The organism is Luteimonas vadosa (assembly GCF_039543545.1).
In the GTDB taxonomy this organism is placed as follows: Bacteria; Pseudomonadota; Gammaproteobacteria; order Xanthomonadales; family Xanthomonadaceae; genus Luteimonas; species Luteimonas vadosa.
In genome coordinates, this window is sequence record NZ_BAABJY010000001.1 from 229,771 (window position 1) to 340,838 (window position 111,068).

Annotated in this window: 113 protein-coding genes, 1 tRNA gene and 1 pseudogene (2 of these 115 only partly in view); 45 read left to right on the forward strand and 70 right to left on the reverse strand. The window is 68.2% G+C overall.

Annotated features, from left to right (window positions below):
* The 8 genes from ABD970_RS01010 to ABD970_RS01045 form a co-directional block, all read right to left on the reverse strand.
* Window positions 1-754, reverse strand: partial view of a haloacid dehalogenase-like hydrolase gene (locus ABD970_RS01010; RefSeq protein ID WP_345293638.1) — the 5' portion only. It extends 44 nt beyond the left edge of the window; only the first 754 of its 798 coding nucleotides appear in the window; it begins with the start codon at window positions 752-754; its stop codon lies off the left edge, out of view.
* Complete coding sequence (gene trpC / locus ABD970_RS01015) at window positions 751-1,575, reverse strand: indole-3-glycerol phosphate synthase TrpC (protein ID WP_345293639.1); 825 nt, start codon at window positions 1,573-1,575, stop codon at window positions 751-753. Before trpC ends, ABD970_RS01010 begins: the two co-directional genes overlap by 4 nt.
* A gap of 52 nt (window positions 1,576-1,627) precedes the next feature.
* Window positions 1,628-2,653 carry an anthranilate phosphoribosyltransferase gene (gene trpD, locus ABD970_RS01020; RefSeq protein ID WP_345293640.1) on the reverse strand — a complete coding sequence of 342 codons (1,026 nt, stop codon included), beginning with the start codon at window positions 2,651-2,653 and terminating at the stop codon, window positions 1,628-1,630.
* An 86-nt stretch (window positions 2,654-2,739) separates the two neighbouring features.
* On the reverse strand, window positions 2,740-3,330 hold the full coding sequence (locus ABD970_RS01025) for an anthranilate synthase component II (protein ID WP_345293641.1): 591 nt from the start codon (window positions 3,328-3,330) through the stop codon (window positions 2,740-2,742).
* Window positions 3,330-4,817, reverse strand: coding sequence for an anthranilate synthase component I (trpE, locus tag ABD970_RS01030; RefSeq protein ID WP_345293642.1), 1,488 nt, complete (start codon window positions 4,815-4,817; stop codon window positions 3,330-3,332). Before trpE ends, ABD970_RS01025 begins: the two co-directional genes overlap by 1 nt.
* 171 nt (window positions 4,818-4,988) lie before the next feature.
* Window positions 4,989-5,999 (reverse strand): lipid kinase YegS, encoded by a 1,011-nt coding sequence (gene yegS / locus ABD970_RS01035; RefSeq protein WP_345293643.1) that lies wholly within the window; start codon window positions 5,997-5,999, stop codon window positions 4,989-4,991.
* Window positions 6,000-6,089: 90 nt separating this feature from the next.
* The gene (rpe, locus tag ABD970_RS01040; RefSeq protein WP_345293644.1) at window positions 6,090-6,767 is read right to left on the reverse strand and encodes a ribulose-phosphate 3-epimerase; all 678 of its coding nucleotides are present in this window, start codon (window positions 6,765-6,767) and stop codon (window positions 6,090-6,092) included.
* A gap of 27 nt (window positions 6,768-6,794) precedes the next feature.
* A complete protein-coding gene (locus tag ABD970_RS01045; RefSeq protein ID WP_345293645.1) occupies window positions 6,795-7,130 on the reverse strand; it encodes a J domain-containing protein in 336 nt (111 codons plus the stop codon).
* 93 nt (window positions 7,131-7,223) lie between these two features.
* On the opposite strand from ABD970_RS01045, the gene ABD970_RS01050 reads away from it, so the two are divergent.
* The 3 genes from ABD970_RS01050 to ABD970_RS01060 all read left to right on the forward strand — a co-directional run bounded on the left by ABD970_RS01050 (window position 7,224) and on the right by ABD970_RS01060 (window position 9,735).
* On the forward strand, window positions 7,224-8,153 hold the full coding sequence (locus ABD970_RS01050) for a phosphoribosylaminoimidazolesuccinocarboxamide synthase (protein WP_345294529.1): 930 nt from the start codon (window positions 7,224-7,226) through the stop codon (window positions 8,151-8,153).
* A gap of 61 nt (window positions 8,154-8,214) precedes the next feature.
* Complete coding sequence (locus tag ABD970_RS01055) at window positions 8,215-8,715, forward strand: Mpo1 family 2-hydroxy fatty acid dioxygenase (protein ID WP_345293646.1); 501 nt, start codon at window positions 8,215-8,217, stop codon at window positions 8,713-8,715.
* Window positions 8,716-8,772: 57 nt separating this feature from the next.
* Window positions 8,773-9,735 (forward strand): DMT family transporter, encoded by a 963-nt coding sequence (locus ABD970_RS01060; protein WP_345293647.1) that lies wholly within the window; start codon window positions 8,773-8,775, stop codon window positions 9,733-9,735.
* A gap of 10 nt (window positions 9,736-9,745) precedes the next feature.
* Here ABD970_RS01060 and ABD970_RS01065 read toward each other — a convergent pair whose 3' ends face one another.
* The 15 genes from ABD970_RS01065 to hppD all read right to left on the reverse strand — a co-directional run bounded on the left by ABD970_RS01065 (window position 9,746) and on the right by hppD (window position 22,496).
* Window positions 9,746-11,419 carry a Na(+)/H(+) antiporter subunit D gene (locus tag ABD970_RS01065; RefSeq protein WP_345293648.1) on the reverse strand — a complete coding sequence of 558 codons (1,674 nt, stop codon included), beginning with the start codon at window positions 11,417-11,419 and terminating at the stop codon, window positions 9,746-9,748.
* Complete coding sequence (locus tag ABD970_RS01070) at window positions 11,412-11,660, reverse strand: hypothetical protein (protein ID WP_345293649.1); 249 nt, start codon at window positions 11,658-11,660, stop codon at window positions 11,412-11,414. Before ABD970_RS01070 ends, ABD970_RS01065 begins: the two co-directional genes overlap by 8 nt.
* A gap of 3 nt (window positions 11,661-11,663) precedes the next feature.
* Window positions 11,664-13,118 (reverse strand): proton-conducting transporter transmembrane domain-containing protein, encoded by a 1,455-nt coding sequence (locus tag ABD970_RS01075; RefSeq protein WP_345293650.1) that lies wholly within the window; start codon window positions 13,116-13,118, stop codon window positions 11,664-11,666.
* Window positions 13,115-14,590 (reverse strand): monovalent cation/H+ antiporter subunit D family protein, encoded by a 1,476-nt coding sequence (locus ABD970_RS01080; RefSeq protein ID WP_345293651.1) that lies wholly within the window; start codon window positions 14,588-14,590, stop codon window positions 13,115-13,117. The genes ABD970_RS01075 and ABD970_RS01080 overlap by 4 nt, the downstream gene beginning before the upstream one ends.
* Complete coding sequence (locus tag ABD970_RS01085; RefSeq protein WP_345293652.1) at window positions 14,587-14,946, reverse strand: cation:proton antiporter subunit C; 360 nt, start codon at window positions 14,944-14,946, stop codon at window positions 14,587-14,589. The genes ABD970_RS01080 and ABD970_RS01085 overlap by 4 nt, the downstream gene beginning before the upstream one ends.
* The gene (locus tag ABD970_RS01090; RefSeq protein WP_345293653.1) at window positions 14,943-15,395 is read right to left on the reverse strand and encodes a Na(+)/H(+) antiporter subunit B; all 453 of its coding nucleotides are present in this window, start codon (window positions 15,393-15,395) and stop codon (window positions 14,943-14,945) included. Before ABD970_RS01090 ends, ABD970_RS01085 begins: the two co-directional genes overlap by 4 nt.
* The gene (locus ABD970_RS01095; protein WP_345293654.1) at window positions 15,385-15,942 is read right to left on the reverse strand and encodes a DUF4040 domain-containing protein; all 558 of its coding nucleotides are present in this window, start codon (window positions 15,940-15,942) and stop codon (window positions 15,385-15,387) included. Before ABD970_RS01095 ends, ABD970_RS01090 begins: the two co-directional genes overlap by 11 nt.
* A complete protein-coding gene (gene mnhG, locus ABD970_RS01100) occupies window positions 15,939-16,259 on the reverse strand; it encodes a monovalent cation/H(+) antiporter subunit G (protein WP_345293655.1) in 321 nt (106 codons plus the stop codon). The genes ABD970_RS01095 and mnhG overlap by 4 nt, the downstream gene beginning before the upstream one ends.
* Complete coding sequence (locus tag ABD970_RS01105) at window positions 16,246-16,539, reverse strand: MrpF/PhaF family protein (RefSeq protein ID WP_345293656.1); 294 nt, start codon at window positions 16,537-16,539, stop codon at window positions 16,246-16,248. The genes mnhG and ABD970_RS01105 overlap by 14 nt, the downstream gene beginning before the upstream one ends.
* The gene (locus tag ABD970_RS01110) at window positions 16,536-17,012 is read right to left on the reverse strand and encodes a Na+/H+ antiporter subunit E (protein WP_345293657.1); all 477 of its coding nucleotides are present in this window, start codon (window positions 17,010-17,012) and stop codon (window positions 16,536-16,538) included. The genes ABD970_RS01105 and ABD970_RS01110 overlap by 4 nt, the downstream gene beginning before the upstream one ends.
* A gap of 30 nt (window positions 17,013-17,042) precedes the next feature.
* On the reverse strand, window positions 17,043-17,906 hold the full coding sequence (locus tag ABD970_RS01115; protein ID WP_345293658.1) for an NAD-dependent epimerase/dehydratase family protein: 864 nt from the start codon (window positions 17,904-17,906) through the stop codon (window positions 17,043-17,045).
* A gap of 239 nt (window positions 17,907-18,145) precedes the next feature.
* Window positions 18,146-19,111 (reverse strand): sodium:calcium antiporter, encoded by a 966-nt coding sequence (locus ABD970_RS01120; RefSeq protein ID WP_345293659.1) that lies wholly within the window; start codon window positions 19,109-19,111, stop codon window positions 18,146-18,148.
* Window positions 19,112-19,209: 98 nt separating this feature from the next.
* A complete protein-coding gene (locus tag ABD970_RS01125; protein WP_345293660.1) occupies window positions 19,210-19,845 on the reverse strand; it encodes a lectin in 636 nt (211 codons plus the stop codon).
* Window positions 19,846-19,922: 77 nt separating this feature from the next.
* On the reverse strand, window positions 19,923-21,215 hold the full coding sequence (gene hmgA / locus ABD970_RS01130; RefSeq protein WP_345294530.1) for a homogentisate 1,2-dioxygenase: 1,293 nt from the start codon (window positions 21,213-21,215) through the stop codon (window positions 19,923-19,925).
* 186 nt (window positions 21,216-21,401) lie between these two features.
* Window positions 21,402-22,496: a 4-hydroxyphenylpyruvate dioxygenase gene (gene hppD / locus ABD970_RS01135; RefSeq protein ID WP_345293661.1), complete on the reverse strand. Its 1,095-nt coding sequence runs from the start codon at window positions 22,494-22,496 to the stop codon at window positions 21,402-21,404.
* Between the two features lie 174 nt (window positions 22,497-22,670).
* Here hppD and ABD970_RS01140 point away from each other — a divergent pair, with 174 nt between their 5' ends.
* Window positions 22,671-23,183 (forward strand): MarR family winged helix-turn-helix transcriptional regulator, encoded by a 513-nt coding sequence (locus ABD970_RS01140; RefSeq protein ID WP_345293662.1) that lies wholly within the window; start codon window positions 22,671-22,673, stop codon window positions 23,181-23,183.
* A gap of 122 nt (window positions 23,184-23,305) precedes the next feature.
* Here ABD970_RS01140 and ABD970_RS01145 read toward each other — a convergent pair whose 3' ends face one another.
* The 3 genes from ABD970_RS01145 to ABD970_RS01155 all read right to left on the reverse strand — a co-directional run bounded on the left by ABD970_RS01145 (window position 23,306) and on the right by ABD970_RS01155 (window position 27,533).
* Window positions 23,306-24,889, reverse strand: a complete 1,584-nt coding sequence (locus tag ABD970_RS01145) for a peptide MFS transporter (RefSeq protein WP_345293663.1) — start codon at window positions 24,887-24,889, stop codon at window positions 23,306-23,308.
* A gap of 132 nt (window positions 24,890-25,021) precedes the next feature.
* Complete coding sequence (locus ABD970_RS01150) at window positions 25,022-26,602, reverse strand: AbgT family transporter (RefSeq protein WP_345293664.1); 1,581 nt, start codon at window positions 26,600-26,602, stop codon at window positions 25,022-25,024.
* A gap of 46 nt (window positions 26,603-26,648) precedes the next feature.
* Window positions 26,649-27,533 carry a tryptophan 2,3-dioxygenase gene (locus tag ABD970_RS01155; RefSeq protein ID WP_345293665.1) on the reverse strand — a complete coding sequence of 295 codons (885 nt, stop codon included), beginning with the start codon at window positions 27,531-27,533 and terminating at the stop codon, window positions 26,649-26,651.
* 158 nt (window positions 27,534-27,691) lie between these two features.
* On the opposite strand from ABD970_RS01155, the gene pdhA reads away from it, so the two are divergent.
* The 4 genes from pdhA to ABD970_RS01175 are packed head-to-tail and all read left to right on the forward strand — an operon-like array spanning window position 27,692 to window position 31,702.
* A complete protein-coding gene (gene pdhA / locus ABD970_RS01160) occupies window positions 27,692-28,762 on the forward strand; it encodes a pyruvate dehydrogenase (acetyl-transferring) E1 component subunit alpha (RefSeq protein ID WP_345293666.1) in 1,071 nt (356 codons plus the stop codon).
* Complete coding sequence (locus ABD970_RS01165; RefSeq protein WP_345293667.1) at window positions 28,762-29,844, forward strand: alpha-ketoacid dehydrogenase subunit beta; 1,083 nt, start codon at window positions 28,762-28,764, stop codon at window positions 29,842-29,844. The genes pdhA and ABD970_RS01165 overlap by 1 nt, the downstream gene beginning before the upstream one ends.
* Before the next feature lie 9 nt (window positions 29,845-29,853).
* Window positions 29,854-31,311, forward strand: coding sequence for a dihydrolipoamide acetyltransferase family protein (locus ABD970_RS01170; protein ID WP_345293668.1), 1,458 nt, complete (start codon window positions 29,854-29,856; stop codon window positions 31,309-31,311).
* 4 nt (window positions 31,312-31,315) lie between these two features.
* Window positions 31,316-31,702, forward strand: coding sequence for a VOC family protein (locus tag ABD970_RS01175; RefSeq protein ID WP_345293669.1), 387 nt, complete (start codon window positions 31,316-31,318; stop codon window positions 31,700-31,702).
* A gap of 117 nt (window positions 31,703-31,819) precedes the next feature.
* Here the strand turns inward: ABD970_RS01175 and ABD970_RS01180 are convergent, their stop codons facing one another.
* Window positions 31,820-33,145 carry a tryptophan--tRNA ligase gene (locus ABD970_RS01180; protein ID WP_425563021.1) on the reverse strand — a complete coding sequence of 442 codons (1,326 nt, stop codon included), beginning with the start codon at window positions 33,143-33,145 and terminating at the stop codon, window positions 31,820-31,822.
* A 123-nt stretch (window positions 33,146-33,268) separates the two neighbouring features.
* Between ABD970_RS01180 and ABD970_RS01185 the strand changes: the two genes are divergently transcribed.
* Window positions 33,269-34,087 (forward strand): hypothetical protein, encoded by an 819-nt coding sequence (locus ABD970_RS01185; protein ID WP_345293671.1) that lies wholly within the window; start codon window positions 33,269-33,271, stop codon window positions 34,085-34,087.
* Between the two features lie 82 nt (window positions 34,088-34,169).
* Here ABD970_RS01185 and ABD970_RS01190 read toward each other — a convergent pair whose 3' ends face one another.
* The 9 genes from ABD970_RS01190 to ABD970_RS01230 all read right to left on the reverse strand — a co-directional run bounded on the left by ABD970_RS01190 (window position 34,170) and on the right by ABD970_RS01230 (window position 41,094).
* Window positions 34,170-34,370 carry a CsbD family protein gene (locus ABD970_RS01190; protein WP_345293672.1) on the reverse strand — a complete coding sequence of 67 codons (201 nt, stop codon included), beginning with the start codon at window positions 34,368-34,370 and terminating at the stop codon, window positions 34,170-34,172.
* Between the two features lie 219 nt (window positions 34,371-34,589).
* A complete protein-coding gene (locus tag ABD970_RS01195) occupies window positions 34,590-34,742 on the reverse strand; it encodes an entericidin A/B family lipoprotein (RefSeq protein ID WP_345293673.1) in 153 nt (50 codons plus the stop codon).
* Between the two features lie 122 nt (window positions 34,743-34,864).
* Window positions 34,865-35,803: an arginase gene (gene rocF, locus ABD970_RS01200; RefSeq protein ID WP_345293674.1), complete on the reverse strand. Its 939-nt coding sequence runs from the start codon at window positions 35,801-35,803 to the stop codon at window positions 34,865-34,867.
* 96 nt (window positions 35,804-35,899) lie between these two features.
* Window positions 35,900-35,975 (reverse strand) — tRNA-Thr (locus tag ABD970_RS01205).
* A 90-nt stretch (window positions 35,976-36,065) separates the two neighbouring features.
* Window positions 36,066-36,767 carry an SPOR domain-containing protein gene (locus ABD970_RS01210; RefSeq protein WP_345293675.1) on the reverse strand — a complete coding sequence of 234 codons (702 nt, stop codon included), beginning with the start codon at window positions 36,765-36,767 and terminating at the stop codon, window positions 36,066-36,068.
* A gap of 9 nt (window positions 36,768-36,776) precedes the next feature.
* Window positions 36,777-37,544 carry a type III pantothenate kinase gene (locus ABD970_RS01215; protein ID WP_345293676.1) on the reverse strand — a complete coding sequence of 256 codons (768 nt, stop codon included), beginning with the start codon at window positions 37,542-37,544 and terminating at the stop codon, window positions 36,777-36,779.
* The gene (gene birA, locus ABD970_RS01220) at window positions 37,541-38,551 is read right to left on the reverse strand and encodes a bifunctional biotin--[acetyl-CoA-carboxylase] ligase/biotin operon repressor BirA (RefSeq protein ID WP_345293677.1); all 1,011 of its coding nucleotides are present in this window, start codon (window positions 38,549-38,551) and stop codon (window positions 37,541-37,543) included. The genes ABD970_RS01215 and birA overlap by 4 nt, the downstream gene beginning before the upstream one ends.
* 4 nt (window positions 38,552-38,555) lie before the next feature.
* Entirely contained in the window at window positions 38,556-39,209 is a 654-nt protein-coding gene (plsY, locus tag ABD970_RS01225) for a glycerol-3-phosphate 1-O-acyltransferase PlsY (protein WP_345293678.1), read from the reverse strand.
* Window positions 39,210-39,261: 52 nt separating this feature from the next.
* Complete coding sequence (locus ABD970_RS01230) at window positions 39,262-41,094, reverse strand: DegV family protein (protein ID WP_345293679.1); 1,833 nt, start codon at window positions 41,092-41,094, stop codon at window positions 39,262-39,264.
* A gap of 128 nt (window positions 41,095-41,222) precedes the next feature.
* Here ABD970_RS01230 and ABD970_RS01235 point away from each other — a divergent pair, with 128 nt between their 5' ends.
* Together ABD970_RS01235 and ABD970_RS01240 are read left to right on the forward strand one after the other, a co-directional pair.
* The gene (locus tag ABD970_RS01235; protein ID WP_345293680.1) at window positions 41,223-41,498 is read left to right on the forward strand and encodes a hypothetical protein; all 276 of its coding nucleotides are present in this window, start codon (window positions 41,223-41,225) and stop codon (window positions 41,496-41,498) included.
* Between the two features lie 37 nt (window positions 41,499-41,535).
* Complete coding sequence (locus tag ABD970_RS01240; protein WP_425563022.1) at window positions 41,536-42,321, forward strand: M90 family metallopeptidase; 786 nt, start codon at window positions 41,536-41,538, stop codon at window positions 42,319-42,321.
* Between the two features lie 52 nt (window positions 42,322-42,373).
* Here the strand turns inward: ABD970_RS01240 and ABD970_RS01245 are convergent, their stop codons facing one another.
* The 5 genes from ABD970_RS01245 to dusA all read right to left on the reverse strand — a co-directional run bounded on the left by ABD970_RS01245 (window position 42,374) and on the right by dusA (window position 47,243).
* Window positions 42,374-43,789 carry an ATP-binding protein gene (locus ABD970_RS01245; protein WP_345293681.1) on the reverse strand — a complete coding sequence of 472 codons (1,416 nt, stop codon included), beginning with the start codon at window positions 43,787-43,789 and terminating at the stop codon, window positions 42,374-42,376.
* Between the two features lie 115 nt (window positions 43,790-43,904).
* Window positions 43,905-44,597: a response regulator transcription factor gene (locus ABD970_RS01250; RefSeq protein WP_345293682.1), complete on the reverse strand. Its 693-nt coding sequence runs from the start codon at window positions 44,595-44,597 to the stop codon at window positions 43,905-43,907.
* Window positions 44,598-44,661: 64 nt separating this feature from the next.
* A complete protein-coding gene (locus tag ABD970_RS01255) occupies window positions 44,662-45,009 on the reverse strand; it encodes a hypothetical protein (RefSeq protein WP_345293683.1) in 348 nt (115 codons plus the stop codon).
* A gap of 265 nt (window positions 45,010-45,274) precedes the next feature.
* On the reverse strand, window positions 45,275-46,189 hold the full coding sequence (locus tag ABD970_RS01260; protein WP_345293684.1) for an arginine deiminase-related protein: 915 nt from the start codon (window positions 46,187-46,189) through the stop codon (window positions 45,275-45,277).
* A gap of 37 nt (window positions 46,190-46,226) precedes the next feature.
* Window positions 46,227-47,243, reverse strand: coding sequence for a tRNA dihydrouridine(20/20a) synthase DusA (gene dusA / locus ABD970_RS01265; RefSeq protein WP_345293685.1), 1,017 nt, complete (start codon window positions 47,241-47,243; stop codon window positions 46,227-46,229).
* A gap of 305 nt (window positions 47,244-47,548) precedes the next feature.
* Here dusA and ABD970_RS01270 point away from each other — a divergent pair, with 305 nt between their 5' ends.
* Genes ABD970_RS01270 through ABD970_RS01285 form a run of 4 tightly spaced genes read left to right on the forward strand, consistent with a single transcriptional unit; the run spans window position 47,549 to window position 50,840 of the window.
* Complete coding sequence (locus ABD970_RS01270; protein ID WP_345293686.1) at window positions 47,549-48,403, forward strand: site-specific integrase; 855 nt, start codon at window positions 47,549-47,551, stop codon at window positions 48,401-48,403.
* Entirely contained in the window at window positions 48,400-49,152 is a 753-nt protein-coding gene (locus ABD970_RS01275) for a hypothetical protein (RefSeq protein ID WP_345293687.1), read from the forward strand. The genes ABD970_RS01270 and ABD970_RS01275 overlap by 4 nt, the downstream gene beginning before the upstream one ends.
* A gap of 9 nt (window positions 49,153-49,161) precedes the next feature.
* Entirely contained in the window at window positions 49,162-49,452 is a 291-nt protein-coding gene (locus tag ABD970_RS01280; RefSeq protein ID WP_345293688.1) for a helix-turn-helix transcriptional regulator, read from the forward strand.
* A gap of 17 nt (window positions 49,453-49,469) precedes the next feature.
* Window positions 49,470-50,840, forward strand: coding sequence for a VapE domain-containing protein (locus tag ABD970_RS01285; protein ID WP_345293689.1), 1,371 nt, complete (start codon window positions 49,470-49,472; stop codon window positions 50,838-50,840).
* A 314-nt stretch (window positions 50,841-51,154) separates the two neighbouring features.
* Here ABD970_RS01285 and ABD970_RS01290 read toward each other — a convergent pair whose 3' ends face one another.
* A complete protein-coding gene (locus tag ABD970_RS01290; protein WP_345293690.1) occupies window positions 51,155-51,964 on the reverse strand; it encodes a hypothetical protein in 810 nt (269 codons plus the stop codon).
* A gap of 191 nt (window positions 51,965-52,155) precedes the next feature.
* Between ABD970_RS01290 and ABD970_RS01295 the strand changes: the two genes are divergently transcribed.
* Together ABD970_RS01295 and ABD970_RS01300 are read left to right on the forward strand one after the other, a co-directional pair.
* Window positions 52,156-52,737 carry a hypothetical protein gene (locus ABD970_RS01295; protein ID WP_345293691.1) on the forward strand — a complete coding sequence of 194 codons (582 nt, stop codon included), beginning with the start codon at window positions 52,156-52,158 and terminating at the stop codon, window positions 52,735-52,737.
* Between the two features lie 16 nt (window positions 52,738-52,753).
* Window positions 52,754-55,297, forward strand: a complete 2,544-nt coding sequence (locus tag ABD970_RS01300; RefSeq protein ID WP_345293692.1) for a hypothetical protein — start codon at window positions 52,754-52,756, stop codon at window positions 55,295-55,297.
* On the opposite strand, the gene ABD970_RS01305 is transcribed toward ABD970_RS01300, so the two are convergent.
* The 3 genes from ABD970_RS01305 to ABD970_RS01315 form a co-directional block, all read right to left on the reverse strand.
* Window positions 55,298-56,482, reverse strand: a complete 1,185-nt coding sequence (locus ABD970_RS01305) for a DNA methyltransferase (RefSeq protein ID WP_345293693.1) — start codon at window positions 56,480-56,482, stop codon at window positions 55,298-55,300.
* Window positions 56,483-56,834: 352 nt separating this feature from the next.
* Window positions 56,835-57,314, reverse strand: coding sequence for a hypothetical protein (locus ABD970_RS01310; RefSeq protein ID WP_345293694.1), 480 nt, complete (start codon window positions 57,312-57,314; stop codon window positions 56,835-56,837).
* Between the two features lie 58 nt (window positions 57,315-57,372).
* Entirely contained in the window at window positions 57,373-57,807 is a 435-nt protein-coding gene (locus tag ABD970_RS01315; protein WP_345293695.1) for a copper resistance protein NlpE N-terminal domain-containing protein, read from the reverse strand.
* 134 nt (window positions 57,808-57,941) lie between these two features.
* On the opposite strand from ABD970_RS01315, the gene ABD970_RS01320 reads away from it, so the two are divergent.
* Window positions 57,942-58,154: a hypothetical protein gene (locus ABD970_RS01320; protein WP_345293696.1), complete on the forward strand. Its 213-nt coding sequence runs from the start codon at window positions 57,942-57,944 to the stop codon at window positions 58,152-58,154.
* A 146-nt stretch (window positions 58,155-58,300) separates the two neighbouring features.
* Here the strand turns inward: ABD970_RS01320 and ABD970_RS01325 are convergent, their stop codons facing one another.
* The 3 genes from ABD970_RS01325 to ABD970_RS01335 form a co-directional block, all read right to left on the reverse strand.
* The gene (locus tag ABD970_RS01325) at window positions 58,301-58,777 is read right to left on the reverse strand and encodes a hypothetical protein (RefSeq protein WP_345293697.1); all 477 of its coding nucleotides are present in this window, start codon (window positions 58,775-58,777) and stop codon (window positions 58,301-58,303) included.
* Window positions 58,778-58,940: 163 nt separating this feature from the next.
* The gene (locus tag ABD970_RS01330; RefSeq protein ID WP_345293698.1) at window positions 58,941-59,669 is read right to left on the reverse strand and encodes an HAD family hydrolase; all 729 of its coding nucleotides are present in this window, start codon (window positions 59,667-59,669) and stop codon (window positions 58,941-58,943) included.
* 96 nt (window positions 59,670-59,765) lie between these two features.
* Window positions 59,766-59,954, reverse strand: coding sequence for a CPXCG motif-containing cysteine-rich protein (locus tag ABD970_RS01335; protein WP_425563023.1), 189 nt, complete (start codon window positions 59,952-59,954; stop codon window positions 59,766-59,768).
* A gap of 89 nt (window positions 59,955-60,043) precedes the next feature.
* Here ABD970_RS01335 and ABD970_RS01340 point away from each other — a divergent pair, with 89 nt between their 5' ends.
* Window positions 60,044-61,222 (forward strand): PQQ-dependent sugar dehydrogenase, encoded by a 1,179-nt coding sequence (locus ABD970_RS01340; RefSeq protein WP_345293700.1) that lies wholly within the window; start codon window positions 60,044-60,046, stop codon window positions 61,220-61,222.
* A 75-nt stretch (window positions 61,223-61,297) separates the two neighbouring features.
* Here ABD970_RS01340 and ABD970_RS01345 read toward each other — a convergent pair whose 3' ends face one another.
* Together ABD970_RS01345 and ABD970_RS01350 are read right to left on the reverse strand one after the other, a co-directional pair.
* Window positions 61,298-62,092, reverse strand: a complete 795-nt coding sequence (locus ABD970_RS01345) for a lytic transglycosylase domain-containing protein (RefSeq protein WP_345293701.1) — start codon at window positions 62,090-62,092, stop codon at window positions 61,298-61,300.
* A 110-nt stretch (window positions 62,093-62,202) separates the two neighbouring features.
* A complete protein-coding gene (locus ABD970_RS01350; RefSeq protein ID WP_345293702.1) occupies window positions 62,203-62,913 on the reverse strand; it encodes a hypothetical protein in 711 nt (236 codons plus the stop codon).
* A gap of 461 nt (window positions 62,914-63,374) precedes the next feature.
* Here ABD970_RS01350 and ABD970_RS01355 point away from each other — a divergent pair, with 461 nt between their 5' ends.
* Both ABD970_RS01355 and ABD970_RS01360 read left to right on the forward strand, forming a co-directional pair.
* Window positions 63,375-64,772: a PQQ-dependent sugar dehydrogenase gene (locus tag ABD970_RS01355; RefSeq protein WP_345293703.1), complete on the forward strand. Its 1,398-nt coding sequence runs from the start codon at window positions 63,375-63,377 to the stop codon at window positions 64,770-64,772.
* Window positions 64,773-64,845: 73 nt separating this feature from the next.
* A complete protein-coding gene (locus ABD970_RS01360) occupies window positions 64,846-65,859 on the forward strand; it encodes an SDR family oxidoreductase (RefSeq protein ID WP_345293704.1) in 1,014 nt (337 codons plus the stop codon).
* A 30-nt stretch (window positions 65,860-65,889) separates the two neighbouring features.
* Here the strand turns inward: ABD970_RS01360 and ABD970_RS01365 are convergent, their stop codons facing one another.
* From ABD970_RS01365 to ABD970_RS01390, 6 genes are all read right to left on the reverse strand, one after another.
* On the reverse strand, window positions 65,890-66,798 hold the full coding sequence (locus ABD970_RS01365) for an MBL fold metallo-hydrolase (RefSeq protein ID WP_345293705.1): 909 nt from the start codon (window positions 66,796-66,798) through the stop codon (window positions 65,890-65,892).
* A gap of 112 nt (window positions 66,799-66,910) precedes the next feature.
* Window positions 66,911-67,585, reverse strand: a complete 675-nt coding sequence (locus ABD970_RS01370; RefSeq protein ID WP_345293706.1) for a hypothetical protein — start codon at window positions 67,583-67,585, stop codon at window positions 66,911-66,913.
* On the reverse strand, window positions 67,582-68,166 hold the full coding sequence (locus ABD970_RS01375; protein ID WP_345293707.1) for a hypothetical protein: 585 nt from the start codon (window positions 68,164-68,166) through the stop codon (window positions 67,582-67,584). The genes ABD970_RS01370 and ABD970_RS01375 overlap by 4 nt, the downstream gene beginning before the upstream one ends.
* Window positions 68,167-68,318: 152 nt before the next feature.
* Entirely contained in the window at window positions 68,319-68,828 is a 510-nt protein-coding gene (locus tag ABD970_RS01380; protein WP_345293708.1) for a DUF1993 domain-containing protein, read from the reverse strand.
* A 40-nt stretch (window positions 68,829-68,868) separates the two neighbouring features.
* The gene (locus ABD970_RS01385; protein ID WP_345293709.1) at window positions 68,869-69,264 is read right to left on the reverse strand and encodes a host attachment family protein; all 396 of its coding nucleotides are present in this window, start codon (window positions 69,262-69,264) and stop codon (window positions 68,869-68,871) included.
* Window positions 69,265-69,375: 111 nt separating this feature from the next.
* A complete protein-coding gene (locus tag ABD970_RS01390) occupies window positions 69,376-69,780 on the reverse strand; it encodes a CREC-EF hand family protein (protein WP_345293710.1) in 405 nt (134 codons plus the stop codon).
* A gap of 162 nt (window positions 69,781-69,942) precedes the next feature.
* On the opposite strand from ABD970_RS01390, the pseudogene ABD970_RS12430 reads away from it, so the two are divergent.
* Window positions 69,943-70,161: pseudogene (locus ABD970_RS12430) on the forward strand (EAL domain-containing protein); the annotation flags it as partial.
* 102 nt (window positions 70,162-70,263) lie between these two features.
* On the opposite strand, the gene ABD970_RS01395 reads toward ABD970_RS12430, so the two are convergent.
* A complete protein-coding gene (locus ABD970_RS01395) occupies window positions 70,264-71,583 on the reverse strand; it encodes a L,D-transpeptidase family protein (protein WP_345293711.1) in 1,320 nt (439 codons plus the stop codon).
* Between the two features lie 270 nt (window positions 71,584-71,853).
* On the reverse strand, window positions 71,854-72,339 hold the full coding sequence (locus tag ABD970_RS01400; protein ID WP_345293712.1) for a YciI family protein: 486 nt from the start codon (window positions 72,337-72,339) through the stop codon (window positions 71,854-71,856).
* 137 nt (window positions 72,340-72,476) lie between these two features.
* Between ABD970_RS01400 and ABD970_RS01405 the strand changes: the two genes are divergently transcribed.
* The 3 genes from ABD970_RS01405 to ABD970_RS01415 all read left to right on the forward strand — a co-directional run bounded on the left by ABD970_RS01405 (window position 72,477) and on the right by ABD970_RS01415 (window position 75,764).
* On the forward strand, window positions 72,477-72,803 hold the full coding sequence (locus ABD970_RS01405; RefSeq protein WP_345293713.1) for a thioredoxin family protein: 327 nt from the start codon (window positions 72,477-72,479) through the stop codon (window positions 72,801-72,803).
* Between the two features lie 139 nt (window positions 72,804-72,942).
* Window positions 72,943-74,997 (forward strand): winged helix-turn-helix domain-containing protein, encoded by a 2,055-nt coding sequence (locus ABD970_RS01410; protein WP_345293714.1) that lies wholly within the window; start codon window positions 72,943-72,945, stop codon window positions 74,995-74,997.
* A 173-nt stretch (window positions 74,998-75,170) separates the two neighbouring features.
* On the forward strand, window positions 75,171-75,764 hold the full coding sequence (locus ABD970_RS01415) for a hypothetical protein (protein WP_345293715.1): 594 nt from the start codon (window positions 75,171-75,173) through the stop codon (window positions 75,762-75,764).
* A 398-nt stretch (window positions 75,765-76,162) separates the two neighbouring features.
* Here the strand turns inward: ABD970_RS01415 and ABD970_RS01420 are convergent, their stop codons facing one another.
* From ABD970_RS01420 to ABD970_RS01430, 3 genes are all read right to left on the reverse strand, one after another.
* The gene (locus ABD970_RS01420) at window positions 76,163-76,555 is read right to left on the reverse strand and encodes a VOC family protein (RefSeq protein WP_345293716.1); all 393 of its coding nucleotides are present in this window, start codon (window positions 76,553-76,555) and stop codon (window positions 76,163-76,165) included.
* 138 nt (window positions 76,556-76,693) lie between these two features.
* Window positions 76,694-78,106, reverse strand: coding sequence for a M20/M25/M40 family metallo-hydrolase (locus tag ABD970_RS01425; RefSeq protein WP_345293717.1), 1,413 nt, complete (start codon window positions 78,104-78,106; stop codon window positions 76,694-76,696).
* Between the two features lie 290 nt (window positions 78,107-78,396).
* Window positions 78,397-78,822 (reverse strand): nuclear transport factor 2 family protein, encoded by a 426-nt coding sequence (locus ABD970_RS01430; protein ID WP_345293718.1) that lies wholly within the window; start codon window positions 78,820-78,822, stop codon window positions 78,397-78,399.
* Between the two features lie 715 nt (window positions 78,823-79,537).
* Between ABD970_RS01430 and ABD970_RS01435 the strand changes: the two genes are divergently transcribed.
* The 4 genes from ABD970_RS01435 to ABD970_RS01450 all read left to right on the forward strand — a co-directional run bounded on the left by ABD970_RS01435 (window position 79,538) and on the right by ABD970_RS01450 (window position 83,980).
* Window positions 79,538-79,747, forward strand: a complete 210-nt coding sequence (locus ABD970_RS01435; protein ID WP_345293719.1) for a cold-shock protein — start codon at window positions 79,538-79,540, stop codon at window positions 79,745-79,747.
* Window positions 79,748-80,040: 293 nt separating this feature from the next.
* Window positions 80,041-81,450: a serine hydrolase domain-containing protein gene (locus ABD970_RS01440; protein ID WP_345293720.1), complete on the forward strand. Its 1,410-nt coding sequence runs from the start codon at window positions 80,041-80,043 to the stop codon at window positions 81,448-81,450.
* Window positions 81,451-81,605: 155 nt separating this feature from the next.
* Complete coding sequence (locus tag ABD970_RS01445; protein ID WP_345293721.1) at window positions 81,606-82,763, forward strand: extracellular catalytic domain type 1 short-chain-length polyhydroxyalkanoate depolymerase; 1,158 nt, start codon at window positions 81,606-81,608, stop codon at window positions 82,761-82,763.
* 158 nt (window positions 82,764-82,921) lie between these two features.
* The gene (locus tag ABD970_RS01450; RefSeq protein ID WP_345294532.1) at window positions 82,922-83,980 is read left to right on the forward strand and encodes a DUF5694 domain-containing protein; all 1,059 of its coding nucleotides are present in this window, start codon (window positions 82,922-82,924) and stop codon (window positions 83,978-83,980) included.
* A 340-nt stretch (window positions 83,981-84,320) separates the two neighbouring features.
* Here ABD970_RS01450 and ABD970_RS01455 read toward each other — a convergent pair whose 3' ends face one another.
* The 4 genes from ABD970_RS01455 to ABD970_RS01470 form a co-directional block, all read right to left on the reverse strand.
* Window positions 84,321-85,109: a TSCPD domain-containing protein gene (locus ABD970_RS01455; RefSeq protein ID WP_345293722.1), complete on the reverse strand. Its 789-nt coding sequence runs from the start codon at window positions 85,107-85,109 to the stop codon at window positions 84,321-84,323.
* 127 nt (window positions 85,110-85,236) lie between these two features.
* A complete protein-coding gene (locus tag ABD970_RS01460; RefSeq protein ID WP_345293723.1) occupies window positions 85,237-85,968 on the reverse strand; it encodes a hypothetical protein in 732 nt (243 codons plus the stop codon).
* Between the two features lie 171 nt (window positions 85,969-86,139).
* Window positions 86,140-88,326, reverse strand: coding sequence for an adenosylcobalamin-dependent ribonucleoside-diphosphate reductase (locus ABD970_RS01465; RefSeq protein WP_425563024.1), 2,187 nt, complete (start codon window positions 88,324-88,326; stop codon window positions 86,140-86,142).
* 448 nt (window positions 88,327-88,774) lie between these two features.
* The gene (locus ABD970_RS01470) at window positions 88,775-90,703 is read right to left on the reverse strand and encodes a winged helix-turn-helix domain-containing tetratricopeptide repeat protein (protein WP_345293724.1); all 1,929 of its coding nucleotides are present in this window, start codon (window positions 90,701-90,703) and stop codon (window positions 88,775-88,777) included.
* Between the two features lie 115 nt (window positions 90,704-90,818).
* On the opposite strand from ABD970_RS01470, the gene ABD970_RS01475 reads away from it, so the two are divergent.
* The 9 genes from ABD970_RS01475 (at window position 90,819) to ABD970_RS01515 (ending at window position 99,902) form a co-directional block, all read left to right on the forward strand.
* Window positions 90,819-91,325: a hypothetical protein gene (locus ABD970_RS01475; protein WP_345293725.1), complete on the forward strand. Its 507-nt coding sequence runs from the start codon at window positions 90,819-90,821 to the stop codon at window positions 91,323-91,325.
* A 13-nt stretch (window positions 91,326-91,338) separates the two neighbouring features.
* A complete protein-coding gene (locus tag ABD970_RS01480; RefSeq protein ID WP_345293726.1) occupies window positions 91,339-93,405 on the forward strand; it encodes an autotransporter outer membrane beta-barrel domain-containing protein in 2,067 nt (688 codons plus the stop codon).
* A 295-nt stretch (window positions 93,406-93,700) separates the two neighbouring features.
* Complete coding sequence (locus tag ABD970_RS01485; protein ID WP_345294534.1) at window positions 93,701-95,131, forward strand: Do family serine endopeptidase; 1,431 nt, start codon at window positions 93,701-93,703, stop codon at window positions 95,129-95,131.
* 36 nt (window positions 95,132-95,167) lie between these two features.
* Window positions 95,168-95,530, forward strand: a complete 363-nt coding sequence (locus tag ABD970_RS01490; protein WP_345293727.1) for a hypothetical protein — start codon at window positions 95,168-95,170, stop codon at window positions 95,528-95,530.
* Between the two features lie 5 nt (window positions 95,531-95,535).
* The gene (locus tag ABD970_RS01495) at window positions 95,536-96,099 is read left to right on the forward strand and encodes a phage holin family protein (protein ID WP_345293728.1); all 564 of its coding nucleotides are present in this window, start codon (window positions 95,536-95,538) and stop codon (window positions 96,097-96,099) included.
* Window positions 96,100-96,139: 40 nt separating this feature from the next.
* Window positions 96,140-96,559 carry a hypothetical protein gene (locus tag ABD970_RS01500; protein ID WP_345293729.1) on the forward strand — a complete coding sequence of 140 codons (420 nt, stop codon included), beginning with the start codon at window positions 96,140-96,142 and terminating at the stop codon, window positions 96,557-96,559.
* Between the two features lie 10 nt (window positions 96,560-96,569).
* A complete protein-coding gene (locus ABD970_RS01505) occupies window positions 96,570-97,682 on the forward strand; it encodes an AI-2E family transporter (RefSeq protein WP_345293730.1) in 1,113 nt (370 codons plus the stop codon).
* A 79-nt stretch (window positions 97,683-97,761) separates the two neighbouring features.
* Window positions 97,762-98,499: an HAD family hydrolase gene (locus ABD970_RS01510; protein WP_345293731.1), complete on the forward strand. Its 738-nt coding sequence runs from the start codon at window positions 97,762-97,764 to the stop codon at window positions 98,497-98,499.
* The gene (locus tag ABD970_RS01515; protein ID WP_345293732.1) at window positions 98,496-99,902 is read left to right on the forward strand and encodes a leucyl aminopeptidase family protein; all 1,407 of its coding nucleotides are present in this window, start codon (window positions 98,496-98,498) and stop codon (window positions 99,900-99,902) included. The genes ABD970_RS01510 and ABD970_RS01515 overlap by 4 nt, the downstream gene beginning before the upstream one ends.
* A 143-nt stretch (window positions 99,903-100,045) precedes the next feature.
* On the opposite strand, the gene ABD970_RS01520 is transcribed toward ABD970_RS01515, so the two are convergent.
* Window positions 100,046-100,666, reverse strand: coding sequence for a DUF7010 family protein (locus tag ABD970_RS01520; RefSeq protein WP_345293733.1), 621 nt, complete (start codon window positions 100,664-100,666; stop codon window positions 100,046-100,048).
* Window positions 100,667-100,746: 80 nt separating this feature from the next.
* Here ABD970_RS01520 and ABD970_RS01525 point away from each other — a divergent pair, with 80 nt between their 5' ends.
* From ABD970_RS01525 to ABD970_RS01555, 7 genes are all read left to right on the forward strand, one after another.
* Window positions 100,747-101,322 (forward strand): hypothetical protein, encoded by a 576-nt coding sequence (locus tag ABD970_RS01525; RefSeq protein WP_345293734.1) that lies wholly within the window; start codon window positions 100,747-100,749, stop codon window positions 101,320-101,322.
* Complete coding sequence (locus ABD970_RS01530) at window positions 101,319-101,618, forward strand: transcriptional regulator (protein WP_345293735.1); 300 nt, start codon at window positions 101,319-101,321, stop codon at window positions 101,616-101,618. Before ABD970_RS01525 ends, ABD970_RS01530 begins: the two co-directional genes overlap by 4 nt.
* Window positions 101,619-101,653: 35 nt before the next feature.
* The gene (locus ABD970_RS01535; RefSeq protein ID WP_345293736.1) at window positions 101,654-102,250 is read left to right on the forward strand and encodes a hypothetical protein; all 597 of its coding nucleotides are present in this window, start codon (window positions 101,654-101,656) and stop codon (window positions 102,248-102,250) included.
* Between the two features lie 113 nt (window positions 102,251-102,363).
* The gene (locus tag ABD970_RS01540) at window positions 102,364-103,608 is read left to right on the forward strand and encodes an efflux RND transporter periplasmic adaptor subunit (RefSeq protein WP_345293737.1); all 1,245 of its coding nucleotides are present in this window, start codon (window positions 102,364-102,366) and stop codon (window positions 103,606-103,608) included.
* A 214-nt stretch (window positions 103,609-103,822) separates the two neighbouring features.
* The gene (locus ABD970_RS01545; protein WP_345293738.1) at window positions 103,823-104,515 is read left to right on the forward strand and encodes an ABC transporter ATP-binding protein; all 693 of its coding nucleotides are present in this window, start codon (window positions 103,823-103,825) and stop codon (window positions 104,513-104,515) included.
* 139 nt (window positions 104,516-104,654) lie between these two features.
* On the forward strand, window positions 104,655-105,815 hold the full coding sequence (locus ABD970_RS01550) for an ABC transporter permease (protein WP_345293739.1): 1,161 nt from the start codon (window positions 104,655-104,657) through the stop codon (window positions 105,813-105,815).
* Between the two features lie 64 nt (window positions 105,816-105,879).
* Window positions 105,880-107,190, forward strand: coding sequence for an ABC transporter permease (locus ABD970_RS01555; protein WP_345293740.1), 1,311 nt, complete (start codon window positions 105,880-105,882; stop codon window positions 107,188-107,190).
* A 36-nt stretch (window positions 107,191-107,226) separates the two neighbouring features.
* On the opposite strand, the gene rarD is transcribed toward ABD970_RS01555, so the two are convergent.
* The 4 genes from rarD to ABD970_RS01575 all read right to left on the reverse strand — a co-directional run.
* Window positions 107,227-108,120 (reverse strand): EamA family transporter RarD, encoded by an 894-nt coding sequence (gene rarD / locus ABD970_RS01560; protein ID WP_345294535.1) that lies wholly within the window; start codon window positions 108,118-108,120, stop codon window positions 107,227-107,229.
* A gap of 14 nt (window positions 108,121-108,134) precedes the next feature.
* Complete coding sequence (gene yedA / locus ABD970_RS01565; RefSeq protein ID WP_345293741.1) at window positions 108,135-109,070, reverse strand: drug/metabolite exporter YedA; 936 nt, start codon at window positions 109,068-109,070, stop codon at window positions 108,135-108,137.
* Window positions 109,071-109,179: 109 nt separating this feature from the next.
* Window positions 109,180-110,034 (reverse strand): bifunctional transcriptional activator/DNA repair enzyme AdaA, encoded by an 855-nt coding sequence (locus tag ABD970_RS01570; RefSeq protein ID WP_345293742.1) that lies wholly within the window; start codon window positions 110,032-110,034, stop codon window positions 109,180-109,182.
* 125 nt (window positions 110,035-110,159) lie between these two features.
* Window positions 110,160-111,068, reverse strand: partial view of a carboxy terminal-processing peptidase gene (locus ABD970_RS01575; RefSeq protein ID WP_345293743.1) — the 3' end only. 1,287 nt of this gene lie beyond the right edge of the window; 909 of the gene's 2,196 nt are visible here — the last part of the coding sequence; the start codon falls outside the window, past its right edge; it ends in the stop codon at window positions 110,160-110,162.

Below are 111,068 nucleotides of genomic sequence, written 5' to 3' on the forward strand. Positions count from 1 at the left end.
AGCCCCAGTTCAGGATCGGCGTGCCTTCCGGAAGCTCGCGCCGGAACATGCCGACGCAACCGGCCTTGGGGTTCACCACCACGGGCGACCGGGCGACGCGCAGCAACGGCAGGTCGGCGCTGCTGTCGGAATAGGCGCGATCGATGTCCTCGTAGCCCAGCTCCCGCAGCATCCGAACCTTCTCCTCGTGGTGGCAGTGCCGCAGCGCGCCCACGGCGCCGAAGCGCGGACCGACCACGGTGCCGACCACCGGCACGTCCTCGTGGGCGACGAAGGCGAGGATCGCGCGCGCCAGCTCCGGCGGCGCACCCGTGGCGATCACCACGCGGTCCCCGCGTGCGCGGTGGTCGTGCAGCACCTGCAGCGCCACCGGCAGCAAGCGCGTCCGGATCTCCTCGACATGCGCGGCCACGTAGCGGTCGATCAGGTCGTCGAGGTCGCGCCGCCGGTGCAAACCCACCGTGCCGGCCCAGACGAACGCGGAAATGCCGGCGCGGCGGGTGGGCAGGCAGGCGATCATCGGCGCGAACACGGGCGCGATCAGCAGCGCCAGCAGTCGTCGCCACCACGCCCGGCGGATCAGCCAGGCGAAAAGGTGGCCGCCGGAGTCGCCGTCGTAGAGGGTATGGTCGAAGTCGAACACGACCAGCGGCGCATCGTCCCGCAGCGGGGGAAAACGCGCCCCGGGGTCGACGGCGACCCCTTGGATGGCCGGCGCCTGCCGGTCGGCGAGGTGGCCCCGTCCGGTGCTCATGGGTCGAAAAACAGTTCCCGCAGCGCGAGGCCCGGGTCCGGGGCGCGCATGAAGGTTTCGCCCACGAGGAAGGCCTCGATCCCGGCATCGCGCATGCGCCGCACGTCCCCCGCGGTCGCGATGCCGCTCTCGGTGACCACCCGCCGGCCCGCCGGAATGTCGTCCAGCAATGACAACGTGGTGTCCAGCGACACGTCGAAGCTCCGCAAGTCGCGGTTGTTGATGCCCAGCAGGGGCAGCGCGCCGTCGCACGGCGCCAGCCGCAACGCACGTGCGAGCTCGCCACGGTCGTGGACCTCGACCAGCACGTCCATCCCCAACTCGAAGGCCTGCGCGTTCAACGCGGCCAGTCGGTCGTCGTCGAGCGCGGCGACGATCAGCAGGATGCAATCCGCACCCAGCACGCGCGCCTCCACGACCTGGTACGGGTCGACGGTGAAGTCCTTGCGCAGCACCGGCAGGTTGCAGGCCCCGCGGGCCTGGTGCAGGAAGTCGTCCTCGCCCTGGAAGAAGTCGGTATCTGTCAGCACCGACAGGCAGGCCGCGCCGCCCGCTTCGTAGCTGCGGGCGATCGCCGCCGGGTCGAACTCCTCGCGGATCACGCCCTTCGACGGGCTGGCTTTCTTGACCTCCGCGATGACGGCGGGCTCGCCGCTGGCGATCCTGGCCTCGATCGCCGCCGCAAAGCCGCGCGCCGGGGAAGCCTCGGCAACGAGCGCCTGCAGTTCACGCATCGGCGTGCGCGCCAGTCGTTCGGCGATCTCTTCCTGCTTCCGTCGCAGGATCCTCGCCAGCACGTCGGGTGGTTGCGGGCCGCTCATCGAAAGGGACCCAGGGCCGTGCGGCTTGAAGTGGGGATCGGCATCGGCGCGCTCAGCATTGCTGGGTGGTGGCCACGAAGTGGTCCAGCTTGGCGCGGGCCTCGCCGGAGGCGATCGTCGCACGTGCCAGCGCCACGCCATCGGCGATCGAGTCCACCACCCCGGCAACGTACAGGGCTGCCCCGGAATTGAGGCACACGATGTCGAGCGGCAGCCCGGTGGTATTGTCCAGGGCCTCCAGCACCATGGCCTTGGACTCCGCGGCGTTCTCCACGCGCAGGTTGCGACTGGCGGCCATGCCCATGCCGAAATCCTCCGGGTGGATCTCGTACTCGCGCACCTTCCCGTCGCGCAATTCGCCGACCTGCGTGCCGGCGCCCAGCGATATCTCGTCCATGCCGTCGCGCCCCCAGACCACCATCGCGCGCTCGGCGCCCAATTCCTGCAGCACGCGCACCTGGATGCCGACCAGGTCGGGATGGAACACGCCCATGAGGATGTTCGGCGCACCCGCGGGATTGGTCAGCGGCCCGAGGATGTTGAAGATCGTGCGCACGCCCATTTCCTTGCGCACCGGGGCGACGACCTTCATCGCCGGATGGTGGACCGGCGCGAACATGAACCCGATCCCGCAGGCTTCGATGCAGCGCGCGACCTGCCGGGGGCTCAGCTCGATGTTCGCCCCCAGCGCCTCGAGCACGTCGGCGCTCCCGGATTTCGAGGACACGCTGCGGTTGCCGTGCTTGGCGACCCCGGCGCCCGCGGCGGCGACCACGAACATGCTCGCGGTGGAGATGTTGAAGGTGTGCGCGCCGTCGCCGCCCGTGCCGACGATGTCGACCAGGCGCGAGCGGTCGGCAACCGCGACCGGCATGGCGAACTCGCGCATCACCGTGGCCGCGCCGGCGATCTCGTCAACGGTTTCCTTCTTGACGCGCAATCCGGTCAGCAGCGCCGCGATCATGGTGTCGGACACCTCGCCCCGCATGATCAAGCGCATCAGCTCGACCATCTCGTCGAAGAAGATCTCGCGATGCTCGATGGTGCGCTGCAGGGCTTCTTGCGGTGTCATGGCCATCGGATTGCTTCTCGTGCGCTTCGTGGCCGCGGCTCGCCGCGGCGGTGTCCGGGATGGAAGGAAAAGCGGCCCGCGACGGAATGCCGCTAGGGCGTCGCCGGGCGCTCCAGGAAATTCTTCAGCAGCGCGTGGCCGTGTTCGGTCAGGATCGATTCGGGGTGGAACTGCACGCCCTCAACCGGGTGCTCACTGTGGCGCAGGCCCATGATCTCCTCCGTCGATCCGTCGGCGTTCTCGGTCCACGCCGTGACTTCCAGGCATTGGGGCAGGCTGTCCTTTGCGACGACCAGGGAATGGTAACGCGTGGCTTCGTAGGGGTCCGGAAGGCCGGCGAACACGCCGGTACCGACGTGCCGGATCGGCGAGGTCTTGCCGTGCATGATCCGCCCGGCACGCACCACCGTGCCGCCGTACGCCTGGCCGATGGCCTGGTGCCCGAGGCAGACGCCCAGGATCGGGATCCGTGGCCCGAGCCGTTCGATCAGGGCGACGCTGACACCCGCCTCGTTGGGCGTGCACGGCCCCGGGGAGATCACGATGCGCTCCGGCGACAGCGCGTCGATGTCGTCCACCGACAATTCGTCGTTGCGCACCACCCTGACCTCCGCGCCCAGCACTTGCAGGTACTGCACGAGGTTGAAGGTGAAACTGTCGTAGTTGTCGATCATGAGCAACATCACAGCCCCTTCGCGGCTTCTGCAACCGCCTTGAACAACGCCCTGCCCTTGCTCATCGTCTCCTCCCACTCCTTGCCGGGGTCGGAGTCGTGGACGATGCCGGCACCGGCTTGGACGTGCAGGCGGCCGTCCTGGATGACGGCGGTGCGGATGGCGATGGCGGTATCGGCGTCGCCGTGCCAGCCGATGTAGCCGACGGCGCCGGAGTAGACGTTGCGACGCACGGGCTCCAATGCCTGGATGATCTCCAGCGCGCGGATCTTGGGCGCACCGCTGACGGTACCGGCCGGGAAGGTCGCGCGCAGCACGTCGGCATAGCTCAATCCGTCCTTCAGTTCGCCGGTGACCTCGCTGACGATGTGCATGACGTGGCTGTAGCGCTCGATGCCGAAGCTCTCGCCCAGCTTCACGGTGCCCGGCTTGGAGACGTGGCCGACGTCGTTGCGACCCAGGTCGATCAGCATCAGGTGCTCGGCGCGCTCCTTGGCGTCGGCGAGCAGTTCCCTTTCCAGCGCGGCGTCGCGCTCGGGCGTGTCGCCGCGCGGGCGCGTCCCGGCGATCGGCCGCACGGTGATCGTGCCGCCTTGCTGGCGCACCAGGATCTCCGGGGAACTGCCGACGACCTGCGTGCCGCCGACATCCAGGAAATACATGTACGGCGACGGGTTGAGCGCGCGCAGCGCGCGGTAGACATCCACCGGGCGCGCGGTGAACGGCACGCTCAGCCGCTGCGACAGCACGACCTGGAACACGTCGCCGGCGACGATGTATTCCTTGGACCGCTCGACGGCGTCGATGAAGCCCTCCCGGGTGAACCCGGAGATGAAATCGGCCTCGTCCAGCGCCTCGGGCACCAGGGTCTCCGGATACCCGGCGCCGGCGTGGCGCAGCCGGTGGGCGAGCTCGTCCAGGCGCCGGTTCGCGCGGGCCCAGGCCTGCGGTTCGCGTGGATCGGCATGCACCACCAGGTACAGCCGGCCCTTGAGGTTGTCGAACACGGCGACCTCTTCGCTGAGCATCAGCAGGATGTCGGGCGTGCCAAGCTCGTCGGGCTTCGCGGAGCCCCCCGCCGCCGCCGCCAATCGCGGCTCGATGTAGCCGACGCACTCGAACCCGAACCAGCCGACCAGGCCACCGCTGAAACCGGGCAATCCGTCGAGGCGCGGCACGGAATGTTCGCAGCGCAGGCGCTCGACTTCGGCGAAGGGATCGCCCACCTCGCGGGTTTCCACCACCTCGCCGTACTCGCTGACCGTCAGCGTGTGCCCATGGAAGGCGTACACGCGCCGGGCCGGCAGGCCGATGATCGAGTGACGGCCGAAGCGTTCGCCGCCCTCCACCGACTCGAACAGGTAGGTGTGGGCGCCGTCGGCGAGCTTGAGGTAGACCGACAACGGCGTGTCGAGGTCGGAGAGCACCTCGCGCACCACCGGGATGCGGGTATGGCCGTCAGCGGCGAAGCGTTTGAATTGTTCGGGCGTGGTCACGCGGCAAATCCTGGCAGGCGGGCGGGGTGGTGGAGACGCTGGCGCGCGGCCACCATCGCCAACCCGTGTCGGCACTGCAGGACTGCGGAGTCGCCCGGAGCTTCATGGCTGCATCGTAACGATTTCGGCGGGCGTTCGCATCGCCCGCTGGCAGCCCGCGCCCTGCGCGCATCAGGCGGGCAGGAGGCCCGTGACCTCGTCGGGGTCCCCGCACGCCTGGCCTGTTTCACCCGACGCGACCGCTGGATTCCCGGGCAGGCCGAGCAAGGGACAGCCCGCCGGCAGGTGCATGCGCAGGCGGCGGGCGACGCACTCCACGCGGAAGTGACGGGCTTCCACCGGCTCGCCATCGAGATTCAAGCAGAAGGGTTGCGGCGATTCGATCTCGACCCAGGGCAACCGGGCCGTCACCGCCACGCGCGCCAGCGCGGCCTCGCTGCCTTCCCGCAGCAGGGTGGCCACCGTGGCGGCGACTTCGCCCTCCAGCTCCGGAACGATGGTCAGGTCCAGCAGGCCGTCGTCGATGAGCGCCTCGGGACACAGGCCCATGCCGCCCCCTGCCCGGCGGCCGTTGCCGATGCCCAGGGCGATGAAAGCGCCGGTCCACTCGAACCCCGGCGCGTGCACCCGCGCCGCGATTGGTTCGATCCTGCCCAGCTTGGACATGCCGCCGATCAGGTAGGCAAGTCCGCCGAACATGTCCTTGAGCCCCTCGTTCGCGCCAGTCGTGGCCTCGGTTCCGAAACCACCGCTGGCGAGGTTGATCGACCAGTGCACGCGATCGTTCGCCTCGATCCGCAAGATGTCCACGGGATGGGCCGGCAACGTCCTCACGAGCTCGAAGGCAGCGTCGACCTCTTCCGGGATCTCCGCAGCGGCCGCGAAATCATTCGCCGTTCCGAGCGCCACCAGCCCCAGCGCGGGAAGCGCGTCTGCCGGCTCGTCGCTCGCGGCCAGGACCGCGGCGACCTGGCCCAGGGTTCCGTCACCCCCGGCGGCAACGAGGGCATCCAGCCCCCCGCCGAGCACCTCCGCGGCGAACCGGGCCGCGTCGCCCTCCTCCCAGGTCACGCGCACGTCCAGGTCGATGCCTTGGGAACGGCAGGCCTGCACGGCTTCGCGCACGGCTTCGTCGCCGTGGCTCTTGCCGTTGAGAATGAGTCGCCAGCGGGATCCTGTCATGGCTGGAGCCTAGGCAGGTGGGCGCGAATTACCGGTGAATGCGGGCGAAGGCTTGGCCGTGCCGGTGGCCTGCCGCACGTTCCCCGCGGCCTACTTGCGGCGCGCGTCCGTCACCGCCTGCCGCATGCGCCGGATGACGTCGGCGTAATCGCGCTGGCCGAAGATCGCCGACCCGGCGACGAAGGTGTCGGCGCCAGCGGCGGCGATCGCGCCGATGTTGTCTGGCTTCACGCCGCCGTCGATTTCCAGCCGGATCGGCTTGCCGCAGGCGTCGATGCGCGCGCGCACCGCCTTGAGTTTCTCCAGCGCGGACGGGATGAAGGCCTGCCCGCCGAAGCCGGGGTTGACCGACATCAGCAGCACCAGGTCGAGCTCCTCCAGGACATAGTCGAGCACCTCGACCGGCGTCGCCGGGTTCAGCACCAGGCCGGCCTGGCAGCCCTCGGCCTTGATCAGCTGCACGGTGCGATGCACGTGCCGGCTGGCCTCGGGATGGAAACTGACCAGCGTGGCGCCCGCTTTCGCGAAATCGGGCACCAGGCGATCCACCGGTTCGACCATCAGGTGCACGTCGATCGGCGCGGTCACGCCGTGCTTGCGCAACGCCTCGCAGACCAGCGGGCCGATGGTCAGGTTGGGGACGTAGTGGTTGTCCATGACGTCGAAGTGCACCCAGTCGGCACCGGCGGCGATGACCTCGTCGACTTCCTGGCCGAGGCGGGCGAAATCGGCGGAGAGGATCGACGGGGCGATGATGCAGTCGTTCACGGCAGGGTCCTGTGGCAATCGATCAGGTCACTTGCGGCCGCGCTCGGCCTTGACCTGCTGGTAGGCGCCATTGATTTCGCGCGCCCTGGCCTCCGCCTGCTCGCGCAGCTCGGGGGCGGCGCCGGACAGGCGGTCGGGATGGTATTGGGCGATCAGCCGCCGGTAGGCCTGGTCGACCTCGGCATCGCTGGCCTCGCGGGTCACGCCCAGCACGCGGTACGACTGGTCGCGGCTGCGGCCCAATCCGAACCAGTCGGCGTCGAAGGCATGCCCGATCAGCAACCCGATCAGGCCGCCGCCGGGATGGCGCAGCAACAGCCAGCCGGCGATGAAGCCGAGGAGTTTTCCGTACCAGCGCGTCATGGCCCACAGTGTAGGGCACGAGGCCGCCACGGCCGCATGCAGCCGGGGCGGCCTGCTAATACACTAGCCGGCCCCTTGCGCGAGCGGCTGCCCTTGGCGACCACCCTGCTCAATGCCGAACTCCCCGGAATGGCCCTGCGCCATCGCGGCAAGGTGCGCGATGTCTTCGACCTGGACCCGTCGCGGATCCCGGCCGGCGCGGCCGGTCCCGGCGAGTACCTGCTGATCGTCGCCACCGACCGGCTCTCCGCCTTCGACGTCGTGCTGCCCGACCCCATCCCCGGCAAGGGCGAGATGCTCTGCCAGATCAGCAACTTCTGGTTCGCACGCACGGAACACCTGATGCGCAACCACCTCACCGGCATCGATGTCGCGTCCGTGTTGCCGCCCGGCGTCGAGGCTGCGCCTTACGTGCAGCGCGCCGTCGTGACGAAGAAGCTCAAGCCGTTGCCGGTCGAGGCCATCGCCCGCGGCTACCTGATCGGCAGCGGATGGAAGGACTACCAGCGCACCGGCCGGGTCAGCGGCATCGCGCTGCCCGACGGCCTGCGCCAGGCGGAGCGGCTGCCGCAGCCAATCTTCACCCCGTCGACCAAGGCCGCGGCCGGGGACCACGACGAGAACATCGACTTCGACGCGATGGTCAAGGCCGTCGGTGGCGAACTCGCCGAGCAGGTCCGGGATGCCACCTTGCGCCTGTACGCATTCGCCGCCGACTACGCCGCGCAACGCGGCATCCTGCTGGCCGACACCAAGTTCGAGTTCGGGCTGGATCGCGACGGCCGCCTGCACGTCATGGACGAGATGCTGACCCCCGATTCCTCGCGCTATTGGCCCGCCGATCAATACGAGGTCGGCACGAGCCCGCCGAGTTACGACAAGCAGTTCGTGCGCGACTACCTGGAGACGCTCGACTGGGACAAGACCGCGCCCGGGCCTGCGCTGCCCGCGGAAATCATCGCGCGGACGCGTGCCAAGTACGCCGAGGCGCTGCAGAAGCTGGCCGGGCTCTCGGTCGATTGAGCAGGCGCGGCGTGCTGCTCGCTGGCGGTATGCTGGCGCCAGCCCATCCCGGAGCCGCGCCGTGAATGCCCACGCCGAATCCACTGACCGCACGCCCGAACGCCCGATCGACCGCTGGTTCGCCAGCTACTCCGGCGACCACGTCAACGACACCAACCAGGCCATCCACGTGTTCGCGGTGCCGGCGATCCTGTGGAGCGTGATCGCGCTGCTGTGGTGCATCCCCGCGCCCGGGACGCTGTTCAAGCCGGGGATCTGGGCGGTGGTGGCCATGTTCGCGGCCTGGCTGTTCTATTACCGCGCCTCGCGCAAGCTGGGGCTGGGCATGCTGGCGCTGTTCGTGGTGCTCGCGGTGCCGACGTGGTGGCTGCACGGCGTGCTCGGCACGGGTGGCCTGGTGGCGCTGGCGCTCGCGGTATTCGTGGCGGCATGGATCGCGCAGTTCATTGGCCACAAGATCGAAGGCAAGAAGCCGAGCTTCCTCACGGACCTGGTCTACCTGTTGATCGGCCCGGCCTGGGTGCTGTCCAAGCTCTACCGCAGGCTGGGCTGGACGTACTGACTTCCCGGGACGACGGGTCGCGTCGCGTGCGCCGGCTTCGATCCGGCGCGACGGTAGATGCCGGCTGCGCCCATCGCCGGCACCCCCCATCGCCGTGACGCCACGGCCAGGACCACACCCATCGACGGATCCCTGCCCAGACGCGACCTGCTCCTGCTGCTGCTGATCTGCGTGGCCTGGGCGTTCAATTTCCTGACCTCGGCGCTGGCGTTGCGGGAAATCCCCCCGTTCCTTTTCACCGCCGTGCGTTTCGCGCTGCTGGCCGTGCCGCTGGTGTTCTTGCTCAAGCGGCCCGCCCCGGGACAGTGGCCGCGCCTGGTCGCGGTCTGCCTCTGCGTGGGCGTGCTCCACTTCGGCCTGAGCTTCCTGGCGCTCGCGCTGGCCGGCAACCTGTCGTCGCCTGCCATCGTGCTGCAGAGCTACGTGCCGATGGCCAGCCTGCTGGCCTGGTGGTTCCTCGGCGAGCGCTTCGGCTGGCGCACGGGGCTGGCGATCGCGGTCAGTTTCACCGGCGTGCTGGTGCTGGGTTTCGATCCGATCGTGCTGGCCAAGCCCTGGGCGCTGGCGGCGATGCTGGCGGCGGCGCTCATGCTGGCAGTCGGCACGATCGGGATGAAAGGCCTGCGCGGACTGGACGTCTTCAGCATGCAGGGCTGGACAGCGGTGTTCAGCCTCCTGCCCTTGCTGGCGATCAGCGCGGCCTTCGAGCCCGGGAGTTTCGACGCGCTCCGCCGTGCGAGCTGGATCGGCTGGGCCGGCGCGGCCTACGCCGCCTTCGTCTCGTCCCTGCTCGGCCACGGGCTGTACTACGTGCTGATCCAGCGCCATCCGGTCGCCCAGGTGACGCCCTGGCTGCTGCTCGTCCCGGTACTGGCGGTGGGGCTGGGGATCGCGTTCTGGGGAGACGAGCCCGGGCCACGATTGCTGCTGGGCGGCGCCATGGTCCTGGGCGGGGTGCTGGGCGTCGCGATGCGTGCCAAGGCCAAGGCGCGAACGCCGATTCGCCCGGCCGGCCCCTAGCGCCGCCGGCTCATCGCAGTCCGAACAGCAGCAGCGTCGCCAGCAGGATGGCGACCCATAGCGCCATCGAACCGATCGGCCAGGTCTGCCCCAGGCTGTTGGACACGCGCCCGCCGCCCAGGCCGGCGAGGAACGCGGACCAGATGTCGGCCAGTCGGTCGCGCACTGCGGACAGCACGTTGCGACTCCACTTCGCCGCCCTCGGCAAGGGGCGCCGGAACACCCAGTCGACATCCAGGTTGGTCGACGGGATCTCGGCGGGGTAATAGCCGCTGCGATGCATCCACACGATCGCGAGGCTCGCGAACAGCAGCAGCTGGAGCTGGGTGAGCACGTGCGTGGCGTCGTAGGCGGAATAGACCATCTCGTAGGGCAGCAGCCCGTACAGCGCCACCGGCCAGACGCCGATCGCGATGCACAGCGCCGCGGCCAGGCCCATGGCGAACAGCATGTTCGGCGGCGCCTCGCGGGCCTCGGGATTGCCGTACCGGGAGAAGAACCCGAAATACGGGATCTTGATGCCGGAATGCTCCAGCACGCCCGCCGACGCGAACAGGAGCATCAGCCACACCACCAGGTGCCCGTCCTTGATCAACGCACTCATCACCATCGCCTTCGCGACGAATCCGCTGAACAGCGGGAACGCCGAGATGGAGGCCGCGCCGACGATGCAGAAACCGGTGGTCCAGGGCATCTTCCGGTAGAGGCCGCCCAGCTCCGAGGCCTTCGCCGTACCGGCCTGCTGCAGCAGCGCCCCCATCGACATGAACAGCAGGGCCTTGTAGATGATGTGCGCGAAGGCGTGCGCGCTGGTGCCATTGAGCGACAGCTCGGTGCCGATGCCGATGCCGACGACCATGAAGCCGAGCTGGTTGATGATCGAGTACGACAGCACGCGGCGCAGGTCGTTCTCGATGATGGCGTATAGCACCGGGAAGACCGTCATCACCGCGCCGACGTAGATCAGCAGCTCGGTGCCGGGGAAGCCCCTGGCCAGCGCATAGATCGCCGCCTTGGTGGTGAAGATGCACAGGAAGACCGATCCGGTCGGGGTGCCGTTCGGGTAGCTGTCCGGGATCCAGGCATGCAGCAGGGGGAACCCGGCCTTCAGGCCGAACGCAAGCAGGATCAGCCAACTCGCCGCCGAGCCCAGCTCCATGGCCTCGAAGGCGAGGCTCCCGGTCTGGATCCACAGCAAGCCGCCGCCTGCCATCAGCAACACGCCCGACAACACCTGGTAGACGAGGTAGCGGAACCCGGCGCGGTACGACTCGGGCGTGCGCGAGGCAAAGACCAGGAACGCCGAACTCACGCCCATGACCTCCCACCACAGGAACAGCGTCAGCAGGTCGCCGGCGAACAGCACCCCGATTCCCGAGGCCACGTAGAGCAAGGCGGTGACGTGCTGCAGGGTGTCGCGCACGCGCAAGGCGAACACGATCGACAGCAATGCCCCGACGTGGAAGGCCAGGCCGAACACGTAGCTCAGCCCGTCGGCTCGGTACGGCACCAGGGTCAGCCCCAGGACCTGGAGTTCGCGCGTCTGCCCCAGCTCCATGTCGAGGAACTGCAAGCCGCCCACGAGCGGGGCCGCGACCATGAACAACGTCCGCAGCCAGCCGCGCGTGACCAGCGCGGCGAGCGCGGCTACGAGGAAGGGCCAGGCGGGGTGGAACTCAATCATAGAAATCTTCGTCGCGCTTGAGCAGCATCCGCAGTCCCTTGGCGGCCGTGACCGCGAGGATCAGCGCCGCGAAGCCGTAGATGGCATAGACCAGGGGCAGCGCCTCGATCCGGTTGCCCGCATGGCGGTGGATCACGAACTCGGCCATCAGCAAGCCCAGGCAGGCCACGTAGAGGACGATGCGGACCAGCCGCTGGTTCCGTGGGCGGTCCGCCCAGCCGATGTCGCTGCTGTCATGCATCGATCACGCCTCCACCAGCATCGCCGCCAGGCGATGCAACGGCCCGGGAAAGAAGAACAGCACCACGCAGGCGCTCGCCGTGAGCAGCATCGCCGCCAGCAGCGGCCAGGGCGCCTCGTCGACGCCCTCGATCCCCGCCACGCCCGGGGCGGGCTTCAGGAAGAACGCCCGGAACGGAATGGCCAGCAGGTAGACGATGTTGAGCAGCGAGCTCAGCAGCAGCGCGGCGACGAGGACCCACTGGTGCGCCTGCAGGCTGCCCGCGATCAGGTACCACTTCGCCCACATGCCGCCGAACAGCGGCAGCCCGACGATGCTCAGCGTGCCGACGGTGAACGCACCGAAGGTGTACGGCATGTGCCGGCCCAGGCCGTCGAGCTGGCTGACGCGGCTGAAGCCGTGGGCGACCTGGATCGCACCTGCGCCGAAGAACAGCGTGATCTTGGCGAATGCGTGCACCGCGACCTGCATCGCCGCGCCGATGATCGCCAGCGGCGTGGCCACCATCGCCCCCAGCACGACGTACGACAGCTGCGAGATGGTCGAGTAGGCGAGCCGGGCTTTGAGGTCGTCGCGGGTCATCGCCACCAGCGAGGCGGCGACGATGGTGTAGGCGGCGAACCACGACAACCAGATCCCGGCACCGGTCTGTGTCAGCAGGTCGGCGCCGAAGATGTACACCGCGACCTTGAGCACCGCGAACACGCCCGCCTTCACCACCGCCACGGCATGCAGCAAGGCACTGACCGGCGCCGGCGCGACCATCGCCGCGGGCAGCCAGCGATGCATGGGCATGACCGCCGCCTTGCCGATGCCGAACACGAATAGCCCGGCCAGCAAGGGCAGCCACTGCGCGTCGACCTTGCCCGCCAGCACCCCGCCGGCGCGGAAATCCAGCGTGCCGGCGGCGTCCCAGGTCCACAGCATCGCCACCAGCAGGAAGCAGATGCTGGAGCCCAGCAGGTAGAGCAGGTAGGTCTTGCCGCCGCGGCGCGCGTTCTCGGTGCCGGTGTGGGTCACCAGCGGGTAGGTCGACAGCGAAAGGACTTCGTAGAAGACGAACAGCGTCAGCAGGTTGTCGGCGAACGCCACGCCGGCGGCTGAGCCGATGGCAAGGGCATAGCAGGCGAAGAAGCGCCCCAGGTGCTTGTAGCCCATCGCGTCCATGTAGCGGTTCGCGTACAGCATCGCCACCGGCCACAGGGTGGCGGCGATCAGCGCGAACAGCAGCCCCAGCGGTTCGACCCGGAAGGCGATGCGCAGCCCGGGCACGATTTCCCACAGCAACTGCCCGCGGCCCTGGCCTTCCAGTACCGGGCCGACCTGACCCAGCACCCCGGCCAGGAACGCGGCCGCCGCCAACCATCCCGCCAGCTGGCGCAGTCGCGGCGCGCCGTGCGCCAGGGCGATCACGAGGGCCCCGATGAAGGGGATGGCGATGACCATGGACGGCGTCATCCGCCGTTCCCCAGCAGCACCTGCGCCGCGTGCGTGGCGGTGCCGACCGTCAACCGCGTATCGATCCCGAAGTAGAAGTTGGCCGCCACCAGGACCCAGAGCGGCACGAGCAGGCGCAGCGGCGCCTCGGCCACCGCCTCCCGGTCCGCCGGTGGCGCCTTGAACCAGGCCGCCTCGACCACGCGCCAGACATAGACCACCGCCATCAGCGACGGCACGACGATCGCCGCGACGAGCCACCACGCACGGGTTTCCAGGACCGCCAGGATCAGGTACCACTTGCTGATGAAGCCTGCGGTCAGCGGCACGCCGACCAGGCTCAGGCCGGCCAGTGCGAACGCGGCGAACGTCCACGGCATCGACCGGCCCAGGCCGTGGATGTCGCCGATCCGGATCGAGCCGATGCGGTAATACACCGTGCCCAGGGCCATGAACATCGCCGCCTTGATCAGGGCATGGTTGAACAGGTGCAGGAGCCCCGACATCACGCCGAGGGTGGTGGCGAGGGAAACGCCCAGCAACATGTAGCCGACCTGCGCGACGGACGAGTACGCCAGCATGCGCTTGAGGTTAAGTTCGAACAGGGCCGCCCAGGACCCGGCCAGGATCCCCGCCGCCGCCAGCACCATCAGGATCGCCGACAGCGGGACAACGACGAAGCTGTACTCCGGCGAGAACACCGTGAACACGAACCGCAGCATCACGTACAGCGCGACCTTGGTCGCGGTGGCGGCCAGGAACGTGGTCACGAACGAGGGCGCGTACGTGTAGGCGTTTGGCAGCCACAGGTGCAGCGGGAACATCGCCATCTTCAGGCCCAGCCCGACGACGATGAATGCCAGCGCGGCGCGCACCGTGTTGGTCTGCTCGATGGCCGGCAGGCGCTCGGCGAGATCGCCCATGTTGAGCGTCCCGGCCATCATGTACAGGAACCCGATGCCGATCAGGAAGAAGGTCGCGCCGACCGTGCCCATCACCAGGTAGCGGAACGACGCCACCAGCGCGCGCCTGTCGCGACCCAGCGCGATCAGCGCGTAGGTGGACAGCGACGACACTTCCAGGAACACGAACACGTTGAACGCATCGCCGGTCAGCGTGATGCCCATCAGCCCGGAGAAGCACAGCAGGAACAGGGCGTAGAACACGCCCTGGCGCTCGGGCACCTCGCGATCCACGCTCGTCTTGCCCCAGGCCAGGATGGGCACCGTGACACCGGCCAGCAGCAGCGACACGAACGCGTTCACGGCGTCCACCCGGTACTCGATGCCGATCGGCGGCTGCCAGTTGCCGAATGCGTACGACAACGGGGCTTCCACCGCCGCCGGCAGGACCAGGGCCGTGATGGCCAGCGACGCCAACACGCAGGCCATGGCCAGCAGCCAGGGCAGCGCCCGCCCCGGAAGAAGCGCGCAAACGGGTGCGGCGATCAGCGGCACCAGCACGCTGAAGGGCATCAGTTCCAGGACGGTCATTCCCCGTCGTTCCTTTCACGGTCGCCGATGACGTCGTCCTCGATCGTCCCGTAGGCCTCCTGGATGCGCACGGCCAGGGCCGCGCCGACCGCCGTCGTGGCCACGCCCACCACGATCGCGGTCAGGATCAGCACGTGCGGCAGCGGATTGGAATACACGCTCACGCCTTCGCGCAGGATCGGCGACGCGCCGCCGACGACCTTGCCGACCGAGATGAACAGCACGAAGACCGATGTCTGGAACAACGTCAGGCCCATGATCTTCTTGATCATGTTGCCGCGCGCGATCACGCAGTAGAACCCGGCCATCATCAGCACGATGACGACCCAGTAGTTGATATGCCCGAGCAGCATCATGGTTCGCCCTGCCCCGCGTTCGCGTCGTCCCAGTCGCCCTTGCGCCGGGCGAACAGCGCGAACACCAGCATCATCACGCTTGCCACGGTCACCCCGACGCCGAACTCGACCAGCATGATGCCGGCCTGCTGCGCGGACTGCGGGTCCGCGAGCAAGGGGTAGAAGTCGAGGAAGCGCCCGCCCAGCGCCACCCCCGCCAGGCCGACGGCGGCGTACAACAGCGCGCCCATCGCCATGAGCCGGTACATCCACGCGAGGGGAATGACCTCGAGGGCGCGGTCCAGGCCATAGACGAGCGCGAACAGGATCCAGCCGGCCGCGAAGATCACGCCCGCCTGGAACCCGCCCCCAGGCGAATAGTCGCCGTGGAACTGGACATAGAGCGCGAACAGGATGATCAGCGGGATCAGGATGCGCGCCGCGAGCAGGATGATCAGGTTATTGCGCATCGGGCTCCCCCGCCTTGCCGCGCTTGCGCGGCGCCGGGGACAGCAGCGCCACCACGGCCAGTGCCGCCGTCAGGATCACCATGACCTCGCCGAGCGTGTCGATCGAGCGATAGCTGGCGAGGATGGCGGCGACCATGTTCGGCACGCCGGTATCCGGGTAGGCCTGCTCGATGTAGTAGCGGGCGACCTCACCGTGCGCCGGGTTGTCGGCTGCGCCGATCGGCGGCATGTCGAGGCTGGCGTAGACCAGCCCCGCACCCGTGGCCAGCACGACCACCAGCGCAACCATGTTGTGGGGCGTATTGCCCTTGACATGGTGCTCGTGGCGCCGCGCCAGCGCCAGCACCGCCAGCATCAACACCGTCGAGATGCCCGTGCCGACCGCGGCCTCGGTCAAGGCGACGTCGCCGGCATCGAGCACGACGAACAGCACCGCCGACAGCAGCGAGTAGATCGAGAACAGCATCACCGCGACGAACAGGTCGGTGGTGCGGATGATCGCGACCGCCACCACCACCAGGAACGCCAGCAACGACGCGTTGATCAACCCTTCGATGGTGGTTCTCCCGAGGTTTCGGGCCGCAGGCCGTCGGCGACCGCCGCCCGCGCCAGCGCATGCGTCGCGGTCGGCGCGGTGAACAGGAGGAAGAGCAGGATCATCAGGAGCTTGAGCATCAACAGGCTCCAGCCGATGCTCACGGCCAGGCCGAGGATGACCAGCAGGGCGCAAATCGTGTCGGTGATCCCGGCCGCATGCAGCCGGCTGTAGAAGTCCGGGAAGCGCAGCAGGCCCGCGCCGCCGACCAGCCCGAAGAAGCCGCCCCCGGCCAGGAGCGCGCCCGCGACGATCTCAAGCATCGACATCGACATCGCCCTCGTCGACCTTGGCCAGGTCGCGCGTCTTGACCAGTTTCAGGACCGCCACGATGGCAATGAAGTTGACCAGCGCGTAGACCAGGGCGACGTCGATCAGGTCGAAGTTCCCCGAGATGTACGCCACCAGCGCGACCAGCAGCACCGTCTTGGTCCCGAACACGTTGACCGCCACGATCCGGTCGTAGATCGTGGGGCCCTTGAGCGCGCGGACCAGCGCCAGCGCCATCGTCCCGAGCATGGCCAGCGCCACCAGCACGTAGATGCTCACCTGCGCCCCCGCTCGAGCCAGTGCACCTTGGCGCCCATGCCCTCGCGCCGCAATTCGTCTTCGGCCTGCTGGTCCAGGGCGTGGATGCACAGCTCGCTGCGGTTGAGCACCAGCGACACGGTCCCCGGGGTCAGCGTGATCGAATTGGCGTAGGTGACGCGACCCACGTCCGACGCCTGCTGCACGGGGACGCGCAGCACGCGCGGCGAGATGCGCGACGGCACGAACACCAGCCTGGCCACGTGCACGCAGGAAAGCGCGACCTGCCAGGCCAGCCACGCCCAGAACAGCGGCAGGCGCCACGCCGACAATTCCGCCCCGTGGGCGACCCCCAGCACGTCCATGCGCTTGGACATCCAGAGGGTGAAGAGCACCGAGCCCAGGCCCAGCCCGAGCATCAGCGGCTTGTAGACACCCGAAAGCGCCAGCCACAGGACCGAAAGCAGGAAGAACAGGGCGGCGAGGTTGCGCATGAACCGCCGCAGTTTAGCAAGGCGTCCGGCCTAACCGGAAACCTCGAACATCGCGGCCGTGGGTTGGAATGGCCTCGGTGCATAGGCCAGTTCGCGCCGCGCGGGCGCGTCGTCGAAGACGAGGTCCTCCCGCATCCGCGCCACCGCGCCACCAGGCAGGTCGCGAAGCACGCCACCGGCGCGCGCGCCCGCGAGGAGCAGGCGGAACAGCGGCGAAGGCAGTTCGACAAGACGCGGCTTGGACGGCAGCGCCGCGAGCACCCGCGCCACCATCTCGCGGTACGGCAAGGTTTCTCCCCCGGGCAGCGCATAGTCGCGCTGCATCCCCGCGGGACCCTCGGCAGCGGCGCAGGCCGCCTGCGCGAGGTCCTCGACATGCACGGGCTGGCGGAGTCCGGTCGCGCCCGCGGGGAGCACGAAGAAACCGGTGCGCCGCGCCAACGCGGCGATGCTGCTCAGGTTGCGATCCCGGCCCAGGCCGTAGACCAGTGTCGGCCTCAGCAGCGTGGCCGCGCATCCCTTCGCCGCGGCGGCCTCCCGGAGTTGCGCCTCGGCCTCGAAGAGCCGTTGCGCCAGTGCGCGCTCGCCGGGATCGGTCGCGGCACGCTTTGAAAGCACGCTGGTCGAACCGAAGGCGACCACCTGCGGACAATCCATCGGCGCCGTCGGATACCACGACGAGAACAGGTCCAGCGGGCCGGCGCTGTAGATCGCATCGATGGCGCGCGGCAGGACGGGCATGGACGCGAAATCCCCCTGCACCCACTGCACGCGCGGCAGGCCTGTTCGCGGTCGCCGCGACACGGCGTGCACCTCCCAACCGGCGGCGAGCAGGCGCGCGATCAGCGCCGTGCCGATTTGCCCGCTGCCGCCGAAGACCAGGGCCCGCTTCATGCGCGGCGCACCCGCTGCACGGTCTCGCCGGATGGCGGTACGCGTCCGCCCTCCCCGGGCCACTGCCCTGGCATCACGTGTCCCCCACGACCGCGGGCATGCGCCACCGAGCCACGGCATTCAAGGCAGGCGCGAGCGAAATCCCATGGACGCCGGCAAGCCGGTCCGCCGCAGCCTGGCCCCGTGAAAACCGGGGAACGCCGTGCTGGTGCATCGTGGATGGACGACCGACCGGTGCCTTAGCGCATCAGGAACAGTTCGAAGGCCACCCAAGCCACGAACGCTGTCATCAGGATCCCCCCTTCCCGACGGCTGACATGGAAGTCGCCGCGCAACACGGGGACCAGCATCAGCGCGAAGGCCAGCGCGGCCGGCAATTCGAAGCGCACGAAGGACGCCGGCAGCGCGAGCTCGCCCGCGCCCGAGCGGCCGAACACCGCCATTCCGCCGACGATGACCAGCAGGTTGAACAGGCTCGAGCCGATCACGTGCCCGGCGACCATGTCGCCCTGCCCGCGCCGTGCGGCGGCCACGGCGGCCGCGACTTCCGGCAGCGCGGTGCCGATGGCCACGACCAGCAGGCCGGCCAGCAGCGGCTCCATCCCGAGCGCCGTGCCCCAGGCCGGAGCGCTGCCCACCACGAACCTCGCGCCGAAATAAAGCAGGGCGATGGCGATCGCGAAGCGGACCAGGTTCAATCCCAGGCCCGTCTGCGTCTGGGCGTACCCATCGATCGCCGCACGCACCTCGGGCTGCTCACGCCCGCTGCGCGACAGCGCGAACGCCAGCACCGCCACGAACGCTGCCAGGAGCACGAAGCCGTCCAGGCGCGACAGCGTGCCGTCCCATCCGAGCGCGATCACGCCCACGGTGGCCACGATCAGCATGACCAGCAATGGCGACAAGGCGCGCCAGCGCACCACCAGGGGCGCGGCCAGCGCGGCGGCGCCGAGGGTCAGGCCGACGTTGACGACGTTGCTGCCCACCGCGTTGCCGAGGGCGAGGTCGGGTACGCCGGCCCAGACCGCGCGTGCATTGACCGCCAGTTCGGGAAGCGAAGTCCCAAACGCGACCAGCAGCAGGCCCGCGACGAACGGGGACGCGCCCAGGCGCTGCGCCAGTCCCGAGGCGCCCTTGACGATCGAGTCGCCCCCCAGCGCCAGCAGGAGCAGGCCAAGCAGGAACAGTCCGGTTGACTCAAGCATGACGCGATCCCTCCGTTGCGTGGGGCGTTGCGGGCGCAGCCATGGACGGGTGCGCGATGTGGCAGCGATGCGGCTCGCTGTTCAGGTGCAGGCCGAGATTACGAACAGCCTTCGACGTAGTCCACCTGCGGCGGCGTGCCGACGCGCCATTCGGTGACCTTTCCGGCGGCATCGGTTTCGAAGACGAGCACCCCCGGGCCATCATCTCGGGCCCGGATGCGCAGGTACTGGCCGCCGTCGACGTATTTGTGCGGGCTGGTGGCGACACGCCCGGGATACAGGGCCTCGACGTCGCCCGCACCCATGCCGACCTTGCCGCCACCGGGGGCGGTCTCGACCGTGTTGCCGCGCCCCACCGAGTAACGCACGAAACGGTCGCCCTCGATCATCATCGCGAAATCGGCCGGGGTGGCATTGCCGGCAGGGTAGAGGAAATAGCAAGGCTCGCTTGCGTCGGGCACCGCCGCGAGCGCGCCTTCCCACGCTGCGCGCACTGCATCGGCGGTCATCCCGAAGCGGGCTTCGCCGTAGCCGTCGTACCCGGCTGCGCCTTCGTCGACCGGCGCGGGCGACGCGCTGGTCGGCGGTGGCGGCGCGGCGGGCGCATCGACGGTAGTGGGTGCGGCATCGGCGTCGGCCGGCAGGGACGTGTCCGGCGCACCCCCGTCGCACGCCGCCAAGCCCAGGACGAGGCTGGCGGCGAGCAGGGGCAACGGCAGGTGGCGTCGGGGCATGCGGTTCGCTCCTCGTGATGGCGCGCCAGCCTACCCCCGGCCGGTGAACACGTCGCGAAAAGACTTGCGGGCCGTGCTCAGTTTCCCGCGTCGAAATGCTTGCGCAGGCCCGCCCAGCACGCCTGGTAGTCGCGCTGGCGATGCCCCGCCTCGATTGCCTGCACGGTCGGACGCAACACGGCGCGGGTCTCGAACATGAAGGCCATCGTGTCGGTGATGACGTCGGGCTTGGACAGGTCCGCACCGGACGCCTTTTCGAAGGTAGCCGCATCCGGTCCGTGTCCGCTCATGCAGTTGTGCAGCGAACAGCCGCCGGGCGCGAAGCCCTCGGCCTTGGCGTCGTAGGCGCCGTGCACCAGGCCCATGAATTCGCTGGCGACGTTGCGATGGAACCACGGCGGGCGGAACGTGTGCTGCGCCACCAGCCAGCGCGGCGGGAAGATCGCGAAGTCCATGTTCGCCGTGCCGGGCGTGTCGCTGGGCGCGGTGAGCACGGTGAAGATGCTCGGGTCCGGATGGTCGAAACTGATCGAACCGATGGTGTTGAAGCGGCGCAGGTCGTACTTGTACGGCGCGTAGTTCCCGTGCCAGCCGACGACGTCCAGCGGCGAATGGCCGATGCCCGCGCGCCACAGGTGGCCCTGGAACTTGGCGACCAGCTCGAAGTCGCCCTCCCGGTCCTCGTAGGCCGCGCACGGAGTGAGGAAGTCGCGCGGGTTCGCCAGGCCGTTTGCGCCGATCGGCCCCAGGTCGGGCAGGCGCATCATCGCGCCGTAGTTCTCGCAGACGTAGCCACGCGACGGGCCATCGGGCAGCGCCACGCTGAACCGCACGCCGCGCGGGATCACGGCGATTTCCTGCGGCATCACTTCGAGCACGCCCAGCTCGGTCGCGATGACCAGCCGGCCCTGCTGCGGCACCACCAGCCATTCGCCGTCGGCGCTGTAGAACCAGCGTCCGTCCATCGAGGCATTGGCGGCATACAGGTGGATTCCGACGCCGTGCTGCGCAGCGGAGCCGCCGTTGCCGGCCATGGTGTAGAGCCCGTCAACGAAATCCACCGGCGTTTCCGGGATCGGCAGCGGGTCCCAGCGCATCTGGTCGGGCGACACCGCCGCCTCGTCGAAGCGCTCGTGGAGCGAAGCGCCCGAGGCGTTGGCCTGCCGGTAGGGGGAGAAGGTCCCGTGCACCGCCGCCGGCCGGATGCGGTACAGCCAGCTGCGCCGGTTCTCGCCGCGCGGCGCGGTGAACGCGGTCCCCGACAACTGTTCCGCGTACAGGCCGTAGGCCACGCGCTGGGGGGAGTTCTGGCCCACCGGCAGGGTGCCCTCGATCGCCTCGGTCGCGAATTCGTTGCCGAACCCGGACAGGTAGCCGGCGGACCGCAGTTCGCCCGTGGGGTGCAGGATGGCGACGACGTTGTCGTTTTCTCGCTTGTTCATGCGTAACTCCTGGCCCTGCTCCGGTTCTGCAACGCCTGCCTTGCCCATCCCTGTCGGGATGGGCTTCCTGGCCCCTCTCCCGTTCGCGGGAAAAGGGCTGGTGAAAGGGCCCTGCTACAGCACGCCGCGCTTCATCTGGTCGCGCTCGATGCTCTCGAACAGCGCCTGGAAGTTGCCCTCGCCGAAGCCCTCGTTGCCCTTGCGCTGGATGATCTCGAAGAAGATCGGGCCGATCGCGTTGGTGGTGAAGATCTGCAGCAGCTTGCGCTTGTGCGTTTCCGGATCGGCGTCGATCAGGATCTTGTTCTTGGCCAGTCGCGCGACGTCCTCGCCGTGGTCGGGCACGCGCTGGTCGATGACCTCGAAGTACGTATCCGGCGTGTCGAGGAACTCGATCCCCTGTTCGCGCATCTTCTCGACCGTGTCGTAGATGTCGTCGGTGAAGCAGGCGATGTGCTGGATCCCCTCGCCCTTGTAGGTGTCGAGGTATTCGTTGATCTGCGATTTCGGGTCGCTCGATTCGTTGAGCGGGATGCGCACCACGCCGTCGGGAGCGGTCATGGCCTTGGACACCAGGCCGGTCTTGGCGCCCTTGATGTCGAAGTAGCGGATCTCGCGGAAGTTGAACAGTTTCTCGTAGTAGTCCGACCACTTGGCCATGTTGCCGAAGTAGAGGTTGTGGGTGAGGTGGTCGATGAAGGTCAGGCCGAACCCGGTCGGGTTCTGGTCGGCGCCCTGCACCGGCAGGAAGCCCTCGTCGTACATACTGCCCTTGTCGCCGTAGCGGTCCACCAGGTAGAGCATGCAGTCGCCGATGCCCTTGACCACGGGCGCATCGACGGCCTTGGTGTCCGGCTTGTGGTCGATCGCCTCGCCGCCGTTGCCAAGCACGGTCGTGCAGACCTCGTCGGCCGGCTTCCGGAAGCGGATGGCGAAGCCGCATGCGCTGGGGCCATGGGCCTTGGCGAAGTCGGCCGCGAACGAATCGGGATCTTCGTTGACCAGGAAGTTGACGCCGCCCTGGCGGTAGACGGTGATCGGCCGGCTCTTGTGCTGCAGCACGGCGGTGAAGCCCATGCGGGTGAAGTAGTCGTGCAGCAGCTCGCCTTGGCCCTCGGGGGCGGCGAACTCCACGAACTCGAAGCCGTCGATGCCCATCGGGTTCTCGAAGGTGGTGACGGTCATGCCGAGGTTGGGCTGGGCACTCATGGGGGAACTCCTGTCTCGCTGCGGCCGCATCGCGGCCGTCGGGGGGTGGGTGTCGGGCAACTGTCGCCGAGGATGCCTGCCGCGCCGGCCACGCGTCATGTTGCAGCGCGGCTTGCAGGGGCACGGCCAAGGTTATAGTTTCATCTGAAACCATTTGCAAGGCGCAGCGCAACAATGCCAGCCCCCCGTTCGATCCGTTGTCCCGCCGAAACCGCTCCCGGCGCACGGGGCGGTGCGCCTGCGCTGGAACTCGAACGCTTCCTGCCCTACCGGCTCTCCGTCCTGTCCAACCGCGTCAGCAGCGCCATCGCGCGGGTCTACAGCGAACGTTTCGGCGTGGGCGTGACCCAATGGCGCGTGATGGCGGTCCTGGGCCAGCAGCCTCTGTTGTCGGCCGGCGAAGTCGCGGCGCGCACGGCGATGGACAAGGTCGCGGTCAGCCGCGCGGTCGCCGGCCTGGCCGAACGCGGGCTCCTGGAACGCGAGATCCACGGCGACGACCGCCGTCGCTCGGTGCTGGCGCTGAGTCCGCAGGGACGCCAGGTGCACGACGACATCGTGCCCCTCGCGCTGGCTTTCGAGCGACGCCTGCTCGATGGCATGGACGGCGAGGAACGCGCCCTGCTGTTCCGCCTGCTCGACCGCCTGGACGAGCTGGAACTGCAGGCCGAGTCCGCCCATCCCTGACCCCGCCACGGCGGCGACGGGCCGCGTGCCGCCAACAAACCGCGGAACGCGAACGGGGCGGCCAAGGCCGCCCCGTCGCTGCTGGCCCGACCGGCGGACGCACCGGTCGTGGTCGCCAGCGGTTACTTCAACTCGCGTTCGGTATGCAGTCCGGCGGCTTGCGGCTCGCCGATCTCCTCTTGGCCCGCCAGGTGGGGCTCGGCGTCCCTGAGCCGATCGAGGTGCATCAGCCGCTTGACCAGGGGCGCGATCACGATCATGCCCACGCCCACGCCCACGGCGATCCAGCCGACGCGGGAATAGACGTCGATCACCTGTTCCGGTCCGGCGCCTTCGGCACCCGCGGCGGCCGCGATCAGGCCCGCGGCGAAATTGCCGGTGGCCGACGCGAAGAACCAAGTGCCCATGATCAGGCCCGCCAGGTGCGCCGGGGCCAGCCGGTTCATGGCCGACAGCCCGACCGGCGACAGGCACAGCTCGCCCGTGGTGTGCAGCAGGTAGATCAGGAAGATGAAGATCACCGGGGTCAGGTTGCCGGTTCCGGCGGCCGTCGCACCCGCGACCAGCACCAGGAAGCCCAGGCCCAGCTGCACGATGCCCAGTCCGAACTTGGCGGGCGACGATGGTTCAAGGCCGCGACGTGCCAGCCAGGTCCACAGCATCGCGAACACCGGTCCCAGCAGCACGATGTAGATCGCATTGATCGACTGGAACATCGATGCCGGCACGTCGAAGCCGAACAGGTTGCGATCCACCGAGCGGTCGGTGAACAGGTTGAGCGAGGAGCCGGCCTGTTCGAACAGGGCCCAGAACAGGATCGAGCCGAAGATCAGGTACAGGGCCGCGAAGATGCGATCCCGATCGTCCTTGGGCAGCTTGAACACCGCGGTGTAGAGGATGTAGCCGACCAGGATCGCACCGGCGCCCATCAGCAGGCCGCCGACCAGGGACTGGTACTGGATCAGGATCCACACCAGGCCCACCGCGGCGAAGCTCAGCGCATAGAGCAGCCACTCGAACTTGATTCCCAGCGTCTTCTGCTCGAGCCGTGCGGGATTGCTCGACTCGCCGCGCCCCAGCAGGGTCGGCTTGCCGATGACGAACACGATCAGGCCCAGCAGCATGCCGATGCCGGCGGCGCCGAAGCCGTACTTCCAGCCGTAGGTCTGGCCGAGGTAGCCGGCGATCAGCGAGCCCAGCGCAGCACCCAGGTTGATGCCCATGTAGAAGATCGTGTACGCCGGGTCGCGGCGGATGTCGGTGCGTGCATAGAGCTGCCCCACGATCACCGAGATGTTGGCCTTCAGGAAGCCCGAGCCGACGATGATGAACGACAGCGCCAGCCAGAACATGTTGATCGCCGGGTCGGCCTGTCCGCCGCCCGTGCCCTCGAAGGCCATCAGGAAGTGGCCGAAGGTCAGCAATACCGCGCCGAACAGCACCGCCTTGCGCTGCCCGAGGTAACGATCGGCCAGGTAACCACCGACCACCGGCGTGATGTAGACCAGCGCCGTGTAGGCGCCGTAGATGACCGAGGCCTCGCTGTCGGAGAACATCCAGTGCTGGACGAGGTAGAAGATCAGCAGCGCCCGCATGCCGTAGTAGGAGAAGCGCTCCCACATCTCGGCGAAGAACAGGACGAACAGACCGCGCGGATGGCCGAGGAAGGTCTTGCCTTCGTCGACGTGGGCAGGATTGGTGGCCAAGGCTCGCTACTCCCAAACGGTGATCGGCCGCCCGTGCGGGCGGCCTCGTGGAGTATTTACCCTAACCCGCCAAGGCGGATTGTGAAATAGCGTTGAACCGCTGCGCCGCCCGCGGGCGGCGCCACGACGCGTTCAGCCGGCCACGGGATAGGCGTAGCTGGCGCCCAGCCCCAGCGGGATGCCCAGCGCCCAGAACCCGAGCAGGAACGCCGTCCACACCACCAGCAGCGTGATCGCGAACGGCAGCATCAACGCCAGCAGGGTGCCGATCCCGGCCGAGGTCACGTAGCGCTGGCAGAACACCACGATCAGCGGGAAGTACGGCATCAGCGGGGTGATGATGTTGGTGCTGGAGTCGCCGACGCGGTAGGCGGCCTGGGTGAAGTCCGGGGACACGCCCAGCTGCATCAGCATCGGCACCATGATCGCGCCGATCAGCGCCCACTTCGCCGAGGCCGAGCCCACCATCAGGTTCACGAAGCCCGACAGCAGCACCACCCCCGCGAGCGTGACGCCCATCGGAAGGCCCATCGCCTCGAGTCCGTTCGCACCCTTGATCGCCACCAGCGCGCCGAGGTTGCTCTGCGCGAAGGCGTAGATGAACTGCGCGGCGAAGAAAGCCATCACGATGTAGTAGCCCATCCCGCTCATCGCCTTGGTCATGCCGGCGATGACGTCGCGGTGTGTCTTGACCGTGCCGGCGACGTAGCCGTAGACCACGCCCGGGATGAGGAAGAACACGAAGATCAGCGCCACGATCGAACGCATGAGTGGCGCCTGCGCCACCAGCAGCTGCCCGACCGCCTCCGGCGGCACGTCGCCGGACGCGCGCCAGGCCGAGTCCGCGGGCAGCGCAGTGAGCACCAACGCCACTACCGACAACAGCATCGCCAGCATCGCCAGCCACAGCCCCTTGCGCTCCTTCGGCTGCAAGGCATCCATGGTCGGCAGCTGGCCGCGGTCGGCGTCGACGACGGTGTCGCGCAGCCTCGGCTCGATCACGCGGTCGGTCAGGAACCAGCCCACCGCGATGATCAGGAAGGTCGAGGCAGTGGTGAAGAAATAGTTGTTGAGCGGGTTGACCACCACCGACGGATCGAGGATGTGCGCGGCTTCCTGGGTCAGGCCGGACAGCAGCGGGTCGAGGCTGGAGGGCACGAAGAACGTCGCCGAGAACCCGCCCGAGACGCCGGCGAAAGCCGCGGCGATTCCCGCCAGCGGATGGCGCCCGGCGGCATAGAAGATCACCGCGCCCAGCGGGATCACCAGCACGTAACCGGCGTCGACCGCGACGTGGCTGAGGATGCCGACCGCGATCACCATCGGCGTGAGCAGCGCCTTCGGCGTCACCGAGAGCATCGCGCGCAGCGCGGCGTTGATGAAGCCGGTGTGTTCGGCCACCCCGAGGCCCAGCATCGCCACCAGCACCACCCCCAACGGGGCGAAGTTGACGAAGGTCGACACCATGGTCGCCATGAACGCGGTGAGGCTGGTGCCCGCGAGCAGGTTGTTGATCGCGATCGCCTCGCCGCTGCGCGGGTCGATCTCGCTGAAGCTGACGTTGGCCAGCAGCGCCGAGATCGCCCACGTGGCGAGCATCAGGATCAGGAACAGCATCGCCGGGTCCGGCAGCTTGTTGCCGACGCGCTCGATGGCATCGAGCATGCGGGTCACCAGGCCGCGCGGCGCGGCCTCCGGGCTGGGCAGGTTCATGCGGACTCCCCTCGATGGACGCTGCCGCGCATCCTAGCAGCGCGAGTCAGGCCGGTGGCGCGGTGCCGTATGCCCCGCCCGGCCCGATGACCGTGCGCACCTCGAACAGCTCCGGGAAGAAGGTCAGCTCCAGGGCCTGCTTGAGGAATCCGACCCCGCTGGAGCCCCCGGTGCCGCGCTTGAAGCCGATGATCCGCATCACCGTGCGCATGTGGCGGAAGCGCCAGAGCTGGAACTGCGTCTCCAGGTCCACCAGGTCCTCGCACAGGTGGTACTCGGCCCAATGGCGCTCGCGGTCCTCGTAGATGCGTTCGAACACCGGCACCAGCGCCTTGTCGAACACGTGCGGCTGCGACCAGTCGCGCTCGACGTGCGCTTCCGGGACCGGGTGTCCCTGCCGGGCCAGGTGGCGCAGCGCTTCGTCGTACAGGCTGGGCGACTCCAGCGCCTCCCGCAGCAGCCCCGCGCCGCGGGCGTCATGGCCGAAGACCTTGAGCATGGCCGCGTTCTTGTTGCCGAGCTGGAATTCGATGGTGCGGTACTGCAGCGACTGGAAGCCGGACGACGGCCCCAGGATCTCGCGGAACTCCATGTACTCCGACGGCGTCAGCGTCTCCAGCACCGACCACATCTCGGTCAGCTGCCGCAGCACGGCCTTGCAGCGGGCGAAGATCTTCTGGCAAGGCCCCAGCTCGTCCTGGCGGAGGTAGCCGATGGCCGCCGTCAGTTCGTGGATCATCAGCTTCATCCACAGCTCCGAGACCTGGTGCTGGAGGATGAACAGCATCTCGTCGTGGTGCGGCGGAACGGACACCGGTTGCTGCGCCGAGAGCAGGCGATCCAGGTGCAGGTAGCCCCCGTAGGTCATCCGCCCGGACAGGTCGGTGTGGATGCCCTCCTCGAGGGGGCGCTCGTTGCGGTCGATGCTCATGGCCCGATTCTACCCGGCACCCCCCACGCACGCGCCGCGACTCCCGCGTCCCGCATCGTCCCACCCGCAGGCCCCGGCCCGGTGTCTGCCACCCGGCGCCGACCCGGAAGGGACGATTCGCTATCATCGGTGCCTTCCCGACGCCAAGGTTCGACCGGATGACCGTCGCCGCCAAGTTCGAAATCGAATACCTGCAATACCTGGGCCCCGACGGCAAGCTCAAGGGCAAGCTGCCGCCGGCGGTCAAGGATGCCAAGGCACTGGTGCCGCTGTTCAAGCAGATGCTGTTCGTGCGCACCTTCGACGACAAGTCGATCCGGCTGCAGCGCACCGGCAAGCTGGGCACCTACGCCGCCAGCCTCGGCCACGAGGCCACCCACGTCGGCATCGGTGCGTCGATGGAACCCGACGACGTGTTCGCTCCCAGCTACCGCGAGTACGGCGCCCAGTTCATGCGTGGCGTGAAGCCGCGCGAGGTGCTGATGTACTGGGGCGGCGACGAGCGCGGCAATGACTTCGAAGGGCCGAAGAACGACTACCCCTGGTGCGTGCCGATCTCCACGCAGTGCCTGATGGCGGCCGGGGCGGCGCTGTCGTTCCAGCTTCGCAAGCAGAAGCGCATCGCCGTGGCCTGCTGCGGCGACGGCGGTTCCTCGAAGGCCGATTTCTACGCGGCCCTGAACTCCGCCGGCGCCTATTCGCTGCCGCTGGTGCTGTGCGTGATCAACAACGGCTGGGCGATCTCGGTGCCGCGCACGGCGCAGACCGGCGCGAAGACGCTTGCGCAGAAGGGGATCGCCGGCGGCCTGCATTGCCTGCAGGTGGACGGCAACGACCTGGTCGCGGTGCTCGAGGCGATGCGCCGTGCCACCGAACGCGCGCGCAAGGGAGAAGGTGCCAGCGTCATCGAGTTCCTCACCTACCGCCTGCACGACCACACCACCGCCGACGATGCCCGTCGCTATCGCGGCGAGCAGGAGGTCAAGGACGCCTGGGAGGTCGAGCCGATGCTGCGGTTGCGCAAGTACCTGGTCGCCGCCAAGGCCTGGGACGACAAGCAGGAGAAGGCCTGGATCGAGGAATGCGGCAAGCGGGTCGACGTCGAGATCAACGCCTACCTCGAATGCCCGGTGCAGCCGGTCGAGGCCATGTTCGACTACCTCTACGCGGACATGCCCGCCGACCTGCTGGCGCAGCGCGAAGCCGCCATCGCGTGGGAGAAGCGCTGATGGCCACGAAAAAGAATGCACCGTCGAAAAAGCCCGACGGCAAGCAGGCCGCAGCGAAGAAGGGGCCCGCGAAGCAGGCTGCGACGTCCGCGCCGGCCGAGCCCGCGCCGATCACCCTGATCGAAGGCATCACCCAGGCCCTGGCCTGGGAGATGCGCCACGACGAGGCGGTCGTGGTCCTGGGCGAGGACGTCGGCGTCAACGGCGGCGTGTTCCGCGCCACCGCCGGCCTGCAGCAGGAGTTCGGCGATTCGCGCGTGCTCGACACCCCGCTGGACGAGACCACCATCGCCGGCCTCACCGTCGGCATGGCCTCGCAGGGCATGAAGCCGGTGGCCGAGGCCCAGTTCGACGGCTTCATGTACCCGATGGTCGACTTCATCGTCTGCCATGCCGCGCGCATGCGCTACCGCACCCGCGGCCGCCTGCACTGCCCGATGGTGCTGCGCGTGCCCTGGGGGGGCGGCATCCGTGCGCCCGAGCACCACAGCGAGGCCAACGAGGCGATCTTCACCAACGTCCCGGGCCTGCGCGTGGTGATGCCGTCGTCGCCGGCGCGTGCCTACGGCCTGCTGCTGGCGGCGATCCGCGACCCGGACCCGGTGATCTTCTTCGAGCCCAAGCGCATCTACCGGCAGTACAAGGAGCTGGTGCCCGACGACGGCGAGGCTTTGCCGCTGGACGTGTGCTACGTGCTGCGCGACGGCAACGACGTCACCCTGGTGAGCTGGGGCGCGCAGGTCAAGGAGACGCTGGAGGCCGCCGAAGTGCTGGCCGGACAGGGCATCAGCGCCGAGGTCATCGACGTCGCCACCCTGACGCCGCTGGATTTCGACACCATCGCCGAGTCGGTGGCCAAGACCGGGCGCTGCGTGATCGTGCACGAGGCCGCCAAGACCGCCGGCTTCGGTGGCGAGATCGCCGCACGCCTGGCCGAGGAGTCGATGTACGACCTGGTCGCCCCGGTCGAGCGCGTCACCGGTTACGACACCCATATCCCGCTGTTCCGGCTGGAGATGAAATTCCTGCCCAGCGTCGACAAGATCGTCGCAGCGGTGCAACGCACGCTCGACGCCAGCTAAGGAACGAACATGGCCGACAAGAAAACCTTCAAGCTTCCCGACCTCGGCGAAGGCCTGCCCGACGCCACCATCGTCGAATGGTTCGTCAAGGAAGGCGACACCATCCGCCTGGACGACAACCTCGTCTCCATGGAGACGGCCAAGGCCGTGGTCGAGGTGCCGTCCCCGGTGTCCGGCACGGTGATCAAGCTCGCCGGTGCCGCCGGCGACGTGGTCGAAACCGGCACGATGCTGGCGGAATTCGAGGTCGACCCCGACGCGCCGCAGCGCGCCGAAGGCCAGGACACCGGCCACCACCACGGCCCGTCCGGCGGCGGCAAGGAGACCGGGGGCAAGGGCCGGCCGGATAAAGGCGTGGGCAGCCAGGACCCGATGCCCGACGACCGCCTGGTGGCCTCCAGCGAGGGCGGCGCGATCGAGCACGACGGCGGCCGCCAGCCCGAGCAGAAGTCCGAAGCCGGAGACGGCGACGGCGAGCGCGCCGACAGCGGCACCGTGGTCGGCGCGATGCAGTCCTCCGACGCCGTGCGCAGCGAGCAGGCCAGCGCGGTGGGTGGCGTGAAGGCCATGCCCGCGGTGCGCGCGATGGCGCGCAAGCTCAAGGTCGACTTGGGCCGCGTGCGCGCCACCGGCAAGGACGGCGTGGTCACCATGGCCGACGTCAAGCAGGCTGCCGCCGATGGCAGCGCGCCGGCGGGCGCCCGGGCGCGTGCAGCGCACCCGGGTCCGACCGGTGCGGCTCCGGTGGCGATGCGCGACGCGTCCCAGCGCACCGCGCTGTCCGCGGCCGGCAAGCCCATGCGGACCCGTCCGCCGGGTGAATCCGCCAGCGGCCAGCCCGAGCAGCTCAAGGGCGTGCGCCGCAACATGGCCCGGGTGATGGCCGACGCGCACGCCAAGGTCGTCCCGACGACGCTGTGCGACGACGCCGACCTGCATGGCTGGAACGGCAAGCAGGACATCACCGCGCGGCTGATCCGCGCCATCGTGGCCGCCTGCAAGGTGGTGCCCGCGCTCAACGCCTGGTTCGACGGCGACAAGCTGGTGCGGACCTTGCACCCGCACGTGGACATCGGCATCGCCGTGGACACCGACGACGGCCTGTTCGTGCCAGCCCTGCGCAACGCCGACATGCTCGACGCCGGCGGCGTGCGCCAGGCCATCCAGCGCCTGCGCGCGCAGGTCCAGGACCGCAGCATCCCCGCGTCCGAACTCAGCGGCTACACCATCTCGCTTTCCAACTTCGGGATGTTCGCCGGGCGCTACGCGACCCCGGTGGTGGTGCCGCCGACCGTCGCCATCGTCGGCGCCGGCAAGCTGGCGCACGACGTGGTCGCGGTCATGGGCGGCGTCGAGGTGCACCGCAGGATGCCGATCTCGCTGACCTTCGACCATCGCGCCTGCACCGGCGGCGAGGCGGCGCGCTTCCTGGCCGCGCTGCTCGAAGACCTGTCCGCGCCGGACTGACGCGGTGGCCCACCGCAGCCGGCTCGCCGGGTTCATCATCGACTGCCGCGTCGACGACCTCGACGCGGCGGCTGACTTCTGGGCGCGGGCGCTGGGCATGCGCGTGGCCGACCGGGACGCCGGCGACGCGGACAGCGAGTACCAGCAGTTCGAGGCCACGCCCGGCGACCTGCATGTCGAAGTCCAGAAGGTCGACCACGACTCGCGCGTGCACCTGGACATTGAGGCCGACGACGTCGATGCCGAGGCCGCGCGGCTCGAACGGCTCGGCGCCAGGAAGATCGCGTTCGTCAAGCGCTGGTGGGTGATGGAAGCCCCCACCGGCCAGCGCTTCTGCGTGGTGAAGATGCACCACCCCGAACGGGGCCAGGAACCGAACGCCTGGAAGTGAGCCGCACGCCGCGCGCATGGCGTGCCGGCAGCGGCTTAACCCGTCACGACCCGACAGGCACTGCGGGACGGCTGCCAGCCTTGGCCCAGGGCCGCCGACGGTCGCACGGCACCACGGTCATGCCGCGTCTTCCGCGAACCGCGCGAGCGCCTCGGCCAGTTCTTCCACCAGCACGCCTTCGCACAGGTGCCCGACCAGGTCGCCTTCCAGCCGCAGGGTCCTGTCCTCGAGCGCCTGGATCGCGCTGCCGGCATCGGCCTTGAGCCGCGCGACCAAGTGGCCGGCGTCGCGGGGGGAAGCGTGCGCGTCGCTGTGCAGCAGTTCGCGCTCGCCGTCGACAAGCTTGAAGTGGAACGTCCCGTCGCTTTCCCGGTACTGCTTGAACACCGGCGCGGACGCCGTGCCCGCCCGCTCCCCGGCGCCGGTGGCGGCACGCTTGCCCAGGTCGCGCAATCCGACCGCATCGCGCAAGGCCTGCAACAAAGGCGTCGCGTAGCGGGCGCGCACGCGCTGCGCACCATCGCGCAGCTGGGCCTCGATGCGCTCGGGATGCGCGATCAGGGCCTCGTACTTCTCGCGCATCGGCGCGATCTCGACATCGATCCGCTCGAACAGTTGCCGCTTGGCTTCGCCCCAGGCGATGCCGTCGGCGAAGGCCTGGCGGAACGCGGCGGTTTCGGCGTCGCTGGCGAAGGCCCGGTACAGCTGGAACACGTTCGAGCCCTCGGCATCCTTGGGCTCGCCCGGGGCACGCGAGTCCGTGACGATGCCGTACACCAGCTTCTCCAGCTGGCGGCGCGGCGCGAACAGCGGGATGGTGTTGTCGTAGCTCTTGGACATCTTGCGTCCATCCAGGCCCGGCAGCGTCGCCACCTGCTCGTCGACGATCGCCTCGGGCAAGGTGAAATGCGCGCCATACACATGGTTGAACCGCTGCGCGAAGTCGCGCGCCATCTCGATGTGCTGCACCTGGTCCCGACCCACCGGCACCTGGTGCGCGTTGAACAGCAGGATGTCGGCGGACATCAGCACCGGGTACATGAACAAGCCAGCGGTGACGCCCGCATCGTCGTCCTCGCCGGCCTCGCGGTTCCGGTCCACCGCCGCCTTGTATGCATGCGCGCGGTTGAGCAAGCCCTTGCCGGCGACGCAGGTCAGCAGCCAGGTCAGCTCCGTGGTCTCGGGCACGTCGGACTGGCGGTAGAACCAGACCCTGTCCGGATCCAGTCCGCAGGCCAGCCAGGTCGCCGCGATCTCCAGCGTCGAGCGCTGCACCCGCGCCGGATCGGTGACCTTGATCAGTGCGTGGTAGTCGGCGAGGAAGAAGAAGCTCTCCACGCCGTCCCTGGCGCTGGCCGCCAGGGCCGGACGGATCGCGCCGACGTAGTTGCCCAGGTGGGGCGTTCCGGAAGTGGTGATGCCGGTCAGGACGCGGGTGGTCATGGATGCTTGGGCGGTCGGCGCGGTGATGGGCCAGTTTACCCGCCGTCCGGCAACCCCGTTCCCTTGCGACGTGCGTTGGAGGTCCTGCCGGGCACTCGCTGCCCATCCACGGGAGCCACCGCGATGTTCCGAAAACCCCTGCTTCTGCTCGCCAGCCTGGTCGCCGCCACGGCCTGCTCGCCATTGTCCGCACGACCGCTGGTCCGCATGGACGTCGTGGATCGCGACACCGGGCAATGGCTGCCGGAATACCACCACCGCGGCGACCACTGGATCGCCGGGAGGCCCGGCCACCGCTACGCCGTGCGGCTGACCAACACCACCGGCGAGCGCGTGCTCGTGGTGCTGTCCGTTGACGGCGTCAACGCGGTCACCGGGGAAACCGCCCACCCCGCGCAGGCGGGGTACGTGCTGGCGCCCTGGCAAAGCACCGAGATCGACGGATGGCGCAAGTCGCTCGACGACGTCGCCCAGTTCGTGTTCACCGACCTCCCCGACAGCTACGCCGCGCGGACCGGGCGCCCGGACAACGTCGGCACCATCGGCATCGCCGTGTTCCGCGAACGCACGTTTTATCCACCGCCGTCGCCGATCGGCCCGCCGATCGCGCGCCAGGACAGCGCCGGAAACGCGTCCCGGGCGCATGCACCTGCCGCGCAAGCCACGCAGTCCGAGTCGGCTGCCGCCGATTCGGCCTATGGCGGTGGCGTCGCGCGGCAGCGCATCGGCACCGGCCACGGCGCGCGCCAGTGGGCGCCCGTGGCGCGCACGGGCTTCGAACGCGCGTCGCGCAGTCCGGCACAGGTCATCCAGCTGCGCTACGACGACGTCGACACCCTGGCGGCACGCGGGATCCTGCCGCAGCCGTACCGGTATGGCCATCGGCACGAAGGACCGCGCGCCTTCCCCGGCGGATTCGTGACCGACCCGCCGGGCTGGTGACGGCGACAAATGTTGGTTGCACAAGCAGACGGGCCGGCAAGGCCGGCCCGTCGTCGTGGAACATGGGGAAGAGAATCGCTGGTCAGTTCAGGGTGCGCTCGAACTCGTCGATCTCGCGCTCTGCGCGGTCGCGATCCCAGCCGTACTGCTCCTGGAGCTTGCCGCACAGGTAGGTGCGGTTGCCTTCCGCGACATCGAACACGTCGTCGCTGAGCTTGCCCCACTTGCTCTGGGCCTTGCCCTTGAGCTGGTTCCAGTTGCCTTCGATGATGTCCTTGTTCATGCGTGGTGTCTCCGTATTCCGGGGGAGTCTCGATCCGCTCACACGGGTGCCGCGGACCGAGCGACCATGGTGCGACTTCGCAGGTCAGTCCCGGATCAAGGAAACGTTGCGAAAACCTTTACTTGCCTCGATCGTTCAGGCGGGCATGAAAAAAGCCGGCGACATGCCGGCTTTCTCCATCCGCTGCCGCCCTGCGGGCGGCGACACGGCGATCCCGCGTTACGGGTTGGTCCCGCCGGTTTCGTCGGCGGCTTCCTGCATCTCGTCGCCGACCTTCTCGACGTCCTTGCCGACGCCCTTGACGGTGTTGCAGGCGGTCATCGTGCTGGCTGCGAACAAGACAAGCAGCATCAGGGAAATCAAACGCTTCATGGGACTCTCCTGGAATCGAGTGGTGTGGACCACGGGGAGCAAGTCTGCGTCCCGCCTTCTGAATGTAACCGCACCTTGTCGTGAACGCGGCGTGCAGGGCGCCTCATGTCGCGGCCCCGCCGTCAGTCCCGCATCAGCGTCGACTTGCCGAACAGGCTTTCGACCAGGTCGACCGCCAGCACCGCCGTGGCGTTGCGCAGGTCAAGCGCCGGGTTCACCTCGACGATGTCCAGCGACCCCAGCCGTCCGGTGTCGGCGATCATTTCCATGATCAGCTGCGCTTCGCGGTAATCGACCCCGCCGGGGACGCGGGTGCCGGTGCCTGGCGCGATGGCGGGATCCAGCATGTCGACGTCGAAGCTCACGTGCAGGTGGGTGTCCTCGTCGACGCCCTCCAGCACCTCCTCCATCACGCGCTTCATTCCGACCTCGTCGATGTAGCGCATGTCGTAGATGTCCAGGCCATGTTCCTTGACCAGGCGCTTCTCGCCCTGGTCCACCGACCGGATGCCGATCTGGCGCACGTCCGCGGGCGAGATGGCCGGTGCGTCCCCGCCAAGGTGGGTCAGTGCGCGCGGCCCGATCCCGCACAGGCAGGCCACGGGCATGCCATGGACGTTGCCCGAGGGGGTGAGGTCGTGGGTGTTGAAGTCGGCATGCGCGTCCAGCCAGAGCACGCGCAGCTTCTTGCCGGCGTCCCGGCAGTGCCGTGCGACGGCGACGATCGAGCCCACGGCCAGGCAATGGTCGCCGCCGAGCAGGATCGGCAGGCGGCCGTCGCCCAGGACTGACGCCGACGTCTCCATCACCGCGCGGTTCCAGGCGACGACTTCGTCGAGATGGCGATATCCCTCGACCGGCGCCTGCCAGGGGTTGCGCGGCCCTTCGAGGTTGCCGCAGTCCTGCACGTCCACGCCGCGCGCCTGAAGCGCCTCCACCAGCCCGGCGACGCGCAGCGTCTCCGGTCCCATCGACGCGCCGCGGGTGCCGGCACCGACGTCGGTGGGCACGCCGAAGATCGCGACAGGCGGGTATTTGCTGCTCGAACGGGAGTCGCTCATGAATCCTCCAGGGAACCTGCCGGGTGGACCAGCGATGTCGCGGTTCCGTCGCGCCAGCGCGTGCGAGGCACTGCGACGGGACCCGCGGCACCGCGGTGGTGCCGGCACCCGGATTCGAACTGGGGACCTACCGCTTACAAGGCGGTTGCTCTACCAACTGAGCTATGCCGGCATGGGGCGGGACGCGGCCTGCGTCCGGACGCGCATTCTAGCGCGAGGGCGGCGCCGGCCCGCCCCGGCGGGCGCATGCGCCGGCGCCGCGTCACTGCGCCGCGCAGTCGCGCGGCTCGAGGACGTCGGCGCCGCTGGCGCGCCGGGCGGCGGAGGCGACAGCGTCCGAGTCGGCGGCGACGTCCAGCCAGACCCGCGAACCGCCCTCGCCCACCGGACTCGCCACGGCCTCGAACCCAGCCTCGCGCAACGCTTCGACCCGCTGACGGGCGGACGTCTCGTTGCCGTAGCGGCCCAGCGCGATGCCGTTGGCCGACGCGCCACTGGAGAGCACGAACAGGTCCTCGAAGCCGGCCTCGCGCAGGCGAGCCGCCATCGCATTGGCCGCCGCGCGGTCGGCCAGCGGAGGCATCGCCACGCTCCAGCCGCGGGCGGCGATCGCCTGCTCCCGCATGCGGATGTCCCGCAACCCCGAGCCCGCTAGCGCCCGGCGCGCCGCGGCGGCGGCGGTCGCATCGGTAAAGGGTCCCAGGGAGAAACAGCGCACTTCCGCCGGGGCCACGGCATCAACCTCGTCCACGCTCGCGGCCACCGGTGCACCGTCCCCCGCCACCGACGGGGAAGGCGCCATCGACCGCTGCCGCACGGGCACTTCCTCCAGCAGGAACAGCTGCGGGCCCTCCGCGCGACGGGCGGCGGGGGGCTCGGCGTCCGCCGACGGCCGGGCCAGCCACCACGAGGCAACCCCGAGGTTTAGCACCACCAGCAGGACGATCAGGGCACGCGCGAACATGGCGCGATGTTAGCCGAGCGACGGCGCGGGGTCCCCGGTCTCGCGACGCGCCCAAAGCGCCAGGCCCTCGAGCACGAGCGCCGGCGCGTGCGTCGCCCCTTCCAGCGGCTCGGGCAAGGTGGCCACGCCGCCGCCGTGCAGCCAGACCCGTGGCTCGGAACCGAGCAAGGCCCGCGCTTCTCGACGGCTGCGCTCGACCAGCCCCATCGCCGCGCCGACGCAGCCCGACGCCAGGGCCGCGGCCGTATCGATCCCGAACTCCACGTACTCGCCACCGTCGAGCGGCAGGTGCGGCGCGCGACGCTGCAGCGCTTCGCGCATCAGCGACGGCGACGGCGCGATGCGGCCACCGCGGTGGCGACCCTCGGCATCGACCAGGTCCAGGGTCAGCGCCGTCCCCACGCCCACGACCAGCGCCGGCGATGGATCGCGTGCGCGGGCCGCCGCCATCGCCAGCAGCCGGTCCACGCCCAGCCGTTCGGGTCGGGCATACGCGATGGTGATGCCGGCGAAATGCGGCACCGTCGAGGCCATGCCAATCTGTCCCCCGCGCGACTCCAATGCGGCGGTCAGTTGCTGCAGCAGGCCAGGCGGGCCGACACTCGCGATCCAGGCGCAGCCAATCCGGGTCGGCAGCGCAGACTGCCATCCCGCCGCGAATGCTCCTTGGGCGTGGGGCACCGCCGCCATGTCGCCGAGCCAGCCCCCGGGCTCGAGCGCCGCGAACTTCAGCCGGGAATTGCCCAGGTCGAAGACCCAGGCGTCGGTGCCCGTCATGGCGCGGCCTCGCCGGAAGCGCGCACGCTGACTTCACCAGCGTGGAAGCTGCGCTCCCCGTCGCCGTCGAGGATGCGCAGCGCACCGTCGGCAGCGACGCCAAGACAGGTCCCGGCCACCACGCCGCGCCCGGTCTGGACGTCGACGGCCTTGCCGGCCAGTGCGTCGCAGGTCGCATACGCCTCGAGGAAGGGCCCGAGGCCCGCGGCGTCGAAGCGGGACAGGGCGGGCAACAGGCGCTCCAGCACGGCTGCGGCGAGGGCGTCCCTGTCGGGGCGCAACGCCGCGTCCAGCGAGGCCAGGTCGATCCAGGGCTGCCCGATGACGCCCGCGGCCGATGGCGGCATGCGGATGTTGAGCCCGATCCCGACCACCGCCCGCACCGGCCCGGCGTGCTCCCCGCCGCCTTCGACCAGCAGCCCCCCCAGTTTGCGGAGGCCGCCGGCGACACCGGGGTCCGCCACCACCAGGTCATTGGGCCACTTCAGCTGGACGGCGCGGAAACCGAGGCCATGCAGTGCCTGCGCCACCGCCACGCCGGCCACGAGGCTGAGTCCGCCCAGCCGTGCCAGCCCGCCGGCGAACAGGCGCGAGGCCGACAGGTAGAGGTTGGCCGCCAGGGGCGAGGCCCACTCGCGGCCACGACGGCCGCGGCCCGCGGTCTGGCGCTCCGCCATCAGCACGTCGGTGCCGGCGGCGGGTGCCTGGCGACGCAGCAGTTCGGCATTGGTCGAATCCACCGACCATGCGACGTCCAGTTCCGCCAGCAGTGCCATCGTTTCGGCAGACAGCAGGCCCCGGATGCGGCCGGCATCCAGCAGGTCCACGGGTTGCTCGAGCGCGTAGCCGCGCCCGGGTCGGGCCACGATGCCGACGCCGGAGGCGCGCAGCGCCTCGATCCGCTTCCAGACCGCCGCGCGGGTCTGTCCGGCCTCGCGCGCGAGCACGTCGCCGGACACGACACCGTCGCGCAGGCGGAGCAGCAGATCGCGATCGGCGTCGCTCACCTGCTCACCCGCCGCGCGTCCGCCACAGCCGGTGCAGCAGGCGGGCGCGCTGGAACCGCGATTCCTCGCCACGCAGCAGGCGGCGCAGGTTGCCACGGTGCGAGAACAGCAGCAGCCCGGCCGCGGCGACGCTGAACCACATCCGCGGCGGTGCGGCCTCCGTCCACCACGCCGCGAGCACCAGCGAGAGCCCGGCCACCACCGTGGCCAGGCCGACGTAGCCCGTCGCGAGGATCACCGCCATCCAGGCGACCAGCAACACGGGCGCGACCCAAGGCCAGAGCACCAGCACGCCACCGGCCAGGGTGGCGGCCCCCTTCCCACCGCGGAACCCGTGCCACAGCGGCCAGACGTGTCCGAGCACCGCGGCGAACGCCGCCGCATAACCATGCGCCGTCGCCCCGGGATATCCCTCGACCTGCGGCGCGAAGCGCATCCCGAGCCACGCCGCCAGCGCGCCCTTGCCGACGTCGAACACGACGACGGGGATCGCGAACCCCGGGCCCTGGGTCCGGAACGCATTCGTGCCCCCGGCATTGCCGCTGCCCTGGGTGCGGATGTCCACGCCGCGCATCCGGCCCAGCAGCAGGCTGCCCGACAGCGAACCGACCAGGTAGGCAACCGCGAGGATCGACAACGATGGCAACCAGCTGGGCATCGTGGCGATTATGGGCGACAACACCGGAACCATCGACGACGCCCCCGCGGCCTCATCCGCGATCGCCGCGGGCGAAAGGTTGCAGCGACACCACGAGCGTCCCCCGTCCCGCATGTGCCCCGAGCGCCGGTCCCGTTTCCACCAGCCAGGGATCGACGAGGTCCAGCCGCCGCTGGAGGGCATCGAGCATGCGCTCCCCGCCGGCGCGCGCATCGCAATGGCCGATGATGGCTCGCCAGGGTCCGGGCCAATCGCCCGTGGCGCCCGCCGCGCGCCTGGCGACATAGGCGGCGAACGCTTCCGGTGCCCGCGCCTTGGCGAAAAGCCCCCCGGCAATGGCGAGCCTGCCATCGGGACGAATGCGGGCCACGGGGGTCAGCCCCGTCCAGCGCACCGCGGGAGCGGCCCAGGCCGGGATGCGGCCGCCGCGCACGGCGTGCGTGATGTCGCGCGCCATCGCCCAGGTCGGGGTGATCGGTCGCAGCCGCTCGAGTTCAAGCAAGATCGCTTCGGCGCCCTGGCCCGCTTCGGCCAGCTCCGCGGCGCGCCACGCCAGCAACGCCTGTCCGCCGGCGGCATTGAGGCTGTCGAACACCCGGATCCCGCCTGTCGCGACGCGTGCCGCCGCATGCTCGGCCGACTGCAGCGTGCCCGACACGGCGCCCGACAGGCCGACGTACACGACCTCGGCATGATGCGCCGCCAGGAAATCGAACACCCGCCGGAAATCCCCCGGCGGCGGCTGGCTGGTGCGCGGCAGCTCACGCGCCTGCTCCATCCGTCGGTAGAAATCGCTGGTCGCCAGCCCGACCTTGTCCAGGTAATCGCAGCCGCCCACGTTGACCCGGACCGGGACCACGTGGAGGCCATGGCGCTCCACGATCGCGGCAGGCAGGTCGGCGGCACTGTCGGTCGCCACGGCGACCGCCGACCCGGACGCGACGCTCCGGGCCTGCAGCAGCATGTCGTCGGCCTTCATGCCCTCGACGGCGCCGAAGCCGGCACAGGCATCGAACAGCGCCTGCGGCGCGCCGACGTGCGCGTGCACGCGCAGCCGCGTCGCGCCCCCGGCCAGCACCACGGAGTCGGCGCCCAGGGCTTCCAGCGCCGCCCCTACGCGCCGGCGATCGAGCGCTTCGCCGATGAGCAGGCACTCGGTACACCAGCGGCACGAGGGGTCGATCGCCTCCTCGGCCCCGTGGCTGGCCGGTGCCGATGGCACAGGACCCACGACCTGCGCGGGCGCCACGCGCTGCCCAGCCTCGGCGTATTCGGCGATGCCTTCCAGCAGGTCGACGAACCCCCGCGCACCGGCGTCGACCACGCCGGCGCGTTGCAGCACGGACATCTGCGCGGTCGTGTCCGCCAGCGCGCGTCGAGCCTCCGCCATCGCGCCCAGGAACGCCATGCGCGGCGACCCCTCGCCCACGACCGTGCATGCACGCAAGGCCTCGGCGAAGCGGTCCATCACGCTCAGCATCGTGCCCTCGACCGGGTTCGCCAGCGCGCCACGCGCCTGCCGTGCGCCGTTGCCGACGGCAGCGGCCAGGCCCGTTGCGTCGAGCGCTTTGCAACGCCGTGCATCCTCGGCCACCCCGTGCAGGAATTGCGCCAGGATAGCGCCGGAATTGCCGCGCGCACCGTCGATGGCCTCTTCGCCAATGGCCAGCAGCATCTCCCCCAGGTGGTCGCGCCGCACCGCCAACGCGCCATTGAGCAGCGCGCCGAAGGTGAAGGCGAGGTTGTTGCCGGTGTCGCCATCGGCGACCGGGAAGACATTGATGCGGTTGAGATGCTCGCGGCCGGCCACCACTCGCTGCGCGCCGACGACCAGCGCCCGTCGCAGCATGGCGGCGGTCAGTGGCGGATCCGGATCAGCTGTCATCGTCTGGCAGTCTGCCCGAGCGACGCCACGGCGGCTGCTGCACTGCAGCATGCAACGGTCTGCCACGTCCGTGCATCCAAGGTACTATTCGAGGGGTGCCACCTCGCCATCCGGTCCGGGAGACGACCATGTCGCTGAGACTCATGAGCTTCCTGCTGCTGTTGTGCGCCAGCATGTCGGTGGCTGCCGGCGGGGTTCAGCGCTCCGGCGCCAATGGCGACGGCGGCACCTGCCCCGAGGCGATCGCGGCCGGTGGCGAAGAAGCCCCGCTCGTGCGCGCCGGCAAGCCTGCGTCGGCCACCGCGCGCAGCCGCGCCGACAAGCCGGCCGTCAGCCGCGGCGGCGAGCAGACCACGGTGAAGCCCCCGCGCTGGCACAGCTTCCTGCCGGGCATGTTCCGCTGAGCCAGCACTGAAGGACGCATCCGGTCCGCGCCCGCGCGTGCGACGCCTGTTCGACCGGCTGTTCGCCACCACCCCGGAACCCATTCCGCCTGCGCTTTGGCAGGCGGTCCGCGGCCGGGTGCCATGGATCCCTCCGCTCGATGGCGCGCGCGAAGCGCGCCTGCGGGCGCTGGCAGCGCGCTTCCTGCACGACAAGACCATCACCCCGGTCGCGGGCCTGGCGCTGGACGGGACGCAGCGCACGATCCTCGCCGCGTTGTGCTGCCTGCCGCTGATCGAGTTCGGGACGGAGGGCTTGCACGGCTGGTCCGAATTGATCGTGTATCCCGACGCCTTCCGCACGCAGCACGACCACGTCGATGCCGCGGGCGTGCTGCATCGGTCCGACCAGGAGTTGATTGGCGAATCCTGGGACCGAGGTCCGCTGATCCTGTCCTGGGGCGACATCGAGGGGGAACTCGATGCGCCTGACGGCGGATTCTGCGTCGCGGTCCACGAGATGGCGCACAAGCTCGACGCGCTGGACGGCCTGCTCGACGGCACGCCGCCGCTGCCGCGCGATTGGCAACGCGAGTGGGCCCGCGACTTCCAGTCCGCCTACGATCGCTTCGTGGCCGAGGTGGACGGCGGCAACGACACCGCGATCGATCCCTATGCCGCCGAGGCCCCGGACGAATTCTTCGCCGTGTGCAGCGAGTACCACTTCAGCGATCCGGCCACCCTGCAGCGCGACTTGCCCGACGTCGCGAGGCACCTCGCGCGCTTCTACGGACCTTCGCCGTTCGCCGCCCGGCGGCCGCGGGAACTGCCTCCCGCCACCTGATGGTCGGCCCGGGCCCTTGGCCCCCGCATCGCTGCCCGCGCGCCTGGCAGGTTCACAAGCCGGGCGGCAACTTGACCTCGAAGCGGGCGCCGCCCAGCTCCTCCGAATGCCCCACCTCCAGCTCGCCGCGATAGCTGCGGACGATGTCCTGCACGATCGCCAGGCCGATCCCGTGGCCCTGCACCCGTTCGTCGCCACGCACGCCGCGCTGCAGGACATGCGCGATGCGTTCAGGCGGGATGCCCGGACCGTCGTCGTCCACGGACAGGTACAGTCCCGGCCGGCGATTGGGAGCCGTGTCGCCGCGGCGCGTGGTCAGCAGCACCCGGGTCCGCGCCCACTTGAACGCGTTCTCCAGCAGGTTGCCGAGCAGTTCCTGCAGGTCGCCGGGCTCGCCGTGGAAGCGCGCTTCCGGATCCAGCTCGAATTCGCAGATCACCCCCTTGCCGACGTAAATCTTCTCCAGGCCGCGCACGACCTGCTCGGCATGCCCGTCGATCTCCACCGGGGCGGCGAAGAGCTTGTGGCCGGCGGACGCCGCCCGGCCCAGCTGGTAGCCCACGAGGTCGTTCATCCGCCGGAGCTGGGTCGCGACCTCTTCGCGCAATTCGGACTCGCTGGCATCGCTGTCTAGGCGGGTGCGCAGCACCGCCAGCGGCGTCTTCAGGCTGTGCGCCAGGTCGGACATGGTGTTGCGCTGGTGGTCCAGGTTCTGCCGCTCGCTGTCGATCAACGCATTGATGCTGTCGGTCAATGGCTCGAGCTCGCGGGGATGGCGTTCGCTCATCCGGTTGGCCTGCCCGCGCTGCACGCGCTTGAGTTCGCTCACGACCCGCCGCAGGGGCCACAGGCTCCAGCGCAGGATCACCGCCTGCAGCAGGAGCAGGATGAAGCCGGCGATGCCCAGGTAGCCCCACAAGGCCTGCCGGAACACGCGCACCTGCCGCGGCAGCGTGCCGGCGTCCTCCATGATCCAGATGGTGTACGGGAATTCGGCCTCGGGGCGGCGCTCGATGGCCCAGATCAGGCCGCGCCCGTAGCGGAAGACCTCGCCGCGGCTGCCGTCGCTGTTGGTGATGGGCAGCGGCCCCTCGAAACGCTCCTCGCCCCCGGCGAGCATCGCCGCGGCGGGCAGCTGCGGGCCTTGCGCCGAGCTCGACATCCAGCTGCCGTTGGGCAGTACGACCTCGGCGTACAAGCCGCTGCCGGGGCGCTCGAAGCGCTCGTCGGGCGGGCTTTCGGGCACGTAGATCTCGCCGTTTCGGAAGAAATCGATGTCGCCTGCATAGGCCGAGGCGAAGTTGCGCAGCCGGTCGCGCTGCACTTGCCCCGCCACGTCGACGAACGCACGGTCGAGCGCATAGCCGGCGAGCGCGAGGAACGCGACCAGGCCCAGGCTGGCCGCGAGCAGTTGCCGCGCCTGCAGCGAGCGCGGTCGCCAAGGCAGCGATCTTTCCCGCCTACGCATCAGTGATCCCCTGGGCACGCCTACCCGCAAAGACCATCGCCCGCGAATGGCGGGCGATGGCGTGCAACGGGACTGATTGTGCCTGCTCGGGCCGCGGCACGCATCCGGCCCGCGGTCAGGTGTCTTCTTCGGTGCTGCGCGGGATGGCGAAGCGGTAGCCGCGGCCACGCACGGTTTCGATCGGCTTCAGCGAACCTTCCGGGTCGAGCTTTTTGCGCAGCCGCCCGATGAAGACCTCGAGCACATTGGAGTCGCGGTCGAAGTCCTGCTGGTAGATGTGCTCGGTGAGGTCTGCCTTGGACACCAGTTCGCCGGCATGCATCATCAGGTATTCGAGCACCTTGTACTCGTAGCTGGTCAGGTCGACGTTCTGTCCGTGCACGGTCACCGTCTGTGCCGCCAGGTCGAGCGTCACCGCGCCGCATTCCAGCGTCGGCTTGCTCCAGCCCGCGGCACGCCGCACCAGTGCGTTGATCCGCGCCAGCAGTTCCTCGACGTGGAAGGGCTTGACCAGGTAGTCGTCGGCGCCCTGCTTGAGCCCATCGACCTTGTCCTGCCAGCTCGAACGCGCGGTCAGGATGAGCACCGGGAATTGCTTCCCCTCGTCGCGCAGCGCCTTGACCAGTTCCATGCCCGACATCTTGGGCAGGCCCAGGTCGATGATGCCGACATCGAAAGGCACCTCGCGGCCCATGTACAGGCCCTCCTCCCCGTCGGCGGCGGCGTCAACGGCAAACCCCTCGCGCTTCAGGCGCGCGGCCAACGTCTCACGCAGGGGGGCTTCGTCTTCGACGAGCAGGATGCGCATGCGTTTCTCCAATGTCAGGGCCGGCGGCTCGCCAGCCCATGGTCTTGCGGCCTAGGGTGCGTATTCAGTCGTCGTCGCCGCGTGTAGACCTCGAGGGACGCTGCCGGGGATCGTCCAGGTACACCCGGACGCGACCGCTGTCGTCGACCACCTTGATCCGATTGACGTCGCGACCATCGGACTGCATGCGCTCGGCGCGCAGCACCTGTCCGCGCGTGCTGCGCTCGACCCGGCGGATGGAGTCCGACAAGGTGTCCTGTCGGCCCCCGCGCGAACCCCGGTCCATGCCGCGCTCGGCGCTTTCCCCGCCGCGGTCGCGTTCCCGTTTCTGCTGGGCGTTCGCTGGCACGGCCACTGCCAACAGGGCAGCGGCGGCCAGGCTCAGCATCGGCAGGGAGTGGCGCAAGGTCATCGGGTCAATCCTTGGTCGGGTGGGCCCGGGTGGGTGGGGATTCGCCCGCGGCGCCGGTGGCAGGGCGTGGGTAAGGGTCGAGCCGCCGCAAAAGCACGGTAGCGGGACCAGGCTGAACCCAGGACGTGGATTCTCGCGGCGGGGCTGTGAATCCGTCCTTAACTTTTAGTTTACACATGGGCGCCATTCAGTCGAATGGGACTTACCGGGGCTTCGGCATGCGCCGCCCATCGCCTCGCCGCCGCGAAGTCGGCCCGCGATCGCCCTAGAAGACCTCGGCCACGCAACAGCGCAAGGAGCCGCCCGCGGCTTCGATCGCATCGAGCGGTACGGACCCGACCCGGAATCCGGCGGCCTCCAGGCCCGCGCGGGTGACGGCCGACAGCGTCGCTTCGGCACGGGCGCTCATCCACGCCCGGCCGGGGGCGAGAGCGATGGCATTGCCGGCGAGTCCCGCCTGCTCTTCACTGGACAGCAGCAGCGCGTGAGGGGCGTACAAGGCCGCGATCGCGGCCACGACGTCCGGATCGGCGAACCCCCGCGGGCACAGCAACGCCGCGTGGCCGGCGAGCACCGCCAGCACCACGTTGGCGTGGTATTCACCGGGCGCCAGGTCGAACAGCAAGGTTGCGCGCAAGCCGAAGGCCTCGTGCATGAGGCGCGCGCCGGCTTCGTCGCAGCGTTCGGACAGTCCGCAAAACCCGAGGCCGCGCGCGCGGTCGATCACCAGCGCGCCGGTGAGTTCGCAAGGATGGGGCTGGGCCGAGAGGTCGCACTCGTCGTAGCCCATCAGCTCCGTGAAGCAGCGACGGATGTCCTGCCTCTCCGCCTCGCGCCGGCGCACCGCATGGCGCATCCGGCCGACGACCAGCCGTCCGGGCACCGTCGCGAAGACGTTGTTCGGGAACAACCCGTCCGGCGCCCCCGGCAGGCCCGCGAAGCAGAACACGGGCACGTCCTGCGCCAGGTCCTGCTGCAAGCGCCGGTGCTCCTGCGTGGCGCGCGCGGCATCGAAGGCGGAATCGCCGGCCGCCATGTAGCGGTTGTCCGACGCGGACTCGGCCGCACGGCCAAACCCGTCCGGCGAGACCAGGAAGGCCGCCCGCGCCGTCGCCGGTCCGAAGTCCCGGGCGCAAGCGCGGGCCCGCGCGAGGAATGCGGCGACGTCGCGCGTGATCACGGCGCCCCCTGTGGCATGTCCAGGGCCGGCAAGACGTTCATGCCGCGGCTCGCGCCGCGTCACCGGTCACCGCCAGCGCCGCCTCCACCAGCGACCAGTCGGCGCCGGGGCGATGCGCGCCCTCGCTCAGGACCTGCCGGAACGCGCGTCCACCGTACTGCCCATGGAACAGCCCCAGCAGGTGCCGGGTGACATGCTTGAGGAATACTCCTTCGGCCAGCTGCCTTTCGACGTAAGGCCGCAGGTCGCGCAACAGCGACGCCCGCGAACGGCGCTCGCCGCCGAACCATTCCACGTCCAGGCAGTGCAACAGGTAGGGGTCGTGGTAGGCCGCGCGGCCGAGCATCGCGCCGTCGACGTGCGCCAGGTGCGCCGTGGCTTCGTCCAGCGTCGCGATCCCGCCGTTCACCACCACCGCCAGCCCCGGGCGCTCGCGCTTGAGCGCGTACGCCCAGTCGTATCGCAGCGGTGGGACTTCACGGTTCTGCTTGGGAGACAGCCCCTGGAGCCATGCATTGCGCGCGTGCACCACGAACATCCGGCAGCCGGCCGCGGCAACCGTGTCGATGAACGCCAGGAAGCGGTCGAATTCGTGGTCGTCGTCCACGCCAAGCCGGCACTTGACGGTCACCGGCACCGGCCGCGGCAACGCGGCGACGGCCTCGCCCATCGCCGCCACGCTGTCGGCCACCAGTCCTGGCTCGCGCATCAGGCAAGCGCCGAAGCGCCCGGCCTGCACGCGGTCGGACGGGCAGCCGACATTGAGGTTGATCTCGTCGAAACCCCGCTGGGCACCGATCACGGCCGCGCGCGCCAGCAGCGCCGGTTCGCTGCCGCCCAGCTGCAGCGCCACCGGGTGCTCGACGGGATCCATCGCCAGCAGGCGACCCCGGTCGCCATGGATCACCGCATTGGCGTGCACCATTTCGGTGTACAGCCTCGCGTGCGGCGCCAGCAGGCGGTGGAACACCCGGCAGTGGCTGTCGGTCCAGTCCATCATCGGTGCGACGGATAGCCTGACATCCATAACATCTTGTTTATTAATCGTTTTCACCAGTTATCAAATGGGCTTAAACGGGCCGTGTGCGGTATCTGGTGCACATGCAGCGCACACGAGAGGATTATCCGGGTAACATCTGGGCAACGTTTGTACGGACACATACTGCACACATGGCCTCTTTCACAAGGCTCCCCTCGGGCAATTGGCGCGTTCAGGTCAGGCGATCTGGATTCTATCGAGCAGCCACCTTCCCTCTGAAACGCGACGCTGAGTCTTGGGCACGAGTGGTCGAAGGCCAAGCGCGCCAGGTTGCCGTGAGCGGCCACGCGCAGCCACCCAAGGGCGCGACCCTGGCGGACTTGATCGACGCGTACCGCGAATCCGGGGCGAGTAAGGGCGGCAAGACGAAGACGGCCACTCTGGCGATGCTAAAGGAGCGCTTGGGCAAGGTGAAGCTCTCCGCGTTGTGTGCAATTGTCCTTCGGGACTTCGTCGATCGCCGCGTGAAGGATGGCGCCGGCGGAGTGACCATCGCCGCAGACCTGTCCTTCTTGGGCGCAGTGCTCAAATGGGGCCGTCATGCGCGGCACCTCGATTTGCCGGCCGATCTCCCCGCCCAAGCTCGTGCATCGTTGAAGCACCGGGGCCTCGAAACCAGAAGTAAGGAGCGCGAGCGCGAGCCGACGGACGAAGAGATGACTCGGCTCTATGCCCACTGGCAAGCACGTCCTCAGCAGCGGATCAACATGGAAATAATTTGCCGCTTCGCGCTGGCGACCGGCCTTCGGCTCGGCGAGATTTGCGCTCTCAGGGTCGAAGACGTCGACTTAACGCGAAAAACTGCCGTGATTCGTGACCGAAAAGACCCACGTAACAAGATCGGAAACAACCAGACTGTGCCGATACTTCCTGATGCGGCTGCAATCCTTTCGGAGCTCATTGGTGATCGAGAAACCGGAACGGTATTCGGTGTGAATGCGAACTCCGTGTCGACGGCATTCACCCGAGCCTGCAAGGCGACCGAGCCGAGTATTGAAGATCTTCACTTCCACGACCTCCGTCACAAAGCGACGGCGCAGTTCTTCCGGCTAGGCCTCGACATCCCGCGCGTGGCTCTACTCACCGGACACAAGACGTGGGTGATGTTGCGCCGGTATACATCCATTAAGGCTGAAGACGTGCATGCAGCCTTGAACAAGAGCGAAGCCGAATGAAAAAGCGTGAAAAGCCAGACTTTTCGCTCTCGGAGGCGGGCTACTGGATTGACCCTTCTGTCATCCCAGAGGCAGAACGTTCGCTCCTATTGCGCTTCCTATCCGACTCTTCCCTTGACGGGGATGCGGAAAGCGGGCGACGAGCTAGATTCCTCAAATTTGCCATGGTTCTCGTGACGGAGCCACGGCATGGTGATACACCTGCCTTGGAGGAGCGAGCCCAACTCACGGCGATAATCCATTCCATCGGCGGCGACAAGGGAATCCTGGGAGCCCTTGAGAACCTGAGTGAGTCGAATATCGAACACCTGGCAGCGTTCGCTCGAGAGGTTGGATATGACGACCCACCAGTGATCTCCGAAGAGGCAGCAATTCAATTGCGGGATCGCCATGGACTCTCAGATTTCTTGGAGGACCTATGGAATAGGCTTCAGGTACTCGCCTGCGTCACAGAGCGAGCCAATGACAATTTACAGGTAGGTCGCACGGTGAAGCGCGCTCAGGATCGCGCACGTGCCCTAGTCTCTCGTCTGGCTGACTACCACTTCGAGCTTTGCGGGAGCTGGCCCCCAAGCAACAACGCCAGTTGGTTCTCTAATTTCGCAGGGAAGCTGGGAGAACTTGTTGGCGCGGAATTGGGATTGGGAACGCTTCGTTCAGGCCTTCTCGAGGCCAAGTCGAAGCGCAACTTCGTTGATGTACAAAAAGAGAAGATCAAAAGAGGATCGAGCAAGCAGCCGGTCCGGTGAAATGAACCCATGCACGAACCGGCATCCAGCCGGCGACGACGGGGAACCATGGTTACCGACCACGAAAACAACATCGACCGCATTCGGCGCATTGCCGATTACCTGGAATGCTTCCTAGAGGAAGATTTCCGACTTTTGGCGGGAGCGACCCAATCCACGATTGAGGCATGGCGCAAGCGTGGCAAGGGCCCGGCGTACATCCGGCTTGGCAATCGCATTCTATACCCGCGGGACGCGGTCGCCGACCACCTGAAGTCACTCTCGCGCGAGCGCGCCCCGCGTTTCGAGGGCATTCTGTGAGCGGGCTCCAAGCGTTCATGGCTGGGGTCGAGTACCACCAGGCCGTCGGAAAGGTGGACCAGGTAACCCTTCAGGCGCTGAAGGCGAAACACGAGGCCCTCCTTTCCGCTGAGGGCCTGGCGACGCCACTCGAAGACCCTGGCGCCATCTACCACGCCAGTCAAACCGAGACGAGGCGGGACAAGGACACAGGCGAATCTACTTTCCTCCGGGCGCACGGCACCGTTGAAAACCTGTCGCGGCTCGTCGGCGCCTACAACGTTCGCGTTCGCTATAACGAGCTGTCTCGCGAAATCGAAGTTAGCGTGGGCGGCCAACTTTTGGATGGAGAGTTGGCCCGAAACACAAACTTAGCTTTGATCGAAGACCTTTGCCGAATTAACAGCTATCCGCACACGCAAGCTGCCGGTAATCTGTACGCCCTTGCTGAGCGCGACAAATACAACCCGGCACTTGACTGGATTCGGTCCAAGCCTTGGGACGGCACCACACGCATCGATCAGCTATTTGACTGTCTGACGCTCGCAAGCACGGACCCTGCCAAGGTCGCGTTGTCCTGGAACCTCTTCAGGAAGTGGATGCTTGGCGCAACAGCAATCTTGTCCGGTTATGCTTCGAAGTTCGAACACGTGCTGGTTCTTGTCGACCCTACAGGCGGCATCGGCAAGACACGGTTCTTCAATACGCTCTGCCCCACCCCGTACCAGGCAGATGGCGTCGCGCTAAACGTCAACGACAAGGACTCTATCCTGCACGTCATCAGCAAGTGGCTTGTAGAGCTTGGAGAGATTGGCGCGACGTTTAGCAAGTCCGACACTGAGGCGCTGAAGGCATTCCTGAGCCGAGGATTTGACGAGGTCCGACCACCCTATGCGCGCGCGGCAAATCGCTACCCGCGACGAACGGCATTTTTCGGGAGCGTCAACAACGTGCGCTTCCTAACGGACGACACGAACAACCGTCGCTTCTGGCCGATTGAAGTCAGCGCCATCAATTACAAGCACGAAATCGATATGCAGCAGGCTTGGGCCGAGGCATTGAATTGGATCGAGCGCGGAGACACATGGCATCTGAGCCCGCAAGAAAACGTAATTATCGGCAAGTACAACGAGGGCTTTCGGAGCATGGACCGCGTCGAGGAAATGATCTTGGGATCATATGACATAGATGCGCTCCCGAGTCGTTACATGTCCGCCAGTGAAGTGCTGACGGAAGTCGGGATCATGCACCCGAAGCAGTCGGACACACGGAAGGCCTCCGCGGTCCTGCGCAAACTCTTCGCGTGCAAGATCTCCAAAGGGTACACCGTCTATCACGTGCCCCACGCCAGGACCAGCGGCTGTCACATGTCGGCGGTGAGAGATCGCAACCACGCTAGTCCACTCTAAACGGACTCTCCACCCACCACCAACTCGTCACCACCCTCGCAGGTCATTGCTTCTTAGCAAGATGATTGCGGTTGGTGACGATTGGTGATGAGTTCTAAAAAGAATGTGGCAGGGCCTTACTAGCACTCAATACTGTATTGAAAGCCTCAACATTTCGTCACCACCCGTCACCCGCCATCGCTTCATTGAGAAATTCTTGGGTCCTTCCCGAGGGGGTACGCCTGCGGGGTTAACGACACCGCCGGAACAGTGATCTGCGAGGCGCTTTGAGTACCTTTTTAGGTTTTCGATGTAGAGACTAGTGTTCCGCTAGTTCAGGGTGCCCTTAGCAGGCCTTCCGCTTGCTCTTTTACGATGTCCCAACGATCGATCGCCTCTGCGTGCATAGTCAATGTGATGAATCCCTCTGCATCTGAGGCCGCCTTCATCGACAACTCGGGATCCCCTGCCCATGTGCCCCGTCTGCAGACCAGAAGTTCGATCAGCACCTTCCAAAATGGCAAGCCGTTTGGGAACGCTCCCGCCAGATGCCCTACCGGCTCCTTTCGCTTCTTCCACTTGCCCGATGGCGTGAGCAAGGCATCTACGGGAATCACCGTTGCGCCCATCGTAGAGCTAATGCCTGGCGTGGCCGCAGAGCAGCTCATTTGCTCATACGTGCTGAATTGGCCGCATGCTCCGTCTAGGTACTGGGACGGCACGTAGACCAATAGAAACGCAAGCGCACCACATTCTGCCCGTGCCGCTTTCAGTTGCTTCCTTAGCTTGGAAATTCCTTGCTTCCCTTCGCATCGGAGCTTTCCTGTCTTTGGGTCAAGGACTTTCGCCTGGAAAAGGCACCTTTTCAGCCCAAACTCAGTAGCAAGGTTGACGCGCAGATCCGCACCGTTTTTGGACTCCTCTCGTGGCGTCGTCTTTTGCATAGTTAGCAACACACTGCTTGGACCCACCCGGCCGCTTAGCTCGAGCCACACGCACAGCATGTCGCACAACTCATCGGTCAAGGTCCTTTCATCGCTTCCGAACAGCTCAAGTTTGGCTGCGAGATGAGCGCCGACAGATCCTGCCGCGTCTTTAACTCCATGTGGCGAAGTTGCCGCCGTGAATCCGAACGATGTCGACATCCGATCCCTGCTCAGCTGTGGAAGAAGCGGAAAATTTGCACTCGACAAAGTCGAGAGGGCGAACTAGTTGCTGAAGCTACCTCTGCCGAACCCTACTACTCTGCATACCGCAGCGATTGCCTGAATGCGCCGGTCCATTCATACAGGCATATACCCTTGCATTGCCTGTATATTGCCTGTACATTCCCTGTATGCCACTCTCCAAGCCCGCCGAACGCGCAATCCAAACGGCCGAACGCAGCCTGAAAGCCTTGCTTGAAGAGGCGATAAGGGCGGGGCATTACGACGAGGTTGTCCAGCTTGCCGAGGCGGCCCGCGTCTTGGCATCCCTAGTCAGTAAGGGGCAGGTGGAGCTCACATGCGCAAGCGACATAGCTGGAACGCAGAATGGTGGCGAACCTGTCATTCAACCCCCTCGTCGCGCGAGAAGAAGCGCCTACCCCCGCTTCGAGATCCTTGGCGACCGGCTTGTGAAAACCGGCTGGTCGAAGCGTGCCAAGGCTGAGTATCAACACAAGGCGACGCGAGAAGGAGCTCTTCACACATTCCGAGCTCTAGCCACTAGCGCCGATCGCCCATTCCGAATGGATGATTTCCTTCCTGTGCAATTAGAAGACGGCTCTGAGTTGCCGACGTACCAAAGCTATCTAGTGCTGGCTTGGCTGCGCGATCTGGGATACATAGTTAAGAAAGGCAAGGACACCTATCAGTGGACTGATGTCGAGCCGGACGATTCCGCGTTCAGCATGGCTTGGGAACGGACTCACACTTAAAATTGGCGAGGGAATGATGGATAGCAAGACGCTTGCGTTGTCGCTGTTACATGCCGAGTCAGAGAAAGACGTAATCTCCCTTTTGAAAAAGGCCGGATACTGGGACGACCCAAGTGCCTGGCGGCTCTTGGGAGACAAAGATGGCAACTATTCCACCATAGGCAACCAACAGGCCCGCCCTGAAGCGGCTTTAGTGGAGAAGATTGTTAACTCAGTCGATGCGCGGCTGTTAAACGAGTGCCTCGTCGACGGGCTCGATCCGGAGTCAAGTCACGCACCTCGCACGATACCGCAGGCTATCGGGATGTTCTTTGACGGGAAAGACTGCGCGTCTAGCTCAGAGTCAAGCATCGCCGACTGGGGGCCAAAGAAGCAGCTCGAGCAGGCTCGCTATATAACCATTGCTGTGACAGGTAACAAGCCTCGAGAAGGCATGCCCTGCATTACGATCGCAGACGCTGGTGAAGGACAAACACCGGCTCGCTTTCCAGACACCTTCCTATCAATCGACAAGGCCAACAAGCTCAGAATTCCTTTTGTGCAAGGGAAGTTCAACATGGGCGGAACAGGCGCGCTGAAATTCTGCGGCCAGCACAGCCTTCAGCTCATCATCTCTCGACGCAACCCGACGATTATCAGCAAGTGGGACGGCGACTCCACGAAATGGAAGTCAGATGACCCCCGCCGCGACGAGTGGGGCTTCACGATAGTCCGTCGGGAGCGACCGACAGGAGCTGCAGGTGAAGTGCGGAACTCCATTTTCAAGTACCTAGCGCCCCTATCGAGCGGCAATGGGAATGGGCAAGTCCTGAGCTTTGACGCTGACAGTCTCGCAATCTTTCCAGATGAGAATCGAGCCTTTGTCCGTGAAGCTAGCCACGGCACTGCAATCAAGCTCTTCGAGTACGACGTCAAAGGGTTTGGAAGCCATGCATTCATGCGTAATGGTCTCCTTACGCGCCTTGAGGCACTCCTACCCCAGATCGCACTTCCTGTGCGCTTCCATGAATGTCGCGCCTATCGCGGAGAGACGGGGCGGAGCTTTGCTACAAGTCTCGTTGGACTGTCCGTTCGACTAGCAGAAAACCGTGGCGAGAACTTAGAGGAAGGTTATCCGACAACTGCATCTTTCGTAGTTAAGGGCGAGAAAATGACTGCCCAGATCTACGCTTTTAAGAGCAACAAGGCCGACTCCTACCGCACGAATGAAGGCATTATTTTCGCGATCAATGGACAAACACACGGCGCGATCCCAAAGACGTTCTTCGAGCGCTCTAAGGTCAAGATGGGACGACTGTCAAAATCATTGATCGTGATAATCGACTGCTCACAAATGTCTGTCGGGTCTCGCGAAGACCTCTTCATGAACAGCCGTGATCGACTCAGTAATGGAGAGCTACGGAAAGAGATAGAAGAGGAGCTCGAAGACATCATTGGCAAGCACCCCGGACTTCGTGAGCTTCGGGAGAAACGCAAAAGAGAGGAGATCGCAGATCGCCTCCAGGACTCAAAGCCATTCGAGCAGGTCCTCGATTCAATCCTTAAAAGCTCTCCGACTCTCTCAAGACTATTCCGTTTCGGGCAGCGACTTAGCCAGCCCAATCGAGCAGATCCCTCCGACCGCAGGGGCGGAGGCGAGGGCCGGTCGTCTGGTGAAGGCGCGTTCCATGCTCGTCCGCACCCCTCCTACTTCCGCTTCCACAACCGCCCGTATGGCACAGAGCTGACTCGCAACGCGGAAATTTCACGTCGATGCCGAATCCGGTTTGAGACTGACGCTCAGAATGACTATTTCGAACGCGACCACGTACCTGGGAACTATGATGTCGACATCATCGATGGGCCGCTTGAGGGAGCGTCTCTAGACCATCACATCACTCTTCATGATGGTATTGCCCATTGGAGCATCAAGCTTCCTGAAGAACGCTTGGAAGCTGGCGACAAGATTCGCATCCAATGCACCGTCTCAGATGAGACCATCCCAGAGCCATTTGTTAACGTCGCGGTTATCAACGTTAATCCGAAAGATGACAGTGGTGGTGGTCCGAAGAAGTATCCGCGCTTGACCAATTCGAGCGGCGGAAAGACCGGGCAAGGAGGAACAGGCGAACAAGGAAGCGCAGGTGCAACCAACGCACCGGGAAGCACTCTGGAGGGCGGTCTAGAAGTACCGACACCAATTCCCGTGAAGAAAAATGACAAGAATTGGATTGAACACGGGTTTGACGATTACACGGCGTGCAAGGTCATCGAGGACGAGGCGTCATTTTCATTTTATGTGAATGTTGACAACCTGTACCTCTTAACGGAAATGAAAGAAGGGAAGGAAGATTCCGCCCTGCAGCGCGCGAAGTTTGTTTGGGGAAACGTTCTGATTGGCCTTGCCTTGATCCATGACAGAAGAAAAAACACTCGGTCCGATGGCGACGAATCAGTCTTCTCGATAATTGACACAACTACTAGAGCACTAGGCCCTTTTCTCGTCCCAATGATCGATCACTTAGGGGCCCTATCTGACGAAGATGTAAGCGTGGCCGCCGCGAGAGGAGACGATGAGTGACTACACGGCCCGATGGAGAAGGGCCACTTCTCTCGCTGAATGTGTGTGGCCTTTAAGGTTCGCGTGCCAGCTTCGGCCAGGAACACTTCGCCAAGACCTAATTGCCCTTCCCGTCGGTCGACGCAATTCTTCGAAACCAGCCTCATCCATGTTCCTCAAGTACCGTTTCAATTGCGTCTCCGGCCTGGAGAAAGCGATCATTTGCGCCATCACAGCGCCCTTCTTCATCACGGATCGTATGGCACGAAGAGTAGCTAGCGACTGTGAGAAATACTGCTCCGAGTCCGGATCCTTTCTCGAGCCAAACGTATAGAAGGCTTCTCCCTTGCCATCTAAACAATCCGCGATCCAGTAAGGCGCAGGCGTCTCCCGACGCCCGTCGACCTGCCACCGGTGGTACAGCATGTGCACTCCAGGGTATGGCGGGCTCGTAACTACCAGATCGGCTTTTCTGCCACTTTTGAAGGGCGAATGAAACTGAAGATTGGCGGCAGAATCGTGAATTAATCTTGGGAGGTAGCGGCCCCCGTGCTGCTCTTCAACGGCCGCTTGAAAGGAAATGCTGGCCTTAAGCATCTCCTGCGCACATTGGGTCACTCGCTCTCGGAACGAAGCTAGCGACACGGAAGTCTTCTTCCCATTTAGTGCCCACTGGCTCACGTTCAACAGTACGCACCTCGCGAACAGTCTTGCCTCTTCGCTACTTAATTCTTCAAGTGAGAGAAGCGCTAGCGCGAGAAACTTTTTTAGGGGGCGAGCACTCGGGAGATGCATGTTCCTCGCACGGTCAGCACAGATTGCCTCCGCAATGCGGTCGCTCTTGATACGGTAGTTCAGCCCAGGAATAACCGTCGATGCCCATGTCCGGATCTCGACGGCGTCGCGAGTTGAGATGGGTTGGGTTTTAGCCCTCGCAACAAACACCGCCAGTGAATTGAGATCGCAGCCAATCGCCTCCCGCCCCGCCGCCATGGCTTCTACGATCGTCGTACCACCGCCCATATAAGGATCCAGCACGACATCACCCGGACTAGAGAATGTCTCGAGCACAGCGGATACATAGGCCGGCGAAAATCGTGCAGGATATTTGTAGTGACAATGGGTCAATCCTACAACTGGGGACGCGTCTAAAGCTCCCGCCCGCAGCGCGCTCAAGTGTTCTCGAAATTCTGAAGTCTGAGCCATCGCAAGAACTCTAGCCGAGCAATCCTTTGGACTATACCTGGGTCGAAGCGACGCATGAATGCCCTTGGCGATCTTGGCCGAGTTCTGGCGAGAGAGCTCCCTCAACCACCGTCACCCGTCTGCCGTCGCGCCGCCTTAACGCCAGCGGGGCCATGAACCTCAAATGCCTTAGGAGGATTGCACACGGGGCGCACACGGACAACGATGAAACGCGGGATATCACGGCCTATTTACGCTATTTCGTCCCAGTCCATCATCGGTGCGACGGACAGGCGCAAGGCGTCGGCAGGCGGCACGGGCAGCGGCATGCCGACAGTCTAGCGGCGGCGGGGCGCCCGCCCGGCGCGGTCAGTCATTCGCGCCGGCCGGCGGGCCGTTTGGCGCCCTGGCCGGGCGCCGTAGGCTCGGGTCTTGCCCACCGGCCGTAACTGGCCTGGATCAGTTCGCGCACGCGCGCGGCGCCAGGGGTGCCGGGTGCCACCCCATGTCGCGACGCGACAGGCACCCAGCCTTCGGCGCGGGCGCCCTGCCAGGCTTCGAGCATTCGGCGGCACGGCTGGCCGGAAACACGGGCGATCGCGCAGGCGAAGTAGACATCGCCGGGTTCAACACCCCGGCGGGCGACGCTCGTTTCGACGAACTCGCGCGGTGCGTCGAGGTAACGCACCACTTCGTCGACGAATGCGGCCGGGTAGCGCGCCGCGTACGCGTTGATGTCCTCCAGCCGCAGGTCGATCCAGTCATCCCCGCTGCGCCGGTCGGCCGCCGTCTCGACGGGGAGCGTCGACGCACCCTGGGCTCCGGCGACGCTCCCCAGTGCGAGCAGGGACACCACTAGCGCACACCCCAATCGCGGCCGCCACGCGACATGGGGCAAGCGGCGGCGGGTATCAACGGACATCGGCATCGGCGGGCACCAGGAAATCGCCGTCTCGGCGCCGGAACGGCCGGCCCCGGCCGTCGCGTGGTTGCAGGCGGCCATCGGGCAGAAGCGCATAGAGGCGCAGCGCGCCGCGTTCGCCCTGCAGGCGGAGCATGCCGTCCTCGAGCCGCCACTGCCCCGATTCGGCGAATCGTGCCCCTTCGGGGCCGGCGAGGAAGGTTTCGACGAGGTCGTAACGATGCACGTCGCCCTGCCGCTCGAGCACCAGGAGGGCCTCGATGCCGTCGCAGTCGGCACAGGCCAGCAGTCCACGCCACTGCACGCGTCCGTCGGCCTGCCCGAGTTGCGGCAGGGCGGGGCTTGGGGGCTCGGGGGCCGGCTCGCACGCCGACAGCAGGCAAGCGGCGACCAGCGGCAGCAATCGTCGTGACGCGGATTTCATGTCTCTGATTGTGCCGCAGGCCACGCGCGATGTCCTTCTGCACATGACCGCGACCTCCCGGGCGCTACGTTGACACCAGTGAAGCAGGATTGATCCGCGTCCACCCACGTCACGAACAGCTGAACGGAACCGCCATGGCCGCAATTCCCGCCAACCACACCTCCGCCCACCGCCCGCAGGGTAGATCCCGCCTCCGACGCTGGTTGCTCGGCGTCCTCCTCGCGGGTTCCGTCCTCGCCGCCTACGGTTATGCCTTGCGCTGGCTCGGCGAGGAAGTGGGCCAGAACATGCACGACTCGATGCGCGACGTGCCCGTTCTCGACGACCACACGCCGCGCGCGAACTGATACCGCGCCAGCGCGGGACCCGGGTCGCATTCAAGACAGGCCCGCGGCCCCCGCACCGGCACCACGCTCCTGGCCAAAACGAACGGCGCCCCTTGCGGGGCGCCGTCGTTGCTTGGGTTGCATCCGTTTACCGGATGCGCGGGGAATCAATCCCGGTCGTCGTCCTCGCGCCAGCGACGGCCATCCCAGTAACGGTCGCGGTAGTAGCGATCCCGATCGTGGCGCCGGTCACGACGCCCGTCCCGATCGTAGCGAGGATCGTAGTAGGTGACCTTGCACTTGCCGTGCTTGTTGCACTTGGCATCGCGGCTGCCGGCGCCATTGCGGTAATACCCGTAGGCGTTGCCGTACGGAGGCCCGCTGCGGTAACGGTCATGGTGCGGGACTTCGCGGTAATAGACGCGCCGGCCGTACCGGTCGCGATCCACGACCAGGCGATCGTCGTAGCCGTAATTGCCATGGCGGTAATACGGCGTTCCGCCGCGGATCACCACGTCCGCGAGATCCACCAGCACGCGGGTGAGCTGGTCCTGGGCTTGGACGGGGGCCGGGACGGCAGCGGCGCCGAAGCCGAGTCCGAGCGCGAGGGCGGCGGGGGCGATCCATCGGGTCAAAGTGGTCATGGCGTTCTCCTTTCTCGTGGGGGCCCGCCTCTGTCCACGGGCACGAGGCCACCATGCCCCGCATCCGGTGAATGCTTTTTTAATCCCGTCGATCTAGTCCGCATCCGCCTCCCGGGGTAAATCCGGCGTTCATGCCGAGATGGTCGGGACGCGTGTTCCAGCGTTACACGCCGGGCGCGGTCGCGCGGACGATACCTTCGATGGCGGACGGGATTCCCGCGGCCGAGCCCACGCTCACGAGGCGCTCGGCGGCGAAGTCCATCTCCACTTCGCGCTCATGGGCCCAGGTCGTGTGGTAGGGAACGTGGACGCCCCAGCCACCAAGCGCCAGCACTGGCGCGATGTCGGAGCGCAAGGAGTTGCCGACCATCGCGAATTGCACCGGGTCGACGTCGAACTCCGCCAACACCCGCGCATACGTCGGTGCGTCCTTCTCGCTGACGATCTCGATCCGCCGGAACAGGTCCGCGAGTCCCGACTCGCGCACCTTGGCTTCCTGATGGAACAGGTCGCCTTTGGTGATGAGGACGACGGGGTGTTGGTCTGCGACGGCCTCCACCGCCTCGCGGACGCCGGGCAACAGTTCCACGGGATGCCGCAGCATGTCCTTGGCCAGCGCCAGGATGCGATGCAGGTCGGCCGCGCTGATCCGCTGCGACGTGATCGCGATGGCAGCCTCCAGCATGGACAGCGCCATGCCCTTGACACCGTAGCCGAAGACCGCGAGGTTGCCCTTCTCCACGGCGTAGAGGCGATCGCGCACCCGCGACTCTTCCAGCGCGACGTAACCGCCGACGATGCGCTCGAACTCGAGCTGGGCGGCTTCGAAATAGTCCTCGCTACGCCACAGGGTGTCGTCGGCATCGAATCCGACGAGACGCAACCCATTCATGCCGTGTGTCCCGCGCTACGCGAATGGCCGAGGGTCGCGAACCATTCGCGCAGGCGCGCCACGCGCGCTGGTTCATCCGCACCCATGGCACGTGGGTCAGGCGTCATCGCCCGTGCGCGCGATGGCCGACAGCCGGCCGTCGGCTCCTGGCGCGACGATGACTTCGATGGGACGGCAACACACCTGGCAATCCTCCACGTAGGCCTGGGCACCGGCGGAATCGTCGATGGCCAGGCTGATGGTCTCGCCGCAGTAGGGGCACTCCAGATCTTGCAATGGCAGCATCATGGTCCTCGGCGGAAGCAGCCCGGGCGCTGCGGGCGCCCGGCAAATCGGGCACGATACCTCTTCCCTCGAAGCAGCGGAGACGCCCCATGAAGAGATGGCTCCTGAGTGCAGCCTGCGCGGCGGCGCTGACGGTCAGCGGTTGCAACACGCCCAGCGACGCGCAACGCACGGCTGCGGGACCCAGCGCGCCGCAGGCCAGCGCGGACGGTGCCGGGCGGCCGTTCAGCGTCCAGGAATTCGGCGGTTTTTCCGAGCCCTGGGCGATGACCTTCCTCCCGGATGGGCGGCTGCTGGTCAGCGAAAAGCCCGGCACGCTGCGCGTCGTCGACCCTTCCTCCGGCCGCATGGGCAGCGTCTCGGGGCTGCCGGCGGTGGACCATGGCGGCCAGGGCGGCCTGGGCGACGTGGTCCTGCACCCCGGCTTCGCCAGCAACCGCCTGCTTTACATCTCCTATGCCGAAGCCGGCGAAAACGATACCCGTGGTGCCGCCGTCGCCCGCGGGCGGCTGGATTGCGCGCAGCCCGATGCCTGCACGCTCTCCGGGCTCGAGGTGGTCTGGCGGCAGGTGCCGAAGGTCGGGGGCCGCGGGCACTACGGCCACCGCATCGCCTTCGACGCCGACGGCAAGTTGTGGATCAGTTCCGGCGAGCGGCAGAAGTTCGATCCGGCGCAGGACATGTCCGCCAACCTGGGCAAGATCGTCCGCCTCAACGACGATGGCAGCGTGCCAAGCGACAACCCGTTCGCCGACCAGGGCGGCGTCGCCGCGCAGGTCTGGTCGCTGGGCCATCGCAATCCGCTGGGCCTGGCCTTCGACGCGCAGGGTCGGCTGTGGAACCACGAAATGGGGCCCAAGGGCGGCGACGAGCTCAACCTGGTGGAGCGTGGCGCCAACTACGGCTATCCGATCGTCTCCAACGGCGACCATTACGACGGCCGGACGATCCCCGACCACGACACGCGCCCGGAATTCCGTGCGCCTGCCATCACCTGGAACCCGGTCATCTCGCCCGCGGGCTTCATCATCTACTCGGGCACGCTGTTCGACGGCTGGCGCGGCGATGGTTTCATCGGCGGCTTGTCGTCCAAGTCCCTCGTGCGGATCGAGTTCGACGGCAAGCAGGCCAGGGAGGCGGAGCGTTGGGACATGGGCGCGCGCATCCGCGAAGTCGAACAGGGACCCGATGGCGCGATCTGGCTGCTGGAGGACGAGCGGGACGGCTCGCAAGGCCGCTTGCTCAAACTGGTACCCGCGAACGGCTGACCCGCCGGCGTGCCGGCTGCGCGCGCGGGACGCCTCGCGAGGCGGGGTTGCCGACGCGTGTGTCGGCAACACTGGCTACGGCGCCGGCCGCTCCGGCTTGATGCCCATCGCTTCTCGGTAGCGGGCATGCAGCGCCCGCACCTTGGCGATGTATTCGGACGTCTCGCGGTACGGGGGGACGCCGCCATGGCGCGTGACCGCGCCGATGCCGGCGTTATAGGCGGCGGCGGCCAGCGTGTGGTCGCCCTTGTAGCGCGTGAGCAGGGCCCGCAGGTGGCGTGCGCCGGCGCGGATCGACTGCCGCGCGGAGAATGGATCGGCGACCCCGTATTGCGCGGCGACGTCCGGCATCAACTGCATCACGCCCATCGCGCCCTTGGCCGACAGCGCGCGGGCATCGAAACCGCTCTCGGCATGCGCGACCGCGCGCAACCACGCGTCTTCGATTCCCGCCGCCTTCGCCGCCGCGCGGAACTCGGACGCGTGCGGTTCGAGCCGGGGCCGTCCGACCCGACCGAGCCCCGCATGCGCGGGCTCGCCGGGCGGCGTCGTGACGGTGAACTTGAGGTAGACGCGCGAACCCGGCAGCGCGCGGGTGCCGTAGACCAGCGTCCCGTCCTGTTCCCGCTCGTACAAGGTGCCGCTGAACACGCCGAAGTCACCCCAGAGGTTGGGGGACTCCACCGCGTTGTCGTCGACCTGCCTGGCCTCGCACCTGGACCCGGGTTCGGGCGCGGTCGAGAGGCTGACGGTGCCGTCGCGCACGCAGCGGTAAATGGTGCGGGCTTGTGCGGGTGGCGACACTGTCGCCACGCCCACCGCCGTTGCAATCAGGACGAGCCAATGCTTGGCGGGTCGGCGCAATGGCATGGTCGTCCCCGGTCGCGCGTCGCTTTCCATCGTAGGCCCCATCCTATGCCCGGAACGACACGGGCAGCCATCTGGCTGCCCGTGCGCGTTGCTGGAGACGGTTTCGCGATTCAGGCGGGCTTGCCGTTGCCCTTGCCGTTTCCTTTGTGGTCCTTGCCCTTGCCATGGTCAGGGCCCTTGTTGTTGCCGTGGCCCTTGCTGTTGCCGTGGCCCTTGCCGCCGGAGTCCTTGTGGACCCCCCGCGCCTTCACCTCCGACTTGACCTTGACCGCGTGCTGCCCGGCGCCGGACTTGCCCTTGCCGGCATGGCCGGTGCGGCCCGGACCGCGATCGGACCAATCGATGCGCACGTCGCGGTCGACGACACGGACCGGGTAGCCCCAGCGATCGTAGGTGTGGGCGGTGCCGTGCTTCAGCGCGTGGAATTCGCGCGAGCCGGGCTTGATGCCGTGGCGCTTGGCGATCACGCCCCAACCCTGGCCCGGATTGCGCTCGTACTCGTGCACGATGTCCTGGCAGGGCATCCGCAGGGTCCGTGCGATGGCACAGGCGTAATAGACGTCGGCAGGCGCCCAGTTACGCCGATCCAGCAGGTCAAGCACCAGCGGCCGCGGCGCGCCGTAGTACGCGGTCAACTCGTCGACGAAGGGTTCGCGGTAACGATAGCCGTAGTCGTTGATCTCGCCGAGCCGGTTGTCGACCCAGACATCACCGGTGCGGATGTTGTAACCGATCGTTTGCGCCTGCACGGCGCCGGCCAGTCCGACGCCCAGGCCCAGGGCCAGCGTCAGGGTTGCCAGAGGGAAGCGACGCATACGCATGGGAGTGCTCCTAACACATGCCGGGAGGCACCACCCTCGCAACAGACCCATGAATTCGAAGTGATTTCGAGGCGATCCCTCCCTGCCCCGCAGGCATCGTTCATGCGCGCCGCGGAATCCACCAGGATGCCTGCCGCTGAAGCCCGTGCCAGCGCGGCATCCCCAGGCCGTCCAGGACCATGACACCCGCGAACGGGTACCAGAGCAGGCGATGCATGGGTCAACCTCGCCTGCGCAGCGCCCAGGCCCGGGCGTCGCCTGCGAATGCACCCAGGCGCTCGGGGCGCGGTGGACATTCCGCATGCCCGATGCTTCCGCACCCGGTGCACTCGCGAGATGCCTCGCGGGGGTGCGCGTCACGGCGCTCGCGCGCGCCCCGCACGCGACGCCTGGCGCGGTTGATGCACGCCCATCACGCTGTCGGTGTTGCAATCGGGGTCGGCCCGACCCTGGACGCCGCCATGAGACTCCCGAGATTCCCGCCGACCCGCGGGTGCGCCCTCGTCGCCCTGGGCGCAGTGTTGCTTGCCGCACTCTCGGCCTGCACCAGTGACGGCCCGCCGCCGAGCGACTCCACCCAGGGTCCGGCGCCTGCGAGGCCGCTGGCCTATGCCCCCGGCACCGGCCCGTCGCCGGAATTGCCCGCGCCCGAGGGCTCGCTGATCCCGACCGTGAGGATCGCACCGGCGATTGGCTGGCCGGACGATGGAATGCCGGTGCCCGCCGATGGATTCTCGGTGACCCCGTTCGCCCGTGGCCTCGATCATCCGCGCACGCTCTACGTCCTGCCCAATGGCGACGTCCTCGTCGCCGAAACCAACGCGCCGCCGAAACCCGACGGCGCGAAGGGCATCAAGGGCGCGGTCATGAAGTCGGTCATGAAGAAGGCCGGTGCCGCGGTGCCCAGCGCCGACCGCATTACCTTGCTGCGCGACGAGGACGGCGACGGCGTCGCCGAGACGCGGACCGTGTTCCTCGAGAACCTGATGTCGCCTTTCGGCATGGCCCTGGTCGGCGACACCTTCTTCGTCGCCAATGCCGACGCCGTGGTGAAGTTTCCCTACAGCACCGGCCAGACCCGCATCGACGCCGCGCCGGAAAAGGTCGCCGACCTGCCCGGAGGACCGATCAACCACCACTGGACCAAGGCGATGGTCGCCAGTCGAGACGGCAAGCGCCTGTACGTCGGTGTCGGCTCCAACAGCAACGTCGCCGAGCGGGGCATGGCGGTGGAAGCGATGCGTGCCGCGATCCTCGAGGTCGACCCCGCCACCGGCAGCACGCGCGTCTTTGCCTCGGGATTGCGCAATCCGACCGCCATGGACTGGCACCCCCGAACGGGCGCGTTGTGGACCGTGGTCAACGAACGCGATGAACTCGGCAACGACCTGGTGCCCGACTACCTGACCTCGGTGCGCGACGGCGCGTTCTACGGATGGCCGTGGAGTTACTTCGGGCAACACGTCGACACGCGGGTCGAGCCGCGCAACCCGGCGATGGTCGCCAAGGCCGTCGCGCCGGACTACGCGCTCGGCGCCCACGTCGCGCCGCTGGGTCTTGCGTTTTACACCGGGAGCTTGCTGCCCGCACGCTACCGCGAGGGTGCCTTCATCGGCCTGCACGGCTCCTGGAACCGGGATCCGCTCAGTGGTTACTCGGTCGCGTTCGTACCATTTTCCAACGGCATCCCGTCCGGCCCCATGGAGGACGTGCTGGGAAGCTTCGTCAACGAAGAGGGGCAGGCCCGCGGGCGGCCGGTGGGCGTGGCCATCGATGCTCGCGGCGGCGTGCTGGTCGCGGACGACGTCGGCAATGCGGTGTGGCGGCTGGCCCCGGCGGCGCTGCCGAAGCCGCGCTGACCGCACCCGGGAATCACGTCGCGTCGACCCCAGCCTTTCCAACATCGTGGACCCGTCCCTGGGATCACGATCCATGGCCAAGAAGCCACGCGCCGGGAAAGCGGCCAAGAAGCAGGCAACGCCACGCACAGGATCCACGCGCAAGACGGTCGCCACGCAGCGGCGGATCCAGCGCAAGGCCGATGCCAAGCCTTCGAGCGAGCAAGCGAAGGAACCGGTCCAGGCCGGCACCCGCAAGCAGCCGGTCAACCCGCTGCCGAAACAGCACCTGGACAAACCCGGCCACGAGCACGCGCTGGACCCGCAGCCCCGCTTCCAGGCGCCGGATTATCGCGGCAGCGGCAAGCTCGAAGGCATGGCCGCGATCGTCACCGGCGGTGATTCGGGGATCGGCCGCGCCGTCGCGGTGCTGTTCGCCCGCGAAGGCGCCGATGTCGCCGTGTTGTACCTGAGCGAACGCAAGGATGCCGAACGGACGCGCAAGCACGTCGAAGCCGAGGGACGCCGCTGCCTGCTGGTCGCGGGCGACGTCAAGGATCCCGCGTTCTGCAAGCGCGCGGTCGGCAAGGCCGTCAAGGCCTTTGGCCGCCTCGACGTGCTGGTCAACAACGCCGCGTTCCAGCAGCATGTAGACCGCCTCGAGGACCTGGAGGACGCGCAGCTCCAGGAAACCCTGCAAACCAACATCGCCGGCTACTTCCACATGGCGCGCGCCGCACTGCCACACATGGCCGAAGGCGCCTCGATCATCAACACCGGCTCCGAGACGGGCATCTTCGGCAGCGGCCACCTGCTGGATTATTCGGCCACCAAGGGCGCCATCCATGCGTTCACGCGGTCCCTCGCCAGCCAGTTGCTGCCGCGGGGCATTCGCGTCAATTGCGTCGCCCCGGGGCCCGTGTGGACGCCGCTCAACCCCGCCGACAAGTCGGCCGCCGATGTCGCCGACTTCGGCAAGGACAGCAACATGCATCGCCCGGCGCAGCCCGAGGAGATCTCGCCGGCCTTCGTGTTCCTCGCCTCGCCGGTCACCGCGTCGTACATCAGCGGCGTCGTGTTGCCGGTGATGGGGGGACCGCAGGGATGAGCCGCACACGCCGAGCCGTGCGGCTGCGCGTCAGTTCCCGGTGGGCGATGTCTCGTAGATGAACTTCACGAACTGATCGGGCTTGATGAATCCCTGGCCCATGGCTTGGTCCGTGCCCGCGGTCAGCTTCGCCCCGATCACCTGTTCCAGGCTCTTGCCCTCGGCCTTCATCGCTGCGATCGCTTCGCGGTAATCCGCGAGCATCTTGCCGTAGGCGGCGAGACCCGCGCGGTCGCTGCGCTTGCCGTGGCCGGGGACGACCAGCGTCGCGTCGTCCGCCAGCGCCAGGCCGGCATCCACGGCTGCCAGGAGGCCATCGATGCTGCCGCCGGAGCCGACGTCGATGAAGGGGTAGTTGCCGTTGAAGAACGTGTCGCCCATGTGCAGCACGTTGGCTTGCTCGAACTTCACCAGAGAGTCGCCATCGGTGTGGGCATCGGCGGCGTGCACGATGCGCACGGTGTCGCCGTTGAGGTGCAACGTGACCGACTCGGCGAAGGTGACCACCGGCAACGCGGCAGCGGGCGAGGCCTGGACCGTGCGGTCGAACGCGGCCATGAACTGGTCCGTGCCCATGCGCTTGCGGACGTTGTCATGGGCGACGATGACGGCCCCGGCCTTGCCAAGGGCCTCGTTGCCGCCGGTGTGGTCGCCATGCCAATGGGTGTTGATGACGAACCGGACGTCGCCGCCGCCGATCCCGGCCAGCGCGGCGCGTATCTTCGGCACGAGCGGCGCGTACTGGTCGTCGACGATGAAGGTGCCGTCGTCGCCCACGCTTGCGACGATGTTGCCGCCGGCACCGGTCAGCAGGTGCGTGCTGCCGCGCAGGGGCGCGGCTTTGACCTCGACCTTGGAGAAATCCTGCGCAGCCGCGGACAGCGGCAGGCAGGCGAGCAGCGAAAGCATGGCTGGGCGGCAGGTACGTGGTAGCGGCATCTCGTGACTCCTTGCGAAGGGCCTCCACCCATGTTCACGCCTGCAGCACCGCCCCGCAAGCCGACGACCGGGCGCAAGGCGCGGCGCCTGCGACAGCGGCGCCGCTGGGCGCTCACTCCGGCGCCGATGCGTACTTGGCCTTCATGAAGTTGTGGTAGATCCAGCCATAGCGCTGGTACCAGTCGTCCTGCCCGTAATGCTCGGCTTCGCACTGGCCAAGCTGCTTGAGCGATCGTTCCAGGTTGCCCAGGTAGTCGCCGGCCTTGCTGGTGTAGGTCTTCTTGAGCTTCTCGACCGCTTCCTTGATCTGCGGCTTGCCCTGCAACTGCCACGACAGGCCGGTGACGGCATGGATGCCTGATGCGCTGTCGCCGAACGCCATCGCCGAATTGGCCATCTTCACGTTGGCCGCCGTGATGCAGCGTGCGCGCTCGATGTAGAAGCGGTTGAAGTCGATCTGCTTCACCGCCCGCTCGTAGCACTGGCGGCAGTCGTCGCGTTCGGCGCACTGCGACGGCACCGTGGGTCCGGAGGCATCGGTGTAGGCGGAGCCGCAAGCCGCTTCCTCGGCGTGCAGGGACTCCACGTTCCGCAGCAGGTCATCGGCATTTCGGGCGACGCCGATCGCCTTGCTGTCGGAAAAGATCTCGACCAGGTCGAGCCGTTCCGACACCTGCATGCCGTCGCTGAAACTGCCATAGCTGCCTTCGACGGGGCCATCGGCCGACCGCAGCGGCAGGACGACCACGCACAGCGCGAGTGCCGCGAGCGTTCGATGCATCCTCATGTCGATTTCCTCCTCGCGATCATGGCGGCCAAGGCGGCGACAACCACGAGCACGGCGCCCGCGATCGCCCAGCGCAGCCACGAGCGGCCTTCCTCCCCGCCGTCGAATTCGCTGGCCTTGACCACGACCGGCACCATCGCGGGCCTGGTTTCCTCGGCGACCCAGACCAGCAGGCGGTACGGCGTGCCGGCCTGCTTCGCGGTCACCGAGACCTGGAATTCGCCCTCGGTGCGGAACAGGTAGCTGAGGATGTCGCCGTCGGTGCTGCCGCGGCGCAGCGGCTCCTCCCAGCTGTACTTGGTGATGTCCATCGCCACCTGCCGGCCCGCGTCCACCGGGCGCAGGGCGACGCCCACGGGCGTCATGTAGCTGATGCCCTCGAGCAGGAAGCGCTGCGGCACCGGGCCCGCCTCTCCCTTGACCACCACGGCCTTGCCATCCTCGACGCCCTGCAGCTGCCGGGGCTGCAGCCGGAGCGTGACCGGCTTGGCTTCGTCGGCCGCGCTAGCCGGTTGCGGCGCGAATCCGATCGCGCACGTGGCCATCGCAGCGGCCAGGATCACCCTTGATTGGATCGTCACCACGTTCACCCCGGACCACGGCAGGCGGGCCTTTCCCTAGCCAACGTCGAATCGCCGCGAAACCTGCCAAGCGGGTGCTTGCGGGGGCCACGCAGGCCCGAAAACGGATGTCGGCACGCCCTGGCGTCGCCGGCCCGGGCCCGTCCTGTCCGCTAGCGCGGAGCGCCCATGAAATCCTGCTTCCCGAGCATGACGCCGGCCTGCCGGAGCAAGGCGTAGGTGGTGGTGCAATGGAAGAACAGGTTTGGCAACGAGAAGTGCAGCAGGTAGGCCTGGCCGTCGAATTCCAGCTCGCCGCTGCGCAGCTTGAGCTTGACCTGCCGTCCCTCGCTGCCGTCGATCTGGGCGGCGGTGAACGACTGCAGGTAGTCGGTGGCCCGGTCGATCCGCGAATAGAGTTGGTCGAACGTGGTCTCGTCGTCGTCGAACGGCATCGGGTCCACGCCCGCCAGCCGCGCGGCGCCGTTCTTGGCCAGGTCGGTGGCGATCTGCACCTGCCGCACCAGCGGGAACATGTCCGGCGCCAGCCGCGCCTGCAGCAGCATCCCGGGCTCGTAGCCCATGGCCGTCGCGTGCGCCTCGCCCTTGCGCAACACGCTGCCCAGGTTGGACAGCGCGCGCAGGAACACGGGCACGGACGCCTGGTACATCGAAATCGTCATGGCGATGTCCTCGCTTTGGCGCGGGGGCCGATCCCTAGGTTCATGACAGCGACCGCTCGATGTCCTCCAGCGGCGTGTTCGTCCAGGTCTTCGCCAGTTCGCCCACCTGCCGCCGGAGGGTTTCCTTGTGCAGCAGGGGCCGCATCTGCCCGAGAGTCTGCGGGTCGGCCACCAGGACCAGGTGGTCGTAGGCATTGTCCAGGGCGGCGGCGTTGAGCTGGTTCGCCAGTTGCTTGGCGAACGTGGCCTCGTCCGTCTGCTGCCCGGTCTGCTCGGGTGGCGCCACGCCGGACGGGCCTTCGTGCTCCAGGTCGGATGGCGCCAGCAGCTCCTGCTGTTGCAGGGACACGCGACCGCCCTTGCCGGTGTTCTGGAACAGGCGGGCACCTTCGCCGTCGGCGACGACGACCCATGCTCCTTCGGGAATCTTGTCCATGCGCTTCTCCTTGCCTTCGATACGAGTTTGTTGGATAGCGGGCACCGGCTGGCCGGCGCCGGGCGGCGCGCCTCTGGCAACGCCGCCCTTTCGACGCCAGCCGTCGTGGCCTCAGCCGCGCGGTTCGTCCGCGGCCATGTCGGCGCGGTGCTTGGTGATCTCCGCCTGCGACAGCGATCCGTTGCCATCGGCATCGGCGACGCTGAAGTGCGCGTGCAGCATCTCCGTGGGCGCCAGCTCATCCATGGTCACGCCGCCGTCGCCATTGGCGTCCAACTGCGCGAAGGTCATTCCCGAGTCGGCGATCTCCACGTCACCGGTCGCCTCTTCGGGCGGCACGACGCCCGGCGGAAGGCCGGCCGTGTCCTGGGTGTCGTCCGGCAGCGCCTCGACGGGCGGCGTGGCGACGGGCGCGGTGGCGGCGTCGTCGGCCGGTGCGTCGGCGCGGTCGCAGGCGGCCAGCGCCAGAATTCCGGGGACCAGCAGCGCGAAAAGCAGGGGAGTCTTGGCATTCATCAGGGTTCTCCAGGCGACGGCGCGGGCGCGGGCCCGCGGGGAAAGGGACGGTACGGGTCGGTCCGTGCGCGGACCGGAGGAGTGCCGAGGGTTTCAAGTGCACCGTAAAAGCAGGGTGACGCCGGCGTGCATGCCCACGGCAAACCGAGTTTCGTGTCGTCGATGAGCCTCTCGCACCTGACCCAGCTCGAGCCCGACTGCCCGAAGATCGACAAGGTGTTCGTCGAGACCGTCGGCAAGGACGCGGCGACCAGCGAGGTCGCCATGCACATCATCCAAGTCGCGCACTCTCTGTGGATGGCGCTCCCCGGCAAGGGCATCGAAACCGAAGCGCAGGCCGATTACCTGCGGCGCAACGGCGTCGGGCACGGGCCGGGCTGGCTGTCCGGCAAGGCGGTGCCGATGCCCCATGCCGGTCGAGGCCGGGACGGCCTGGGCGCGCGTGCAGGGCACGCACGCGGCCCGGCGCTCGCCCGCGACGCCTTATTCGACGAGGCTGACGGTCATGCCCTTGCTGACCACCCGCGCAAGCGCCGCCGCGCTCCAGTTGGTCATCCGGATGCAGCCGTTGGACGCGCTCTTGCCGATGCTCGCGGGATCGGGCGTGCCGTGGATCCCGTAATGCGGCTTGGAGATCCCGACCCACGTCGTCCCCACGGGATTGTTCGGGCCGGGCGGGATCCTGGCCTTCTTCGCATCCTTGTCGGTGCCGGCGATCAACGCCGGGTCGAAATGCCAGACCGGGTTGCGCGCCACGACGGTCACCGTCCACTCCCCGATCGGCAGCGGGAACTGGGCGCTCCCCGTGGTCACCGGGTATTGCGCCAAGACCTTGCCATCCGCGTCCTGCAGCTGGAGGGCGCCTTCGGACTTGTCGACCACGACGCGGGCGGCCATCGGCATGCGGTCCGCCGCCATCACGTTCGGCACGGTGATCACGGTGCCGGCGGTGAACTCAATGCCGGGATTGAGCTTGGCGAGCAGCGCAGGGCTGGCGTGGAATTTTTCCGCGACCTTCTCTTGGACCGACGCGTACGGCAGCGACTCCTGTTTCGCCATGTCCTCCGGCGATTCCGGCGTCGGGGCGAACGGTCCGGCCACGTCTTCGGGGGTGAGCGCGTGGCTGACGAGCACCGGCGCCGTGTCGACGCCGAGCGCTTCCCAGGTCGCGTCATCGAGCTTGCCGCTCGCCGGCAGGCCCTTCGCCGCCTGGTAGGCCTTCACCGCGCGGCGCATGTTGCTGCCGACGGCTCCATCGATCTCGCCGGGCGAGAAGTACGCACGATCCAGCAGGACCTGCGCGCGCAGCGGGCTGTCCTTCGGGAGATCGGCGTCCGCCGGCGCGGCCTCGACCGCGGTTTGCGCCGCCGCGGGCTTGCCGGTGTCGGCGATTGCTTCGGGCTTTCCATTTCCGGGCACTGCGGGGTCCGTCGACACGGTCGCGGAATCACCCCCGGGCCCGACGTCGGTTGCCGCCGGCACCGGAGGGCTGGTCGCCCCGGGCGGCAACGCGTCGGCAGCGGTCCCGCCAGCGTCTTCGGCCGGGGTTTCCGGCGGTGGCGCATACGGGTCGAAGGGCGATGCACCGGGCACGAGGCCGACCTGCAGCGGACCCTGGTCGATGTAGCCCGTGTCTTCCGGGAGCGGGTTGTCGCTGATCGCGGTCACGCTGGCGGGCTGCGATTCGGGCGCCGGCGTTGCCGCGTCGTCGCTGGCCGTGGGCGTCGGGGACTGCGTGCAGGCCGCCAGCGCGATCGCCAGCGTCGCCAGTGCGGATGCCCGGAGGAGGGGTCGTGTATTCATCGCAAGCCTCGTGTGTCGATCGGCCGCATCTTGGACAGGCCGCGTGGCGTGCGACGTGAACGAGGCGCCCATTCGACGCCCTGCGTTCACGCGGAATTGCGGAAAGCGGCGGTTCGACGCCGCGCATGCCGGGGCGCGACCCCATCGAGCAGGTGGCCCACCGCAACCCGGACGCTGCCGCGCCTGGATCCGGAACAGGACAAGGAGCCGTAGCGAGGAACCATGGCCGTCGGCCTCCACTGCGCCGCGACTCCCCTCGCCGGAGCGGGCTCAGATCTCCTTCTTCGCGATACGGGCATGCAGGTCGGGAATCGCCATCACCCCCGCCGATCCGTACCAGGTGTGGAACTCGGGCACCATCTCGCCGGCGACGACCACCGGGTCGGTGGCCACGGCCGCCCTGGCGGCCTCGATGCCATCGACCGCGAGCACGAACAGCCCGCGCCAGCCGTCGACGCCGTCCAGCGGACCGGCGAGCACCAGCGTGCCCTGCTCCGCCAGGCGCTTCATGTTGGCGAAATGCCCGGCGAACATCGCCTTGCGCGCCGGTCCTTCCGCCACCGGGGTCGGGCCGGTCTTGAGGATGACGAGCACGTAGCTGCGCATGCCGTAGTCGTCGGCGCCCAGCCGCTCGGCCAGGGCGGCATCGAACGCCGTCGGCGGTTGCGCGGCCGCATCCTGTGGCGTCCGGGCCTGGGCATCGCCCGTCCAGGCGACCCACGCCAGCAGCGGCAAGAGAAGGGCAAACCTGGTCATGGTGGTCTCCTTGCGGGGTTCGACCCCAGCATAAGCGCCGCGCGGGTCGCATCGCACGGGGCCATCGCCGTGGGCCTCGACACGCCTGCGACGCTGCACGGTCCAGCATCGTGGGTCCGCCAGCCGAGGGAGCCACGATGACCCGCCGCGACGTGACGTACCAGGAAACCGCCCCCGACCTGGCCACGGTCGAAGCGATGCAGGGACTCGTCCTGCTCGACTTCGGTACCGACTGGTGCGGCCATTGCAACGCCGCGCGGGCGGCGGTGGATGCGTGGATCGACGCGCATCCGGCCATCGACCACCTGCGCGTGGAGGACGGCCGCGGGCGCGCCTTGGGCCGCGCCTACAAGGTCAAGCTCTGGCCGACGCTGGTCCTGTTGCGCGACGGCCGCGAGATCGCCCGTACCGTGCGCCCGCGCGAAGAGCGCGAGTTGTGGCCGCTGACCGAGGCGGTGCGCTAGCACGCCTCCGGCCCACGCGGCGATCCGGGCCGCGCAGCCGCGGGCGCGACGGGGCGGCGCATCGGCGCCGATGGCTTCTCGGTTAGAGTTCGGGGAGGCGGCCTCGCCGCGGCGCGCGGCCGGACCGTCGCGAGGAGCCATGACCGAATACCGATTCAACGGGATTCGCCTGGACTCGGCCTCCAGGAGGATCGTCGGGCCACGGGGATCGGTGCACCTGCCGCCCAAGCCCTACGAAGTGCTGGTCGAGCTGCTGCACGCCGCCTGCAGCGTGGTGACGCGCGAAGCCCTGCTGGACCGCGTCTGGCCGGAGCGGCCTGCCTCCGACGAGACGCTCTCGCGCACCATCACCGACCTGCGCAAGTTGCTGGGCGACGACTCCCGGGCGCCGCGGTACATCGAAACCGTGCCGAAGGTGGGTTACCGCTTCCTGCTCGACGTCGAGCGAGGCGACCGCGAACCCGAGCCCGGGCCGAGCCCGCGCCGCAATCGACTTGGGGCCCTGGCCGCGGCATTGGTCGTGCTGGCCCTCGCCTCGGCCTACCTGCTCCGCCCGGATCCGGAACCGCGTGCGACCGTGGTGGTGGGCAGCGGCATCCTCGGGGTGCCGATTCCACTGACCACCGAAGTCGGCGACGAGGACACCCCGGATTTTTCCCCCGACGGCAAGCAGCTCGTCTACGCCGCGCGCGACCGCGGCGACGAGAACTGGGACATCCGCTTGCGAGACCTGGCGACGGGCGAGGCCACGGACCTGGCCGGCGGCCCGGATCGCGAATACGCGCCCGTGTTCTCCCCGGACGGCCGGCGCGTGGCGTTCCTGCGCTACCGCGGCGAACGCTGCCAGGTGGTGGTGAAGGCACTGGACGGAGGCGAGCGCCCCGTCGCTGACTGCCAGACACCGTTGATGGCCTACCTGGACTGGTCGCCCGATGGCCGGCGGATCGCCTTTTCGCAGGTCCCTGCGCAGGGTGGCGCGACGCTCGCCTTGCGCACGGTCGACCTGGAGACCCGGGCGATCGCCGCGCCGGTCGCCGCACCGCCCGACGGCGAGTACCAGTTCGCGCCCAAGTTCTCGCCCGATGGTCGCCAGCTGGCCTACGTGCAGGGCGTCCTCGACCGCAACGAGCTCTGGCTCGCCGACCTGCCCTCCGGCCGGGCAAGGCCGATCACCGCGTTCGGCGGGCGGATTACCGGCGCCAGCTGGGATGGTGCCGGGACGGGCCTGTACGTCGCGACCGCGGCACCAGCCGAGCCTGCCTTGTGGCGGGTGGTGCCGGGCCGGCCCGCGGAACGCCTCCGCGGCGGCGAGGCTTTCGCCATTGCCTTCGACCACGTGCACCGGCGGTTGGTCTTCGACAACATCCGGCCCCGCACGAACATCTGGTCGACCCGGATCGGCGCGGACGGGGACGCCGATGCACCCGTGCGCGCCGTCGCCAGCACCCGGATCGACTTCAGGCCGAGCGTGTCGCCCGATGGTCGGCGACTGGCGTTCGTGTCCGACCGGACCGGCCATTACGAGGTCTGGCTCGCCGACGCGACCGGTGATGCACAACGTCGCCTGACCCAATGGCAGGCCGCCGACATCAGCCGGCCGGCATGGTCGCCAGATGGACGCACCCTGGCCTACGCCGTGCTGCGCGACGGGCGCTGGACCGGCTTCCTCGATCCGATGGACGGGACCGTCCGGCAGCGGATCCCGGTCGAGGGGCAGTTCCGCCACCCGACCTGGTCGCCGGATGGTCGCTGGGTGCTGCATGCGGACGAACAAGGCATCCGCCGCGTTTCCCCGGGCCAGTGGCGCGTCGAACGCGTCCTGGACCAGGCCGGTGCGGTTCCGCTGTTCGTGCGCGACCAGGCCGTGTACTTCCTCCAGCCGGGGCGGCCAGGCATCCAGCGACTGCCTTCGCAAGGACCCCCGGACACCCTGCTCGCCGAACATGAACTCGTCGTGCCGGAGGCGATCAGCAGCGGGGGAGGGCACCTGTACTTCATCGGCTCCACGCCGCAAGACGGCATCCGCCGCCTGTTCGCCCACGACATGGATTCCGGCGGCACGCGCGCGATCCTCCCGCTCGTCGCCTATGCGCGCCATGCGCACACCACGGCCACCCTCGACGGGGCGACGGTGTATTTCTCCCAGACCGACGATGCGGAAAGCGACCTGGTCGTGATCGATGCGCCTCCCTGAGGCCTCAGTGTTTTCTCCGCAATAACTCCGGTTTTCCTCAGGACACGCGCCCGGCGGGGCGCTTGAATCGAAGTGCTTCCCGATGGCTGGTGGCCCAAGCGCCGATGGCCGTTCGACGGGAAGCACCGGCGGCGCCCCCGCGGGCGCCCCTTCAACCCTCAAGGAGAAACGACATGCGCACCAGGATCGAACATCGCATTTTCGGGTACGGCACGGCCGCGACCATCCTCGCGGCGGCGTTGGCGGCCTCGACCGCCGCGGCGGGCAATCCCGTCGTCGACCTGCAGCAGCACGACCAGAGCCGGGGCGTCGTGGCATCGGCCACCGGCGGCGGGCATTTCCTCGTCGGCGGCTCGCTGGACGTCACCTTCGCGTTCAGCGCCAACCAGCATCCCGATGGCACGGCCAGCGGCCACTCGCGGCACCAGGTCGAGCTCGGCGGGCTGCCCATCGACTTTTCCAGCGAGGTGATCTGCGTGTCGGTGGACCCGCAGAACCGGCGCGCCTGGGTGGGCGCCGTCATCACCCAGAACCGCTCCGAACATCCCGCCTTCACCCAGGAGCGCAACCAGCCAGGGCGTGACATCTGGTTCCGCGTCCTGGACAACGGGCAAGGCCAGGCAGCCGCCGACCGCAGCACCTTCGTCGGCTTCGAGGGCGATGCCGGGATCATCACGTCCGAGGAGTATTGCGAAACGATGCCCTGGCCCGCGGACAACGCCCGCACCAGTCCGGTCACCCAGGGCAACCTCCAGGTCAGGCCCTGACCGACGCGCCGCCGGGCATCGACGGGACCGGGGCGTGGCGGGTGGGGCCTGAGGGCATCGCCGTGGAAATGGCGCATCGTTCCGCGCTTCACGGCGTGGCATTCGGAACGATGTCCCCGGTACCGCCCCCGGGGGTCACTGCCCCCCCGGTGAAGGTCGTGCGTACGAACCCGGGCCGATGACGGGGCCGATGCAGGCCCGGCTGCATCGGCGTGCGGGGCACGAACGGGCCGGGGAACATTGATCGCAACGATCCGGTCGCATCGGTGGGGTCGGCGCGAGTTCACGCCCGCACCTCCCCAAGCGCGCCGGTGCGACATCCCGGCTGGCCCGGATCGCCTCAGCCGCAGGCCATCGACGCCTTCATGGCAGGGAAATCGCCTGCGCATGCCGCCATTTCATTTGGGCCGGTGGATCGCGCACAGCTTGTGGCCGTCCGGATCGCGCACGTAGGCCAGGTAGAGCGGGCCCAGCGCGTTGTCGCGCATGCCGGGCGGCTGTTCGATCGACGTGCCGCCGGCGGCGACCGCCGTGTCGTGGAAGGCGCGTACCTGTTCCGGGGAGTCGCACTTGAAACCGATGGTCGCGCCATTGGCGCAGGTGGCCGGCGCGCCGTCGATCGGTTCGGTGACGCAGAAGGTATCGCCGTCGTGGCGATAGAACAGCCGCATGTGGCCGCTGGCCGATGGGTTGCGCAACGGCGCGCCCGCACCCAGCACGCCGAGCACCGCGTCGTAGAACCGCGCCGAGCGCTCGATGTCGTTGGTGCCGACCATGAAGTGGTTGAACATGCTGTCTGTCCTCTGGCGATTGCGCGCTAAGTGACCCTGGCAAATCGTTTTTCTATCCCCTGCCAGGCGGTAGCGATTGCTCAAGAGGGAACGTCACCCACGCTTTCTTGCTTTGGTGACTCGCCCCGGCCTCCGCTCCTACTCCACGTCATCTTCGGGCGTCGCCCCGGCCAAGGCCTGGATGAAGAGGTAATAGTGGTCCAGCCCCTGTTCGAACTGGGACACGGGCAGGGATTCGTCGATCCCGTGGAAGTTGTAGTCCGAACCGTCGGTCGAGATCAATGGCCCGGCGCCCACGGTGGGAATGCCGGCGCGCCGGAAGGCCACGCCATCCGTGGCACCGGCCTCCATGTAGGGCGACACGCGCGCGCCGGGGAGGCGGATCTTCAGCGTTCGCTCCAACGCGACGGTAAGGGCTGCAGGCACCGGCGACATCGGGCCCTCCACGGGATCGCCCACCACCGTCAGTTCCAGCGCCGGATCGCCGGCGGCCTGCGCGAGCGCGGCCCTGGTGTCATCGATGGTTTCGCCCGGGAAGATGCGGCAGTTGATCGTTGCCCTGGCTGCAGTGGGCAATGCGTTTTCGACGATTCCCGCCTGCAGCATCGTCGCGACGCAGGTGGTGCGCAGTTCGCGGCTGAGCCATTCCTCCTGCTCCATCCGTCGCAGGCTGGCTGGATGTCCGGGGCTCGCCACGAAATCGGTGATGGCCTTGGCGAGCTCGGGGTCATCGCCCAGGTCGCCCGCCGTCGTCGCCAGGCCGGCCAGTGAAACCGCGTTCCAGCGCACCGGGAAGCGATGGGCCGCGATCCTGAGCAGTGCCGCGGACAACTGGTAGATGGCATTGTCCGCGCGCGGTGCGGACGAATGGCCGCCCTTGTTCCGCGCCGTGAGTTCGAACGTGGCGTAGGTTTTCTCGGCGGCCTGGATGTAATAGCTGGGCGTGCCGTCGCCTGCGGGGCGGTAGCCGCCGCCGGCGTCGGAATTGACCGCGAACGCGGCGCCGCGCAGCCGGTCAGCCAGCAGACGCGTGCTCGCCATGCCGGTTTCCTCGTCGCCCGAGAAGGCCAGCACCAGGTCCCGGTCCGGCACGAAGCCCCTGCGCCTGAGCCGCAGGAACGCCTGCGTGAGCGTCAGCAGGCCGTACTTGTTGTCGACCACGCCACGGCCATGGAGGCGACCGTCCACTTCCTCGAGTGTCCACGGATCGTGGGTCCACTCGCTCGGATCTGCATCCACCACGTCCATGTGCGCCAGGAAGGCGATCGGCGCCTCCTTCGAACCAGGCGCGCCGCGGTAGCGGACCAGCAGGCCCACGGTTTCACCGGACGGCACGAGCTCGATGTCTTCGGGTGAAAACCCCGCCTTGCGAAACTCTCCGGCCAGGTAACGCGCCATGGCCGGCACGTTGCCCTGGCCCGCGACGGTCCGGTACCCGACCAGCGCCCCCAGCATCTGCCGCGCTTCCGACTGCACCTGCGCAGCCGGCTCGGCCAGGACACCCCCGCTGAGGGCCAATAATCCCATTGCCAGTACGAAACGATGCTTCATGGAGATCCCTCTGGAAGGATGGAACCCGACACCTTTGCCTTGCGCAACTTCTTTCCCGCAACGACGGCGTCGTCGAGGGTTCCATCGGCCTGGCTTGCCGCGTCTGCCAGCGAGGCCGCAACGCGAAGGTCGGCATCGCCAGCAACACGCTGTCTTCTTGGCACGCCCAAGCTGCTAACGGAGGGAAAGGTGCACGCTCGTTCCTGTTGCGCTTTACCTGCCCTGGATCCTTGTGGGCTACAGGATCGGACAGTCGACCCTGGAGCCTGCTGTTGGTGACTCCCTCTCCTTTAACCCGAAGCCGGCAGCGCGACCCGCCCGGTGGCGACGGCCATGCCCAGCGTATCGGCGTGCTGCTGGAAGCTGGCCACCTTGCCGTCCTCGAGCGTCCACACATGCACGACCTGGGGATTCAGCGGCAGGCCCGTGGCCTTCGCAGTGGCGGAGTAGCGGCCTGCCATCACCACGCAATCGCCGTCGGCAACGAAGCGCTCCGGCACGACGCTGAAGCCGTCGAACTTGTCGCCCAGCCGCATGAACACGCCTTCCAGCACCGCCTGCGGTCCGACGTAGGGATTGCCATCGGCCAGCGGCAGGTTGTTCTCGGCCTCGTTCCAGCGAATGTCCGGCGACATGGCGCCAAGCACGGCAGGGATGTCGCCACGCGAAAAAGCCGCGTACACGCCCTGGATGATGTCGAGGTTCGATTGGCTCATGCGTGCCGCTCCCTGTTCAAGTTTGTGTCGTGCGGGCGCGGCTGCGGCAACCGGCTGCTCCGTCCGCGACGTGCACGCGCGTTCATTCCTGAACGCAAGAGGCAACCGCGGGCGGACAGCCGCGAACGAAGAGGACCCTGTAACGAGTAAGACATCAATCCTGGCCCGGATGGGAAAAGCGACACTGGCGCGAGTTTTTCGGGAATTAGGTGTGCCTGGCCCTTCTTTGTCGAACCGCATGGCCGTGCCCATCCTTGTCCTCCGCCTCGGGCACGGCGGCAGCAATCCCGTGGGTCAGCAACCGGCAGATGGCCCGGTCGTCCGGGCCTGGCGCATCGTCCTCGCCCTTGATGCCAGGGTGCATCGTCTGCTCGCCTGGTTGTCGCGAAAGCGAGGCCTGGCGGGGGTTTGAGCCGCATTTCCCGGCAAGGCTGGGCGAAATCGGCCCCGGGATCCCGGTATTTCGGCCCGATTCGACCCACCCTGTTTCACAAACCTCAGGTACCGCCGTCGAAATCAGGGTAGGCTGCATGCACTGTTCAAAGCGGGATCACGGTACATCGTGGCTCCGATGCGGTAGATCAACAGGTGTCATGGCCTATCACGGCTGATCCGGACGATCCGCTCCATCGCTTCGCGTTACCCCTTGCTCGATACAGTCTCGGCGCCGCACAAGGCGGGCCGTGTTCCATCAACTGTTCCAAGGAGTAACACCATGTCAGAACGTCAGACCGGCACCGTCAAGTGGTTCAACGACGCCAAGGGCTTCGGCTTCATCACCCCCGAGAGCGGCGACGACCTGTTCGTTCACTTCCGTTCCATCCAGGGCGACGGCTTCAAGTCGCTGCAGGAAGGCCAGAAGGTTTCGTTCAAGGTCACGCAGGGCCAGAAGGGCCTGCAGGCCGACGAAGTGCAGCCCGAGTAAGGACTGACTCGGCGCGGGATCCGCGCCAGCGACACCAGGACCCCGGGCGGCAACGCCCGGGGTCTTTTGCGTTTCGGCGTCAGAAAGGAGGCGAGAACCCTTGCCTTAAGGGCAAATTGAACCTGACCCCTCATTCGTTAAATTGTCCCTGACACCTTTTTCTTCGCGTCCTTGAGCCCGGTTGCAGGCGAACGGCGACGGCGGCTGCGACCATCCCAGCGTCCCCCGCATCGTTTACTGGAGTCCCCTTGCCTCGGTGCGTGGAAGCGCCCACCGCTGGAACCGGAGTCCCCATGCGCCCTTGCCCCATGCCCCCGCAAGCCCTGCCCCCGCAGCTCCCGCGCCTGGGACTGCTGTTGCTGCTCGCGCTCCTGCTCATGCTGCCGGTGAAGGCCAGCGCTGCGCAGGGTGGGCCTCCGCCGGCGCTGCGCGATGCGATCTCGGCGGTGGAGGCGATGCTGGGCGGGACCGACGAGGCTTCGCTGTCCGCGTTCGCCGAGCAGCGGCTCGCGCCGGCCTATCGCGCGCGACTGGGTGAAGGCGCCACCGCCCATCTCCGCGCTTTGCGCGAGGCCGCGCGCGAAGCGCTCGGCGACGTCGCCGTGGAGATGGAGGAAGACGGCCTGCACCTGGTCATCTCCGACACGCGCTTCGCCGACTATCGGCTGGCGATCGACGACGCCGGCCTGCTCACCGCGCTGGAACTGGTGAAATCCGGCGTGGCCGTGGTCCCCGCGGCACCGGCCCTGACCTGGGAGTCGCTGCCCGGCGCGCTGCGCGAGGCCGAGGCCAGGGGTTTCTCCGGCGTGGTGTCGGCAACGCGGGATGGCAGGCCGGTGCTCAGGCAGGCCTATGGCCTGGCCGATCGCGAACGCCGTCGTGCGACCAAACTCGACACCATCTACGGCATCGGCTCGGCGCCGATCGACTTCACCGTCACCGCAACCTACCTGCTGGTGCAGCGTGGCAGGCTGTCGCTGGACGACAGGATCGGCAAGTTCATCCCCGGCGTCCCCGCCGACCGGAGCGCGATGACCATCGGCCACCTGCTGGGCGGTCGCTCGGGCCTGCCCGATTTCCCCGCGCAGGAGAGCGACTGGGACGCCGACCTCGCGTGGATCGACCGCGACACCTTCGTCGCGCGGGTCATGGCGCAGCCGCTGCTGTTCGCGCCGGGCACTGCATCGGCGCATTCTCACGGCGCCTACGGCCTGCTGGCGGCAATCATCGAACTGGCGACCGGCGAGCGCTACCGCGACTTCATCCAGCGCGAGATCCTCGATGTCGCCGGCATGCGGCGCACCGGCTTCTACGGCGACCGCAAGGAGTTTTCGCTCGACGACTTCGCCGTGGGTTACGGGCCGAGTAGCGTTGGCCTGCCCAACATCCCGCCCAACTGGGGGCCGACCTCCTGGCTGGTCATGGGCAGCGGCGGAATGTATTCCACCCTCGAAGACATGCAGCGATTCCACGACGCCATCTCGGCCGGCCGCATCCTGCGTGATCCCTGGCGCGCGGAGCAGGCCGGGCCAAGGGTCGGCGTCGACGGGTCAGACCGCGGCTACCACCACTTCCACGCATTCGACGGCAAGGGCAACCGCATCGAGCTGCTGATGAACGGCGAAGGCCGAACCGAGCAGATGCGCGCCTTGCAGCGGGCGATGGAGCAGCTCGTGGAGCCGCCGCCGCGTGGCGGCCCATAACGGGGCGGGCTCCACCTTCGAAGAGGCGCTCCGCTCGACAGTCTGTGCCTTCGGCCGCTTGGCCATCGCGGCTCAATCACGTCGTGCTCGCGGGTACGCAGACTATGCTGCAATGCAACAAACGGTCGCCCGTCGGCGACGCCAGGAGCAATCCCTTGAAGATACTCGACGCCTTGCTGGCGCGCCGCCGCGACGCGCAACGCGACACGCCTGTCGCGAGCGCACCCGCACTGCGGGACCGGATTACCGCCACGATCGATGACGCGCTGGCTTCGGCAGGCCTGACCCGGGACACCGTCGACGGCGCCGCCATTGCAGGCGTCATCGATGGCGCGCTGGTCCGGGCGGGGCTGCGCGGACCCGGTGACCTGCCTGGCCCAGCGGTGACCCAGGCGCCCCTGCGGGCAGCGGAGGCGGCTGGGCGCAGCGCCACGGCGCGCGATCCCGCGGGGAGTTTCCTTGCCAGGACGTACGCGGGACCGGAGGGCACCCTCGCCTACATGCTCCATGTCCCGGCCGGCTACGACACGGACGCCACCCGCCGCTTTCCGTTGCTGGTGATGCTGCATGGCTGCACGCAGTCGCCCCAGGATTTTGCGGCCGGGACGCGCATGAATGCACTGGCCGACGTGCACGGGCTGCTGGTGGCGTACCCCGCCCAGTCCGCGAACGCCAACGGCTCGAGGTGCTGGAACTGGTTCCGGCCCAAGGACCAGGCACGCGGCGCCGGCGAACCCGCCCTGATCGCGGGCATGGCTGCCGAGGTCACGTCCGCCTATCGCGTGGATCCGGCGCGCACCTATGTCGCAGGTCTCTCTGCGGGGGCCGCCATGGCCGTGGTCCTGGGCAGGACCTATCCGGATGTGTTTGCAGCGGTGGGCGTCCACTCCGGCCTGCCCTATGGCGCGGCGGATGATGTGGCTTCGGCGTTCAGCGCGATGAAATCGGGCGCATCGCGCGGGGACCGTGCAGCACCCCGCCACGCGGAAAAGGCAGTGCCCACCATCGTCTTCCATGGCGACCGCGACCATACGGTGACCGCCGCAAACGGCGCCGCCGTCGTCGCCCAGGTCACCGGTGCCGCCCCGGCCGGGCTCACCACGCAACAGGACAGCGGCACCGCCAGCGGCGGACGCAGCTACACCCGCACGCGCCACGCCGACGCTTCGGGCAGGACGCTGGTGGAGGAATGGCAAGTACACGGCGGCGGCCATGCCTGGATGGGGGGCAGCGCAAAGGGCACGTATACCGATCCGCAAGGCCCGGATGCCTCGGCGGAGATGGTTCGCTTCTTCCTGCAGCACAGCCTCTGACGCGCCGACCGGCCAGTCTGGCATCCTGGCGACGCGCGGGAAAAACGCACGCCGACCTTGCCCACACCACCCGATCCGTCGTGTCCTTTGGCACATGGCGCGCGTACCTGCCCTTGTTACCGTCGCGCCCTCGTCGACCCCGGGGACCCGCCGTGCGCATGCTGCTCGTGGCCATGATGCTTTCGCTGAGTTTTCCCGCGGCGGCGCAATACACACCGCCGCTGGGGGCCAACCCCCAAGTGGGTGGACCGCGGACGCAGATGTTGACGCTCGCCAGCACGCACCTGTCGGGGCATTCCGGCAAGTGGTCGCCGGCGTGGCTGGAGCCGCTGCTCCGTCCCCTGGTGGCCTGGCGGCCGCAACTGGTCACGATCGAGCAGCTGTCGGGATCGCAGTGCGAAAGCATGCGCGGCAATCCGGTTGTTTTCGGCGAGATCTTCGAAACCTACTGTCGGGACGCCACGCCATTCCAACGCGCACTGCGTATGAGTCAGCCGCAGGCCGGCCGCGAAGCAGAACGGCTGCTCGCCTCCTGGCCCGCCAGGCCGACCCCGGCGCAGCGGCGGCAGCTCGCCATGCTGTTCCTGGCGGCTGGCGACTTCGGGTCCGCGATGGTCCAGTGGCTGCGCTTGCCCGCAGCCGAGCGCGTTGCCGTCGATGGCCTCACCGAGGATGCGCTGAAGTTCCTGACGCGATCGAATGGCCGAATGAACGAGTCCTACGACGTGGCGGCCGTCGTCGCGGCACGCGTCGGGCTGGAACGCGTGCATGCGATCGATGACCACACCAGCGACGGCATCTTCCAGGACGTGGACCCAGGGTACGGGCCCTGGCAACAGGCGCGTTTCGACCGGCTGCGCGGCAGCCAGGCCCTGGCGCGACTGGAGTCGGCCGAAGCGGCGGTGCGCGACGGCCAGAGCCTGCTCGCCTACTACCGGGCCATGAACGCGGCGCACGCACTGGATGCGCAAGCCGGGCTCGACTTCGGCGGCGCCTTCGCCGACGGGCATCCGGAACGCTTCGGCCGTCTTTACGGCGCCTGGTGGGAAACCCGCAACCTGCGCATGGTCGCCAACATCCGCGAAGCGACCGCGCTGCATCCGGGCGCGCGCGTGCTCAACATCGTCGGCGCATCGCACAAGCCGTGGTTCGACCAGTGGGCACGTCAGATGGGCGACGTCGAAGTCGTGGCGGCGGACGAGATCCTCGGGGACTGACCAGCCGGGCCAGGGGTCTGTTTCGCACCCGTTCTTTTTTTGGTCAGTGTGGGCGACCCGCGAGCGGCTCTCCGGGTACGGCAACCAGATGGTTGGCGTACGGCCGAATGCCGAGCCGAGCGTCCCGATGGGCCAGAGACTCGCGGAGGGCTTTCAAGGAAAGCCTCGATCGCGCTTGCCGCCAGCATCGGCCCACGCGCTCAACTGCGGGCGTGAGGGCTGGGCCACGACCGTCCCGTCGCCTCTCGGCATCGATCGTCAAACCGACAGCAGCGCCGGATCCATCACCGACCGGCGCAGTCTCCCCCTGGCCCGAATGATCCGTGGGTTGGCCTCTAGATCAGCCGCACTTCGAATACCCACAATTCAAGCAAGTCGCACACCCATCCATCAGCACCACCGCCTTCGCGCTGCACTTGTGGCACATGGTCGCGGACGGCGGGAACGCCACGCCGTCGCCGGTGACTTCGACGTCCTCGTCCTTCGGGTCGTCCTGGACCTTGGGGTCCGGGAACAGGTCGGGGCTTACGTCAGAGTTTTTTTTTGAGCGGAGCTCGTAGGCGCGGCGCTTCTCGGCGATCAGCGCGCGCTGCTCGGGGCTCATGTCGGGGTCGTGGAGCATGCCGATGGACTTGAGGTGGTCCTCGACGATGCTGCCCAGCTCGGCGACCAGCGACGGCATGTACACGCCGCCGGCCTTGAAGTAGCCGCCCTTGGGGTCGAACACGGCCTTCATTTCCTCGACGAGGAAGGTCACGTCGCCGCCCTTGCGGAACACGGCGGACATGATCCGGGTCAGCGCCACGATCCACTGGAAGTGCTCCATCGACTTGCAGTTGATGAAGACCTCGAACGGGCGGCGCTGCTCGTGCTCGGTGCCGGCGTTGAGCACGATGTCGTTGATGGTCACGTACATGGCGTGCTCCACCAGCGGCGACTTGATCTTGTAGGTGCTGCCGATCAGCACCTCGGGGCGCTCGATGCGCTCGTGCATCTGGATCACGTTGGTCGACGCAAGCTCCGCCTCGGCCTGCTCGCGGGCGACGGAAGCACCAGCGGCGGCCTTGTCCCGTTCCTCGGCGGTGACGACGGCGTATCCCTTGATTTTCTTGTCGATCTTGACGGCCATGACGCGATTCCTGGTTGTGCGGTGTGTCCGGAGGTTGCTTGCTTGCGGTTGCGGTGGTGCTCGACGGGTGCGGGTGGGCCCTCACCCCAACCCCTCTCCCGCGAGCGGGAGAGGGGCTTTTTGCGGATTACTTCTTCGCTGCGCCGGTAGCGGCGGCCTTCTTGCCACCGGCCTTGCGGCTGGCGGTCTTCTTCACCTTGGCCGACTTGCGGGCGGCCTTGGCGGTGCTCTTCTGCACCTTCTTTGCGGCCTTCCCGACGGCCTTGGTCGTGCGCTTGCGGGCGGTGGTCGCCTTCTTCGCGGTCTTCCTGGCCGCCTTGCGGACGGCTTTCTTCGCTGCCGTCTTCTTCTTGGCCGCCTTGCGGGTGGCCTTCTTGGCCGTCTTGCGCGCGGTCGTCTTCTTCGCGGCCTTGCGTGCGGTCTTCTTCGCGGGGGCCTTCTTCGCCGTCGACTTGCGCGTGGCCTTGCGGGCGGTCGTCTTCTTCTTGGCGGCCTTGCGCGTGGTCTTCTTCGCCGCGGTCTTCTTCTTTGCCGCCTTCTTGGCGGTCTTCTTCTTCGCAGCCTTCTTCTTGCCGGTCTTCTTCTCCAGCGCGGCGGCCTCGGCCTTGGCGGCGGCGGCGGCGGCGGCCAGGGACTTCTTGGTCTTGGCGACGCGCTTCTTCACTGCCTTGCTCGCATCGGCGGCCGTCTTGCTCACCGCGGCGCCGGCGTTGCTTGCGGTCTTGCGCACGGTCGCCGCGGCGCCGCTTGCGGTGGAAGCCGCTGCGGCACCGAGGTTGGCCGCGGTGTCCTTCACGTTCTCGGCGGCCTTGGACAGCGTCGCCGCCACGCCTTTGGCCTTGGTTTTCTTCTTGCTCATCGGGGTTGTCCTCGTCGTTCGTTTTTGATACGGGCATGTACCCGCGGGGCGGAATGTAGCGCGAAGTCGGCGGCAAGTGTGCGAATGCGTGAATGCATCGAAACCGTTGCCCCGGTCGCCGCCCCCACCCCCGCCCCTCTCCCGCGAGCGGAAGAAGGGTTCCAGGCGGTATCAGAACTTGCCGTAGTACCCCTCCTTGAGCGCATCGAACAGGTTGGCGGCGGTGTGCATCTCGCCGTCGTATTCCACCTGTTCGTTGCCCTTGACCTCCACCGTGCTGCCGTCCTCGAGTTCGAAGCGGTAGGTGGTGTTCTCCAGGTCCGCCTCCTTGACCAGCACGCCCTGGAAGGCGGCGGGGTTGAAGCGGAACGTGGTGCAACCCTTCAGTCCCTTGGCGTGGGCGTAGGTGTAGATGTCCTTGAAATCCTCGTAGGGATAGTCGGTCGGCACGTTGGCGGTCTTGGAGATCGACGAGTCGACCCACTTCTGCGCCGCGGCCTGGACGTCGACGTGCTCCTTCGGGCTGATGTCGTCGGCGCTGATGAAGTAGTCCGGCAGCCGGGCGTCGGCCTCCTCGGAGAACGGCATCGCCCGCGCGTTGACCAGGTGGCGGTAGGCGAGCAGCTCGTAGGAGAACACGTCGACCTTCTCCTTGGACTTCTTGCCCTCGCGGATGACGTTGCGGCTGTAGTGGTGCGCGAACGAGGGCTCGATGCCGTTGGAGGCGTTGTTGGCCAGGCTCAGCGAGATGGTGCCGGTGGGCGCGATCGAGCTGTGGTGGGTGAAGCGCGCGCCGGTCTCGGCCAAGGCCTCGACCAGGTCCGGGGCGACGGTGGCGAGCTGCTGCATGTAGCGCGAGTACTTGGCATGCAGCAGGCGGCCTTCGATCATCTGCCCGACGCGCCAGCCGTCCCTTGCCATCTCCGGCCGCTTGCGCAGCATCTCGGCGGTGACCTCGAACTGCTCGTCCATGATCGGCGCCGGGCCCTTCTCCTCGGCCAGCGCCAGCCCGGTCTCCCAGCCGGCGACGGCCATCTCGCGGGCGATGCGCTCGGTGAACTCGCAGGACTCGTCGCTGCCGTACTTCATCCGCAGCATGGTCAGCGTGCTGCCCAGGCCGAGGAAACCCATGCCGTGGCGGCGCTTGCGCATGATCTCGTCACGCTGCTGCTGCAGGGGCAAGCCGTTGATCTCGACCACGTTGTCCAGCATGCGGGTGAACACGCGCACCACTTCCTTGTATTCCTCCCAGTCGAACGTCGCGCGGTCGGTGAAGGGGTGCTGCACGAACTTGGTCAGGTTGACCGATCCCAGCAGGCACGCGCCGTAGGGCGGCAGCGGCTGCTCGCCGCAGGGATTGGTGGCGCGGATGTTCTCGCACCACCAGTTGTTGTTCATCTCGTTGACGCGGTCGATCAGGATGAAGCCCGGCTCGGCGTAGTCGTAGGTGGACACCATGATCATGTCCCACAGGTGCCGGGCCTTGACCGTGCCGTAGACCCTGCAGGCGACCAGGCCGTCGTCGCGCACCACGTAGTTCTGGTGCTGCGGCCAGTCGCGCCAGACGATCTTTTCGGCATCGGCCAGGTCGACGTCGCCCTTTTCCTTGGCGTTGATGGGGAACACCAGCGGCCAGTCGGCGTCCTTGTCCACCGCCTCCATGAAGCCGTCGGTGATCAGCAGCGACAGGTTGAACTGGCGCAGGCGGCCGTCCTCGCGCTTGGCGCGGATGAAGTCGCGCACGTCCGGGTGGCTGACGTCGAAGGTGCCCATCTGCGCGCCGCGGCGGCCGCCGGCGCTGGACACGGTGAAGCACATCTTGTCGTAGATATCCATGAAGGACATCGGGCCGGAGGTGTAGGCGCCGGCGCCGGCGACGAAGGCGCCCCGGGGGCGCAGGGTCGAGAATTCGTAGCCGATGCCGCAACCGGCCTTGAGCGTCAATCCGGCCTCGTGGACCTTCTCCAGGATGCCGTCCATCGAATCGATGATGGTGCCCGACACGGTGCAGTTGATCGTGCTGGTCGCGGGCTTGTGCTCGAGCGCGCCGGCGTTGGAGGTGATGCGGCCGGCGGGGATCGCGCCGCGGCGCAGCGCCCAGGCGAAGCGCTCGTTCCAGCGCTCGCGCGCCTCGGGCGTGGGTTCGGCGTCGGCCAGGGCGCGGGCAACGCGCCGGTAGGTCCCGTCGATGTCCGGATCCACCGGGTCGCCGGCCTTGGTCTTGAGGCGGTACTTCTTGTCCCAGATGTCGGCCGAGGCCGGCTGCATCGGGACGAGATCCCGGGTGGCGGCGCCCTGCGCCCCGTCGTCCGTGTCGTCCACCACCTTCTTGACCGCCTCCAGTCTCGCCGTGCTCATGCTGCTCCCGTCTCCTTAGAACCCGTGGCCCGGGTCTTGCCCGGCGCCTTTGTTGTTGTCGTGTTGCCGCCGTGCGCCAGTGCCGGCCGTCGATCCCGCCCTCGACCGCCGGCGCTTCCGCGGCGACGGCGAGGCCGTGGCCGCGGCGCCGGCGTCATTCGCGCCTGTCGCCCCCGACCCCCGTTTTCCTGCCGTGTGCCGCCGTGTCCATCCCAGTGCCGTCCCCCGTCGCCACCGATCCCGGCCCGTTTCCCGCGCTTGGCGAATCCCGGGAAATCCCCACTACTTGGGCCTGTTCAACTTCGCCAACCCTAGATGTTGTGGCGGCGCGGGAATTGAAGCTACGCCCGAAAAATCCGGAAGTCAACGCCTTGTGACGGGATCCGCGGCCCGGCGCGCCCCGGGCCACCCGAGGGTCGCAGCCCGCCACGTCGGTCCTCCGGCAGGCTCAGTAGCGACCGTGCGCGGGCGCTTCGCGCAATCCCAGCGCCTGCATCAGGGCGCGGAACCGGGGCTCGTTGCGCAGCGGGTTCCAGCGCGCGTCGACCTTGATGAAGCCGATACGCACGTCGTGGACCGCCTTGCCGCGTTCCAGCGCATCGAGCGCGGCGGCGGTGTCGCCCAGCGCCAGGTGGGCCGCGGCCAGGCTGGTCGGCGGCAGGTAGCCCGCGGACTCGCGTCGCCGCAGTTCGCGCAGGAGCTCCTCGGCCCCTGGACGATTCCCGGCGGCCACTTCCGCCATCGCCAGCACCGCCAGCACCTGGCTGGCGCGGCGAGAGCGGTCCGCGGCGCGCCGCAGGTCCGCGACCGCGGCCTCTGCATCGCCACGGTCCAGGGCGAGCCCTCCCCGAACCAGCAACGCGATCCAGAAGTCGGGCTCCAGTTCCAGCGCCCGAGCCACCCAAGCTTCCGCCTCGTCGGGCTGGCCCGCGGCGCTGTGGAATCCGCCGCCCAGCGCGTTGATGAAGGGCGACAGTGGATCCAGGTCGCGCGCCTGCCGGACCTCGGACAGACCTTCCTCGAAGCGTCCCGTCGTCACCAGCAGGTGGGCCAAGCCGCCATGGGCATCGGCCAGGCTGGGATTGAGTTCGATCGCGCGCCGCATCGCGGCCTCCGCCCCGCGCCAGTTCCAGTCGTGCAACTGCAGGTACCGACCATGGGCCAGGTGGGCTTCGGCCGAGTCCGGGTCGATCTTCAACGCCTGCAAGGCGGCGCCGCGGGCCAGGGGGAACACGTCGTCGGGTGGCGCATCGTTGTGGGACATGAACAAATACGCGGTGGCCAGCCCGGCGTAGGCACGACTGCAGGTTGGATCTTCCGCGATCGCCTCGCGGAATTTGGCGATCGTCTCCGGGGCGCGGCGATGCAGCATGTAATGCGCGCGCAGCAAGGTCCGGAAGGCCGACGCGTCGTGGCCCTCGCACGGCGCAGCGGTTCGCGACGCGTCGGGCCGCGGCTCGATGGCCAGCGACGTGCCGACCGCGTCGCTGATCTCGTCCTGCAGGCGGAACACTTCGTCGATCCGTGCGTCGAAGGTCCGCGCCAGCAGCGTGCGGCCGTCCGGCACCGAGAGCAGCTTCACGTTGACCCGCACGTGGTCGTCGACGCGCTGGGTGGAGCCGTCGACCACGTAGGCGGCCGCCAGTTCGCGGCCCACCGCAACCGGATCGTCGCGCCCCACGACCAGTTGCCTGGCCGACGACAGCGATCGCACGCGAAGCGCCGGCAAGCGGCCCAATCGCGTCACCAGCGTTTCGGCCAGCCCCAGCTCCAGCAATTCGTCGCGCGGCCCCGCCGACAACGAGCGGAAGGGCAATACCGCCAGGGTGGCGGGCCCGCGTGCAGCGGGTGCTTCCGCCGCCGGCCCGGGTCCGTTTACGCGCCACGCAACCAGCCCTGCCATCAACAAGAGCAGGACCCCCACGCCGGCAACCGCCAATCGCGGCCCCTGCATGGCGCGTCGTCGCTCGGCGCTCCGGCGTTCCGTGGAGATCGCCGGGAGTCGCGAAGGCGACTCGGCCGGGACTGGAGCCGCCGGCGATTCGTCGCCTTCTACCGCGTCCGCCACGAACCGGTAGCCGCGACCGGGCACGGTCACGATGTAGCGGTGGTCGCTGGCGTCGGTACCCAGCGCACGGCGCAGCGTGGAGATGGCCTGGCTGAGGTTGTTCTCCTCCACGATGCGGCCGGGCCAGACGGCCTCGATCAGTTCGTTCTTGCTCACCACGCGGTCGCGGTGCCGGACCAGCGTGGCCAGGGTGTCGAATGCCTTCGCGGTCAGCGGCACGACATCCCCTGGCCCTCTGGACAGCTCGCGTCGCCGCAGGTCGAGGCGAAAAGGCGGGAAGCGATAGGTCTCGGCCGGTGCGTCGTCCATGGTTTCAGTATTTTTCACCGAATTTCATCGCGTGCTGATGGCGCGCCGGCCGGGTCGCGAGGCAGCTTGGCTGCGAGCCCGCACTCCCGCAGGGCCCACCGACCAGGAGAACATCATGAACCTGCTCCGCCCTCTCTGCATCCTTACCCTGCTTGCGTCGGCCGGCACGGTCGACGCACAAGGTCCCGCCACGACCGGCGCCCTTGCCACGCCTGCCAACCGCATCGTCGGGACCTGGGCCAACGTCGCCCGCGTGGGGAGCTGCGCCACCGGTGTCCTTGGCCCGGCCTTGAACCAGACCCTGATGTACAACGCCGGCGGGACCATGCTCGACAACCCCCGGTTTCCACCCCAGGGGATCGCCACGCCCGGCGGCGTGGTGCAACGCAGCATCGGCATCGGCACCTGGACGTACGACCCCGTCAGTGGCCAGCACTTCGTGCGCCAGCAGTTCGATTTCTTCCTGTCCAACGTCTACGACGGCTACCAGGTGATCGAAACGACGCGCCAGCTCAGCAACGACGGCAACCGCCTCACCGGCCCCGTGGTGGCGAGCCGCTACAACGCGGCCGGCGAACTGCTGTTCCAGCAATGCGGCGAAGCCGTCTCGACCCGGCTGTGAAGCATCCCGACTGATGGTTCTGCTCGGCCGTCATCGGCGATACCCGGTCGACGGTCAGCAGGAATGCCGACCACACACATCGACGATGCGGTGTCGGTGGGAGTGCGCCGGGCGAACCATCGAGGAGCGTGACCAGTACCCCGCTTGGAGATCCACCATGAAACAGATCGGCTGTGGAACCCTGCTCACTGCCTGCATCGCCCACGCCCTCCTGATCACCGCCTGCGGCGGCGGGGGTGGGCAGACGGTCAAGGCGGACCCACCGCCCCCACCGCCGCCGACGTCGGCGCCACCCCCGGAGCCCTGTCCCGCCCCCATCACCACGCCGTGCACGGTGACCGCCCAGTACACATTGACGTTCGACGAGTACGGCATGACTGGAGGGCGGCAGACCGACCAGCGCCTGTCCGTGATGGGCCCCGGCGGCTCGTTCAACCTCAAGAACGGCGAATACCGCTTCTCCGGCGGAACCGAGATCGCGGGCGCCACCCTGGTCGTGTGGGACACCCTGGTGTCGAACGTCTCGATCCTCCGCGACGGCTCCGGCCTGGGTTTCCAGGGCACGAGCGTCCTCTGGCTCGGCGGCACCATCCGGGGCAACGTGCGCAACGACGAGTTGCTCACCCTGCGCCACCTCTGCGGCACGGGCCTGAACCTCTGCACCCACGACAGGCCGCGGCGCATCGAAGGGAACTACGTGCAGACGGGCACGCTCGAAGCCGTCCTCGGGGACCCGCTCCAGATCACGGGCACCACCGACCTGGCGGGCGAAGTGCGGTTCATCCCGGGAACCTCGCAGTCCTACGTCTTGCCATCGGCCCCATCGAGCATCCTGGTCCTGCATGCCAACGGCGGCATCACCGGTCAGTTCGGCGGCTGGCAAGGCGCCGGCCTGTTCCTTTCCGGCAGCCTGCGGCACACGCCGAACGACGTGTTCTTCGATGCCACCCGTATCAGCGTCCAGGGAGCCATCGCGGCAAGCGCCGGTGCCGATGCGCTGACCTCCGCAACCGCAGCCCGCGTGGATGATGCGTTCTCCGTGGCCGACGGCTTCGCCGGTGCCGATCCCGCGTCGCTGAGCGGCGTGCAGCGACAGTTCCTGTCATCGGCCGCATCGGTCATGCATGCCGGCAACGCCGCCCAGGCAATCCGGACGCTCGACAGCCTGTCCGGCCATGGCCATGCCGGGGCCCCGGACATGTTGCGCGCCCAGGCGGCCGGCTTCGCCGCCTCGATGGACGCGCGGATGAACCGGCTGGTTCCTGGCAGCGCACCGGCGGCGTGGTCCACGTCATCCTTGCTCGAGGGCACGACCCCGTTCTTCGTGGGCACTGCCAGCGGATACGACGAGTGGCTGGGTCACGATCTGATGGTGGGCGGCAGCGTTGGCAACGCGCGAGCAGACCGGCAATTCGACCGCATGGGCGGTCAGGTCTGTGGCACGGCGCCGCTGGCCAGTGTCCATGCCCTTTACCGAAGCGGGGGTTGGCATCTGGCCGGACTGGTCGGGGCGGGGCGGGCGAACCTGCAACTCACGCGGCCCATCGACCTCGGGGCGGGTCGCCAGGAGTTCGCGTGGAGCCAGCGCGACGTCGACCAGGCCTTCGCCCATGTTGAATTCGGGCGTGACTGGACCTGGGGCCCGAGCCGTTTCTCACCCTACCTCACGCTCGATCACAACGTGATGCGCACGGCGGGTTTCGCGGAGCTGGGGAGCACAGGGTTCGAACTCGTCGCCGAACCCGCCACCACGACGAGGACGACCGCCGCGACGGGCATGCGTCTGTCGCGCCGTTGGTCGCTGTCGGGCGGTTGGATCGGCGTGGACGTGGATGCGCGGTATGCCCGCGGCCTGGCCAATGATGGCGAGGCGTCGCTGGCCGCCTTCGCGGCTACACCAGGCGCGGACTTCGCCCTGCTGGGCACCGGAGGCGAGGCCGACTCGCGCTCGTTCATGGTGGGGCTGGCGGGCATGGGACCGGGACCATGGACATGGTCGGCACGGTTCGGGCGGCAACTCGACGCGTCGATGTTCTTGCCATCGACCCATTGGTCGTTCGGCCTGCGCCGCGAGTTCTAGCCAGGACAGGCAGAGGCCCGGCCCGGGCCTCCGCGCTCCCCGGACCGGCGCCCGCGGCGCCGGCTGGAGCGCCTGCGGGAGACGCCCGACCCCCCGGCCGGCTCGTCGCGCCCCCGAGGGGCCCATGTCGCGGGCCGCTTCGCTCCGGGCTCGGCACCTCGACGCGCGACGAGCGGTTTCAGCCATGTTTCAGCCCCAGCGCGCCTCGCCGGTGGACAATGACGGCCTCCCGGTCCTGCCGCTGCGGGACGGGTTTTCACGCCTCAGCCACCCGCAAAAGGGGATAAATAGCGAGATGCGCGCGCGCAATACACACGTCACCCTCCTCGCCCTTACCGCCGCCGCCGCGTTCGGCGGCTTCGCCGCGACAGCGATCCGGGACGGCCTCCAGCTGCCGGCCCAGGCCGCTCCGGCGTCCGCGACCTCGACCGTGGCCACGCTGCCGCCGGTGGTCGACGGCCAGCCGCTGCCCTCGCTGGCGCCGATGTTGCAGCGGGTCACGCCATCGGTGGTCAGCGTCCACACCAAGCAGCGCGTGCGGGTCAGTCCGTTCGGCAACGATCCGTTCTTCCGCCGGATGTTCCCGGAGTTGTCGCAGGAGCGGATCAACGAGTCGCTCGGCTCGGGCGTGATCGTCGATGCGACCCGCGGCTACGTGCTCACCAACCACCACGTGATCGAGGGCGCGGACGAGGTCTCGGTGACGCTGGCCGACGGGCGCACGCTCAAGGCCGAGTTCGTCGGTTCGGACGCCGACACCGACGTCGCGCTGATGCGCATCGACGCCGACAACCTCCAGGCGATCGCGTTGGCCGACAGCAGCAGCCTGCGCGTCGGGGATTTCGTGGTGGCGGTCGGCAATCCCTTCGGCGTCGGGCAGACCGTGACGTCGGGGATCGTGTCGGCGGTCGGCCGCAGCAACGTCCCCGGCGTCGGCTTCCAGAACTTCATCCAGACCGATGCGTCGATCAATCCGGGCAACTCCGGGGGCGCCCTGGTCAACCTTCAGGGCCAGCTGGTCGGCATCAACACCGCCAGCTTCAACCCGCGTGGCTCGATGGCCGGCAGCATCGGCCTGGGGTTCGCGATTCCCGCGAACCTCGCCGGCGACGTCATGCGCCAGCTCGCGTCGACCGGCCAGGTGCGTCGCGGTTCGCTGGGCGTGGAGACGCAGGACGTCGATGCGCGGCTGGGGGCCGCGCTGGGCCTGGATCCGCCACGCGGCGCGCTGGTCACGCGCGTCTACCCCGATTCGGCCGCGGCAGCCGCGGGACTGCAGCCTCGCGACGTGATCGTCGGCGCGAATGGCCAGCGCATCGACAGCCCCGACATGTTGCGCAATTTCCAGGGCCTGCAGGCGGCGAATGCGCGGGTGACGCTGGACGTCCGGCGCGACGGCGCCCCGCTGCGCCTGGTGGCGACCCTCCGGGAGCAACCCCGGGCCCTGCCAGGCTCAGCGCTGGATCCGCGCCTGTCCGGCGCCGTCTTCGCCGAGCTGCCCGAGGCGCTGCGCCGCGGCGGCGTCAACGGGGTGCTGGTCGAGCAGGTCGACCGCAACAGCCGCGCCGCCCGCAGCGGGCTGCGCGCGCAGGACGTCATACTGGGTGCCGGCAACAGCGGCGTCGCCGACCTCGCCGGCTTCCGCACCCTGGTTTCGCAACAACCCCCGCAACTGGTGCTGCGCATCCTGCGTGGCCGCAACCAGGGCAACCTAGTGATGCAGTGATGCACCCGCCGTGATTCACCCAAGGAGAACAGCGACATGAGCCCCACCCACACCGACAACCTGAAGAGCAACCTGTCCGAGTCGGGCAGCCACCTGAAGCAGGCCGCCCGCGATGCCGGCGAAGCCGTCAAGGGCGTCGCCAGCGCCGCCGGTGACGAAGCCCGCCTCGGCAAGGCCCACATCAAGGCCGACCTCGCCGACAGCGCGCTGGCCGCCGTGGCCGCGCTGGAGGAAGGTGGCGCGGCCGCGGGCGAGCAGGTCGATGCGTTGATGGACAAGGGCCGCGACCTGATCGACAGCGCCGCCGACCTGATCCGCGAGCGTCCGATCGCTTCCTTCGGCGCGGCGTTCGCCGCCGGCTGGATCATCGCCAAGCTCGCGCGCAGCGGCGACAAGTAAGCATCGTGGACGATCACGACCCCGGGGAAGGTCGCGACCGCCAGCACGACGGCAAGCAACGGCGTCCGAACCTGCTGGATGCCGCGGACGCCTTGTTCGACGCGGCCGGCTCGACGTGGACGGCAGGCAGCGATGCGCTGAAGGCCCTGCGCATCCTGCTGCTCGCCGATGTCTCCCTGGCGCGCAGCGCCTTCGGCCGCACCCTGGCGATGACCGGCGTGGCGATCGCCGCGGGAGCGTCGGCGTGGCTGCTGCTGATGACTGCGTTGATCGTCTTCCTCGTTCGCCAGCTGGGGGTGCCCTGGTCGGCGGCCCTGCTCGGCTGCGCCGCGCTCAGCGGAGCCATCGCGGCCTGGGCGGTGTGGCGTGCCGACCGCTACTTCGACGACACCCGCATGCGCGCCTCCAGGCGGCAGCTGGCGCGCCTGGGGATCGGCGAATTGGCCGGAACCCTGCCGGATACGAATTCCAACGCATCGAGCGAGGCCGCTGCCGAGCAGGTCAAGGAAGCCGGCGAGGACAGGCCGCCCGCCAAGAAGGACCTTGGCGTGGACCTCACCCCGCCATGAGCTTGGCCTGGGCGCGCGGCGGATCGAACGGAGGGGAGCCATGAGCTACGAGCAGCTGACGGAAAAGGTGCGCCAGGCCGAGCAGGCCCTGGAGGCGCGGGAACGGACCGTGGCCGCGAGCTGGCGCGTCACCAAGGACACGTGGAAGGAAGCCTGGACGCCCGGCCGGATCGCGGCCGTGGGCGTCATCGCCGGCTTCATGTACGGCCGCAGGCGCGCGCGGCCCGGCGGTGGCGGGGAGGGCCTGATCCGGACGGTGTCGAGCCTGATCGCACTCGCCAGCTCCATGCAGGCCAAGTCGGCCGCCCACGAGGCCGAGGACGTGGCGCAGACCGCCGAGCACACCGTGGCCACGAGCAATGCGGCCGCCGGGCGCCCGGGACCGCAGGCCGAACCGGAGCAGCACTGGTCCAATCCGCCGACCGCCGCCGCGGCCGCCACCGAACTCTCCGAACCCTGAGCTCAACACCATGAACACCCCACCCGGTGCCTCGCAGACCGGAGCCCCCACGACCGAGTCGACGAACGGCAACGGCGCGCCAAGGCCACGGGCGACCGCCGCCGCCCTGGTGCTCGCGACGCTGGCCGTCGGCTTCACGCTGTGGGCGGCCCAGGCACTGATCCTTCCCGTGCTGCTGGCGGTGTTCTTCGCGATGGTCGGCAATCCGATCCTGCGCCTGCTGCAGCGGCTGTACGTCCCGCGGTTCCTCGCGGCGATGCTGGTCGTTTTCGGCGGGCTGGCCGTGGCCGGGATGCTCGGCAGCCAACTGGCGCGACCGGCCGCGCAGTGGATGGAGCAGGCGCCCCGGCAGATGCGGCAGGTCAGCAACCAGCTACGCGACCTGGCCAAGCCGGTGCAGAGGGCGAACGAGGCCGCCGAAACCATTGCCCGGGCCGCCGGCGGCGAAACCGGCACCAGGCCGCAAGTGGTCAAGACGCAGGTCGACGATCCCTACGGCGTGGTGACCCGGGGCCCCAAGGTGGTCGCCGCCGTGTTCGCGGTCGTGCTGCTGACCTTCTTCTTCATGGTCTTCGGCGAAAAACTGCAGCGCAGTGCGATTGCACTGCTCCCGACCCGTCAGCGCCAGAAGATCACCGTTGGCATCCTGCAAAGCATCGAACACGAGATTTCGCGGTACGTGTTCACCATCACCCTGATCAACATCGTGGTCGGGCTGATCTTCGCGGCCTTGCTGCACTTGGTGGTCGACGTCGACCTCCAGGAAGCGCTGTTGTGGGGCACGATGGTGGCGCTGCTCAACTACGCGCCTTACGTCGGGCCGGCGATCGGCATCCTGCTGATGCTGGTCGTGGGTTTCGTGACCTGGAACGAGATCGGGCCGTCGTTGGTGCCCGCCGGCATGTACCTCGGCCTGAACATCATCGAAGGCCAGTTGCTGACCCCCATCATCCTCGGCCAGCGCATGGCGCTTTCGCCACTGGTGATCATCCTGGCGCTGATGCTGTTCGGCTGGCTGTGGGGGATCGTCGGCCTGCTGTTGGCGGTGCCGCTGCTGGTGTGCGTGAAGCTGGTGCTGGCCAAGCTCGAAGGGATGGAAGGCTGGGCCAGGCTGCTGGAATGATCGCGCCGCGCGGCATGGGCCGCGTTCGCACGCGGGAAGCGGCCGGGCAGGAAGACGGGCACCGCCCTACAATGGCCGCGTGAGTTTCCGCATCCGCGCCATCACCCTGGATCTCGACGACACGCTATGGCCGTTCGCGCCGATCGGCGAGCGCATCGAGCGCGCGATCGACGACTGGCTGCACACCCACAGTCCGCGCACGGCGCAGCGGTTTCCCATCCCCGCGATGCGCGCGTTGCGCGACCGCGTCCATGCCGAACATCCCCACCTCGCCCACGACTACAGCCGGCTGCGGCGCATGACCCTGGAGCAAGCGCTTTCGGAAAGCGGGGAAGATGCCACGTTGGCCGAAGCGGCGTACGAGGCCTTCCAGGCCGCCCGCAACGACATCGACTACTACCCCGACAGCCTCGCGGCGCTCCATCGCATCGCAGCACGCGTCCCCGTGGCGGCGGTCACCAACGGCAACGCCGACCTGGCGCGCATCGGCATCGCGGGACATTTCCGATTCACCCTGTGCTCGCGCGAACATGGCTCCGGGAAGCCCGACGCCAGCATCTTCCTGGCTGCCTGCCAACGGCTGGGCCATGCGCCCGGCGACGTGCTGCATGTCGGCGACCACGACGAGATCGACGTGCTCGGCGCCGCGCGCGCCGGCTTGCGCAGCTGTTGGTTGAACCGCGCCGACGACCGCGGGCAACGCCGCGCCTGGCCGCACGCCGGGTTACGGCCCGACCTCGAATTCGACACCCTGACCGCCCTGGCCGACTGGCTGGACGCGAACCACCAGTCTTCGCCAAGGAGCGCCGCAGCATGACGAGTTTCCCGCCCGGCTTCGCCGCACACGACGATTCCGCGAGGCCTCGACCGCTGTACCTGGTCCACCGCGACCGGCTGCAGGCGTGGCAATCGCGCCAGCCCGCCGCCACCGTGCAATGGATGCTGGCCCACGGCTTCGACGCCGGTGCCGGCAGCCACCTGGTGCTGCCGGGGGGCGATGCCGGGCTCGCGGGCGCGGTGCTGGGCATCGGGGATCCGCTCGATCCGTTTTCCTACGCCCACGCCCCTTCCGTTCTCCCCGGCGGGGAGTGGGCCTTGAGCGGCGAGCTGTCGCCGGACGAATCACGCGCCTTCGAGCTCGGCTGGGGACTGGGGAGTTACCGGTTCACCCGATACAAGAACGCCGTGCGCGAGCCGGCGCGGCTGGTGCTGCGCGCCATGGACGAGGAGGTGCGCGACGTGCTCGCGGCCTGCGTGCGGGTGCGCGACCTGGTCAACACGCCGACCCAGGACATGGGGCCGGAACATCTCGAAGACGTGGCGCGCGGTATCGCGCAAGCCCATGGCGCCGCCTTCGAAAGCATCGTCGGCGACGAACTGCTGGCGCGGAACTTCCCCGGGATCCACGCCGTCGGCCGCGCTTCGCATCGCGCGCCGCGTCTGCTTGCGATGCAATGGCCGGGGCCTGGAGGCGACGATGCCGCTTTGCCGCACGTCGCGATCGTCGGCAAGGGCGTGTGCTTCGACACCGGCGGCCTCAACATCAAGGGCAGCGACGGCATCCGCAACATGAAGAAGGACATGGGCGGCGGCGCGCATGCCCTGGCGCTCGCGGAGCTGGTCATGGCCCGCCAGCTGCCGATCCGGCTGACGCTGCTGGTGCCGGCCGTTGAGAACGCGATCGGACCGGACGCCTTCCGGCCCGGCGAGGTCATCGCCACGCGCCTGGGCGCCAGCGTCGAGATCGACAACACCGATGCCGAAGGGCGCATCGTCCTCGGCGATGCCCTCACCTACGCCGGCGAGCAGTCGCCCGACCTGCTGCTGGATTTCGCCACGCTCACCGGCGCGGCGCGCGTGGCGCTTGGGCCGGAACTGCCCGCGCTGTACGCCAACGACGACGCCCTCGCCGAGGAGTGGCTGCAGGCGGGGGCGCGGGTTCGCGACCCGCTGTGGCGGATGCCGCTGTGGCGCCCCTACCTGCGCTACCTGACCAGCAACGTCGCCGACATCGCCAACAGCGGGCCGTCGAAGATGGCAGGCAGCATCTCGGCCGCGCTCTACCTCGAGCGCTTCGTGCCCGCCGGACTCAAATGGGCGCACCTGGACGTGTTCGCCTGGAACGACAGTGAACGCCCGGGCAAGCCCGTCGGCGGCGAGGCGCAGGGACTGCGCGCGGCATACCTGATGCTGAAGCAGCGGGTCGCACGGCAGGAGTGACCTGGGCCGCGAGCCCGATGCGTGTATCGCGCGCATCGGCGGGGTTTTTCCGGGCGAGGCTTGTCTCAGCGTGAAGCCAGCGCCTTGTCTCCTGCGCCGTCGCGCATCCCCTGCCACTGCGCCGCGGATGCGCCGGTCGCGGGCTAGGCCTTCTCCGCCATTTCCATCGAGGGGTTGGCGAGACCGGCGCCCTGCCGCGCACGCCAGCGGCGTTCCAGCACCACGATGGTGACCAGGTAGATCGCGACGATCGCGAGAGGCACCGCGACGAAGCGGTGGTCCGGCCAGGCGTAGTGCGCGACCAGGACGAGTGCGGTACGCACGATGGCGTGGAACCAGCCGATCCAGTGGCGGATGGTCCACGACAGCGGCAGCCACATCATCCCGGACAGGATGCCGACCGACAGCGGCAGCGAGGTGGGGTCGGCCCGGAAGAACGGGATCGCGATCGCCCACGCCAGTAGCGCCATCGCGACCGTCGAGAAGAACAGGGCGTCGAACGCGTTTTTCGGGCGGGTCTTGTCCATGAAGTCCTCGCCGGTCAGGCGGGACAGCCCGACTCCGAGCCAGACGATCATGCCCGTCGCCAGGAACAGCACCCAGACGGCGAGGGCGAGCGGCAGGGTCGCGCCGCCGATGGCGACGATGGTCCAGGCGATCGAGCCGGCCAGCGGCATCGCCAGGAAACGGCGGGAAGCGAAGGCCTCGCGCTGCGCGTCCAGCGACAGGGGCTGCTTGGGCATTGCAACGACATCGGCGGTCATGCTGGCGGCTCCTGGGGTTGACGAACTCTAAATTACAGAGTACTTTGCATACCGTCAATCCCCAGCCGCGAGCCGCCGCCATGACCGAAACCGAACGCCTCAAGCAGGACCTCGACTACGTGGCCGCCGCCGTGCGACGACGGGACTGTCCACAGGGCCTGCCCGTCCTCTACTTCCTCTGGGCCGCCCTGCTTCCGATCGGATTCGCGTTGCCCGACTTCGCTCCGCGCTATGCGAGCCTGTACTGGCTCGTCGTCGGCATCGCGGGTGGTCTTTTCAGCTGGTGGTACGGATGGCGGCACGCGCGCCGCGCGGGCATCAACGATGCCGAGACCGGCCGGCGCTATGGCTACCACTGGCTGGTCGCGGGCGTGGCATTCGTGCTCGGCGCCTTGCCGATGGTCCTGGGCCGGGTCGAGCCTGGCATCGGTGCCTCCAACTTCCTGCTGGTGGCCGGCATCGTCTACGCCTTGGCCGGCGTGCACCTGGAACGCCCGCTGCTGGTCAGTGGCCTGCTGATGCTGGCGGCCTACGCCGTGCTGGTCGTCGCCTCCCCGCCCTACGTGTGGACGATGACCGGCATCGTCATCGGCATCTCCCTGCTCTGGGCAGGCCTGTCCGCGCGCGCCGGGAACCGCCACGACGCGTCGCGATGAAAGCCCTCGATGGACTCGATCCGGCGCTTGAGCATCGCGCGAGGCTGGCGATCAGCGTGCTGCTGTCGCGCCATGGCGAGATCAGCTTCGCCGCGTTCAAGCAGCAGCTCGACCTGACCGACGGCAACCTCGGCGCGCAGCTGCGCAAGCTCGAGGACGCCGGCTACATCCTGCTGCGGCGTGACTTCGTCGAACGCAAGCCGGTCACCTGGTATCGACTCAGTGCCGCAGGGCGCAGGGCGCTCGACAAGCACCTGCAGGCGCTGCAGTCGATGATCGCCGCGGCCGGCGCGTGAACCACCCAACCCGTCACCCGACCCAGGAGACAGCAATGACCACGTTTCCATACAAGAACGTCCTGCTCGGCGCGCTGCTCGCCGCCGGCCTCCCGCTGGCCGTTGTCGCTGCCGACCAGCCCGACCCGCACAATCCGTCGCCACGCATCGCGGCGCAACGCGCGGCAATGGCCCCGCTTGCGAAGCTCGATGGCCACTGGCGCGGAACGGCGACGATCGTGCTGCCCTCGGGCGAGACCCGCACGCTGGTGCAGACCGAGCGCGTCGGCAGTTTCCTCGACGGCTCGATCAAGGTCATCGAAGGCCGCGGCTACGACGCCGAGGGCAACATCGACTTCAACGCCTTCGCCATCGTGTCCTTCGACCCGGCGAAGCAGGCATACAACTTCCGCAGCTATGCGCACGGGCGCTCCGGCGATTTCAAGTTCAAGCCCACCGACGACGGCTTCCAGTGGGAGATTCCCGCAGGCCCGGCGACGATCCGCTACACCGCGACGATCGCCGACGGGCATTGGCGCGAGGTCGGGGAGCGCATCGTGCCTGGCCAAGCGCCGGTGCGCATGGTCACGCTGGACCTGCAGCGCATCGCCGACAGCGACTGGCCGGCCGCGGGCGCGGTGCCGAAGGAATGAGCGCACCTGGTCGCGGATTCTCGCGCCGCCGGACCCCGGCGGTGACTAACGTCAACTTGGAAGGGCGGTGGAATGCCGTCACACTGGCTGCTCCGCGACGCACATGAGTGCCGATGAATACCAATGCCGACCTGCTGAAGGAGTTGCGCATCGACCGCCGGCCGGAGCCACCTCCGTCCAGGCGTGCGCTCTGGATCACGCTCGCCGTGGTCGTTGCCATCGTCCTGCTCGGCGGCGCGGCCTGGGCCTTCCTGTCGCGCGATGCCGGCATCGAGGTCCGGACCGCGCCGGTGGTCGCGCTGGGCAGCGGCAACGCACCGACCTCGGTGCTGGACGCCACCGGTTACGTCGTGGCCCGGCGCATGGCGACCGTGTCGGCGAAGGTGACCGGTCGGGTGCGCGAGGTGCTGATCGAAGAGGGCCAGCGGGTGGAGGCGGGTGAAGTGATGGCCACGCTCGACCCGATCGACGCGGACGCCCAGCGCGACCTGGCCGCGGCGCAGCTGGCGGCCGCGCGCAGCCAGATCGGCAGCGTGCAGGCGCAGCTGCGCGAAGCCGAATCCAATGCCGCGAGGCTGGGATCGCTGGTCGGGCAGCAGCTGGTGTCGAAATCCCAGTACGAGCAGGCCGTCGCCCAGCGCGACGCCCTGCGCGCGCAGCTCGCCGCCACCCGGCGCAGCGCCCAGGTCGCGGCGCAACAGACGCGCATTGCCGGCATCGGCGTGGACAACACCGTTGTCCGCGCGCCGTTCGCCGGCGTGGTGATCGCCAAGGCCGCGCAGCCCGGCGAGATCATCTCGCCGCTGTCGGCCGGCGGCGGCTTCACCCGCACCGGCATCGGCACGATCGTCGACATGGATTCGCTCGAGGTGGAAGTCGACGTCGGCGAGGCCTTCATCGGCCGCGTGCAGCCGAAGATGCCGGTGGAGGCCACGCTCAACGCCTATCCGGACTGGAAGATCCCCGCCGAGGTGGTCGCGATCATCCCCGCGGCCGACCGCGGCAAGGCGACGGTCAAGGTGCGCATCGCCTTGAAGGAAAAGGACCCGCGCATCGTGCCGGAAATGGGGGTGCGCGTGAGCTTCCTCGAACAACCTGCCGCCAGGCCCGACGACCAGCCACGGGGCGTGCGCGTGCCGTCCGCTGCGATCGTCGAGCGCGACGGCGAGTCGGTGGCGTTCGCGCTGGGGGAAGACGACACGGTGGAGCGTCGCGCGCTGCGGACCGGCGACGCCCTGGGCAACGATCGCCAGGTGTTGTCCGGCCTGCGGGGCGGCGAGACCGTGGTCCTCGACCCTCCGGAGACGCTTGGGGACGGCTCCAGGGTGCGCATGGCGGAGGAAGGCGAGGCGCCATGAGCGATCGTTCCATGACCCCATCGAATGCTTGCGGGAGGCACCTTGGCAGGAGTGTCGTCATGCACGGCGCAGCCACCCGCAGGGCGCACGAGGGGTCTTTCCTGCAAATCGGAAATCAACCCGCTTCCGTCCGCGGGAGCAGGAGTGTTGGAAAAAGGTCATCGCTTCATCGCACCGCACCTGGCGGCAGTTCGACCCTGAGAGGAGTTTGGCAATGACATCCCTGGTTTCGATCCGCGACCTGCACAAGACCTACCAGCGTGGTCCCGAGAAGATCGACGTGTTGCATGGGCTCGACCTCGAGATCCCGCGGGGCGATTTCGTTGCGTTGATGGGTCCTTCCGGGTCGGGCAAGACCACCCTGCTCAACCTGATCGGCGGGCTGGACACCCCCAGCGCCGGCGAGATCGAGATCGAGGGCGAGCGCATCGACCGCATGTCCGCCGGCCAGCTGTCGGAATGGCGCAGCCGGCACGTCGGCTTCGTGTTCCAGTTCTACAACCTGATGCCGATGCTGACCGCGCAGAAGAACGTCGAGCTGCCGTTGCTGCTCACCAAGCTGGGCGGCGCGCAGCGCAAGCGCAACGCCGAGATCGCGCTGACTCTGGTCGGGCTGGCCGACCGCGCGTCGCACAAGCCCAGCGAACTGTCCGGCGGGCAGCAGCAACGCGTGGCCATCGCTCGCGCCATCGTCTCCGACCCCACCTTCCTGATCTGCGACGAGCCCACCGGCGACCTGGACCGCCAGTCGGCCGAGGAAATCCTCGGCCTGTTGCAGGAACTCAACCGCGACCATGGCAAGACCATCATCATGGTTACCCACGACCCCAAGGCCGCTGAATACGCCACCCACACCATCCACCTGGACAAGGGCGAACTGGTGGAGCAGGCGGCGCGCGTTGCATGAATGGCACTGACCCATCCCCCGTTTACGGGAGATGGGTTGGGGTGAGGGCGCCGAGCTGTACCGGGCATCACGCACCCCCAGCCCGACCCTCCCCCGCTGCCGCGGGGGAGGGGGCAAGCATCAAAAGTGGAGTCGAGCGATGAAATACCTGTCACTGGTCTGGGCGCAGCTGTTCCGCAGCAAGACGCGCACCCTGCTGACCCTGCTGTCAGTGGTCGCTGCCTTCCTGTTGTTCGGCCTGCTCGATTCGGTGCGCGTGGCCTTCAACTCGGGCGGCAGCGTGGCCGGGGCGAACCGCATGGTGGTGGCTTCGCGGCTGTCGATCACGCAGATGCTGCCCTACAGCCTCGATGCGCAGATCCGCACCATCCCCGGCGTCAAGCAGCTGTCCTACGCAGCCTGGTTCGGCGGCATCTACCGGGATCCCAAGAACTTCTTCCCGAACTTCTCGGTCGGACCGGAGTATTTCGACCTATACCCCGAGTACGTCTTGCCGCCTGCGCAGCGCAAGGCCTTCGACGCCGATCGCACCGGCGCGGTGGTCGGCAAGGCGCTGGCCGAGCGCCACGGCTGGAAGCTCGGCGACACCATCCCGCTGCAGGCCACGATCTTTCCGCAGAAGGATGGCAGCAACAACTGGCCGCTGACCCTGCGCGGCATCTTCGAGGTCAAGGATGCCAAGCGCCGCGGCGAGGAGAACCAGCTCTGGTTCCACTGGAAGTATTTCGACGAGGCCAACCAGTTCGTCAGCAACCGGGTGGGCTGGTTCATCGTCAAGCTGGACAACCCGGACCACGCAGTGCGCGTGGCCAAGGCCATCGACGCCTTGTCCGAGAACTCCGACCACGAGACCAAGACCCAGACCGAGGCGGCGTTCAACCAGGCCTTCGCCAAGCAGTTCGCCGACATCGGCCTGATCGTCAGCGCGATCATGGGCGCGGTGTTCTTCACCCTGATCCTGCTGACCGGCAACACCATGGCGCAGGCGGTGCGCGAACGCATCCCGGAACTGGCGATCCTGAAGACCCTGGGCTTCAAGGACGGCACCGTGCTGGCCCTGGTGCTGGTCGAATCGATGCTGCTGGTGCTGCTGGGCGGCGTGCTCGGGCTCGGTATCGCGGCGATGATGATCCCCGGCGTCAGCGCCGCCAGCGGCGGCCTGATCCAGCTGCCCAGCGTGCTGCCGCAGACCTGGGCGGTTGGCGTCGCATTGATGCTGGCCATCGGCCTGGTCGTGGGCGTGCTGCCGGCGCTGCGCGCGCGGCGGCTGAAGATCGTCGACGCGCTGGCCGGGCGATGAGGAGTCCCGCGATGGAACCCGTTCGCGATTCGAGCCGGATCGAAACCCACAGGATGCCGACACCATGAAACGTCCCTGGCTGGTCAACCTGCTGTCCATCCTCGCCATGGTCGCCGGCCTGGTGGCATGGATCTTCCTGCCCTGGTACGGCGTGCTGGCCCTGGCGGTCGCCGTCGGGGTGTGGCTGGCCGTCACCCGCAGCGGCCGGCTGTCGCTGGCCGCCGCGAGAATCGGCATCGCCAGCCTGCCGCAGCGCTGGGGCGCCTCGTCGGTGATCGTGATCGGCATCGCCGGCGTGGTCGGCGTGCTGGTGGCGATGCTGGCCATGGGCGAGGGCTTCAAGGCCACGCTTGACCAGACCGGCAGCGACGACACCGCGATCATCCTGCGCGGCGGCTCGCAGGCGGAAACAAATTCGGTGATCACCCGCGACCAGGTGCCGCTGATCTCCAGCCTGCCCGGCATCGCCCGGGCCGCCGACGGCAAGCCGCTGGTGTCGCCGGAACTGTCGCAGATCATCAACCTGCCCAGCATGGGCGACGGCAGCGACGCCAACGCGCAGGTGCGCGGCGTCGGGCCGCAGGCCTGGGAATTGCGCAAGCAGGTGAAGATCGTCGAGGGTCGCGAGTTCGGCGCGGGGTTGCGCGAACTGGTCGTCGGCCAGGGCGCGCAATCGCAGTTTCGCGGACTCCAGGTCGGCGACAGCCTCGAACTGGCCAACCAGGACTGGGCCATTGTCGGCAAGTTCGCCTCCGGCGACGCGCATGATTCCGAGCTGTGGGCGGACGCCGAGACATTGGCCTCGACCTACAATCGCCGCGCCTACCAGTCGATCACCGTGCGCACCGAAGGCAATGCCGGCTACCAGTCGTTCAAGGCGGCGATGGACGCGGACCCGCGCCTGAAGCTGGACGTGCTGACCACGCGAGACTACTACAGCAAGCAGTCCGAAGGCCTGACCAAGCTGATCAAGATCCTCGGCACGGTGATCGGCACGATCATGGCGATCGGCGCGGTGTTCGGTGCGCTCAACACGATGTACGCGGCGGTGGCCGGGCGGGCGCGCGAGATCGCGACCATGCGCGCGATCGGCTTCCGCGGCACGCCGGTGGTGATGGCGGTGATGCTCGAGACCATGTTGCTGGCGTTCGTCGGCGGCGTGCTCGGCGCGCTGGTCGCGTGGGTGGTGTTCAACGGCTACACCGTGTCGACCCTGGGGCAGAACTTCAGCCAGGTGGTGTTCCAGTTCCGCGTTTCGCCGGAGCTGCTGTGGACCGGGCTGAAGTGGGCGCTCGGCATCGGCCTGGTCGGCGGCCTGTTCCCCGCCCTGCGCGCCGCGCGCCTGCCGGTGACCACGGCGTTGCGCGAGACCTGAGCGGTCCCGTCGCACCGCGCCTGTTCGGCGCGGGCCTCAGACGATCGCCGGCACCGCGCGCCGGCGCGAGCGCCGGTAGCCGTCCACGGCGAACACCGCCAGCGCGATCCAGATCAGCACGAAGCCGATCACGCGGTCGCGGCCGAAGGGTTCGCCGAACACCAGCACGCCGATCAGCAACTGCAGCGTCGGCGCCAGGTATTGCATCACCCCGACCACGGACAGCGGGATCCGCCGCACCGCGTAGGAGAAGCCGATCAGCGGCAGCGCGGTCAGCGCGCCGCCGACGACCAGCAGCGCGTCGATGCCCAGGCTCCAGTGGCCGAAGAACCCGCCCTGCCCCTGCGCCTCGAACCAGCCGAGCGCCAGCGTGGCGGGCAACAGCAGGTAGAGGCTCTCGATGCCGAGCCCGGGGATGGCGTCGACCGCGGCGATCTTGCGGATCACCCCGTACATCGCGAACGAGCACGCCAGCGTCAGCGCGATCCACGGGAAGCTGCCGTAGTTGAAGGTCAGCCACAGCACGCCCAGCGCCGCGATCCCGACCGAGGTCCATTGCGCCGGGTTGAGCCGCTCGCGCAGGAACACCACGCCGATCACGACATTGAGCAGCGGATTGATGAAGTAGCCCAGGCTGGTCTCGACCACGTGCCCGGCGTTCACCGCCCAGATGTACAGGCCCCAGTTCAAGGCGATGAAGACGCCGGACAACGCCAGCAGCCACGCCAGGCGCGGTTGCGCCAGCACGTCGCGGATCCAGTGTCGCCCACGTTTCCAGAACAGCCATGCCGCGACCAGAACCGCGCCCCACACGACCCGGTGCAGCACGATCTGCAGCGAAGGCACCGACTTGAGCAGGTGCCAGTACAGCGGCATGAGGCCCCAGATCACGAAGGCGCCGAACGCCATCCAGAGTCCGCCGCGGTCCATGGGCTGGCCCGCCGTCACGGCACGTCCTTGGCCACGACCGGCACCGGCGGACGGGTGCGCGCCAGCGTGATGGCGACCACGCCGCCCAGGATCACCGCCATCGCCCCGAGGTCGTGCGCGGTGAAACGCTCCGACGCCAGCCACGCGCCCAGCACCACGGCGATCACCGGGTTGACGTAGGCATAGCTGGCCGCGAGCGTGGTGCGCACGTTGTGCAACAGCCAGATGTAGGCCGAGAACGCGACGATGGAGCCGAACACGGTGAGGTAGGCGAGCGACAGGCTGGCCTTGGCGTCGGGCATTTCGGTGATCCGCTCGCCCAGCGCGAGCGCCAGGACGAGCATGACGCCGCCACCGCAGAGCATCTGCGCGGCGGCGCCCATGAACGGCGTCGGCAAGTCGCGCCCGCGGCTCCAGACCGAGCCGAACGACCAGGCGATCGGCGCGAACAGCAAGGCCAGCAATCCCTTCGGCGACATGGTCAGCGAACTTCCCGCGTTGAGCCAGAGCACGCCGACGAAACCGATGGCCAGCCCAAGCCACTCCAGGCGCGACGGATGCTGGCCGCGCAGCACCAGGAAGACCGCCATCCACAACGGTGCCGACGCCACCGCGATCGCGGCCAGCCCGGAAGACACGGTCTGTTCGGCGATGCAGACCAGTCCATTGCCGCCGCCCAGCAGCAGCACGCCCATGAAGGTGGCGTTGCGCCACTGTCGAGGCGTCGGCGCGGGCACGCCGCGCCATCGCAAGACGGCGTACATCAGCGCACCGGCCGCGACGAAGCGCAACCCGCCCATCAGCAGCGGTGGGTAACCGCCTTCGAGCGCGAAGCGGATGCCCAGGTAGGTCGATCCCCAGACCAGGTAGACGACCCCCAGCGCGATGGCCGTCGCCGCCAACGTGGCCGGCACCGCGGCGTGCACGGCAGGGGTGGAGGCTTCGGCCATCTGGGGTCCGCGGGGAAGGGTGTGGAGCCCGGGCGCGTGCGCCCGGACAGGCGATTCTACGCGGAGCGGTCCGCGCACGGATGGAACGCTGCGGCGCATCGGTGCCGCCTCATGCGCTGCGCTCGCGCTGCAGCACCTTGCGCTTCATCGGCAGGCCCCAACGGTAACCGCCCAGGGAGCCGTCGCCGCGGATCACCCGGTGGCAGGGCACGATCACGGCGACGCGATTGCGCGCGCAGGCGCCGGCCACCGCGCGCGCGCCGCGCGCGTCGCCCAGTTCCGCGGCCAACTCGGCGTAGCTCCGCGTCTGTCCCGCAGGGATGCGCATCAGGGCATCCCAGACGCGTTTCTGGAACGCGGTCCCGACCAGGTCGACCGCCGGCGCCCCGGGTCCGGCGCCCGGCGCGTGCTTGCCCGCCAGGGCATCGGCCACGGCGCGCACGCGGGGCGCGAGGAAGTCGTCGCGGCCGGCATCGACGCGCTGGCAGTCCGCGGCCGGGAACTCCGCCCGCAGCTTCGCTTCCAGCGCCGCATCCTCCTCGCCCAGTTCGACCATGCACACGCCCCGTTGCGTGGCGGCGACCAGCGCCCGCCCGAGCGTGGTGTCGATCAGGCTCCAGTGGATGTCCATGCCGGCGCCCCCGGCGCGATAGCGCGCGGGCGTCATGCCAAGCCTGGCCGCGCCGGCCTCGTACACCCTCGACGGGGACCCGTAGCCGGCGTCGTACAACGCCCTGCTGACCTCCTCCCCGTCTCGCAACGACGCCTTCAGGCGCCCGAGCTTGCGTTCGGAAAGATAGGCGGCCGGGCTGAGGCCGAAGCGGCGGGTGAAGCGTCGCTGCAGGTGCGAGGCACTGATGCCGACGGCGGCCGACAGTTCCGCCAAGCTCGGCTCACCGGCGTCGAGCAGGCGACGGGCTTGCTCGAGGGGATCGGATGCTTTCCGGGTGTCCGCGCTTGCCATGGCCCAAAGACTAACGGGCGCACTGGGCGCCCGCTATCCGGATTTTGCGCATGTCCCGGCGGGCCGCTGACCGGCCAGGGAAAGAGGCAACGGCGGCCGGGCCGCCCTTGCCGGCACCGCGTGCCTCAGCGCGCCCAGCGCCCCGGGGCCGTCGACTCGGGCAACACCGCCGCCGCCAGCTGGCGGTTGCCGTCGAGCAGGCGCACCGCGTCGGCGAGGATCGCCGCCGACTCGCGCAGCAGCGGATCCGGGCGCTTTTCCGCGGCCTTTTCGCGCGCGGCATCCTGCGCGACGTTACGTTCGCTCGATTGCAGTCCGTCGTCGATCGATTCCTCGGCCAATGGGTCAAGCGCCAGTCCCAGCCGCTTGCGCTCCTCCTGGCGCTGCTTGCGCTTGGCGGCCTGGCGATCGCGCTCTGCACGGCGCTCGGCCTCGTTGAGCGACACGTACTTCTTCTCCTGCTCGGCGCGGAACTCGGCGACGTCCTGCGACCACCACTGGAATTCCCTGTCCTTCGCCACGCGGGCGTCGTGGAGCGCGTCGAGCTTCGGCAGCAGGGTCGCGAAATTGCCGTACTGCACGTGGGGCACCGCGGCGATGCGCGTCCAAGGCAGCGCGTTGTCATAGGTGCTTTCGCCGTATTCGCTGGCGTCCACCGTGACCGGGAAGCGGATGTCCGGCACCACGCCCTTGTTCTGCGTGCTGCTGCCGCCGGGCAGGAAAAACTGCGCGATGGTGAGCTTGACCTGGCCGTATTGCGTGCCCTCGTTGGCCGGCCACCGGTCGAGGTCGACCAGGTTCTGCACCGTGCCCTTGCCGAAGGTGGTCTCGCCGATCACCAGGCCACGGCCGTAATCCTGGATCGCGCCGGCGAAGATCTCCGACGCCGAGGCCGAGCTGCGGTTGATCAGCACCGCCAGCGGACCGTCCCAGGCCACGCCTTCGGAACGGTCGGACTCGACGCTCACCCGGCCGCCGGACTCGCGCACCTGCACCACGGGACCCTTGTCGATGAACAGGCCGGTCAATTCGAC

Bases quoted from the DNA above. Each gene is read 5' to 3' on its own strand.
- ABD970_RS01275 (WP_345293687.1), top strand. From the start codon at position 48,400: ATGAAAAAGCGTGAAAAGCCAGACTTTTCGCTCTCGGAGGCGGGCTAC.
- ABD970_RS01415 (WP_345293715.1), top strand. From the start codon at position 75,171: ATGCGCACCAGGATCGAACATCGCATTTTCGGGTACGGCACGGCCGCG.
- ABD970_RS01150 (WP_345293664.1), bottom strand. From the start codon at position 26,602: ATGAACCTGCCCAGCCCGGAGGCCGCGCCGCGCGGCCTGGTGACCCGC.
- ABD970_RS01405 (WP_345293713.1), top strand. From the start codon at position 72,477: ATGACCCGCCGCGACGTGACGTACCAGGAAACCGCCCCCGACCTGGCC.
- ABD970_RS01500 (WP_345293729.1), top strand. From the start codon at position 96,140: ATGAGCTACGAGCAGCTGACGGAAAAGGTGCGCCAGGCCGAGCAGGCC.
- ABD970_RS01520 (WP_345293733.1), bottom strand. From the start codon at position 100,666: ATGACCGCCGATGTCGTTGCAATGCCCAAGCAGCCCCTGTCGCTGGAC.
- ABD970_RS01190 (WP_345293672.1), bottom strand. From the start codon at position 34,370: ATGAACAAGGACATCATCGAAGGCAACTGGAACCAGCTCAAGGGCAAG.
- rarD (WP_345294535.1), bottom strand. From the start codon at position 108,120: ATGGACCGCGGCGGACTCTGGATGGCGTTCGGCGCCTTCGTGATCTGG.
- ABD970_RS01280 (WP_345293688.1), top strand. From the start codon at position 49,162: ATGCACGAACCGGCATCCAGCCGGCGACGACGGGGAACCATGGTTACC.
- ABD970_RS01250 (WP_345293682.1), bottom strand. From the start codon at position 44,597: ATGCGCATCCTGCTCGTCGAAGACGAAGCCCCCCTGCGTGAGACGTTG.
- ABD970_RS01305 (WP_345293693.1), bottom strand. From the start codon at position 56,482: ATGGCTCAGACTTCAGAATTTCGAGAACACTTGAGCGCGCTGCGGGCG.
- ABD970_RS01300 (WP_345293692.1), top strand. From the start codon at position 52,754: ATGGATAGCAAGACGCTTGCGTTGTCGCTGTTACATGCCGAGTCAGAG.
- ABD970_RS01410 (WP_345293714.1), top strand. From the start codon at position 72,943: ATGACCGAATACCGATTCAACGGGATTCGCCTGGACTCGGCCTCCAGG.
- ABD970_RS01075 (WP_345293650.1), bottom strand. From the start codon at position 13,118: ATGACGCCGTCCATGGTCATCGCCATCCCCTTCATCGGGGCCCTCGTG.
- ABD970_RS01365 (WP_345293705.1), bottom strand. From the start codon at position 66,798: ATGCCGCTACCACGTACCTGCCGCCCAGCCATGCTTTCGCTGCTCGCC.
- ABD970_RS01285 (WP_345293689.1), top strand. From the start codon at position 49,470: ATGGCTGGGGTCGAGTACCACCAGGCCGTCGGAAAGGTGGACCAGGTA.
- ABD970_RS01420 (WP_345293716.1), bottom strand. From the start codon at position 76,555: ATGTTCAACCACTTCATGGTCGGCACCAACGACATCGAGCGCTCGGCG.
- ABD970_RS01170 (WP_345293668.1), top strand. From the start codon at position 29,854: ATGGCCGACAAGAAAACCTTCAAGCTTCCCGACCTCGGCGAAGGCCTG.
- ABD970_RS01295 (WP_345293691.1), top strand. From the start codon at position 52,156: ATGCCACTCTCCAAGCCCGCCGAACGCGCAATCCAAACGGCCGAACGC.
- ABD970_RS01120 (WP_345293659.1), bottom strand. From the start codon at position 19,111: ATGCTTGAGTCAACCGGACTGTTCCTGCTTGGCCTGCTCCTGCTGGCG.
- trpC (WP_345293639.1), bottom strand. From the start codon at position 1,575: ATGAGCGGCCCGCAACCACCCGACGTGCTGGCGAGGATCCTGCGACGG.
- ABD970_RS01255 (WP_345293683.1), bottom strand. From the start codon at position 45,009: ATGACCTTGCGCCACTCCCTGCCGATGCTGAGCCTGGCCGCCGCTGCC.
- ABD970_RS01335 (WP_425563023.1), bottom strand. From the start codon at position 59,954: ATGCTGCCATTGCAAGATCTGGAGTGCCCCTACTGCGGCGAGACCATC.
- ABD970_RS01450 (WP_345294532.1), top strand. From the start codon at position 82,922: ATGCTGCTCGTGGCCATGATGCTTTCGCTGAGTTTTCCCGCGGCGGCG.
- plsY (WP_345293678.1), bottom strand. From the start codon at position 39,209: ATGCCCAGCTGGTTGCCATCGTTGTCGATCCTCGCGGTTGCCTACCTG.
- ABD970_RS01185 (WP_345293671.1), top strand. From the start codon at position 33,269: ATGTTCCGAAAACCCCTGCTTCTGCTCGCCAGCCTGGTCGCCGCCACG.
- mnhG (WP_345293655.1), bottom strand. From the start codon at position 16,259: ATGTCGATGCTTGAGATCGTCGCGGGCGCGCTCCTGGCCGGGGGCGGC.
- ABD970_RS01440 (WP_345293720.1), top strand. From the start codon at position 80,041: ATGCGCCCTTGCCCCATGCCCCCGCAAGCCCTGCCCCCGCAGCTCCCG.
- ABD970_RS01115 (WP_345293658.1), bottom strand. From the start codon at position 17,906: ATGAAGCGGGCCCTGGTCTTCGGCGGCAGCGGGCAAATCGGCACGGCG.
- ABD970_RS01535 (WP_345293736.1), top strand. From the start codon at position 101,654: ATGACCACGTTTCCATACAAGAACGTCCTGCTCGGCGCGCTGCTCGCC.
- ABD970_RS01550 (WP_345293739.1), top strand. From the start codon at position 104,655: ATGAAATACCTGTCACTGGTCTGGGCGCAGCTGTTCCGCAGCAAGACG.
- ABD970_RS01230 (WP_345293679.1), bottom strand. From the start codon at position 41,094: ATGACAGCTGATCCGGATCCGCCACTGACCGCCGCCATGCTGCGACGG.
- ABD970_RS01060 (WP_345293647.1), top strand. From the start codon at position 8,773: ATGCCGGCTGCGCCCATCGCCGGCACCCCCCATCGCCGTGACGCCACG.
- ABD970_RS01390 (WP_345293710.1), bottom strand. From the start codon at position 69,780: ATGAATGCCAAGACTCCCCTGCTTTTCGCGCTGCTGGTCCCCGGAATT.
- ABD970_RS01195 (WP_345293673.1), bottom strand. From the start codon at position 34,742: ATGAAGCGTTTGATTTCCCTGATGCTGCTTGTCTTGTTCGCAGCCAGC.
- yedA (WP_345293741.1), bottom strand. From the start codon at position 109,070: ATGGCCGAAGCCTCCACCCCTGCCGTGCACGCCGCGGTGCCGGCCACG.
- ABD970_RS01515 (WP_345293732.1), top strand. From the start codon at position 98,496: ATGACGAGTTTCCCGCCCGGCTTCGCCGCACACGACGATTCCGCGAGG.
- ABD970_RS01470 (WP_345293724.1), bottom strand. From the start codon at position 90,703: ATGGACGACGCACCGGCCGAGACCTATCGCTTCCCGCCTTTTCGCCTC.
- ABD970_RS01460 (WP_345293723.1), bottom strand. From the start codon at position 85,968: ATGAGCAAGAAGAAAACCAAGGCCAAAGGCGTGGCGGCGACGCTGTCC.
- pdhA (WP_345293666.1), top strand. From the start codon at position 27,692: ATGACCGTCGCCGCCAAGTTCGAAATCGAATACCTGCAATACCTGGGC.
- ABD970_RS01465 (WP_425563024.1), bottom strand. From the start codon at position 88,326: ATGAGCACGGCGAGACTGGAGGCGGTCAAGAAGGTGGTGGACGACACG.
- ABD970_RS01455 (WP_345293722.1), bottom strand. From the start codon at position 85,109: ATGGCCGTCAAGATCGACAAGAAAATCAAGGGATACGCCGTCGTCACC.
- ABD970_RS01235 (WP_345293680.1), top strand. From the start codon at position 41,223: ATGTCGCTGAGACTCATGAGCTTCCTGCTGCTGTTGTGCGCCAGCATG.
- ABD970_RS01065 (WP_345293648.1), bottom strand. From the start codon at position 11,419: ATGATTGAGTTCCACCCCGCCTGGCCCTTCCTCGTAGCCGCGCTCGCC.
- ABD970_RS01140 (WP_345293662.1), top strand. From the start codon at position 22,671: ATGCCAGCCCCCCGTTCGATCCGTTGTCCCGCCGAAACCGCTCCCGGC.
- ABD970_RS01425 (WP_345293717.1), bottom strand. From the start codon at position 78,106: ATGAAGCATCGTTTCGTACTGGCAATGGGATTATTGGCCCTCAGCGGG.
- ABD970_RS01360 (WP_345293704.1), top strand. From the start codon at position 64,846: ATGGCCAAGAAGCCACGCGCCGGGAAAGCGGCCAAGAAGCAGGCAACG.
- ABD970_RS01480 (WP_345293726.1), top strand. From the start codon at position 91,339: ATGGTTCTGCTCGGCCGTCATCGGCGATACCCGGTCGACGGTCAGCAG.
- ABD970_RS01215 (WP_345293676.1), bottom strand. From the start codon at position 37,544: ATGACGGGCACCGACGCCTGGGTCTTCGACCTGGGCAATTCCCGGCTG.
- ABD970_RS01355 (WP_345293703.1), top strand. From the start codon at position 63,375: ATGAGACTCCCGAGATTCCCGCCGACCCGCGGGTGCGCCCTCGTCGCC.
- ABD970_RS01290 (WP_345293690.1), bottom strand. From the start codon at position 51,964: ATGTCGACATCGTTCGGATTCACGGCGGCAACTTCGCCACATGGAGTT.
- ABD970_RS01330 (WP_345293698.1), bottom strand. From the start codon at position 59,669: ATGAATGGGTTGCGTCTCGTCGGATTCGATGCCGACGACACCCTGTGG.
- ABD970_RS01430 (WP_345293718.1), bottom strand. From the start codon at position 78,822: ATGAGCCAATCGAACCTCGACATCATCCAGGGCGTGTACGCGGCTTTT.
- ABD970_RS01490 (WP_345293727.1), top strand. From the start codon at position 95,168: ATGAGCCCCACCCACACCGACAACCTGAAGAGCAACCTGTCCGAGTCG.
- ABD970_RS01540 (WP_345293737.1), top strand. From the start codon at position 102,364: ATGAATACCAATGCCGACCTGCTGAAGGAGTTGCGCATCGACCGCCGG.
- ABD970_RS01325 (WP_345293697.1), bottom strand. From the start codon at position 58,777: ATGACCACTTTGACCCGATGGATCGCCCCCGCCGCCCTCGCGCTCGGA.
- ABD970_RS01555 (WP_345293740.1), top strand. From the start codon at position 105,880: ATGAAACGTCCCTGGCTGGTCAACCTGCTGTCCATCCTCGCCATGGTC.
- ABD970_RS01435 (WP_345293719.1), top strand. From the start codon at position 79,538: ATGTCAGAACGTCAGACCGGCACCGTCAAGTGGTTCAACGACGCCAAG.
- ABD970_RS01045 (WP_345293645.1), bottom strand. From the start codon at position 7,130: ATGACGCGCTGGTACGGAAAACTCCTCGGCTTCATCGCCGGCTGGCTG.
- ABD970_RS01530 (WP_345293735.1), top strand. From the start codon at position 101,319: ATGAAAGCCCTCGATGGACTCGATCCGGCGCTTGAGCATCGCGCGAGG.
- ABD970_RS01350 (WP_345293702.1), bottom strand. From the start codon at position 62,913: ATGCGTATGCGTCGCTTCCCTCTGGCAACCCTGACGCTGGCCCTGGGC.
- ABD970_RS01085 (WP_345293652.1), bottom strand. From the start codon at position 14,946: ATGATGCTGCTCGGGCATATCAACTACTGGGTCGTCATCGTGCTGATG.
- ABD970_RS01385 (WP_345293709.1), bottom strand. From the start codon at position 69,264: ATGGACAAGATTCCCGAAGGAGCATGGGTCGTCGTCGCCGACGGCGAA.
- ABD970_RS01340 (WP_345293700.1), top strand. From the start codon at position 60,044: ATGAAGAGATGGCTCCTGAGTGCAGCCTGCGCGGCGGCGCTGACGGTC.
- ABD970_RS01475 (WP_345293725.1), top strand. From the start codon at position 90,819: ATGAACCTGCTCCGCCCTCTCTGCATCCTTACCCTGCTTGCGTCGGCC.
- ABD970_RS01525 (WP_345293734.1), top strand. From the start codon at position 100,747: ATGACCGAAACCGAACGCCTCAAGCAGGACCTCGACTACGTGGCCGCC.
- ABD970_RS01125 (WP_345293660.1), bottom strand. From the start codon at position 19,845: ATGCCCCGACGCCACCTGCCGTTGCCCCTGCTCGCCGCCAGCCTCGTC.
- ABD970_RS01400 (WP_345293712.1), bottom strand. From the start codon at position 72,339: ATGACCAGGTTTGCCCTTCTCTTGCCGCTGCTGGCGTGGGTCGCCTGG.
- ABD970_RS01180 (WP_425563021.1), bottom strand. From the start codon at position 33,145: ATGACCACCCGCGTCCTGACCGGCATCACCACTTCCGGAACGCCCCAC.
- yegS (WP_345293643.1), bottom strand. From the start codon at position 5,999: ATGACAGGATCCCGCTGGCGACTCATTCTCAACGGCAAGAGCCACGGC.
- ABD970_RS01025 (WP_345293641.1), bottom strand. From the start codon at position 3,330: ATGTTGCTCATGATCGACAACTACGACAGTTTCACCTTCAACCTCGTG.
- rocF (WP_345293674.1), bottom strand. From the start codon at position 35,803: ATGAGCGACTCCCGTTCGAGCAGCAAATACCCGCCTGTCGCGATCTTC.
- ABD970_RS01070 (WP_345293649.1), bottom strand. From the start codon at position 11,660: ATGCATGACAGCAGCGACATCGGCTGGGCGGACCGCCCACGGAACCAG.
- ABD970_RS01505 (WP_345293730.1), top strand. From the start codon at position 96,570: ATGAACACCCCACCCGGTGCCTCGCAGACCGGAGCCCCCACGACCGAG.
- ABD970_RS01110 (WP_345293657.1), bottom strand. From the start codon at position 17,012: ATGCGCAACCTCGCCGCCCTGTTCTTCCTGCTTTCGGTCCTGTGGCTG.
- ABD970_RS01345 (WP_345293701.1), bottom strand. From the start codon at position 62,092: ATGCCATTGCGCCGACCCGCCAAGCATTGGCTCGTCCTGATTGCAACG.
- ABD970_RS01485 (WP_345294534.1), top strand. From the start codon at position 93,701: ATGCGCGCGCGCAATACACACGTCACCCTCCTCGCCCTTACCGCCGCC.
- ABD970_RS01570 (WP_345293742.1), bottom strand. From the start codon at position 110,034: ATGGCAAGCGCGGACACCCGGAAAGCATCCGATCCCCTCGAGCAAGCC.
- ABD970_RS01380 (WP_345293708.1), bottom strand. From the start codon at position 68,828: ATGACGATTTCGATGTACCAGGCGTCCGTGCCCGTGTTCCTGCGCGCG.
- trpD (WP_345293640.1), bottom strand. From the start codon at position 2,653: ATGGCCATGACACCGCAAGAAGCCCTGCAGCGCACCATCGAGCATCGC.
- ABD970_RS01210 (WP_345293675.1), bottom strand. From the start codon at position 36,767: ATGTTCGCGCGTGCCCTGATCGTCCTGCTGGTGGTGCTAAACCTCGGG.
- ABD970_RS01395 (WP_345293711.1), bottom strand. From the start codon at position 71,583: ATGAATACACGACCCCTCCTCCGGGCATCCGCACTGGCGACGCTGGCG.
- ABD970_RS01315 (WP_345293695.1), bottom strand. From the start codon at position 57,807: ATGAAATCCGCGTCACGACGATTGCTGCCGCTGGTCGCCGCTTGCCTG.
- ABD970_RS01090 (WP_345293653.1), bottom strand. From the start codon at position 15,395: ATGCGCAATAACCTGATCATCCTGCTCGCGGCGCGCATCCTGATCCCG.
- ABD970_RS01370 (WP_345293706.1), bottom strand. From the start codon at position 67,585: ATGAGGATGCATCGAACGCTCGCGGCACTCGCGCTGTGCGTGGTCGTC.
- ABD970_RS01245 (WP_345293681.1), bottom strand. From the start codon at position 43,789: ATGCGTAGGCGGGAAAGATCGCTGCCTTGGCGACCGCGCTCGCTGCAG.
- hppD (WP_345293661.1), bottom strand. From the start codon at position 22,496: ATGAGTGCCCAGCCCAACCTCGGCATGACCGTCACCACCTTCGAGAAC.
- ABD970_RS01155 (WP_345293665.1), bottom strand. From the start codon at position 27,533: ATGAGCATCGACCGCAACGAGCGCCCCCTCGAGGAGGGCATCCACACC.
- ABD970_RS01320 (WP_345293696.1), top strand. From the start codon at position 57,942: ATGGCCGCAATTCCCGCCAACCACACCTCCGCCCACCGCCCGCAGGGT.
- ABD970_RS01545 (WP_345293738.1), top strand. From the start codon at position 103,823: ATGACATCCCTGGTTTCGATCCGCGACCTGCACAAGACCTACCAGCGT.
- ABD970_RS01080 (WP_345293651.1), bottom strand. From the start codon at position 14,590: ATGACCGTCCTGGAACTGATGCCCTTCAGCGTGCTGGTGCCGCTGATC.
- ABD970_RS01165 (WP_345293667.1), top strand. From the start codon at position 28,762: ATGGCCACGAAAAAGAATGCACCGTCGAAAAAGCCCGACGGCAAGCAG.